The sequence below is a fragment of the Kitasatospora sp. NPDC048715 genome, from assembly GCF_043198905.1.
GTDB classification, from domain to species: domain Bacteria; phylum Actinomycetota; class Actinomycetes; order Streptomycetales; family Streptomycetaceae; genus Kitasatospora; species Kitasatospora lactacystinica.
On the sequence record NZ_JBICVH010000017.1, the window covers coordinates 56,814 to 168,131 of the forward strand.

General features: G+C 73.2%; 107 protein-coding genes, 3 tRNA genes and 1 pseudogene (1 of these 111 cut by a window edge). 49 read left to right on the forward strand and 62 right to left on the reverse strand.

Annotated elements, in window-relative coordinates; all coding sequences use genetic code 11:
- The first annotated feature begins 117 nt into the window (after positions 1–117).
- Positions 118–657, forward strand: a complete 540-nt coding sequence (locus tag ACGFSC_RS29080; protein ID WP_359901790.1) for a carboxymuconolactone decarboxylase family protein — start codon at positions 118–120, stop codon at positions 655–657.
- Positions 658–744: 87 nt separating this feature from the next.
- Here the strand turns inward: ACGFSC_RS29080 and ACGFSC_RS29085 are convergent, their stop codons facing one another.
- The 4 genes from ACGFSC_RS29085 to snpA (ACGFSC_RS29100) all read right to left on the reverse strand — a co-directional run bounded on the left by ACGFSC_RS29085 (position 745) and on the right by snpA (ACGFSC_RS29100) (position 5,498).
- Positions 745–2,823, reverse strand: a complete 2,079-nt coding sequence (locus tag ACGFSC_RS29085; protein WP_359901793.1) for a phosphocholine-specific phospholipase C — start codon at positions 2,821–2,823, stop codon at positions 745–747.
- 179 nt (positions 2,824–3,002) lie between these two features.
- A complete protein-coding gene (locus ACGFSC_RS29090) occupies positions 3,003–3,662 on the reverse strand; it encodes a pentapeptide repeat-containing protein (protein WP_359901796.1) in 660 nt (219 codons plus the stop codon).
- Between the two features lie 255 nt (positions 3,663–3,917).
- On the reverse strand, positions 3,918–4,541 hold the full coding sequence (gene snpA, locus ACGFSC_RS29095) for a snapalysin (RefSeq protein WP_359901799.1): 624 nt from the start codon (positions 4,539–4,541) through the stop codon (positions 3,918–3,920).
- Between the two features lie 312 nt (positions 4,542–4,853).
- The gene (gene snpA / locus ACGFSC_RS29100; protein ID WP_359901802.1) at positions 4,854–5,498 is read right to left on the reverse strand and encodes a snapalysin; all 645 of its coding nucleotides are present in this window, start codon (positions 5,496–5,498) and stop codon (positions 4,854–4,856) included.
- 284 nt (positions 5,499–5,782) lie between these two features.
- On the opposite strand from snpA (ACGFSC_RS29100), the gene ACGFSC_RS29105 reads away from it, so the two are divergent.
- The gene (locus ACGFSC_RS29105; protein ID WP_359901805.1) at positions 5,783–6,802 is read left to right on the forward strand and encodes a LysR family transcriptional regulator; all 1,020 of its coding nucleotides are present in this window, start codon (positions 5,783–5,785) and stop codon (positions 6,800–6,802) included.
- Here the strand turns inward: ACGFSC_RS29105 and ACGFSC_RS29110 are convergent.
- Complete coding sequence (locus tag ACGFSC_RS29110) at positions 6,799–8,073, reverse strand: low temperature requirement protein A (RefSeq protein WP_359901807.1); 1,275 nt, start codon at positions 8,071–8,073, stop codon at positions 6,799–6,801. The genes ACGFSC_RS29105 and ACGFSC_RS29110 overlap by 4 nt on opposite strands.
- 544 nt (positions 8,074–8,617) lie before the next feature.
- A complete protein-coding gene (locus ACGFSC_RS29115) occupies positions 8,618–10,318 on the reverse strand; it encodes an ABC transporter family substrate-binding protein (protein ID WP_359901810.1) in 1,701 nt (566 codons plus the stop codon).
- Between the two features lie 327 nt (positions 10,319–10,645).
- On the opposite strand from ACGFSC_RS29115, the gene ACGFSC_RS29120 reads away from it, so the two are divergent.
- The 4 genes from ACGFSC_RS29120 (at position 10,646) to ACGFSC_RS29135 (ending at position 14,802) form a co-directional block, all read left to right on the forward strand.
- The gene (locus tag ACGFSC_RS29120) at positions 10,646–11,626 is read left to right on the forward strand and encodes an ABC transporter permease (RefSeq protein WP_359901813.1); all 981 of its coding nucleotides are present in this window, start codon (positions 10,646–10,648) and stop codon (positions 11,624–11,626) included.
- Between the two features lie 16 nt (positions 11,627–11,642).
- Positions 11,643–12,590, forward strand: coding sequence for an ABC transporter permease (locus ACGFSC_RS29125; RefSeq protein WP_359901816.1), 948 nt, complete (start codon positions 11,643–11,645; stop codon positions 12,588–12,590).
- Positions 12,587–14,668: an ABC transporter ATP-binding protein gene (locus tag ACGFSC_RS29130; protein WP_359901818.1), complete on the forward strand. Its 2,082-nt coding sequence runs from the start codon at positions 12,587–12,589 to the stop codon at positions 14,666–14,668. The genes ACGFSC_RS29125 and ACGFSC_RS29130 overlap by 4 nt, the downstream gene beginning before the upstream one ends.
- A 60-nt stretch (positions 14,669–14,728) precedes the next feature.
- Positions 14,729–14,802: transfer RNA gene (locus ACGFSC_RS29135), tRNA-Lys, on the forward strand.
- A gap of 67 nt (positions 14,803–14,869) precedes the next feature.
- On the opposite strand, the gene ACGFSC_RS29140 is transcribed toward ACGFSC_RS29135, so the two are convergent.
- Positions 14,870–15,754 carry an alpha/beta hydrolase gene (locus ACGFSC_RS29140; protein WP_359901821.1) on the reverse strand — a complete coding sequence of 295 codons (885 nt, stop codon included), beginning with the start codon at positions 15,752–15,754 and terminating at the stop codon, positions 14,870–14,872.
- Positions 15,751–16,539 carry a DUF998 domain-containing protein gene (locus ACGFSC_RS29145; RefSeq protein ID WP_359901824.1) on the reverse strand — a complete coding sequence of 263 codons (789 nt, stop codon included), beginning with the start codon at positions 16,537–16,539 and terminating at the stop codon, positions 15,751–15,753. Before ACGFSC_RS29145 ends, ACGFSC_RS29140 begins: the two co-directional genes overlap by 4 nt.
- Before the next feature lie 144 nt (positions 16,540–16,683).
- Here ACGFSC_RS29145 and ACGFSC_RS29150 point away from each other — a divergent pair.
- The 3 genes from ACGFSC_RS29150 to ACGFSC_RS29160 all read left to right on the forward strand — a co-directional run bounded on the left by ACGFSC_RS29150 (position 16,684) and on the right by ACGFSC_RS29160 (position 20,735).
- Positions 16,684–16,757: transfer RNA gene (locus ACGFSC_RS29150), tRNA-Lys, on the forward strand.
- Between the two features lie 224 nt (positions 16,758–16,981).
- On the forward strand, positions 16,982–19,396 hold the full coding sequence (locus ACGFSC_RS29155; RefSeq protein WP_359901827.1) for a transglycosylase domain-containing protein: 2,415 nt from the start codon (positions 16,982–16,984) through the stop codon (positions 19,394–19,396).
- Between the two features lie 184 nt (positions 19,397–19,580).
- Positions 19,581–20,735, forward strand: coding sequence for a DMT family transporter (locus ACGFSC_RS29160; protein ID WP_359901830.1), 1,155 nt, complete (start codon positions 19,581–19,583; stop codon positions 20,733–20,735).
- Here the strand turns inward: ACGFSC_RS29160 and lepB are convergent.
- The gene (gene lepB / locus ACGFSC_RS29165) at positions 20,698–21,486 is read right to left on the reverse strand and encodes a signal peptidase I (RefSeq protein ID WP_359901833.1); all 789 of its coding nucleotides are present in this window, start codon (positions 21,484–21,486) and stop codon (positions 20,698–20,700) included. The two genes, ACGFSC_RS29160 and lepB, sit on opposite strands and share 38 nt — an antisense overlap.
- A 142-nt stretch (positions 21,487–21,628) precedes the next feature.
- Entirely contained in the window at positions 21,629–21,964 is a 336-nt protein-coding gene (locus tag ACGFSC_RS29170; RefSeq protein ID WP_359901835.1) for a chorismate mutase, read from the reverse strand.
- A gap of 304 nt (positions 21,965–22,268) precedes the next feature.
- Between ACGFSC_RS29170 and ACGFSC_RS29175 the strand changes: the two genes are divergently transcribed.
- Both ACGFSC_RS29175 and ACGFSC_RS29180 read left to right on the forward strand, forming a co-directional pair.
- Positions 22,269–22,694 carry an OsmC family protein gene (locus ACGFSC_RS29175; protein WP_359901838.1) on the forward strand — a complete coding sequence of 142 codons (426 nt, stop codon included), beginning with the start codon at positions 22,269–22,271 and terminating at the stop codon, positions 22,692–22,694.
- A gap of 467 nt (positions 22,695–23,161) precedes the next feature.
- Positions 23,162–25,312 (forward strand): EAL domain-containing protein, encoded by a 2,151-nt coding sequence (locus ACGFSC_RS29180; protein ID WP_359901841.1) that lies wholly within the window; start codon positions 23,162–23,164, stop codon positions 25,310–25,312.
- A gap of 168 nt (positions 25,313–25,480) precedes the next feature.
- On the opposite strand, the gene ACGFSC_RS29185 is transcribed toward ACGFSC_RS29180, so the two are convergent.
- Entirely contained in the window at positions 25,481–26,596 is a 1,116-nt protein-coding gene (locus ACGFSC_RS29185) for an LLM class flavin-dependent oxidoreductase (RefSeq protein WP_359901844.1), read from the reverse strand.
- Between the two features lie 629 nt (positions 26,597–27,225).
- Here ACGFSC_RS29185 and ACGFSC_RS29190 point away from each other — a divergent pair.
- A complete protein-coding gene (locus ACGFSC_RS29190; RefSeq protein ID WP_359901955.1) occupies positions 27,226–27,813 on the forward strand; it encodes a VTT domain-containing protein in 588 nt (195 codons plus the stop codon).
- Positions 27,814–28,309: 496 nt separating this feature from the next.
- Positions 28,310–29,584: a hypothetical protein gene (locus ACGFSC_RS29195; protein WP_359901847.1), complete on the forward strand. Its 1,275-nt coding sequence runs from the start codon at positions 28,310–28,312 to the stop codon at positions 29,582–29,584.
- Between the two features lie 157 nt (positions 29,585–29,741).
- Here ACGFSC_RS29195 and ACGFSC_RS29200 read toward each other — a convergent pair whose 3' ends face one another.
- From ACGFSC_RS29200 to ACGFSC_RS29225, 6 genes are all read right to left on the reverse strand, one after another.
- Complete coding sequence (locus tag ACGFSC_RS29200) at positions 29,742–30,647, reverse strand: alpha/beta hydrolase (protein ID WP_359901850.1); 906 nt, start codon at positions 30,645–30,647, stop codon at positions 29,742–29,744.
- Positions 30,644–31,771 carry a branched-chain amino acid ABC transporter permease gene (locus tag ACGFSC_RS29205; RefSeq protein ID WP_380351481.1) on the reverse strand — a complete coding sequence of 376 codons (1,128 nt, stop codon included), beginning with the start codon at positions 31,769–31,771 and terminating at the stop codon, positions 30,644–30,646. The genes ACGFSC_RS29200 and ACGFSC_RS29205 overlap by 4 nt, the downstream gene beginning before the upstream one ends.
- 209 nt (positions 31,772–31,980) lie before the next feature.
- Complete coding sequence (locus tag ACGFSC_RS29210) at positions 31,981–32,847, reverse strand: branched-chain amino acid ABC transporter permease (protein ID WP_359901855.1); 867 nt, start codon at positions 32,845–32,847, stop codon at positions 31,981–31,983.
- Entirely contained in the window at positions 32,847–33,611 is a 765-nt protein-coding gene (locus tag ACGFSC_RS29215; RefSeq protein WP_359901957.1) for an ABC transporter ATP-binding protein, read from the reverse strand. The genes ACGFSC_RS29210 and ACGFSC_RS29215 overlap by 1 nt, the downstream gene beginning before the upstream one ends.
- 95 nt (positions 33,612–33,706) lie before the next feature.
- Positions 33,707–34,537, reverse strand: coding sequence for an ABC transporter ATP-binding protein (locus tag ACGFSC_RS29220; RefSeq protein ID WP_359901857.1), 831 nt, complete (start codon positions 34,535–34,537; stop codon positions 33,707–33,709).
- Between the two features lie 5 nt (positions 34,538–34,542).
- A complete protein-coding gene (locus tag ACGFSC_RS29225; protein ID WP_359901860.1) occupies positions 34,543–35,814 on the reverse strand; it encodes a substrate-binding domain-containing protein in 1,272 nt (423 codons plus the stop codon).
- A 485-nt stretch (positions 35,815–36,299) separates the two neighbouring features.
- On the opposite strand from ACGFSC_RS29225, the gene ACGFSC_RS29230 reads away from it, so the two are divergent.
- The 4 genes from ACGFSC_RS29230 (at position 36,300) to ACGFSC_RS29245 (ending at position 42,487) form a co-directional block, all read left to right on the forward strand.
- A complete protein-coding gene (locus ACGFSC_RS29230) occupies positions 36,300–37,061 on the forward strand; it encodes a CoA transferase subunit A (protein WP_359901863.1) in 762 nt (253 codons plus the stop codon).
- A 4-nt stretch (positions 37,062–37,065) separates the two neighbouring features.
- Positions 37,066–37,803 carry a 3-oxoacid CoA-transferase subunit B gene (locus ACGFSC_RS29235; protein WP_359901865.1) on the forward strand — a complete coding sequence of 246 codons (738 nt, stop codon included), beginning with the start codon at positions 37,066–37,068 and terminating at the stop codon, positions 37,801–37,803.
- 568 nt (positions 37,804–38,371) lie between these two features.
- On the forward strand, positions 38,372–40,486 hold the full coding sequence (locus tag ACGFSC_RS29240; RefSeq protein WP_359901868.1) for a glycosyltransferase family 2 protein: 2,115 nt from the start codon (positions 38,372–38,374) through the stop codon (positions 40,484–40,486).
- A 69-nt stretch (positions 40,487–40,555) separates the two neighbouring features.
- Positions 40,556–42,487, forward strand: a complete 1,932-nt coding sequence (locus ACGFSC_RS29245) for a galactose oxidase-like domain-containing protein (protein WP_392864145.1) — start codon at positions 40,556–40,558, stop codon at positions 42,485–42,487.
- Between the two features lie 44 nt (positions 42,488–42,531).
- On the opposite strand, the gene ACGFSC_RS29250 is transcribed toward ACGFSC_RS29245, so the two are convergent.
- From ACGFSC_RS29250 to ACGFSC_RS29260, 3 genes are all read right to left on the reverse strand, one after another.
- Positions 42,532–43,590 (reverse strand): glycoside hydrolase family 6 protein, encoded by a 1,059-nt coding sequence (locus ACGFSC_RS29250; protein WP_359901871.1) that lies wholly within the window; start codon positions 43,588–43,590, stop codon positions 42,532–42,534.
- 187 nt (positions 43,591–43,777) lie between these two features.
- Positions 43,778–44,506: a uracil-DNA glycosylase gene (locus ACGFSC_RS29255; protein ID WP_359901874.1), complete on the reverse strand. Its 729-nt coding sequence runs from the start codon at positions 44,504–44,506 to the stop codon at positions 43,778–43,780.
- 241 nt (positions 44,507–44,747) lie between these two features.
- Positions 44,748–45,527, reverse strand: a complete 780-nt coding sequence (locus tag ACGFSC_RS29260) for an HAD-IIA family hydrolase (RefSeq protein WP_359901877.1) — start codon at positions 45,525–45,527, stop codon at positions 44,748–44,750.
- Between the two features lie 287 nt (positions 45,528–45,814).
- On the opposite strand from ACGFSC_RS29260, the gene ACGFSC_RS29265 reads away from it, so the two are divergent.
- Both ACGFSC_RS29265 and ACGFSC_RS29270 read left to right on the forward strand, forming a co-directional pair.
- Positions 45,815–46,891, forward strand: a complete 1,077-nt coding sequence (locus tag ACGFSC_RS29265; RefSeq protein ID WP_359901880.1) for a Gfo/Idh/MocA family oxidoreductase — start codon at positions 45,815–45,817, stop codon at positions 46,889–46,891.
- 55 nt (positions 46,892–46,946) lie between these two features.
- The gene (locus ACGFSC_RS29270; protein WP_359901883.1) at positions 46,947–47,549 is read left to right on the forward strand and encodes a hypothetical protein; all 603 of its coding nucleotides are present in this window, start codon (positions 46,947–46,949) and stop codon (positions 47,547–47,549) included.
- Here ACGFSC_RS29270 and ACGFSC_RS29275 read toward each other — a convergent pair.
- Positions 47,536–47,916, reverse strand: a complete 381-nt coding sequence (locus tag ACGFSC_RS29275) for a type II toxin-antitoxin system VapC family toxin (protein ID WP_359901886.1) — start codon at positions 47,914–47,916, stop codon at positions 47,536–47,538. The genes ACGFSC_RS29270 and ACGFSC_RS29275 overlap by 14 nt on opposite strands.
- 34 nt (positions 47,917–47,950) lie before the next feature.
- A complete protein-coding gene (locus tag ACGFSC_RS29280) occupies positions 47,951–48,235 on the reverse strand; it encodes a type II toxin-antitoxin system Phd/YefM family antitoxin (RefSeq protein WP_359901889.1) in 285 nt (94 codons plus the stop codon).
- A 137-nt stretch (positions 48,236–48,372) separates the two neighbouring features.
- On the opposite strand from ACGFSC_RS29280, the gene ACGFSC_RS29285 reads away from it, so the two are divergent.
- The 5 genes from ACGFSC_RS29285 to ACGFSC_RS29305 all read left to right on the forward strand — a co-directional run bounded on the left by ACGFSC_RS29285 (position 48,373) and on the right by ACGFSC_RS29305 (position 51,983).
- Positions 48,373–48,786 carry a hypothetical protein gene (locus tag ACGFSC_RS29285; protein ID WP_359901892.1) on the forward strand — a complete coding sequence of 138 codons (414 nt, stop codon included), beginning with the start codon at positions 48,373–48,375 and terminating at the stop codon, positions 48,784–48,786.
- Positions 48,787–48,789: 3 nt separating this feature from the next.
- A complete protein-coding gene (locus tag ACGFSC_RS29290; RefSeq protein WP_359901895.1) occupies positions 48,790–50,265 on the forward strand; it encodes a hypothetical protein in 1,476 nt (491 codons plus the stop codon).
- Between the two features lie 236 nt (positions 50,266–50,501).
- A complete protein-coding gene (locus ACGFSC_RS29295; protein ID WP_359901897.1) occupies positions 50,502–50,786 on the forward strand; it encodes a hypothetical protein in 285 nt (94 codons plus the stop codon).
- Between the two features lie 68 nt (positions 50,787–50,854).
- A complete protein-coding gene (locus ACGFSC_RS29300) occupies positions 50,855–51,175 on the forward strand; it encodes a DUF6412 domain-containing protein (protein ID WP_359901899.1) in 321 nt (106 codons plus the stop codon).
- 82 nt (positions 51,176–51,257) lie between these two features.
- Positions 51,258–51,983: a YidC/Oxa1 family membrane protein insertase gene (locus tag ACGFSC_RS29305; protein ID WP_359901902.1), complete on the forward strand. Its 726-nt coding sequence runs from the start codon at positions 51,258–51,260 to the stop codon at positions 51,981–51,983.
- Between the two features lie 26 nt (positions 51,984–52,009).
- Here ACGFSC_RS29305 and ACGFSC_RS29310 read toward each other — a convergent pair whose 3' ends face one another.
- Both ACGFSC_RS29310 and ACGFSC_RS29315 read right to left on the reverse strand, forming a co-directional pair.
- The gene (locus ACGFSC_RS29310) at positions 52,010–52,699 is read right to left on the reverse strand and encodes an HAD family hydrolase (RefSeq protein ID WP_359901905.1); all 690 of its coding nucleotides are present in this window, start codon (positions 52,697–52,699) and stop codon (positions 52,010–52,012) included.
- Between the two features lie 122 nt (positions 52,700–52,821).
- Positions 52,822–53,400 carry an NUDIX domain-containing protein gene (locus ACGFSC_RS29315; protein WP_359901908.1) on the reverse strand — a complete coding sequence of 193 codons (579 nt, stop codon included), beginning with the start codon at positions 53,398–53,400 and terminating at the stop codon, positions 52,822–52,824.
- Positions 53,401–53,785: 385 nt separating this feature from the next.
- On the opposite strand from ACGFSC_RS29315, the gene ACGFSC_RS29320 reads away from it, so the two are divergent.
- The 3 genes from ACGFSC_RS29320 (at position 53,786) to ACGFSC_RS29330 (ending at position 57,177) form a co-directional block, all read left to right on the forward strand.
- On the forward strand, positions 53,786–54,553 hold the full coding sequence (locus tag ACGFSC_RS29320) for a CDP-alcohol phosphatidyltransferase family protein (protein WP_359901911.1): 768 nt from the start codon (positions 53,786–53,788) through the stop codon (positions 54,551–54,553).
- 119 nt (positions 54,554–54,672) lie between these two features.
- The gene (locus ACGFSC_RS29325; protein ID WP_359901914.1) at positions 54,673–55,260 is read left to right on the forward strand and encodes a hypothetical protein; all 588 of its coding nucleotides are present in this window, start codon (positions 54,673–54,675) and stop codon (positions 55,258–55,260) included.
- 126 nt (positions 55,261–55,386) lie between these two features.
- Complete coding sequence (locus ACGFSC_RS29330; protein WP_359901917.1) at positions 55,387–57,177, forward strand: hypothetical protein; 1,791 nt, start codon at positions 55,387–55,389, stop codon at positions 57,175–57,177.
- Positions 57,178–57,283: 106 nt separating this feature from the next.
- Here the strand turns inward: ACGFSC_RS29330 and ACGFSC_RS29335 are convergent, their stop codons facing one another.
- A complete protein-coding gene (locus tag ACGFSC_RS29335) occupies positions 57,284–57,619 on the reverse strand; it encodes a helix-turn-helix domain-containing protein (RefSeq protein ID WP_359901920.1) in 336 nt (111 codons plus the stop codon).
- 109 nt (positions 57,620–57,728) lie between these two features.
- Here ACGFSC_RS29335 and ACGFSC_RS29340 point away from each other — a divergent pair, with 109 nt between their 5' ends.
- From ACGFSC_RS29340 to ACGFSC_RS29350, 3 genes and pseudogenes are all read left to right on the forward strand, one after another.
- Positions 57,729–58,715 (forward strand): zinc-binding dehydrogenase, encoded by a 987-nt coding sequence (locus ACGFSC_RS29340; RefSeq protein WP_359901923.1) that lies wholly within the window; start codon positions 57,729–57,731, stop codon positions 58,713–58,715.
- Positions 58,716–58,774: 59 nt separating this feature from the next.
- A complete protein-coding gene (locus ACGFSC_RS29345; RefSeq protein WP_359901926.1) occupies positions 58,775–59,356 on the forward strand; it encodes a hypothetical protein in 582 nt (193 codons plus the stop codon).
- A 42-nt stretch (positions 59,357–59,398) separates the two neighbouring features.
- Positions 59,399–59,500: pseudogene (locus tag ACGFSC_RS29350) on the forward strand (NmrA family NAD(P)-binding protein); the annotation flags it as partial.
- A gap of 516 nt (positions 59,501–60,016) precedes the next feature.
- Here the strand turns inward: ACGFSC_RS29350 and ACGFSC_RS29355 are convergent.
- Positions 60,017–60,739 carry a hypothetical protein gene (locus tag ACGFSC_RS29355; protein ID WP_359901929.1) on the reverse strand — a complete coding sequence of 241 codons (723 nt, stop codon included), beginning with the start codon at positions 60,737–60,739 and terminating at the stop codon, positions 60,017–60,019.
- 245 nt (positions 60,740–60,984) lie between these two features.
- Positions 60,985–61,917, reverse strand: coding sequence for a zinc-binding dehydrogenase (locus tag ACGFSC_RS29360; RefSeq protein WP_359901932.1), 933 nt, complete (start codon positions 61,915–61,917; stop codon positions 60,985–60,987).
- Between the two features lie 79 nt (positions 61,918–61,996).
- On the opposite strand from ACGFSC_RS29360, the gene ACGFSC_RS29365 reads away from it, so the two are divergent.
- Positions 61,997–62,704 (forward strand): helix-turn-helix domain-containing protein, encoded by a 708-nt coding sequence (locus ACGFSC_RS29365; protein WP_359901934.1) that lies wholly within the window; start codon positions 61,997–61,999, stop codon positions 62,702–62,704.
- Between the two features lie 100 nt (positions 62,705–62,804).
- Here the strand turns inward: ACGFSC_RS29365 and ACGFSC_RS29370 are convergent, their stop codons facing one another.
- Positions 62,805–63,125: a multidrug efflux SMR transporter gene (locus ACGFSC_RS29370; RefSeq protein ID WP_359901936.1), complete on the reverse strand. Its 321-nt coding sequence runs from the start codon at positions 63,123–63,125 to the stop codon at positions 62,805–62,807.
- A 7-nt stretch (positions 63,126–63,132) separates the two neighbouring features.
- The gene (locus ACGFSC_RS29375; protein ID WP_359901939.1) at positions 63,133–63,852 is read right to left on the reverse strand and encodes an NAD(P)H-dependent oxidoreductase; all 720 of its coding nucleotides are present in this window, start codon (positions 63,850–63,852) and stop codon (positions 63,133–63,135) included.
- Between the two features lie 101 nt (positions 63,853–63,953).
- Between ACGFSC_RS29375 and ACGFSC_RS29380 the strand changes: the two genes are divergently transcribed.
- Positions 63,954–64,520: a helix-turn-helix domain-containing protein gene (locus ACGFSC_RS29380; protein ID WP_359901942.1), complete on the forward strand. Its 567-nt coding sequence runs from the start codon at positions 63,954–63,956 to the stop codon at positions 64,518–64,520.
- Positions 64,521–64,578: 58 nt separating this feature from the next.
- Here the strand turns inward: ACGFSC_RS29380 and ACGFSC_RS29385 are convergent, their stop codons facing one another.
- Positions 64,579–65,169 carry a TetR/AcrR family transcriptional regulator gene (locus ACGFSC_RS29385; protein ID WP_359901945.1) on the reverse strand — a complete coding sequence of 197 codons (591 nt, stop codon included), beginning with the start codon at positions 65,167–65,169 and terminating at the stop codon, positions 64,579–64,581.
- A 116-nt stretch (positions 65,170–65,285) separates the two neighbouring features.
- On the opposite strand from ACGFSC_RS29385, the gene ACGFSC_RS29390 reads away from it, so the two are divergent.
- Complete coding sequence (locus ACGFSC_RS29390; RefSeq protein WP_359901947.1) at positions 65,286–66,131, forward strand: NAD(P)H-binding protein; 846 nt, start codon at positions 65,286–65,288, stop codon at positions 66,129–66,131.
- 158 nt (positions 66,132–66,289) lie between these two features.
- Here ACGFSC_RS29390 and ACGFSC_RS29395 read toward each other — a convergent pair whose 3' ends face one another.
- Positions 66,290–67,756, reverse strand: coding sequence for an MFS transporter (locus ACGFSC_RS29395; protein ID WP_359901963.1), 1,467 nt, complete (start codon positions 67,754–67,756; stop codon positions 66,290–66,292).
- A gap of 188 nt (positions 67,757–67,944) precedes the next feature.
- Between ACGFSC_RS29395 and ACGFSC_RS29400 the strand changes: the two genes are divergently transcribed.
- Together ACGFSC_RS29400 and ACGFSC_RS29405 are read left to right on the forward strand one after the other, a co-directional pair.
- Positions 67,945–68,400, forward strand: coding sequence for a MarR family transcriptional regulator (locus tag ACGFSC_RS29400; RefSeq protein ID WP_359901949.1), 456 nt, complete (start codon positions 67,945–67,947; stop codon positions 68,398–68,400).
- 69 nt (positions 68,401–68,469) lie between these two features.
- Entirely contained in the window at positions 68,470–69,414 is a 945-nt protein-coding gene (locus ACGFSC_RS29405) for an NADP-dependent oxidoreductase (protein WP_359901952.1), read from the forward strand.
- A gap of 61 nt (positions 69,415–69,475) precedes the next feature.
- Here ACGFSC_RS29405 and ACGFSC_RS29410 read toward each other — a convergent pair whose 3' ends face one another.
- Both ACGFSC_RS29410 and ACGFSC_RS29415 read right to left on the reverse strand, forming a co-directional pair.
- Positions 69,476–70,510, reverse strand: a complete 1,035-nt coding sequence (locus tag ACGFSC_RS29410; protein WP_359915425.1) for a 2-dehydropantoate 2-reductase — start codon at positions 70,508–70,510, stop codon at positions 69,476–69,478.
- A gap of 40 nt (positions 70,511–70,550) precedes the next feature.
- A complete protein-coding gene (locus ACGFSC_RS29415) occupies positions 70,551–71,372 on the reverse strand; it encodes a class II aldolase/adducin family protein (protein ID WP_359915423.1) in 822 nt (273 codons plus the stop codon).
- Positions 71,373–71,523: 151 nt separating this feature from the next.
- On the opposite strand from ACGFSC_RS29415, the gene ACGFSC_RS29420 reads away from it, so the two are divergent.
- Together ACGFSC_RS29420 and ACGFSC_RS29425 are read left to right on the forward strand one after the other, a co-directional pair.
- The gene (locus ACGFSC_RS29420; RefSeq protein ID WP_359915421.1) at positions 71,524–71,835 is read left to right on the forward strand and encodes a hypothetical protein; all 312 of its coding nucleotides are present in this window, start codon (positions 71,524–71,526) and stop codon (positions 71,833–71,835) included.
- Positions 71,832–72,971: a tryptophan dimethylallyltransferase family protein gene (locus ACGFSC_RS29425; protein WP_359915419.1), complete on the forward strand. Its 1,140-nt coding sequence runs from the start codon at positions 71,832–71,834 to the stop codon at positions 72,969–72,971. Before ACGFSC_RS29420 ends, ACGFSC_RS29425 begins: the two co-directional genes overlap by 4 nt.
- On the opposite strand, the gene ACGFSC_RS29430 is transcribed toward ACGFSC_RS29425, so the two are convergent.
- Both ACGFSC_RS29430 and ACGFSC_RS29435 read right to left on the reverse strand, forming a co-directional pair.
- Positions 72,961–73,215 (reverse strand): hypothetical protein, encoded by a 255-nt coding sequence (locus tag ACGFSC_RS29430; protein ID WP_359915417.1) that lies wholly within the window; start codon positions 73,213–73,215, stop codon positions 72,961–72,963. The two genes, ACGFSC_RS29425 and ACGFSC_RS29430, sit on opposite strands and share 11 nt — an antisense overlap.
- Positions 73,212–73,580, reverse strand: a complete 369-nt coding sequence (locus ACGFSC_RS29435; protein WP_359915415.1) for an ATP-binding protein — start codon at positions 73,578–73,580, stop codon at positions 73,212–73,214. The genes ACGFSC_RS29430 and ACGFSC_RS29435 overlap by 4 nt, the downstream gene beginning before the upstream one ends.
- A gap of 228 nt (positions 73,581–73,808) precedes the next feature.
- Here ACGFSC_RS29435 and ACGFSC_RS29440 point away from each other — a divergent pair, with 228 nt between their 5' ends.
- From ACGFSC_RS29440 to ACGFSC_RS29455, 4 genes are all read left to right on the forward strand, one after another.
- On the forward strand, positions 73,809–74,660 hold the full coding sequence (locus ACGFSC_RS29440) for a helix-turn-helix transcriptional regulator (protein WP_359915413.1): 852 nt from the start codon (positions 73,809–73,811) through the stop codon (positions 74,658–74,660).
- Between the two features lie 3 nt (positions 74,661–74,663).
- On the forward strand, positions 74,664–74,849 hold the full coding sequence (locus tag ACGFSC_RS29445) for a DUF397 domain-containing protein (protein WP_359915411.1): 186 nt from the start codon (positions 74,664–74,666) through the stop codon (positions 74,847–74,849).
- Positions 74,850–75,356: 507 nt separating this feature from the next.
- Positions 75,357–75,812: a GNAT family N-acetyltransferase gene (locus ACGFSC_RS29450; protein WP_359915409.1), complete on the forward strand. Its 456-nt coding sequence runs from the start codon at positions 75,357–75,359 to the stop codon at positions 75,810–75,812.
- A gap of 415 nt (positions 75,813–76,227) precedes the next feature.
- Positions 76,228–76,626: a hypothetical protein gene (locus tag ACGFSC_RS29455; RefSeq protein WP_359914318.1), complete on the forward strand. Its 399-nt coding sequence runs from the start codon at positions 76,228–76,230 to the stop codon at positions 76,624–76,626.
- Positions 76,627–76,689: 63 nt separating this feature from the next.
- Here ACGFSC_RS29455 and ACGFSC_RS29460 read toward each other — a convergent pair whose 3' ends face one another.
- The 14 genes from ACGFSC_RS29460 to ACGFSC_RS29525 form a co-directional block, all read right to left on the reverse strand.
- The gene (locus ACGFSC_RS29460; RefSeq protein WP_359914315.1) at positions 76,690–76,935 is read right to left on the reverse strand and encodes a hypothetical protein; all 246 of its coding nucleotides are present in this window, start codon (positions 76,933–76,935) and stop codon (positions 76,690–76,692) included.
- 2 nt (positions 76,936–76,937) lie between these two features.
- Positions 76,938–77,288, reverse strand: coding sequence for a hypothetical protein (locus tag ACGFSC_RS29465; RefSeq protein WP_359914313.1), 351 nt, complete (start codon positions 77,286–77,288; stop codon positions 76,938–76,940).
- A 54-nt stretch (positions 77,289–77,342) separates the two neighbouring features.
- Positions 77,343–77,933 (reverse strand): hypothetical protein, encoded by a 591-nt coding sequence (locus tag ACGFSC_RS29470; protein WP_380356822.1) that lies wholly within the window; start codon positions 77,931–77,933, stop codon positions 77,343–77,345.
- A gap of 111 nt (positions 77,934–78,044) precedes the next feature.
- Positions 78,045–78,824, reverse strand: a complete 780-nt coding sequence (locus tag ACGFSC_RS29475) for an ABC transporter permease (protein WP_359914307.1) — start codon at positions 78,822–78,824, stop codon at positions 78,045–78,047.
- Positions 78,821–79,765 (reverse strand): ATP-binding cassette domain-containing protein, encoded by a 945-nt coding sequence (locus ACGFSC_RS29480; protein WP_359914304.1) that lies wholly within the window; start codon positions 79,763–79,765, stop codon positions 78,821–78,823. The genes ACGFSC_RS29475 and ACGFSC_RS29480 overlap by 4 nt, the downstream gene beginning before the upstream one ends.
- The gene (locus ACGFSC_RS29485) at positions 79,765–80,604 is read right to left on the reverse strand and encodes a DUF4097 family beta strand repeat-containing protein (protein WP_359914301.1); all 840 of its coding nucleotides are present in this window, start codon (positions 80,602–80,604) and stop codon (positions 79,765–79,767) included. Before ACGFSC_RS29485 ends, ACGFSC_RS29480 begins: the two co-directional genes overlap by 1 nt.
- Before the next feature lie 129 nt (positions 80,605–80,733).
- Positions 80,734–81,306, reverse strand: coding sequence for a toxin-antitoxin system HicB family antitoxin (locus tag ACGFSC_RS29490; protein ID WP_359914298.1), 573 nt, complete (start codon positions 81,304–81,306; stop codon positions 80,734–80,736).
- 196 nt (positions 81,307–81,502) lie between these two features.
- Positions 81,503–82,534, reverse strand: a complete 1,032-nt coding sequence (locus tag ACGFSC_RS29495; RefSeq protein ID WP_359914296.1) for an adenosine deaminase — start codon at positions 82,532–82,534, stop codon at positions 81,503–81,505.
- Between the two features lie 123 nt (positions 82,535–82,657).
- A complete protein-coding gene (locus ACGFSC_RS29500) occupies positions 82,658–83,953 on the reverse strand; it encodes a DUF445 family protein (protein ID WP_359914293.1) in 1,296 nt (431 codons plus the stop codon).
- Between the two features lie 114 nt (positions 83,954–84,067).
- Positions 84,068–85,363 (reverse strand): nucleotide sugar dehydrogenase, encoded by a 1,296-nt coding sequence (locus tag ACGFSC_RS29505; protein ID WP_359914321.1) that lies wholly within the window; start codon positions 85,361–85,363, stop codon positions 84,068–84,070.
- Positions 85,364–85,365: 2 nt separating this feature from the next.
- Entirely contained in the window at positions 85,366–86,667 is a 1,302-nt protein-coding gene (locus tag ACGFSC_RS29510) for a glycosyltransferase family 2 protein (protein ID WP_359914290.1), read from the reverse strand.
- A 156-nt stretch (positions 86,668–86,823) separates the two neighbouring features.
- Positions 86,824–87,786 carry an ATP-binding cassette domain-containing protein gene (locus tag ACGFSC_RS29515; RefSeq protein ID WP_359914287.1) on the reverse strand — a complete coding sequence of 321 codons (963 nt, stop codon included), beginning with the start codon at positions 87,784–87,786 and terminating at the stop codon, positions 86,824–86,826.
- A 52-nt stretch (positions 87,787–87,838) separates the two neighbouring features.
- Entirely contained in the window at positions 87,839–88,690 is an 852-nt protein-coding gene (locus ACGFSC_RS29520; RefSeq protein WP_359914284.1) for an ABC-2 family transporter protein, read from the reverse strand.
- Positions 88,683–89,480: an ABC-2 family transporter protein gene (locus tag ACGFSC_RS29525; RefSeq protein WP_359914282.1), complete on the reverse strand. Its 798-nt coding sequence runs from the start codon at positions 89,478–89,480 to the stop codon at positions 88,683–88,685. The genes ACGFSC_RS29520 and ACGFSC_RS29525 overlap by 8 nt, the downstream gene beginning before the upstream one ends.
- 224 nt (positions 89,481–89,704) lie before the next feature.
- Here ACGFSC_RS29525 and ACGFSC_RS29530 point away from each other — a divergent pair, with 224 nt between their 5' ends.
- Positions 89,705–92,044 (forward strand): transglycosylase domain-containing protein, encoded by a 2,340-nt coding sequence (locus ACGFSC_RS29530; RefSeq protein WP_359914279.1) that lies wholly within the window; start codon positions 89,705–89,707, stop codon positions 92,042–92,044.
- Between the two features lie 30 nt (positions 92,045–92,074).
- On the opposite strand, the gene ACGFSC_RS29535 is transcribed toward ACGFSC_RS29530, so the two are convergent.
- From ACGFSC_RS29535 to ACGFSC_RS29545, 3 genes are all read right to left on the reverse strand, one after another.
- The gene (locus tag ACGFSC_RS29535; RefSeq protein ID WP_359914276.1) at positions 92,075–93,256 is read right to left on the reverse strand and encodes a winged helix DNA-binding domain-containing protein; all 1,182 of its coding nucleotides are present in this window, start codon (positions 93,254–93,256) and stop codon (positions 92,075–92,077) included.
- A 139-nt stretch (positions 93,257–93,395) separates the two neighbouring features.
- Positions 93,396–93,698 carry a co-chaperone GroES gene (locus tag ACGFSC_RS29540; protein WP_049655715.1) on the reverse strand — a complete coding sequence of 101 codons (303 nt, stop codon included), beginning with the start codon at positions 93,696–93,698 and terminating at the stop codon, positions 93,396–93,398.
- 184 nt (positions 93,699–93,882) lie between these two features.
- Entirely contained in the window at positions 93,883–94,224 is a 342-nt protein-coding gene (locus tag ACGFSC_RS29545; protein WP_359915195.1) for a DUF3618 domain-containing protein, read from the reverse strand.
- Positions 94,225–94,390: 166 nt separating this feature from the next.
- On the opposite strand from ACGFSC_RS29545, the gene bcp reads away from it, so the two are divergent.
- Complete coding sequence (gene bcp / locus ACGFSC_RS29550; RefSeq protein ID WP_359915197.1) at positions 94,391–94,864, forward strand: thioredoxin-dependent thiol peroxidase; 474 nt, start codon at positions 94,391–94,393, stop codon at positions 94,862–94,864.
- Between the two features lie 96 nt (positions 94,865–94,960).
- Here the strand turns inward: bcp and ACGFSC_RS29555 are convergent, their stop codons facing one another.
- The gene (locus ACGFSC_RS29555; RefSeq protein WP_392864184.1) at positions 94,961–97,300 is read right to left on the reverse strand and encodes a chitinase C-terminal domain-containing protein; all 2,340 of its coding nucleotides are present in this window, start codon (positions 97,298–97,300) and stop codon (positions 94,961–94,963) included.
- A gap of 548 nt (positions 97,301–97,848) precedes the next feature.
- On the opposite strand from ACGFSC_RS29555, the gene ACGFSC_RS29560 reads away from it, so the two are divergent.
- Positions 97,849–97,932: transfer RNA gene (locus ACGFSC_RS29560), tRNA-Leu, on the forward strand.
- Positions 97,933–98,005: 73 nt separating this feature from the next.
- Here the strand turns inward: ACGFSC_RS29560 and rdgB are convergent.
- The 4 genes from rdgB to ACGFSC_RS29580 form a co-directional block, all read right to left on the reverse strand.
- Positions 98,006–98,611, reverse strand: coding sequence for an RdgB/HAM1 family non-canonical purine NTP pyrophosphatase (gene rdgB / locus ACGFSC_RS29565; RefSeq protein WP_359915199.1), 606 nt, complete (start codon positions 98,609–98,611; stop codon positions 98,006–98,008).
- A gap of 31 nt (positions 98,612–98,642) precedes the next feature.
- Positions 98,643–99,032 (reverse strand): hypothetical protein, encoded by a 390-nt coding sequence (locus ACGFSC_RS29570; protein ID WP_359915201.1) that lies wholly within the window; start codon positions 99,030–99,032, stop codon positions 98,643–98,645.
- A gap of 247 nt (positions 99,033–99,279) precedes the next feature.
- Positions 99,280–100,005, reverse strand: a complete 726-nt coding sequence (gene rph, locus ACGFSC_RS29575; RefSeq protein WP_359915203.1) for a ribonuclease PH — start codon at positions 100,003–100,005, stop codon at positions 99,280–99,282.
- 140 nt (positions 100,006–100,145) lie between these two features.
- Positions 100,146–100,379, reverse strand: a complete 234-nt coding sequence (locus ACGFSC_RS29580; protein WP_063349220.1) for a glucose PTS transporter subunit EIIB — start codon at positions 100,377–100,379, stop codon at positions 100,146–100,148.
- A gap of 402 nt (positions 100,380–100,781) precedes the next feature.
- On the opposite strand from ACGFSC_RS29580, the gene ACGFSC_RS29585 reads away from it, so the two are divergent.
- From ACGFSC_RS29585 to ACGFSC_RS29600, 4 genes are all read left to right on the forward strand, one after another.
- The gene (locus tag ACGFSC_RS29585; RefSeq protein WP_359915205.1) at positions 100,782–102,071 is read left to right on the forward strand and encodes a PTS transporter subunit EIIC; all 1,290 of its coding nucleotides are present in this window, start codon (positions 100,782–100,784) and stop codon (positions 102,069–102,071) included.
- A gap of 386 nt (positions 102,072–102,457) precedes the next feature.
- On the forward strand, positions 102,458–103,735 hold the full coding sequence (locus tag ACGFSC_RS29590; RefSeq protein ID WP_359915207.1) for a PTS transporter subunit EIIC: 1,278 nt from the start codon (positions 102,458–102,460) through the stop codon (positions 103,733–103,735).
- Between the two features lie 402 nt (positions 103,736–104,137).
- The gene (locus tag ACGFSC_RS29595) at positions 104,138–105,193 is read left to right on the forward strand and encodes an LLM class flavin-dependent oxidoreductase (protein WP_359915626.1); all 1,056 of its coding nucleotides are present in this window, start codon (positions 104,138–104,140) and stop codon (positions 105,191–105,193) included.
- A complete protein-coding gene (locus ACGFSC_RS29600) occupies positions 105,190–106,476 on the forward strand; it encodes an LLM class flavin-dependent oxidoreductase (RefSeq protein ID WP_359915624.1) in 1,287 nt (428 codons plus the stop codon). Before ACGFSC_RS29595 ends, ACGFSC_RS29600 begins: the two co-directional genes overlap by 4 nt.
- Positions 106,477–106,618: 142 nt before the next feature.
- Here the strand turns inward: ACGFSC_RS29600 and ACGFSC_RS29605 are convergent, their stop codons facing one another.
- The 3 genes from ACGFSC_RS29605 to ACGFSC_RS29615 all read right to left on the reverse strand — a co-directional run bounded on the left by ACGFSC_RS29605 (position 106,619) and on the right by ACGFSC_RS29615 (position 109,358).
- Positions 106,619–107,950, reverse strand: coding sequence for an LAETG motif-containing sortase-dependent surface protein (locus ACGFSC_RS29605; RefSeq protein WP_359904129.1), 1,332 nt, complete (start codon positions 107,948–107,950; stop codon positions 106,619–106,621).
- Between the two features lie 225 nt (positions 107,951–108,175).
- Entirely contained in the window at positions 108,176–108,922 is a 747-nt protein-coding gene (locus ACGFSC_RS29610) for an MBL fold metallo-hydrolase (RefSeq protein WP_359904132.1), read from the reverse strand.
- A gap of 244 nt (positions 108,923–109,166) precedes the next feature.
- Positions 109,167–109,358 carry a MarR family transcriptional regulator gene (locus tag ACGFSC_RS29615; RefSeq protein WP_359904135.1) on the reverse strand — a complete coding sequence of 64 codons (192 nt, stop codon included), beginning with the start codon at positions 109,356–109,358 and terminating at the stop codon, positions 109,167–109,169.
- 186 nt (positions 109,359–109,544) lie between these two features.
- On the opposite strand from ACGFSC_RS29615, the gene ACGFSC_RS29620 reads away from it, so the two are divergent.
- Entirely contained in the window at positions 109,545–110,003 is a 459-nt protein-coding gene (locus tag ACGFSC_RS29620; protein ID WP_380351937.1) for a type II toxin-antitoxin system PemK/MazF family toxin, read from the forward strand.
- Positions 110,004–110,067: 64 nt separating this feature from the next.
- On the opposite strand, the gene ACGFSC_RS29625 is transcribed toward ACGFSC_RS29620, so the two are convergent.
- A complete protein-coding gene (locus tag ACGFSC_RS29625; protein ID WP_359904138.1) occupies positions 110,068–111,036 on the reverse strand; it encodes a cysteine synthase in 969 nt (322 codons plus the stop codon).
- A 72-nt stretch (positions 111,037–111,108) separates the two neighbouring features.
- Positions 111,109–111,318, reverse strand: the 3' portion of a protein-coding gene (locus ACGFSC_RS29630; RefSeq protein ID WP_030242903.1) for a MoaD/ThiS family protein. Its footprint extends 69 nt past the window's final position; 210 of the gene's 279 nt are visible here — the last part of the coding sequence; the start codon falls outside the window, past its right edge; it ends in the stop codon at positions 111,109–111,111.

A 111,318-nucleotide genomic window follows, 5' to 3' on the forward strand; every position in this document is an offset into this window, starting at 1 on the left:
GGCCGGACCGGTCGGGCGGCTCCCGCCGGAGCCGGGGCAATCTCGGAGTTGGCGCGAGGGCGCGGCACCCGCGACGATGGAGCGTCCTCCGACCGTCCCGGACAAGGGAGTTGCCCCGTGCCGCACATCACCATCGACAACGGACAGCCGGGAATCAGCGGGCTGCTGGCGCTGCGCCCGGACACCGCGGCCCCGCTGGGGATGCTCGCCAACGCGCTGCTGCGGGACCCGGCCCCGATGAGCCGGGGCGAGCGCGAGCTGGTCGCCGCCTACGTCTCGCGGCTCAACGGCACCCGCTTCTGCGAGGGCTCCCACAGCGCCTTCGCCGCGGCGCAGTTGGACGGCGGCGAGGACCTGGTGAAGGCGGCCCTGACCGATCCCTCGGCCGCGCCGCTCACCGAGCGGATGCGGGCCCTGCTGCGGATCGCGGCGGAGGTACAGAAGCAGGCCGCGCCGGTTTCGAAGGAGGCGGTGGCGGCGGCCCGCGCGGCCGGCGCCGGTGACACCGAGATCCACGACACCGTGCTGATCGCCGCCGCGTTCTGCATGTACAACCGGTACGTCGACGGTCTGGCCACCGACCTTCCCGAGGACCCGGGCTACTACGCCGAGGGCGCGAAGCGGATCGTCGACTCCGGCTACGCCCGCGGGAACTGAGCAGCGGGGGCCGGAGCACCGGGCGGCGCCGTCCTCGGACGGCGCCGCCCGGCGGCGTTCGCGCGCCGCGCCCGGTGCGTTCGGCCGTCAGCCGGTGACGCTCGCCGCACCCGTCTCCAGGTGGCCGGTGAAGCGCTGGGACCAGCTGCTGTCGGCGTCCACCGTGACGGTGAAGTCGTACCAGCCGTTGTTGTACGCGACCGCGTTGAAGACGTCGCCGACGCTGCCGCCGGCCGGGACCTGGTACGTCCAGGGGCCGTCCGTCCGGTAGTTGTTCGAGGCGATGGTGAAGGTCACCGCCGTGCTGCCGGAGTTGGCCAGCTCGAACCGGAGCGCGAGCTTCCCCGTCCCCGGCTCGACCGCGTACGAGGCGGTGACGGCCGCGTTCCTGCCCGCCTTGGTGAGGTCGCCGGTGAAGCGGCGCAGGAAGCGGTTCGGGCCGACGACGGTCAGGTCGTACTTGCCGTTGCCGAAGCCGTTGGTGCCGCAGTTGAAGAAGTCGGTGACGGGGCTGCCGGAGTCGACGGTGTACTGCCAGGGGCCGCCGCTGCGGTAGGCGTTGGCGTAGGCGGCGAAGTGGGAGGCCCGGGCGGCGCCGTCGTTGGACATCTTCACCCAGACGTGCATGACGCCGCCGGCGTCGGCGTCCCAGTGGTCCAGGTTGGCGTTCGGCTGGTACGGCAGGGCGCGCGCGGGCCGGGTGCCGGACTCCTGCACCGGCAGCTGGTTGTTCACCGGGGCCGGGTTGGGCAGCGGGCCGCAGGCGGACAGGCCGATGGTCTGCGAGGTGTCGGGCAGCGCGGGCAGGCCGTACACCGGGTGGGCGAAGTCGAACACGCTGGTCAGGTCGCCGCAGACGCGGCGGCGCCAGTCGCTGATGTTGGGACAGGCGGCGGGCTTGCCGAGGGCGGCCGTCCAGACCTCCAGGAAGCGCAGCACCGAGGTGTGGTCGAAGGTCTCGGAGTTGACCCAGCCGCCGCGGGTCCACGGCGAGACGGCGATCAGCGGGACGCGGAAGCCGAGGCCGATGTTGGTGCCGTTGTAGAACTCGCCCGGGGTGCCGGCCGGGGCGGCCGGCGGCGGGACGTGGTCGAAGAAGCCGTCGTTCTCGTCGTAGTTGAGGAACAGCACGGTGGAGTTGAAGACGTTCGGGTCCGCGTTGAGCGCGTCGATCACCATGTGGACGAAGTGCGCGCCGTCGGCCGGGGTGGCGTACGGGTGCTCGGAGGAGGCCTGGTCGGCGACGATCCAGGAGACCTGCGGGAGGGTGCCGGCCAGCACGTCGGCCTTGATCGCGGCGGCGATGTCGTCCGGGGTCCTCCCGGTGGCCTTGGGCACCGAGCCCATGCCCTTGACCGCCAGCGGGCTGCCGGCCGGGGCGCCGGTGAAGTTGGTGAAGTACGCCAGGGCGTTGTCGCCGTAGTTGTCGGCGGCGTTCTGGTAGACCTTCCAGCTGACGCCCGCCGTCTCCAGCGCCTCGGCGTAGGTCTGCCAGCGCAGGCCCTTCTCGTCGCCGCCGTCGTAGGCCGGGCCGCCCGCGGCGCCGGACGGGTCGATCTGGCCGGACCAGTGGTAGGTGCGGTTGGGGCCGGTCGCGCTCAGCACGGAGCAGTGGTAGGCGTCGCAGATGGTCCAGTTCTCGGCCAGCGCGTAGTGGAACGGGATGTCCTGGCGGGTCAGGAAGCCGAGCGTGCGGACGTTGCCCTTGGCGGCGACCCAGGAGTCCAGCTTTCCGCCGTTCCAGGCCTTGTGCTGGTCGGACCAGCCGTGGCTGAGGTCCCCGTTGCACTGGGCGAGGCGCTCGGGGTCGGCGCCGCCGGCCGGCTTGGTCTGGCTGAACTGCCACGGGTACTGGCGGCCGAACAGGCCGTTGGGCTGGTTGAAGACGCTGTAGCCGCCGGATATCTGGATCGCGCTGCGGTCGGCGAAGCCGCGCACGCCGCGCAGCGTGCCGAAGTAGTGGTCGAAGCTGCGGTTCTCCTGCATCAGGATCACCACGTGCTGGGCGTCGGTGATGGTGCCGGTCGTGCCGAGCGCGGTGGTGGCGGCGGTCGCGGCCGTGCCGCCCGGGGCGGCCCCCGCGGCGGCACCGGTGCCGGCCACCGCGAGGCCCGCCGCGGCGGCACCGGACAGCGTGACGAACTTCCTACGACTCAACTCGGCCATCAGCCCGGCCCGTCCCTTCGCTGGCGATGTTGTGCACACAAGTCGGAGCTCACTCGATCGCGCAGCAGTCTCCACCGCGCGCGAAGCGGCCCACCAGATGCGTGCGGCAGGATTGGCGGACTGTTCGTCGGGGCGTCACCGAGCGACGCCCGGCTGAACGGGCGAAGGGGGCCGGGTGCTCAGCGGTCCTTGACCTCGATCCCCAGTGCGTGGGCGAACTGCGGTGCCAGTTCCATCAGTTGTGGGGAGCTGATGACCGCGCCGCGCAGCCCCTGGTGGCCGTCGGCCAGGCCGAGCCGGACGGCGCCGCGCAGGTCCGTCCGGCTCAGCGTCGCGCCGCGCAGCCGGACCTCCTCCAGGGTCGAGCCGGGGAAGGACACCCCGGTCAGCTTCGCCCCGCCGAAGTCCACGTCGCGCAGCAGGCAGTCCTCGAACACGACGTCCCGCAGGACCGCCGAGCGCAGGTTGACCGCCTCCAGCTTGCAGCCCCGGAACACCACCCGGCGCAGCGCCGAGCCGTACCCGGCGACCCCGGCGAGCACCCCGCCGACGAAGGAGCTGTCCTGCCACTCGGAGTCGCTCAGGTCGCAGGCGACCCAGCGGCCGGCCTGCACCCACACCTCGTTGAACCGGGCCTGGCGCAGCTTGACCCCGCTGAGCGCGACACCGGTGAAGGCGCACTCCAGGAAGGCCGCCCCGGCACCCGACTCGTCGGTGTGCTCGCCCCCGTCGAAGTGCGCGGTGTCGTACCGCTCGTCGCTGCGCAGCGGCCCGGTGTGCGGGCGCAGCAGCTCGGCGTACGGGAGGTCGGCGAGCCGGTCGGGGACGGCACGGGACATGGCGGTGGCTCCTGGCGGTCGGGGGCGGAGGGGTCTCGCCCGCATGCTCGCACGCGGCACCGACAACGCCCGGCAGCGACGACACCCGGTTCCGACGGCACCCGCAGCGACGACACCGGTTCCGACGACGTCCGGCACCCGGCACCCGGCACCCGGCGACGCCCGGCAGCAGCGCCGGCCCGACGCCTCCCCGACACGGCGGTGCCCCGGACCGGCCGCCTCGGCGCGGCCGGTCCGGGGCGTTCACCGCTCGGGTCAGCCGCGCACCCAGAGCGAGTTGACGCGGGTGCGCTCGGCGCTGTTCGGGTACGGGTTGGTGCAGGAGGTGCCGGGGCCGCCGCCCGACATCAGCTCGCTGCACGGACCGGAGTAGTGGTCCGGCAGGCCGAGCACGTGCCCGGTCTCGTGCGCCACCACGCGCACCGAGCTGTACTGCTGGTTCTGCTGGTAGTCGAGGAAGACGTAGCCGCGCCCGTGGCCGTCGGTGCTGGCGTAGGAGCCGCGGCTGTCGTTGCCCTCGTAGTAGCGGAAGTCGGCGGCCGAGCCGGACCGCAGCTGGACGTTGGCGACCGAACCGTTCCAGATCTGCGCGGCCTGGGATATCTGGTTGCGGAAGGACGGGGCGGAGCTGGCGTCGTAGGTGACGGTGACGGTCGCCAGGCCGGGGTTGGCGGCCTGCTTGGCCTTGGCGGAGGCCATCACGGCCTGGAAGAAGGCCTGGTTGTTCGCGGCCTCCGCGGCCGAGCCGGCGTACGTCGAGGCGGTGTAGCCCTGCACGGCCGGGGCGGCCGGGGCCGCGGCGGCGGCCGTGGTGGGCAGGACGGCGAGGCCGGCCGCGAGGGCGAGGCCGAGGGTGGCGGACAGCACGGATCGCTTCATGTGGGGGCTCCGATTCCTTAGGTGACGTGGCCGGTTGGGGGCCGGCCCGGGGGAACACCTGGTCAACGGGTGGTGTCCCCAGAGCTTCGGGCAACCCGGTGCGTGCGCGGATGATGCCAACCCGCGATAGCACCGTCCAATACCCCTGTGACGGGGCCGAATTGAGTTGTCTTTTCCTGGCCTTGACTCAATCGTTCCCCTGGCATTCCGTTCCGGCGGCGGCTAGGCTCCCGTCCGGGGAAGTACCCGGTGCGGCGGGCCGCCCGATTCCGGCCGGGCGGCCCGCCGCTCCGAACCCGCCTGCGGGCCGGGTCAGTTCCGCGCCGCGAGTCCGTTCTCCCAGAGGGAGTCGACCTGGCCGCGCTCGTTGCCGTCGGGGTACGGGTTGGTGCAGGACGGGCCGGGGCCGCCGCCCGACATCAGCTCGCTGCACGGACCGGAGTAGTCGTCGGGCAGGCCGAGCACGTGCCCGGTCTCGTGCGCCGTGACGCGGAGCGAGCTGTACTCCTGGTTCTGCTGGTAGTCGAGGAAGACGTAGCCGTGGCCGTGGCCGTCGGTGCTGGCGTAGGAGCCGCGGCTGTCGCTGCCCTCGTAGTACGAGAAGTCGCCGCTGCCGCCGGTCTCCTGGAGCCGCACGTTGCGCACCGAGCCGTTCCAGATCTGCGCGGCCTGGGATATCTGGCCGGTGAAGGAGGGCGCGTTCGCGGTGTCGTAGGTGACGGTGACGGTCAGCAGCCACGGGTTGGCGGCCTGCCGGGCCTTGGCGGAGGCCATCACGGCGTGGAAGAAGGCCTGGTTGTCCGCGGTCTCCGCGGCCGAGCCGGCGTACGTCGAGGGGGTGTAGCCCTGGACGGCGGCCGGGGCGGCCGGGGCCGCGGCGGCCACGGTGGCGGGCAGGGTCGCGAGGCCGGCCGCGAGGGCCAGGCCCAGGGCGGCGGACAGCACGGATCGCTTCATGCGGGGCTCCGGTTTCGCGGTGCGCCGCCGCGCCGGGGCCGGTGGGGGCCGGGCCCGGGGGCGGTGCACGGTGGGGGCCGTCCCCGGCGGTGACCGGGGCGGGTTGCTGCCCCCGAGCTTCGACCCGCCCGGGGCCCTCGCGGATGATGCCAACCGGCGATAGCTCGGCCGCATAGCGGCCGGGTCCGCCGCGCGCCGCGCCGGTCGGTCCGCCGGTCGGTCCGCCGGTCGATCCGCCGGTCGATCCGCTGACCGGCCCTTCGGCATGCCCTTGAATGCCTGTCATGTCCTTGGCGAGGCGGTGCGGCGGCGTCTATGCTCCGGACGTGGAGCTCGACGTGAGACACCTCCGGGTGCTGTGCGCGATCGCCGACAGCGGCAGCCTCCGCAAGGCCGCGCTCCAGCTCGGCATGACCCAGCCCTCCCTCACCACCCAGCTGCACCGGATCGAACGGGCCATCGGCGGCACCCTGTTCACCCGCGAGCAGACCGGCAGCAGGCCGACCGCGCTCGGTCACTCGGTGCTCTCCCGGGCCCGGCCGGTGATCACCGAGATGGCCGCCCTGGTGACCGCCGCCCGCCAGGAGGCCCGGGACGCGGCCGGGCCCGGCCGACAGCGGCGGCTGCGGATCGGCAGCGTCGGCAGCCGGGCGGTCGCGGCCTGGCTGCGCCGGGTGCACGAGCGGCTGCCGGACACCGACACCACCATCCACGTGGACGTCTCGGCCAGCGCGCTGCTGCGGATGGTCGCCGCCGACCAGCTGGACGTGGCCTTCGTGTACGAGAGCGAGGGCTTCCCGCTGCGGGTGCCGCCGGACGCCGAGCAGCGGGTGCTGATGGCCCGGGAGCCGCAGTTCGTCGCGCTCGCGGCCGGGCACCCGGCCGCCGCCCGGCCGGTCGTCCACCTGGCCGACCTCGCCGAGGACACCTGGATGGTCGACCCGACCGCCGACCACGAGTACGCGGCGATGCGCCGGGTGTTCAGCGAGGCCGGGCTCAACCCCCGGGTGGTGCAGGTGCGGGACAACGCCACCGCCGCCGAGCTGGTCGCCTCCGGCGAGGCCGTCCGCCCATGCCAGCCGACCTCGCTGCCCGGGCCCGGCACCGTGGTCCGCCCGGTGCACGGGGACCCGCTGGCCGTCCGGCTGCTGTTCACCTGGCGTCCGCGCGTGCTCAGCCCGCCCGCGCTGGACGCGCTGTACGGCGAACTGCGGGCCGCCTACCTGGATCTGGCCAAGGTCAACCCCGCCTACCTGGACTGGCTGGCCCGGCACGAGCCGGTGCTGCTGGAGCGGGTCGGCTAGCGTGCGCCCACCCCGCCGACGCCCGGCCCGCCGGCACTCGCGCCGCCGACACCCGGCCCGCCGGCACCCGCCCGCTTGCTCTCCCGGCCGTGGATCAGCACGCCCACCGCGATCATCAGCGCGCAGACCAGGCCCGCCGCGAGCACCCCGGAGCCGCCGAGCGCGGTGCAGGCCAGCACCAGCACGGCCCCCGTCGGCGCCACCGCCTGGGCCGCCGCGCCCCGCTTGGTGTGCCGGGAGTGCAGGAACCAGACCGTGAACAGGTAGAGCGCGGTGGGCACGGTGACCGTCGCGGTGGCGGCGGTCTCCGAGATGTGCGCCTTGTGCACCGCCGACTCCACCGCGACCTCCAGCCCGGTGCCGATCGCCGCCGCCGAGCCGAACACCAGGTAGTGCCCGTACCCCCAGACCAGTGCCTGCCGGTTGGACCGCAGGTGCTCGTGGACGGACCGGGCGAAGTAGATCCACCAAGCCGAGAAGCAGATCAGCAGCCCGCCGACCGCGACCGGCACCAGCCGCCCCGGGCTCTCGTGCTCGTCCACCGCCGACTGCACCGCGACGGTCGCGGCCGCCACCGTCTCCCCGAGCACGATCAGGGTGAACAGCCCGTACCGCTCGGCGATGTGGTGCGGGTGCCAGGAGGTCCGCATCCGCAGCTCGGCGACCACCGGCACGGCCAGCTCGCACAGCACCCCGACCGGGATGACGTACGACCGGACGCCGGGCGGCAGGAACAGCACCACCACCCAGCCGACCTGACAGAGCGTGATCCCCGCCGCGTAGCCCAGCGCGACCCGGCGCGCCAGGCCCTGTTCGCCGGCGGCCGCGCGCAGCCACTGGGTGACCATCGCCAGGCGCATCACCACGTAGCCGACGATCGACAGCGTCAGGTCCTGGGTGGCGAACAGCCGCGGCACCCCGGCGGCGAGGATCAGCACCCCGGCGATCTGCACCAGCGTGGTGACCCGGTACGGCACGTCGTCGACGTCGTACGCGGAGGCGAACCAGGTGAAGTTCATCCAGGCCCACCAGATCGCGAAGAAGGTCAGCGTGTAGCCGTGCAGGCCCTCGCCGTAGTGCCCGGCCGCCAGGGAGTGGGCCAGTTCGCGCCCGGCCTGGCCCACCGCGACCACGAAGCAGAGGTCGAAGAAGAGCTCCAACGGGGTGGCGACCCGGTGCGGCTCGTGCCGGTCGCGCGGGACCATCCGGCGCACCGGCGGCGGGTCGACGGGGTGGCCGGGGGGTGCCGCGGCTGCGGGGTCACTGACCATCGGAGCTGCTCCGGGAGTCGGGAGGGGGTCGTCCCGCGCATCCTGGCAGCGCCTCCGGCCCGGTGCACGCACCGGCGCGGCAGGTGTGCACGCGCCGGCAGGGCCGTGTGCACGCTCGGGCACGGCAGGCTCGGGCAGGGCAGGGGGCAGGCTCGGGCAGGGCAGGTGTGCACGCTCGGGCGCGTAGCGAGAACCCCGCGCGCCCCCGGTCACGATGGCCCCGAATGTCCCTTTTTTCCTTGCCGTCAGCCCCAGTTGACGCTCCGGTGCGCGAACCGGGTGACAGCGCGGCGGGTTTCCGGGCGCGCCCCGCGCGCTGCCCCTCGGGCGACCGGCGCGCCGCTAGATTCTTCCCCGGTTGGAAGAGCGCGGGCCCTGCCGGGCCCCATGACACGGGCGGCCTGCGGGCAACGCGGAAGGTCAAGGCGGGTGGCGGGACAGCGGGGGCGGCAGAGCCGATCCTCCCGCGTCCGCGCCACCGGCCTCGTGATCACCGCGCTGCTCGCCAGCGCCTGCCGTGCGGCCCGTCCCGTCCCGGCGGCGGCTACTTCTCCCAGCCGATCCTGCTGTAGTCCTCCCCCGCCAGGCCGAAGGCCCCGTAGTTGGCCAGGCCCTTGCGGGTCGCCACCACCTCCGGCCGCTGGTAGAGCTCGACGGTGTGGCCGAGTTCCCAGATCTTCGCGTCCGCCTGGTTGTAGAGCTTCGCCGCCTCCTGCGGGTCGACCGTCCCGGCCGCCTTCTTCAGCAGGTCGTCGATCTCCTGGCTGCCCAGGCGCGAGGGGTTGCTGAAGCTGTTGTCGCCCACCGGCAGCCGGAAGTTGGTCAGGCTCTTGGACAGCGGGAAGGAGTCGGTGTTGCGCCAGCTCGCGATCTCGAACTTGCCCGGGTTCACGTACTTGGTGAAGAAGTCGTTGGCCGCCACCTTGTCCAGGCTGACCTTGACCCCGACCGCCTGCCACATCGCCACCGCCGCGGTGGCCAGGTCGATCTGGGCCTGCGGCGTGGAGTCGTTGAGCACCCAGTGCAGTTCCAGCGGCCGGCCGTCCTTGGTCCGCGGCTGGCCGCCGGACTCCTTCCAGCCCGCCTCGTCCAGCAGCTTCTTGGCCGCGGCCGGGTCGAACTTCGCCCAGTCGCCGGAGGTGTCCTGGTACCCGGTCTGGTTGGGCATGAAGATGTGGTTGCCGAGCGGCTTGAACTCCACCGGCACCCCGTTGTTGGCGATCTTGATCAGCGCCGAGCGGTCCAGCGCCCTGCCGAGCGCCTGGCGGACCCTCGGGTCCTCCAGCGCGCCGGCGCCGCCGAAGGAGATGTGCACCTCGTCCCACGGGCTGGCGGCCCGGATCACGGTGTCCTTGGCGCCCTTGAGCTGCCCGTACGCGGTGGCGGTGCCGGCCGCGGCGTAGTCGATCTCGTTGTTGAGGTACGCCTGGGTCGTCGCCGCCTGGGACATCACCCGGAAGGTCACCTTGTCGACCTTGGCCCTGGTGCCCCACCAGGCCGGGTCCGGGACGAGGGTCAGGGTCTGCGCGGTCTTGTCCGCCGTGCCGACCTTCAGCGCGCCCGCGGTGATCGGGATCTTCTCCACCCAGCCCTTGTTGAAGTCGTCCGGGGTGGAGATGCCGGCCGCCGGCATCAGCGGGCGGAACAGGTTCTGCCAGTCGGCGTACGGCTCGGCGAAGGTGACCTTGACCTCGCTCGGGTCGGCGCCCTGCTCGACCGCGGAGATCTGCTCGTAGCCGGACGGGTCGGAGAGGTTGTACGCCGGGTCCTTGCCGCTCGCGGCCTGCCAGTCGGCCTTGAAGTCCAGGTAGCTCAGCGGCTTGCCGTCCGACCACTTGGCCTTGGGGTTGAGCTTGTAGGTGACCACCTGCGGCGAGGTCGAGGTGACCTTGGCGTCCACCAGGTAGTCCGGGTCGGGCAGGAAGGTGCCGGCGGCGTCCGTGGTGAAGAGCGAAGGCTCCAGGTTGCGCATGATCGAGACCGCGGAACCGTAGTAGCCGTCCACCTGCAGCGGATTCCACTGGGTGATCCACTGGTACAGCGGGAAGCGCACCTCGCCGCCGTCCTTGATCTGGTCCAGCGGCTTGGGGTTGAGGTCGTTGGAGCCCTGCCCCGGCGGCTCGCTCCTGGCCGCGCCGTCGACGGAGCCACCCCCGCCCGAGGTGCACGCGGTGACCGCGAGCGCGACGGCGACGGCGAGGGCGGCCGCCCGGCCGAGACGGCCGGCCGTGGTGGAAGCGTCCATGAGGGTCCCCTGGGATCGATGACGGGATGTGGGGCGCGCGAGGTGTGACGAGGCTTGAGCGTGGGCAGCCAATTCGGCATCGAGCGAGCAGAACGTAACAGCGGATCAGACCGACCACCAGGGGGAGGAGCGCACGTCTGATCCAAAAGTCACACACGGCAACACGGACGCAACACCAGCTCAGTGCCCCGGTGCTTCACTCTGACCTGCGCTTTCCCAACTCCCTTGCCAGACCACCCGACTGACGCCCGAACGGGCCCGGACCGAAGGCCAACCGATGCCCACCAGACGCGTCGGCCCCACCCGCACCGCAGCGGGCGGCCGTTGATGCTCCGCTACCTGGCGAAACGCCTGGGCTACTACGCGGTGCTGCTGATCGCCGCCGTCTTCCTGGCGTACGCGATCTCCGCGACCGCCCTGCAGCCGCGCACCTACTTCGACGCCAAGGTCCCCCGCCCGGCCGCCGAATCGGTCGAACGCCAGCTCACCGCGCTCAACCTGAACGACCGCACCCCGGTCGTCGAGCGCTTCGGCCACTGGGCCGGCGGGCTGCTCCACGGCGACCTCGGCCGGACCATCCACGACACCCCGGTCACCGACGACTTCGGCCGCCGGGTCTGGGTCTCGCTTCGCCTGCTGCTGATCGGCAGCCTGCTCGGCATGGTCCTGGGCGTCGCGGCCGGGGCCTGGAGCGCGGTGCGCCAGTACCGGGTCTCCGACCGGCTGCTCACCGTGCTGTCCTTCGTCCTGCTCTCCACCCCGGTCTTCCTGGTCGCGCTGATCCTCAAGAACGGCGCGATCACCGCCAAGGACGCGGTCGGCCACGAGGTGATCCCGTTCACCGGCTACGAGACCCCCGGGCTCACCGGCGGCCTCGGCACCCACCTCGCCGACTGGGCGCTGCACCTGCTGCTGCCCACGATCTCGCTGGCCCTCGGCGGCCTCGCCACGTACAGCCGCTACCAGCGCGGCACCATGCTCGACGTGCTCGGCTCGGACTACCTGCGCACCGCCGAGGCCAAGGGTCTGACCCGCGGCCGGGCGCTGCTCAAGCACGGACTGCGCACCGCGGTGATCCCGATGTCGACCATGTTCGCCTACAGCTTCCTGGGCATCTTCACCGGCGCGATCTTCACCGAGACGATCTTCGGCTGGCACGGCATGGGCGAGTGGCTGATCCAGTCGATCAACGAACAGGACGTCAACTCCGTGGTGGCCGTCAACCTGTTCACCGCCGTCGTCGTCCTCGCCTCCGGCTTCCTCGCCGACACCCTGCACGCCGCCCTCGACCCGCGCGTGCGGTCCTGACCGGAGGTGACCTGAGATGACCACCACCGTCGCCGATCCCTCCGCCCCGGCCACCGGCCCCCGGACCGCCGGTCGCGGACGGCTCGTGCTCAACCGGCTGCTCGCCGCCCGCGGCGCCGTCGCCGGGACCGTCGTCGTCCTGCTGCTGTTCCTGCTCGCCTTCGGCGGCCCGTACCTCACACCCTGGGACTACGCCACTCCCGACTTCTCCGCACTGCACCAACCCCCCTCCGCCGAGCACTGGTTCGGCACCAACGGGGTCGGTCAGGACGTCTTCGCGCAGACCGTCCGCGGCCTGCAGAAGTCGCTGGTCATCGGCCTGCTGGTGGCGCTGTTCTCCACCGTGCTGGCCTCCGTGGTCGGCGCCTGCGCCGGCTACTTCGGCGGCTGGGCCGACCGGGCGCTGATGTTCCTGGTGGACCTGCTGCTGGTCTTCCCCGCCTTCCTGATCATCACCATCGTCTCGGCCCGGCTGAAGAGCGCCGGCTGGATCGCCTTCGTCCTGCTGCTCGCCCTGTTCAACTGGATGATCACCGCCCGGGTGGTCCGCTCGATGACCATCTCGCTGCGCGAGCGCGAATTCGTCCGCGCCGCCCGCTTCATGGGGGTGCGGCCGCTGCGGATCATCAGCCGGCACATCCTGCCGAACGTCGCCTCCTTCCTCATCATCGACGCCACCATCGCGGTCGGCGGCGCCGTGATGAGCGAGACCGCGCTCTCCTACTTCGGCTTCGGGGTCAAGCCGCCGGACGTCTCGCTCGGCACCCTGCTCGCCGCCGGAACCGGTGAGGCCCCGGTGTTCCCCTGGCTGTTCTACTTCGCCGCCGCCCTGCTGGTGCTGTTCGTCCTCGCCGTCAACCTGATCGGGGACGGGCTGCGCGACGCGCTCGACCCCACCTCCGGGGTCGCGCCCCGCCGTTCGCCCCGTACCCGTCGTTCCGCCGGCCGTAGGAAGCACCCGTGACCACCACCGTCGAAACCCCGCTGCTCGCCGTCCGGGACCTGCGGGTGGACTTCGCCGGGCCCGACGGCCCGGTCCCCGCCGTCCGCGGGGTGGACCTCACCCTGCGGCGCGGCGAAACCCTCGGCATCGTCGGCGAGTCCGGCTCCGGCAAGTCCGTCACCGCGCTGTCCGTGCTCGGGCTGCTGCCCGGCACGGCGAGCGTCAGCGGCTCGGTGCGGCTGGACGGACGGGAACTGGTCGGGCTGCCGGGCCGGGAGCTCGCCGCGATCCGCGGCCGCCGGATCGCCATGGTCTTCCAGGACCCGCTCTCCGCCTTCACCCCGGTCTACCGGATCGGCGACCAGATAGCCGAGGCGGTCCGCATCCACCAGCGGGTGGACAAGGCCGCCGCGCGCCGCCGGGCCGCCGAACTCCTGGACCTGGTCGGCATCCCGGCGCCCGACCGGGCCCTGGACAGCTTCCCGCACGAGTTCTCCGGCGGCATGCGCCAACGCGCGATGATCGCCATGGCGGTCGCCAACGAACCCGACATCCTGCTCGCCGACGAGCCCACCACCGCGCTCGACGTCACCATCCAGGCCCAGGTGCTGGACGTGCTGCGCACCGCCCGGCAGGAGACCGGCGCGGCCCTCGTCCTGGTCAGCCACGACCTCGGGGTGATCGCCGGAACGGCCGACCGGGTCGCGGTGATGTACGCCGGACGGGTGGTCGAGACGGCCGGGGTCGACGAACTGTTCGCAACCCCCCGCCACCCCTACTCGCTCGGCCTGATCGGCGCGCTGCCCCGGCTGGACGGGCGCGGCGGTCCGCTCGTGCCGATCCCCGGCACCCCGGCGCCGATGGCCGAACTGCCCCCTGGCTGCCCGTTCGCGGCGCGCTGCCCGCTGGCGCAGGAGCGCTGCGCCACGGCCGAGCCCGCCCTGGAGGGGGCGGACGGCCACCTGTCGGCGTGCGTGCGCTCGGCGGAGCTCGCCGAGCGGCGGCCCGCGCCGGCCGAGGTCTATCCCGTCCCGGAGCTGCCCTCCACCGCCGTCGGCCCCGGCGACCGCTCCGCCCGGACGCCGGTGCTGTCGGTGAGCGGCCTCGGAAAAACGTTTCCCCTGCTCAAGGGCACCGTGTTCAAGCGCAAGGTCGGCGAGGTGTACGCGGTGGACGGCGTCGACCTGGACCTGCGGGAGGGCGAGACCCTCGGCCTGGTCGGCGAGTCCGGCTCCGGCAAGTCCACCACCCTGTTCGAGCTGCTGCGGCTCGGCGCCCCGGAGACCGGCCGGATCGAAATGTTCGGCCGGGACACCGCCGCCCTCACCCGGGCCGAGGCCCACCGGCTCCGCGCCCGGGTGCAGATCGTCTTCCAGGACCCGATGGCCAGCCTGGACCCCCGGATGCCGATCGGCGACATCGTCGCCGAACCGCTGCTCGCCCAGCGCACCCCGCGCGAGGAGATCGCCCGCCGGGTGCCCGAGCTGCTGCGCCAGGTCGGGCTCGACCCGGAGCACACCGTCCGCTACCCGCACCAGTTCTCCGGCGGCCAGCGCCAGCGCGTCTCCATCGCCCGGGCGCTCGCCGTCCGGCCCGGCCTGCTGGTGCTGGACGAACCGGTCTCCGCGCTGGACGTCTCCATCCAGGCCGGCGTGCTCAACCTGCTCCAGGCGCTCAAGGCCGAGCTGGGCCTGTCCTACCTGTTCGTCTCGCACGACCTCTCGGTGATCCGGCACCTCGCCGACCGGGTCAGCGTGATGTACCTCGGCCGGACGGTCGAGCAGGGCGAGGTGGCCGCCGTCTTCGACCGCCCCCGCCACCCGTACACCCGCGCCCTGCTCTCGGCCGTCCCGCTCCCCGACCCCGCCGCCGAACGCGCCCGCGACCGCGTCCTGCTGGCCGGCGATCCTCCCCCGCCCACCGAGCGCCGCACCGGCTGCGTCTTCCGCACCCGCTGCCCGCGCTACGCCGGGCTGACGTCCCCGGCGGACCGGGCCCGCTGCGAGCGGGAACGGCCGGCCCTGGTCGAGGGCGCGCCGGGGGCGGACCACAGCGCGGCCTGCCATCACCCGGACCCCGGAGGAAACTACGCAGGGTGATCACTCGAACACGATTCGGTGGATCCGGTCGGCGCCGTGTAAAGTCTTCGACGTCAGCAGGCGCCGCTAGCTCAGTTGGTTAGAGCAGCTGACTCTTAATCAGCGGGTCCGGGGTTCGAGTCCCTGGCGGCGCACATGGCAAGGTCTCAGGCCGTCCACTCCGGTGGGCGGCCTGAGGCGTTTCCGGCCCCGGAGGACCGCTCAGCGGGTGTCGAGCACGGCCGAGGCCACCGCGTCCGGGCGGTCGAACATCACCAGGTGCCCGGCCGGGGCGGTGATGCGGAAGTCCGCCCCGAGCAGCGCCGCCAGCTCCCGCTGCCGGGCCAGCCACTCCTCGGTGCGGCGGGTCCGGCAGCCGTCGTCGGCGGCCAGCACGGTGATCGGCAGGTCCTCCGCCAGCGGCCGGGTGCTCCGCAGCCCGTCCAGCTCGGCGGCTATGTCGAGGTAGCGGCCGTTCTCCCGCAGCAGCGCGCGCAGGGCCCGCCCGGTGCGGTAGCAGTGCCGCACCAGCGGCGCCGGGGCGAGGTCCTCACGGCGGACGGTGGACAGCCGGGCCGTGGCCCGGCGGACGGACGGGCCCAGCAGGTAGGGCACGGCGAGGGCGGTGGCGGCCCCGGCCACCGCCCGGGCCGCGAGGTCGCGCGCGCCGGGCGCCGGGTACGGCCGGGCCGCCGCCTCCACACTGCCGTCCACCAGCACCAGCCCGGCGGTCCGCTCGGGGTGCAGCCGGGCGAAGGCCTCCACGTGGAAGCCCGCGAGCGAGTGCCCGACCACGGTGCACGGCTCCCGCAGCCCCAGGCCGTCCAGCACCGCCCGGATGCGTCCGGCCTCGCCGGCCGCCGTCGGGGCGGGCCGCCCGGTGGCGGGCTCGGGGGCGCTCAGCCCGTAGCCGGGCCGGTCGAAGCGGACCACGGTGCGGTACGGGGTGAGGAAGGGGACGACCAGGTCCCAGTCGAACCAGCTGCTGCCGAGGCCGCCGGAGAGCAGACAGACCGGGCCGCCGCCCTCGACACGGACGTGCAGCGGGGTCCCGTCGACGCGCAGGAAGCGCGCCCGGCCGGCGGTCCGCGTTCCGGGAGTGCTCATGCCGGCCTGCGCTCCTGGAGCGGCCCGGTCGGAGGGCACCGCTCCCCGCCCCCGGCGCCCCCGTCCGACGGGTCGGGCGCGCCCGCACGGGCGGAACGGGCGACGTCCAGGGCCAGCAGACCGAGCCAGAGCGCGACCAGCAGCACCTGCAGCCGCTGCCCGGCCCCGAGCGCCCAGGTGCCGCGCCCGGCCTGGAAGGCGGCGATCGAGGCGAGGCTCCAGCCGGTGGCGAGCAGTTCGGCGCCCAGCAGCCAGGGCCCGAACCGGCGCACCCCCGGCCACCAGCGGTAGCGGCGGGCCGCCACGGTGAGCGAGACCAGCGCGGTGAGCGCCCCGGCCATGGCGAGGCTGCTGGTGACGGCGTGCGCGGTGTGGGTGGCGGGGACCAGCCCGGCGGTCTCCCGGGCGGCGCACATCTCGTCGCTGGTGGGGGCGCAACTGAGCGGCAGCCGGGAGTCGGCGGCGGTCGCGGCGCCGAACAGGGCCAGCGCCGACCAGCCGGCCAGCGCCCAGCGGTGCCGGCGGGAGGCCCCGACCCGCCCGGTGGCGAGGGCGGTGCCGGCGGCGGCGAGCAGGCAGAGTCCGGCGGCCAGGTCGGTGGCCCGGAACAGGCCGCCCAGCGGCTGGTCCTCGGCGGCGAGTTCGCTGATGTACGCCCGCACCGGGTCGAGCCCGGTGCTCAGCACGACCTCCAGCACCCAGGCGGTGTACGCCACGGCGCTGAGCAGCAGCAGGGTGGCGACCGCCGTCCGTGCGGTGCGGTGGCCGGGCTGGAGGCGGGGCACCGTTCCACCCTAACCAGCGGCGAACTCCGGACCAACCGGAAGGAAAGGGGCAGGTCGGGCAGCCGCTGTCCGGGTGGTCCGGGGGTGACCCGCAGCCGGTTCGAGGCACCCCCCGGAAGCGTGTATTGTTTTCCAGGTCAGCAAGCGCCGCTAGCTCAGTTGGTTAGAGCAGCTGACTCTTAATCAGCGGGTCCGGGGTTCGAGTCCCTGGCGGCGCACAGACAGTTGGGGAGCCTCTCGCAGCAGCGAGGGGCTCCCCGATTTTTTGGCCTCCGACGTCCGTTTTGCGTGTGATGTCGGTCTCGATCGGCGATTCACCGGAGCCATCCGGCCCATTCTGCTCGTCCAGGGCAGTAGAACCTGAATCGGGACAAAGGTCCCCAACCGCCGATGTCCCCGTCCGTGCCGGCTGCCTCGATGCGCCCGCAGGAAAGGCCGCGCATTGTCCAGAAACGCCCAGAGCGGCCGTAGCACGCCGTCGATCGGCCTCCGCCCGGTCAAACGGTTCAAGCGCTCCACCGGCCCGGCCGGCGGGTCGGGCCGCACCGGCGGGTCCGACGGATCCGGCGGCAGGAGGTCGCGCCGCCCGAAGCGCACCGGCATCCGCCGGCTGATACCCACCTGGCGGATGACCGTGCTCGGCTTCGGCACGGCGCTGCTGCTCGGCATCGGCCTGTTCGCGCTGGGGATCACCCTGGTGAAGGTGCCGGACGCGCACGCCGCCGCGACCGCCCAGAGCAACACCTGGCTCTACTCGGACGGTTCGGTGCTCACCCGCACCGGTCAGACCAACCGGCAGAACGTCTCCCTGGACAAGGTCTCCCCCGCCGCCCAGCACGCCGCGCTGGCCGCCGAGGACCGGAACTTCTACAACGAGGGCGCGGTCAACGTCCAGGGCCTGGCCCGGGCCGCGATCAAGACCGCCAAGGGCCAGGGGACCCAGGGCGGCTCCACCATCACCCAGCAGTACGTGAAGAACACGTACCTGAACCAGAAGCAGTCGATCACCCGCAAGGTGAAGGAACTGTTCATCGCCATCAAGGTGGACGCCACCGAGAGCAAGAACGACATCCTCTCCGGCTACCTGAACACCTCCTACTACGGCCGCGGCGCCTACGGCATCCAGGCCGCCGCCCAGGCGTACTTCGGCATCGACGCGTCGGCCCTCAACGCCGCCCAGGGCGCCTACCTGGCCACCCTGCTGAACGCCCCGAGCGCGTACGACGTCGCCACCGCGACCGCGGCGGGCAAGCAGAACGCCGTCAACCGCTGGAACTACGTGCTCGACGGCATGGTCAAGGAGGGCTGGCTCTCCGCGGACGAGCGGGCCGCGACCACCTTCCCGGACGTCCGGGACCCGCAGCCCAACCCGGGCCTGTCCGGCCAGGCCGGCTACCTGGTCGACGCCGCCACCCAGTACCTCACCTCCAGCGGGGTGATCAGCGAGACCGAGCTGGCCAAGGGCGGCTACACGATCAAGCTGAGCATCGACCCGGCCCGCCAGCAGGCCCTCCAGGACTCCGTCCAGGCCCAGCTGCACGACAGCCTGAACCCGGACAAGCGGAAGAAGGACGCGGCCGCCCAGGCCGGCGCCGCCTCGGTGGACCCGAAGACCGGCGCGGTCGTCGCCCTGTACGGCGGCGTCGACTACGTGAAGCACTACGTCGACAACGCCACCCGGCGCGACTACCAGGCCGGCTCGACCTTCAAGGCGATCGCGCTGGCCGCCGCGTTCGAGAACGAGGCCAAGACCCAGGACGGCCGCACCATCACCCCGCGCACGGTCTACGACGGCACCAGCGGCCGGAAGGTCCGCGGCGGCAAGGGCACCCCGTACGCGCCGCCGAACGAGGGCGACAAGAGCTACGGCCAGATCAGCCTCCAGCAGGCCACCGACTGGTCGGTCAACTCGGCGTTCGCACAGCTCGCGCAGGACACCGGGCTCCAGAAGGTCAAGGACACCGCCGTCGCGATGGGCCTGCCCGGCAACATCCCGGGGCTCGACCCGGTGCCGTCCATCCCGCTGGGCGCGGCCACCCCGAGCGTGCTCGACATGGCGGGCGTGTACGCCACGCTGGACAACGGCGGCAAGCAGATCACCCCGTGGCTGGTGCAGTCGGTGGACCGCGAGGGCGAGAACGTGGCCCTGCCCGCGCACAAGACCACCCAGGCGATCAGCGAGGACACCGCCAACCAGGTCACCTCGATGCTCCAGGGCGTGGTGAGCGACCCGGGCGGCACCGGCTGGCGGGCGAAGGCGCTCGGCCGCCCGGTGGCCGGCAAGACCGGCACCACCGACGACCAGAAGTCGGTCTGGTTCGTGGGCTACACCCCCGAACTGGTCACCTCGGTCGGCCTGTTCGGCCAGGATCCGGGCACCGGCGCCCAGGTCAGCCTGAGCGGCGTCGGCGGCATCGACGGCGCGGCCGGCGGCCAGTTCCCGGCCCAGATCTGGACCAGCTACATGAAGGCCGCGCTCAAGGGTCAGCCGGTCGGCGACTTCCCGACCCCGGCCGGCGGCGACTCCTCGGGCGCCGTCGACCTGCCGACCGCCCCGAGCACGCCGAGCGGCGCCCCGTCGACGAGCGCCCCCACCGGCGCCCCGAGCACCGGCCCCACCACGGCACCGGGCGACGGCTCGACCTCGCCGGGCGGCACCGACGGCGGTGCGACCACCGCACCGACGGCTCCGCCGACCAGCCAGCCGACCACCCAGCCCACCCGGCCGCCCCGGCCCACCTCGAAGCCGACGGCGCCGACCACCCAGCCGACCGCGCCCCCGACCAGCCGGCCGACCACCCAGCCCACGGGCGGGGCGGACGCGCTCACGGGGGCGGGCGCCTCGGCCGGTGACTGACGGCCGGCGGCCGGCGACCGGCTGGTCGGTGACTGACGGCCGGTGGCTGACGGCCGACGGGGGCCGGCACGGCCACGGGGCCGTGCCGGCGCCGGTGATTGCGCCATTGCGCACAGTCGGGGGCAGGACCGAATGACGGAATGGCGCCTTACCCGATCACCGGTATGACTGTCACAATGCGGCGGTGCACAGATCAACGGCCTCGCCCACCCTCCCTTCGGGCAGAACCCTCGGCCTCGGCCTTGCGCTGGTCTCCGCCGTCGCCTTCGGCGGCTCCGGCACCGCGGCCAAACCGCTGATCGAGGCCGGGCTCTCCCCGCTGCACGTGGTGTGGCTCCGGGTCACCGGGGCGGCGGTGGCGCTCCTCCCGGTCGCCTACCGGCACCGGGACGCCGTCCTGCGCCGCCCCGGCCTGCTGCTCGGCTTCGGCCTGCTCGCCGTGGCCGGCGTCCAGGCCTGCTACTTCGCGGCGATCTCCCGCATCCCGGTCGGCGTCGCCCTGCTCATCGAGTACCTCGGGCCGCCATTGCTGATCGGCTACGTCAAGTTCGTCCAGCGCAAGCCGATCACCCGCGGCGCGGCCGTCGGCGCCGGCGTCGCGGTGGCCGGGCTGGCCTGCGTGGTCGAGGTCTGGAACGGCCTGGGCTTCGACGCGCTGGGCGTGCTCTTCGCCCTCGGCGCGGCCCTCTGCCAGGTCGGTTACTTCGTGCTCGCCGACGCCGGCCGGCACGGCGAGCGCCCGGTCGACCCGCTCGCCGTCAGCGCGTTCGGGCTGCTCATCGGCGCCGTGCTGCTCACCGCCCTCACCCGGCCGTGGCAGGCCGACTGGAGCCGGCTCGGCGGGTCGGTGGTGATGAACGGGCACACCCTGCCCGCGTTCCTCCCGGCCGCGTGGATGGTCCTGATCGCGACCGTGCTCGCCTACGTCACCGGCGTGATCTCGGTCGGCTACCTCTCGCCGCCGATAGCCGGGGTGGTCGCCAACCTGGAGGCCGTGGTCGCCACCGTGACGGCCTGGGTGCTGCTCGGCGAACACCTCGGGCTGCCGCAGATCACGGGCGGCCTGCTGGTGCTGACCGGCGCCTTCGCGGCCCAGGCGAGCAAACCCGCGGAGGCGGGGGCGGGCGCGGGGGCAGGCGCGGGCGCGGGCCCGGGGGCGGGTTCGAAAGCCGGGACGGCCGGGACGGCCGAGGTGTTCGCGGGTCCACGGGCCGACGGGCCCGGGGTTGCCGGATCAGAGGCCGACGGGCCCGAGGCCGCCGGGGCCGGGGCTGCCGACCGGGTGACCGCCGAGCGTGGGGTCAGCGGCCGGTCCAGCCGAACCAGTCGAGGTGATTGAGCGGCCACACGACGGCCGACACCGGGCCGACCACGTTGTCCACCGGCACGGCGCCACCGCCCGGGCCGTGCTGGTGGTAGCGGGAGTCCGCGGAGTCGCTGCGGTGGTCGCCCTCGACCCAGATGTAGCCCGAGGGCACCTTCACCGGCCCGAAGTCCAGCCCCGCGCAGGAGTCGTCCCCGGGGTGCAGGTACGGCTCGTCGACCTTCCGTCCGTCGACGCTCAGCGTGCTGCCCTCGCACTGCACGGTCTGCCCACCGGTCGCGATGACGCGCTTGACCAGGTAGTTGTCGTCCTTCGGCGGGACCAGGCCGACGAAGCTGAGCACCGAGCCCACGGCGTTGGTGACCGGGTTCGGATCGGTCGGCTGCGGCGGCAGCCAGCCCCCCGGGTCCTTGAACACCACCGGCTGCCCCGGCTCCGGCTCCCAGCCGGTCAGCGGCGCCAACTTGTTCACGCCGACCCGGTCGCCGATCCGCAGGGTGTTCTCCATGGAGCCGGACGGGATGGTGAACACCTGGAACAGGCAGGTCTTGATCAGCAGCGCGACCACCAGGCCGACCGCCGCCATCACCGGCAGCTCGATCCACCACGGCCGCGGCCGCCGACCCGAACCGCCGGCCGTGCGGCCCCGCGAACCGCGGGCCCGGCGGCGGGCCTCGGCGCGACCGCCGGGCACCGCGTGGGCGTTCGACGCGGAATCGCCGGGAGCTCCGGTTCCGCTCGGCGTTTCGGGCAGGTTCACCGCCATCGTCGCTGCTCCACCTCTCCGGCTGGGGAAACCTGCACGCTACGCCAACCGTGGAGCCTGACGAAATCGGTCATTTAGCCGCCGCCGACATCGCCGGAGGCCCCGGGGCCACGCGGGCCCGGGGCCGCTCGGACCCGAGGATTCAGGAGCGGGCGATGGCCTCGTGGTGGCGGATGACCTCGGCGATGATGAAGTTCAGGAACTTCTCGGCGAAGACCGGGTCCAGCTTCGCCCCCGCCGCCAGCTCCCGCAAGCGCTTGATCTGGTCCCGCTCGCGCGCCGGGTCGGCCGGCGGCAGCTTGTGCTCGGCCTTGAGCCGGCCGACCCGCTGGGTCGCCTTGAAGCGCTCGGCCAGCATGTGGACCACCGCGGCGTCGATGTTGTCGATGCTCTCGCGCAGGCCGGTCAGCTCGGCCCGTACGGCGTCGTCGATCCCCTCGGTCAGGCCGGCGTCGGGGGTCGTGGAGTGGTCCGTCATCGGGGCGGCTCCCGGTGTCTGCAGTGGGCGCCCGACCGTACGGCGGCCGGGCTCGGGCCCGGGCAAATCTAACAGGGCCCCGCTCCGGCCCCGCACCGTCGGACGGAACCGTCCACGATCCGGACGGCGGGCCGGACCGGACGGTGAGCCGGGCCGGACCGAACCGGACCGGACCGGCGAGCCGGTGCTCCGCCCGGCCCCGGCGGCGTGACGCACCGGGCCGGGAGGGCTCTGCCCGTAGGCTGGGGCGTGCATGACCGGACGTGACCGTTCGAACACTCCCTCAGTACTGGAGGAACCGATCGTGGCAACCACCCGCACCGCCACCACCGCGTGGGAGGGCAACCTCCTCGACGGAAAGGGGTTGGTGACCTTCGCATCCTCCGGGATCGGCGAGTACCCCGTCTCCTGGCCGTCCCGCGCCGAGGCCCCCAACGGCAAAACCAGCCCGGAGGAGCTCATCGCGGCCGCCCACTCCGCGTGCTTCTCGATGGCCCTCTCGCACGGCCTGGCCGGTGCCGGCACCCCGCCGACCAAGCTGGACACCCGGGCCGACGTGACGTTCCAGCCCGGCACGGGCATCACCGGCATCCACCTGACCGTCGTCGGCGAGGTCCCCGGGCTGGACGAGGCCGGCTTCGTGAAGGCCGCCGAGGACGCCAAGGCCAACTGCCCGGTCAGCCAGGCCCTGACCGGCACCACCATCACCCTCACGGCCTCGCTGGCCTGAGCCCGCCCGTCTTCGCTCTTCTTCCTTTCCGCCCTCTTCTCTCTTCCGCCCTCTCTTCTCTCTTCCGCCCTCTTCTCCATCACCCCCGACAGCCCCTTCCGCCCCCGGGCTCCCGGCCCGCTCCGCTCCGCATCCGGCGCGCGACCGGCGCCCAAGGGCGCGGCTTCGGCGCACGCGCCCCTGGCGCACATCATGTGATGTGCACCGGGGGCGTCCGCACGTACCGCCATTCATGATCACAAAGCGGGCGAATCACCCTGGCGGCGGTCACCGCGTGTTGTCGTCGCGGCCTATGATCGGCCGCAGCGCCCTGTCCTTCAGGCGGGTCCCCGCGCGCCGGCGCCCCACGACGGGCAGCCCCCGCAGCGGCCGACTCCGAGGACCACGACAGAGTGCGGAGCCGACCGCCGGGTCCCGACCGGCCGGCCGGACCATCGTCAAGCGTCAGCAGCGGACGGGAGCATGCCGTGCCGGGCCGGAACGAGGGGGCCGACGCACACCACCCGGGCGTGCGGCACGAGGAATCACCGCGCCACCGCCACCTCGCCTCGCCGGTCCTGGAACCGGCCGCCAGCACCGGCGGACCGGCCACCGCCCCCGCCCCCGCCCCCGCCCCCGCCCCCGCCGCGGGAACCACCACCGCCCCCGCCGCGGGAGCCACCACGGCCCTCGGCGCCTGCGGGACACTCGCGGAGCCGGAGCTGCTGCTCTGCCCCACCTGCTCGGCCCCGCTCACCGACGACGCCCACCGGGACCGGGGGCTCGCCGGCGGCAGCGGCCGGGCGGCCGAGGGCACCGACCGGGAGGGCGCCGGCACCGACCGGCTGCTGGCGGCGCTGCGGGCCAGCGAGTCCCGGTTCCGGGCCGCCTTCTGCGACGCCGTCATCGGCATGGCCCTGATCGACGCCGAGGACCGGATCATCGAGGTCAACCCGGCCTTCGCCACGCTGATCGGACGGGGCGTCGGCGAACTGGCCCGCACCCACCTGCACGAGATCATCGACCCGGAGGGCATGCCGGACCGGCTCTTCCCCGAGCTCGTCCACGGGGAGCGGGAACGGTTCCGCGTGGAGAAGCAGCTCAAGCACCGCGAGGGCCACACCGTCTGGAGCAAGGTCACCGTCTCGCTGATCCGGGACGGCGCCGGCGATCCGCTCTACACCCTCGCCCTGGTGGAGGACATCACCGAGCAGCGGCGGCTCGGCGACCGGCTGGAGTACCAGGCCCTGCACGACCCGCTGACCCGGCTGCCCAACCGGGCCTACTTCTTCGAGCGGCTCGACGCCGCCTGCCTCGCGCCGGACGACCGGCCGGACGACCGGCCGGGCCCGGCCGAGGCCGCGGACGAACGCCGGGTGGGGGTCTGCTACCTGGACCTCGACGGCTTCGCGGCGATCAACGAGGCGCTCGGCCACCACATCGGCGACCAGCTGCTGATCGCCGTCGCCACCCGGTTGCGGCGCGGGTTCGACGGGCGGGACACCCACCTGGTGGCCCGGATGGGCGGCGACGAGTTCGCCGTCCTGGTCACCGACAGCCTGGGCAGCGAGCAGCTGACCGAGCTGGCCGCCCGGATCCTGGAGGTGCTGGAACGTCCCTTCGACGTCTCCGGGCACCGACTGGTGATCACCGCCAGCGTGGGCGTGGTCGAGCGGTCCGTGCACGAGACCACCCCGACCGACCTGGTCAAGGACGCCGACGCCACGCTCTACTGGTCCAAGGCCGACGGCCGCGCCCGCTGGACCCTCTACGACCCGGACCGCGGCGCCCACCAGCTCACCCGGCAGCTGCTCGCCACCGCACTGCGCCCGGCCCTGGAGCGCCGTGAGTTCACCATCGAGTACCAGCCGCTGGTCGGCCTGGCCGACGGTGCGGTGCACGGCGCGGAGGCGCTGGTCCGCTGGCGCCACCCCCGCTACGGGACGCTCTCCCCGGACCGCTTCATCCCGCTCGCCGAGGAGACCGGCGCGATCGTGCCGCTCGGGACCTGGGTGCTGGAGGAGTCCTGCCGGCAGGCCCGGCAGTGGCTCACCGAGTTCCCCGACACCGAGACCTTCGTGAGCGTCAACCTGGCCGCCCGCCAGATCTGGGACTCCGACATCGTCGCCGACGTCGCCCGGGCGCTCGAACGCACCGGCCTGCCGGCCCGGCTCCTCCAGCTGGAGATCACCGAGAGCGCCCTGCTCGGCCCCGGCGGCCGCCCGCTCCAGGCCCTCCAGGCGCTCGCGGACATGGGCGTGCGGATCGCGATCGACGACTTCGGCACCGGCTACTCCAACCTGGCCTACCTCTCCAGGCTGCCGGTGCACGTGCTCAAGCTCGACGGCACCTTCATCGAGGGCTTCCGCGAGCCCGCCCCGACGGACCGTCCGGGCCGCCCGGAGCTCCGCTCCCGGCGCAGCGACGCGGACGAGCAGATCGTCGGCGCGATGGTGCAGCTCGCCCACACCCTCGGCCTGACCGTCACCGCGGAGGGCATCGAGAGCGCCGCCCAGGCCGAGCGCCTGCGGCTGACCGGCTGCGACACCGCCCAGGGCTGGTACTTCGCCCGCCCCGGCGAGGCCGAGCTGGTAGCGGCCATACTCCGCGAGGGCCGCCCCGCCCTGAACGGCCGGTAGCCGCAGGACGGGCGGGCGACCGGCGGGCACTGCGGGGAGGACGGCCGGGCCCGGCCGCCGCGGTGGAGGCGGCGGACGCGGCGGACGGTGGGCCGTCGGTCCGGGTGCCCGGTCACGCTGCCCGGTCACGCGGGCGCCGTCGGTCCAGGTGCCGTCAGGCCGTCGAGGTCACGCCGCCGCCGTCAGGCCGTAGGCCTCGGCGATCAGGCCGTACGAGCGGAGCCGGGCCTCGTGGCCGTGGATGTGCGAGGTCACCATCAGCTCGTCCACGCCGGTCCGCTTGCGCAGCGCCTCCAGCCCGTCGGCGACCCGGCCCGGGTCGCCGAGCACGACGTTGTCGAGCCAGCTGTCGATGAAGTCGGCCTCGCCCGGGGTGTACGGGTAGTCCTCGGCCTCCTCCGGGGTGGGGATCGGGCCGGGGTTGCCGCGTCGCAGGCGGAGCATGCCGAGGGCCGCGGAGCGGGCGAGTCGCCGGGCCGAGGGCTCGTCGTCGGCGGCGACCGCGCTCACGCCGATCAGCGCGTACGGCTCGGCGAGCACGGCGGAGGGGCGGAAGGACGAGCGGTAGAGGTCCAGCGCCGGGACGGTGTTGGCGCTGCTGAAGTGGTGGGCGAAGGCGAACGGGAGGCCGAGGCGGCCCGCCAGCTGGGCGCTGAAGCCGGAGGAGCCGAGCAGCCAGACCGGCGGTCGGCCCTCGCCCTGGGGGACGGCGGTCAGCCGGGCGTACGGGTGGCCGTCCGGGAAGTCGCCGTCGAGGAAGTGGGTCAGCTCGGCGAGCTGCTGCGGGAAGTCGTCCGCGCCTTCGGCGAGGCCGCGGCGCAGCGCCCGGGCGGTGGCCGGGTCGGTGCCGGGGGCGCGGCCGAGTCCGAGGTCGATCCGCCCCGGGTGCAGGGCCTCCAGCAGGCCGAACTGCTCGGCGACGGCCAGCGGGGCGTGGTTGGGGAGCATGACGCCGCCGGAGCCCAGCCGCAGCGTCGTGGTGTTGGCCCCGAGGTGGGCGAGCAGGACGGCCGGGGTGGAGCTGGCCACTCCGGGCATGCCGTGGTGCTCGGCCACCCAGAAGCGGTGGTAGCCCCATTGCTCGGCCCGGCGGGCCAGTTCGGTGGTGGCGGCGAGGGCCTCGGCGGGCGTGTGGCCGACGCCGACGGTGGCGAGGTCGAGGATCGAGAGCGGCGCGGGCGCCGTCCCGCGGGCGGTGCCGCGGATCGCCGTGCCGGCCGCCGGTCCGGCCGCCGATCCGGTCTCCGGTCCGGTCCCGTGCTCCTGGTGGTCCTCGGTGGTCATCCCGTCCGCCCTTCTGGCCGCCGTCCTCGGGCCGGCCGTCGTGGGTGACCGCGCGGTCCCGGATGGCCCGCCGGTCGCTGTCGCCGAGGGGGGTCAACCACGGCCGGGGCCTCGCTGTTCCCGCCTCCGGAGTGTCGTCCGGCCACGGTCCGAGCGGGTTTCGGCCATTTCGCACGGAAGTCGACCGACCGTTCGGCTGACGCAGAGCCAGCGGGCGAACACGGCTGGCGACTTCCCGCCAGCGCCGGAAGTCGCCAGCGCCAGGACTCGCGACCGGGGGCCGGCGTCCGGCAGGCTGGGGCCGGGAGCAGGTCGCCGGAGCGGGATCCGCACTCCACCAGCAAGATCGTCGGGCTGGACCAGCACCGGACGATCACTGCGAGCCCTCGGCGCGGCACCCCGCCCCGGGGGCTCGTTCGGTTTCGGCGACGGTCCGCCACCCGGGCGCCCCGGCCCCCGGACCGGCCCGGACGCGTCGTTTCCCGCCCCGGGGCGCGGCCGGAATCAGCGACCGTGACCCATGCCATACCGGGGTGCTTCATGGCATGAAAAGTCGAGGCGCTAGCGTTGACCCCTGCAGCCACCTGCTCCCTCGGGAGGCGTGGAGGGAGTAAAGGGCCTTGAACTTCGTGGCGGCGACCGGATCCTCGTGGATCTGCGCGCTGGCGCTCGTCGCCGTGCTCGGGGACGCCCTCCTTCCGTTCATCCCCAGCGGGACGCTGGTCATCCTGGCCGTGCTCAAGACCGCGCAGATCGACGGTGCGCCCCTGATGCTCGGGCTGGGCGTGGCGGTGGCCTCCTTCCTGGGCGACCTGCTGCTGCTCAACCTGGCCCGGCGCGGCGCCCCGGTGCTGCACCGCCGACTCGCCCGGCGCCCCAAACTGGCGGCCAGCGTGGCCCGGGTCCAGGAAGCCCTGATCGAACGACCCCACGGGGCGGCCGCCGCGATGGTGGTGGTCGCGCGGTTCGTCCCTGCCGGGCGGACCGTCCTCGACCTGGCCATCGGCCACTCCCCCGCCCATCCGCACCGGTTCCTGCACTGGTCGGCACTGGCGGCGCTGGTCTGGGCCGCCTACATCGTGACGCTGGGCTGGCTGAACAGCCACTGGTTCAACACCGCCTGGCTGAGCCTCGTGGTCTCCTGCGCGGCGGCCACCGCCATCAGCACCGCGATCGCGCGCATGGTGCGCCGCACCCGGCGGCTCGCCGCACTCTGACGGTCCGCCCGGCGACCGCTCCCGGCCACCCCTCCGCCCCTTGCGACGGTCCCGCCGCGGCGGACCCCTTCCTTGTGGTTCCGCGCGGCTTCCGTGATCCCACCGGGGCCGGCACACCTCTTTCCGCACGCCCGCCCTGGCCGGCCCTCCCCCTGGCGGGCTTCGGGCCGCCCACCCCGGCAAGGGGCAAAAGTTTTCCCAAAAGGGCGACCAATCGGGCCGAACGACGACGAACCCCGGCGGCGGGCCGACCGGCCGGCGGTAGCGTACTGACCGGGCCGCACGGGGTGGGAAGCGTCACAGGACGGCAACAGTCGGCGCATCCCCGCAGCCCAGCCGGATGCGCCAGGCGTGTTGGAAGTCGTCAGCGCTCGGCGACCTTGGAAGCCGCCGCGGCGACATGACATGCTAACGGCGGAATACTCATCAATTGCCCGATTTGACCGGTGCGGCTGCGGGCCGCCCTCACCACCGGCATCGGCACCCAGGGGAGACCATGACCAGCATCTCGCGCAGGACGGTGCTCAGTGCAACCGCCGCGACCGCGGCCCTCGGCGCGGTCGCGGCCTGCTCCAGCGGCGGATCCGGCTCGGGACAAGGCGCCACCTCCCCCGGCCCCGGCGGTACCGGAACCGCCCAGGGCGGCGGCCCCGACCCCCAGGCGGCGGTGCCCAAGGGCACCCCGATCGGCGACGGTTCCAACGCGGACACCGGACCGCAGCCGAACCAGCCCAAGCCCGAGAAGCTCAAGCCGGGCGAGCGGCCGCCGCAGTTCGTGGTCTTCTCCTGGGACGGCGCCGGCGGCACCGAGGACGGCCAGTTCCCCCGCTTCCTGAAGCTGGCGGAGCAGCACAAGGCCACGATGACCTTCTTCCTCTCGGGCATCTACGCCCTCCCCAAGGGCAAGGCCGACCTGTACCACCCGCCGAAGCACTCGGTCGGCGCCTCCGACATCCCCTACCTGTCGGACGGCGCGGTGAAGAGCACGCTCAAGCTCATCAGCCAGGCCTGGCTGGCCGGGCACGAGATCGGCACCCACTTCAACGGGCACTTCTGCTCCAGCCGTCCGGACAAGAACGGGGTCAACATGTGGACCCCCGAGGACTGGCAGAGCGAGATCGACCAGGCGATCGGCTTCGTCACCCAGTGGCGGACCAACACCGGCTTCACCGACGTCGACCCGCTTCCCTTCGACTACAAGAAGGAGCTCATCGGCGGCCGCACCCCGTGCCTGGAGGGCCAGAAGGCGCTGCTGCCGACCATCGCCAAGCTGGGCTGGAAGTACGACGCCAGTTCCTCGGGCGGCTTGCAAATATGGCCGCAGAAGGTGCAGGACGGCAAGGTCTGGGACTTCCCGCTGCAGTCCATCCCGTTCCCCGGGCACACCTTCCAGGTGCTGTCGATGGACTACAACATCCTGGCCAACCAGTCCAGCGGCAGCACCAAGGGCGACCCGGCCAAGTACGGCGACTGGCGCACCCAGGCCACCAACTCCTACCTGGCGGGCTTCGAGCGCGCGTACAACAGCAACCGCGCGCCGTTCTTCATCGGCAACCACTTCGAGCAGTGGAACGGCGGCATCTACATGGACGCCGTCGAGGAGACGCTCAAGACCGTCGCGGGCAAGCCCGACGTCCGACTGGTCTCCTTCAAGCAGTTGGTCGAGTGGCTGGAGGTGCAGGACCAGTCCACCCTGCGCAAGCTGCGCTCGCTCAACGTCGGCCAGGCGCCGGCGGGCGGCTGGGAGAGCTTCCTCGGCACGGCGGGCTGACGCGCCGAGGCGCGCAGGAGCGAGCCACCGGGACCGGCCGGCGGGGGTCGGATCCCTCGCCGGCCGCTGTCGTTCCGGCCGTTGGCGTGCCGGCCACGGGGTTCCGCCGTTGGCGTGCCGGTCGCTGGCGTTCCGGCCCGCTCCCGAGCCCGGCCGGCTACTCGGCGGCGAGGGCGTCCGCGAGCAGGATCCGGACGATGCGGTCCGCCCCGGCCCCGCCCCAGAGGATCGAGTAGTGGTTGGTGCCGGGCACCGGTGCGGCGGGCACCCGCTCCGTGTCCAACCGGGCCAGTTCGAGCCGCGCGTGGTCGTAGAGGCCCTGCGGCTCGTCGAGCAGGCCGCGCTCGGCCCAGAGCAGGTCGGCCGGGCAGGGCAGCCGGTGCACGGCGCCGGCCGCTTCCTCGTCCAGCAGGACCTGGGCACCGTCGATCTGTACGGCCTCCAGCACGCAGGAGGAGCGCAGTTCGGGCTCCGTGCCGACGAGGTCGCGCTGGGTGTAGGCGTCGATCCCCTCGGTCCACTCGCCGGCGAAGGCGGGGTGCCCGCGCCAGAACTCCCGGTAGGCGTCCCGGTCCGGGAAGGTCGTGGACAGCCGGGCCAGCGCGGGGCCGAGCACCGCGGCCAGGGCGTCCTCCTCGCGGACGCCCTGCGGCAGCGGGAAGGTCACCGCTCCGTCGACCAGCAGGACGCGGCGGACCAGGCCGGGGTGCCGGACGGCGGCCAGGGCGGTGACCCAGGCCCCCATCGAGTGGCCGACCACCGTGACGGGCCCCGGGCCGAGGGCGCCGATCAGCGCGGCCACGTCGTCGGCGTGCCGGGCCAGCCCGTACGGTCCGGCGACCGAGCGGCTGGCGCCGCGGCCCCGCAGGTCGGGCGCGAGCAGGGTGACCCGGCCGGCGAGCCGGCGGGCGACCTCGTACCAGGCGAGGCCGTTGGCGGTGATGCCGTGCACCGCCACGATCGTGGGGGCCCGCGGGTCGTCTGCGGGCCAGCGCAGGACGGCCAGGTCCCCACCGGGCACGGGGACGGTCAACTCCTCGGGCTTCAGCGGCGACTGGCTCACGCGGGGGTACCTCCGGTGGGGTGGGCGGTTCCGAGACCGGCCGGCACCGAGGCGGAGCGGGCGGACCGGGCGGTGCGGATGCGGGCAGGCAGTCTAGCCAGGCCGCCGGGCAGCAGGTAGACCACGGCGACGAACAGGGCGCCCAGCAGGAACAGGGGTTGGGAGAGCGGAACCCGCAGCACCGCCGGCAGGTCGGCGACGGTCGAGGAGTTGGCGAGGTCGCCGAGCCGGTGGCTCGCCCAGGTGTACAGGACACCGCCGAGCAGCGGTCCCCAGCGGGTGCCGGAGCCGCCGAGGACGACCATCACCAGGAGCGCGAGCGTGGCGTCCGAGGTGGCGGCCTGCGGGGTGGCGCCACCGGTCAGCAGCAGGTAGACCACCCCGCCCAGCCCGGCGAGCCCGCCGGCGAGCACGAAGGCGACCAGCTTGTAGCCGTAGGGCCGCAGTCCGAGCACCTCGACCCGGCGCTCGTTCTCCTTGATGCCCTCCCAGACCCGGCCCATCGGCGACTTGACGGCCCAGTGGACCGCGGCGACGGTCAGCACCAGGTAGCCGACGGCGATCCAGTACAGGTTGGCGGTGTTCTCGATCCCGAGCAGGCCGGCGGGCAGCAGGTCGGCCGGGGCGGATCGGCCCTCCTCGCCGCCGGTGACCCCGCCGGGGTTGCGCTGGACGAGGATCGAGCCGGCCTGGGCGAAGGCGAGGGTGACCATGGAGAACCCGATGCCCGTGACGCGCAGGCTGACCGAGCCGAGCAGCAGGGCCAGCAGCACGGAGCAGGCGACGCCGAACACCGCGGCGGCGGCGAACGGCAGTCGCAGCTCCAGCATGCCGAGATCGGTGGCGTACAGGCCGGTCGCAAAGTAGAGCGCGTGGCCGAAGGAGAGCAGTCCGGTCCGACCGAGCAGGAGGTCGTAACCGGTGGCGAGGGCCCCGTAGAGCAGGCACAGGGCGAGCAGTTGGAGGCTGCCGGGGCTGCCGAGCGGGCCGTCGAGCAGTCCCGGGACGGGAAGCGCACTGTATGGGGCGACAAGGAACGTGATCAGCAGGGCGATCGGCCACCAGCGTAGCGCTCTGTGCACGCCTGTCCAGCGATTAGTGACTGAATCACCTGTTCGAGGGATGGCGCCGGGACCGCTCCTGTGTTCACAATGGGTCTCGGCAAGGCCGGTGTCAGTCCCCCTTGCCACAGTGGCGGTGTCGGCGGAGCTGGTGTCAGTCCCCTCTTCCGGCACGGCGGTCACGGCAGGGCCGGTGTCAGTCCCCCCTGCCGGAGCGGCGGCGCTGCGGCTCGCCGCGGGGCCACCGGTGCTCGTGATCGGTGTTTCGGCGCTCACGCGAGCCTCCCGGTGAGTCCACGGGGTCGGACGAGAAGCAGGACGGCGAGCAGGACGACGACCGAGAGGTCGCCGAGACCGGCGCCGGTGTAGTAGTTGGCGAACTGCTGGACGAGGCCGACGCCCACCGAGGCGACGGCGGCTCCGGTCACGGAGCCCATGCCACCCATGACCACGACGACGAAGGCGAAGATGAGCAGGCCGGTCCCCTGGCCGGGATTGACCGAACCGAAGTAGAGGCCGCCGAGGGCGCCGCCGAGCGCGGCGGCCGCCCCACCGAGGGCGAAGACGAGGGTGAACGCCCTCCGGACGTCGATGCCGAGCGCCGTGACCATCGCCCGGTCCTCGACGCCGGCCCGGACGATCAGCCCGTAGCGGGTGCGGGCGAGGAACAACCGAAGAGCGAGCAGCAGCAGTGCGGCGGCGGCCACCAGCACGAAGCGGTTGACCGGGACGGTCGCCCCGAGCACGTGCCAGGTGCCGGACAGCAGTTCCGGCTGGGGGAAGGGACGGGAATCCGCGCCCCAGACCCCCATCAGCAGGGCGGGTACGGCGAGCCCGACCCCGACGGTGGCGAGGATCTGGTCGCGCGGGCGGCTGTAGAGCGGCCGGATCAGGAAGAGCTCCAACAGGACGGCGGCGACCGTCCCGACCAGGGTGCCGAACGGCACCGCGAGCCAGAAGGAGAAGCCGGCCTCGGCGCCGGCCCACCAGGTGGCGTAGGCGCCGATGGAGAGCAGGGCGCCGTGCGCGAAGTTGAGCACGTCCATCAGACCGAAGATCAGCGACAGACCGGAGGCGACCAGGAAGTACAGCGCACCGAGACCGAGTCCGGTACAGGAGAGGAGGACGACGGTGTCCATCAGGGCTTCACCTCGGCGGTGAGGACGGGGGCGGCCGGGGAGGAGGCGGGCCGGGGCCCGCCGGCGAGCGGGTGGCGGGAGCCGACGCCGAGCAGGCGGCGGGCGGCTTCCTCATCGGCCAACAGCTCGGCGGTGTCGCCGCGGTGGGCGGTGCGGCCGTCGGCCAGGACGGCGCAGGTGCCGGCCAGTCGGCGGACGAGGGCGAGGTTCTGCTCGACCAGCAGGACGGGCACGGCCTCGGCCGCGCGCGCCAGCACCTCGGCCACCTCGGCGACGATCTTCGGGGCCAGGCCCTTGGTGGGCTCGTCGGCGATGATCAGCCGGTTGCGGTTGAGCAGCGTCCGGCCGATCGCCACCATCTGCTGCTGGCCGCCGGAGAGCGTCCCGGCCAACTGCCCGGCTCGCTGCTTGAGTTCGGGGAAGAGCTCGTGGACGAGTGCGTAGTCCGGTTCACCGGCGGCGCCCCCGCTCCCGGCGGCGCGCTCGGCGAGGCGGAGGTTCTCGGCGACCGTCAGGCCGGCGAAGATCCCCCGGTCCTCGGGCGCGTAGCCGATGCCGTGACGAACGACCAGATGCGTGGGAAGGGAGGAGAGCTCGGATTCGGAGAGCCGGATGCTTCCGGTGCGCGGCACCAGGCCCATGACGGCCTTGACGGTGGTGGTCTTGCCGGCACCGTTGCGGCCCAGGAGCGCGGTCACTCCGGCGGGAGCCACGTCGAAGTCGACCCCGTGCAGGATGTGCAGCCCGTCGATGACCACCCGCAGATCGCGGACGGAGAGGAGGGGGACGGTGCCGGAGGACGGCGAGGAGGCGGAGCGCCCCGAAGGAGTGGGGCGCTGAGCGGAGAACGGAGAGGAGGTCACAACGCCTCACCCAGGTAGGCCTGTTGCACGGTCGGGTCGGCCATCACGGCCTCGGGAGTGTCCAGGGCGAGCAGCGTGCCGTGGTGCATCACCGCGAGCCGGTCGGCCAGGCCGAGCAGGACGTCCATGTGGTGCTCGACCATCAGGACGGTCCGGCCCAGGTCCCGGTGCACGGAACGGATCAGCTCGGTGAGGGCGGGCACCTCCTCCGCGCTGACACCGGCCATCGGCTCGTCCAGCAGGATCAGCCGGGGCTCGGAGACCAGCAGGACGGCCAGCTCCAGCTTGCGCTTCTCCCCGTGCGAGAGCGCACTGGCGAGGGTGTCGGCGCGGTGGGTGAGATCGGTGCGTTCCAGGGTGTCGGCCAACTGCTGCTCGTAGCGGTCGGCGCGGCGCCAGAGCCGGTACGACGCGCGCGGCCCGGCCGCCGCCTGGGCGGCCAGGCGGACGTGGTCGGCGACCGTCATCCCCGGCCAGAGGGAGGAGGTCTGGAAGGTGCGGCCGAGACCGCGGCGGGCCCTGGCGTGCACCGCCTCGGTGGTGACGTCCGCGCCGTCGAGGTGGAGGCTGCCGTGGGTCGCCGGGTAGATGCCCGAGATCAGGTTGAAGAGGGAGGTCTTGCCGGCGCCGTTGGGCCCGATGAAGGCGATGAACTCGCCTTCGCCGACCGAGAAGGAGACGTCCTCGACGATCGGCACGCCGCGGACGGCCCAGCCGAGCCCGTCCAGACGCAGCACCGGGGAGGAGGACGCGGAGGAACGCACGGACGAGGAGCCCTGAGCGGAGGAGGAGGCGGCGGAAGGAGTGGAGTCGGTGCGGGCGGGCATCGGGATCAGCCCGCCATCGGGGTGACCGGGGGCGCGGCCTCGTCCGCGGTCAGGGTCTTCTCCACCGAGGGCTTGGCGGCGGCGCCATTGCCGGTCAGCCGCACTTGGAACATCGGCTGGAGCAGGGCGTGGTCCTCGGCGCGGACCGTGGTCTTCCCCTTGACCCCGTCGAAGCTCCAGCCCTCCAGAGCCTTGACCAGGGCCGAAGTGTCGTCGGCGGAGCCGTGGTTGGACTCGACGGCGTGCACGATCATCTGGGCGGCGGTGAAGCCGTCCGGGGTGAAGATGTCCGTCTTCCCTCCGGCGGCGGTGACGGCTTCGGTCATGGCCTTCTCCACCGGGGTGCCGGCGGCGCCGTCGAAGTAGTGGTTCAGGAAGGAGATCTTCTCGCCGGCCGGGCCGAACAGCGGGTAGGAGGCGGCCAGGTCGAGGCCGGTGACGACCTTGGTGTCGGCGAACACGTCCTGCTGGTTGAGCGCCGTCCACAGGGCCGAGGCGGTGTCGCCTGCCCAGGCGACGAACAGCAGGTCGGGCTTGGCGGTCCGGGCCTGGGTGGCGAAGGGAGTGAGGTCGGTGGCGCTCGGCGGGGCGAGCACCTGGTCGACGGTCGCACCCTCACCGCCGAGCACCGCCTTCACCGCGGCCACGTTGGCCTGGCCGAAGGCGTTGTCCTGAGCGAGCACGGTGACCTTCTTGCCCTTCGCGTCACCGACGAACGAGGCCGCGGTCTTGATGTCCTGGTAGGACTGGCGACCGGAACGGAAGGTGTACTTGTTCAGACCGGTGGCCTTGTCCGCGGCGGCCGGGCCGCTGATGAAGAGCACCTTGTTCTGCGCGGCGATGGGGCCGACCTGGAGGGCCACCCCGGAGGCGGTGGAACCGGCCAGCACCTTGTAGCCCTTGCCGATCAGGTCCTTGGCGGCGGACACCGCCTTGGCCGGGTCGCCGGCGTCGTCCTGCTCCTCGAACTCGATCTTGTGCCCGTCGACCGCGCCGGTGCCCTTGGTCGCGTAGCTCAGGCCGGCCTTGAAGCCCTCCAGGTACTGCTTGCCGTAGGCGGCCAGCGGACCGGTCCTGGAGTACACCAGGCCGACCTTGATCGGGCCCTTGGCGCCACCGTCCGCCGCGCTCGTCCCGGCCGTTCCGGCCTTGGCGCAACCCGAGGCGAGCAGGACGCAGGCCGCGAGGGCGGCGAGCTTCCGGGCCGGGCCGCCGGTCAGGGAGTCGCCCGGACGGGCGCCGGCGGCGGTCCGGGAGGGGGCTGTCGAGCTGCGCATGGTGACCGACTCCTGAGGTGCGGCGGGGTGAATGCCGGAACCGTAGGTGTGCGGTGGGAGTGGCGACATGTGCCCAGTTGACGCATCAGCCCGTCCGGATGTGGTTCCGGCCGACATACCGCCGGGCCTCCGTCGCCCTCCGGGCGCCAGGGTATGGCCTGTCGACACGACTCCTCACCCACCCATGGGGGTGGCCGCCATGGTTGCGGCGGCCCCCGCCCGGTGACGGTGGAGGGGCGCGGAGCCCGTCCGGCGGCAGCCACCCCAGCGGCGTGCCCGCCCGGTCCGGCCCAGGCAGGACCCCAGCCCGGCCTGGTACGGCCACGGGCTCCGCGCGGTTCCCGGGCCCGCCGGCCGTCCCTCCCCCGCTCCCCGTCGCCTCCTGCCCCGCTGCCCCTCCCCTGCCCCGCCGTTCCGCCCCCTCCTCTCTTCTCCCACTCCTCTCCTACGACTCCCCTCCTCCCACTCCCTCATGAGGTGATCCCTTGGACAAGGTCCTGGACTCCCCCGCCGACGCGGTCGGGGACATCCCCGACGGCGCGGTGCTGGCCGTCGGCGGCTTCGGCCTCTGCGGCATCCCGAGCACGCTGATCGGCGCCCTGGCCGACTCCGGCACCACCGGACTGCGGGTGGTGTCGAACAACTGCGGGGTGGACGACTGGGGGCTGGGCCTGCTGCTGCGGGCCGGCCGGATCGCCCGGATGACCTCCTCGTACGTCGGGGAGAACAAGGAGTTCGCCCGGCAGTACCTCTCCGGCGAGCTGGAGGTGGAGCTGACCCCTCAGGGCACGCTGGCCGAACGGCTGCGGGCGGGTGGAGCCGGCATCCCCGCGTTCTTCACCCCGGCCGGGGTCGGCACCCAGGTCGAGGAGGGCGGGCTGCCCTGGCGCTACGCGGCCGACGGCTCGGTGGCCCTGGCGTCCCCGCCGAAGGAGGTCCGGGAGTTCGGCGGCCGCCGGTACCTGCTGGAGGAGGCGATCACGGCGGACTTCGCGCTGGTCCGGGCCGAGGTGGCGGACCGGCACGGCAACTGCGTGTTCCACGCCGCCGCCCGGAACTTCAACCCGCTCTGCGCGGCGGCGGGCCGGATCACCCTGGTCGAGGCGGACCGGATCGTCGAGCCCGGCGAGCTCCCCCCGGACGCGGTGCACCTGCCCGGGGTGTACGTCGACCGGGTGGTGGCCGCCGACCCCGAGGACCGCCGCATCGAGCGCCGCACCGTCCGCCCCGCACTCCAGGAGGCCTGACCCGATGCCCACCGAGACCGCCGCCCCCACCCCGGTACCCACCTCCGCCCGCACCTCCGCCCGCACCTCCGCCCGCACCTCCGCACCCGCCTCCGCGCCCGCCTCCGCCCTCGACCCGCGCAACGCCCTGGCCGCCCGCGCCGCCCGCGAGTTGCGCGACGGCCAGTACGTGAACCTGGGCATCGGCCTGCCCACCCTGATCCCCAACCACCTCCCGCCGGGCGTCGAGGTGGTGCTGCACTCGGAGAACGGCATCCTCGGCGTCGGCCCGTACCCGGAGGAGGGCGCCGAGCACGCCGACCTGATCAACGCCGGGAAGGAGACGGTGACGGTCGCCCCCGGCGCCTCGTACTTCGACTCCGCCTTCTCCTTCGGCATGATCCGGGCCGGGCGGATCGACGTCTCGGTGCTCGGCGCGATGCAGGTGTCGGCCACCGGGGACCTCGCCAACTGGATGATCCCCGGCAAGATGGTCAAGGGCATGGGCGGCGCGATGGACCTGGTGCACGGGGCCCGCCGGCTGATCGTGGTGATGGAGCACACCGCCCGGGACGGCTCCCCGAAGATCGTCGACGAGCTGTCACTTCCGGCGACCGGTCGCGGAGTCGTGGACCGGATCATCACCGACCTCGCGGTGATCGACGTGACCCCGGAGGGGCTGCGGGTGGTGGAGACGGCGCCGGGCGTGGACTTCGCGGAGGTCCGGGCCGCGACCGGCGCCGCCCTGCTGCCCCCGCGCTGACCGGCCCGACCCCCGGGCGCAACGGCCGGATCGCCCGTGGGGCGGTCCGGCCGCTGCGCCGCCCCACTCCCGCCCCCGCTACCGCGACCGCGACCGCGACCGCGACCGCGACCGCCCCTCTCAACAGCCCTCCGCCGCCCCCGAGTTCCACGGATCGCCGCCCGGGCCCGGGCGAATTCACCGCAATAGCACCAACGCCCGCCGGACCGGCCGGGAACCGTGGCATCTTCATGCTTGGGCGGCGGCGATCTCCCGGATTGGTTGCGATCACCGGTGCACTCGGGGAGAGTTGATGAGGCCAAGGATCCCGGAGCGCCCGGAGGGGAAGCTGGAAAGTGCATCGGGATCCCGGATTCGAAGCCCCCGTACCGACGCGCGACAGAACCGGCGGAACCCGGCGAATGTGCTGGACGGCCCGGGAACTGCGTGAGAAGCGCAGTTCGCCCGGTCCCGTTCCAGCCGATTCCGGCCGGTTCCACCGAGTTCCACCCGGACGGCTCCGAGTCGAGGCAGGCCCACGCGAAGGCCGAGCGAGCCGAGCACGGAGCGAACTCCGGGGGGAGCAGCCATGACCACGCCGTTCTCGCGGCGAAAGGGCGCCGGAACGGCCGGCGGGCGAGGTGCCGGGCAGCTGGACGAGGCCGCCCTCAGTGCCGTTCCCGCACCCGAAGCCCCGTACGACTACGGCCACTTCAGTCGTCTCGCGGGCCCGGCGTACGACCCGGACGAGGACGACGACCTCGGTGGCGGCGTCTACTGGCCCGAACCGGCCGCCCCGTACGGCCCCGCGTCGGCGAGCGCCCCGCAAGACCCCACCCCGGCGAGCACCCCGTACGCCTCTCCCCCGTACGAGCCACCGCCCGCGGTCCCCTACCGCGTCCGGTACCGCAGCCTGCTGCGCCGCGAGCCGCACCGGATCCGCGCCGCGCTGCTGATGGTCGCCGCCCCGGTGGTGGAGGTGGTGCTGCTGGTCTGGCTGCTGCTGCCGGAGCACTGGCCCGAGCGGCTGGACGAGACGAACGCCCTGGTGCTGCTCGGCGACAAGGTGATGATCGGCATCATCGCCGTCGTCGAGGTGTTCCGGCTGGTCAACGTCGTCTCCAACACCCACGCCACGCTGGTCGCCCGTGACCCGGTCCCGGTGACGCCGGTGCCCGGCACCCGGGTCGCCTTCCTCACCACCTGCGTGCCGGGCAAGGAGCCGCCGGAGATGGTCCGGGCCACGCTGACCGCGGCCCGCGCCGTTCGGCACAACGGACCCTACGACGTCTGGCTGTTGGACGAGGGAAACGATCCTGCAATGCGGGAGCTCTGCGCCGAGCTGGGCGTGCGGCACTTCAGCCGCGCCGGCCGGCCGCAGTGGAACCGGCCGAAGGGCAGGTTCCGCGCCGGCACCAAGCACGGCAACTACAACGCCTGGCTCCAGGCCCACGGCGACGACTACGAGTTCTGGGTGTCCGTGGACACCGACCACGTTCCACTGCCGGACTTCTGCGAACGGATGCTCGGCTACTTCCGCGACCCCGACGTGGCATTCGTGGTCGGCCCCCAGGTGTACGGGAACTACCGCAGCTCTGGCTCGGCCGTCACCAAATTCTCCGAGAGCCAGCAGTACCTCTTCCACGCCCTCGTCCAACGCGCCGGAAACCGTTACGGCGCGCCCATGTTCGTGGGCACCAACAACGCCGTCAGAATCAGCGCGCTCCAGTCGATCGGCGGGTTGTACGACTCCATCACCGAGGACATGGCGACCGGCCTGGAGTTCCACCGCAGCCGAAACCCGGAGACCGGGGAACGCTGGAAGTCCGTGTACACCCCGGACGTGCTCGCGGTCGGCGAAGGACCGTCCTCCTGGACCGACTTCTTCTCCCAGCAACTGCGCTGGAGCCGCGGCACCTACGAGACCCTCTTCACCCAGTACTGGCGGGTGCTGTGGCAGCTGTCCCCCGGGCGGTTGCTCAACTACACGCTGATGGTGGGCTTCTACCCGATGGCGGCGCTCACCTGGCTGCTCGGCGGCCTGTCCAGCGTCCTCTACCTGGGCTTCGGCGCATCGGGCGTGCACGTCTCCTCGGAGATCTGGATGATGCTCTACAGCGACGCCGCCGCGCTCCAGCTCCTGCTCTACACCTGGAACCGCAAGCACAACGTGAGCCCGCACGAGCCGGCCGGCTCCTCCGGGGTCGCCGGGATGGTGATGTCGGCGCTCTGCGGCCCGGTCTACGCGGCCTCGCTGCTCCAGTCGCTGCTGCGGGTGCGCAGCCGCTTCGTGGTGACGCCCAAGGGCCGCTCGGCCAGCACCGACCGGCTCGGCACCTTCCGCTTCCACCTCTTCTGGACGCTGGTGTTCGGCGGCGCGATCACCGCCTCCTACGTCACCGGCTACGACCACGCCGCGATGCGCGCCTGGGCCTGGATCGCCCTGGTGCTCACCCTCCTGCCGGTCCTGATCACCGCCGGCGACGCCGTCCGCCGCCGCCGGACCCGCCCCACCGCCAACCTCACCGTCACCGGCGGCCCGACGGCCACCCCGACGGTCCTCCTGGAGAAGCGCCGCCCGCGCCACGCCCGCGACCCCCGGAGCTCGCCGCCCGCACGCACGGCACCGGATCCGTCGCCCAGCCGGCCCGCACCCGACCGCCCCGCACCCGACCGCGCCGGCAGCGGCACATCCCCCCACTGACAGCACTCGCGGACAGCACCCACCGACCCCCAGCCCGGCACCCGACCGCCTCCCGAGGGGAGCACCACCGTGAAGATCCACAAGGCCGGCCGCACCAAGCGCCTCGCCCTCGGCAGCACCGTCGCGCTGACCGTGGCCGGGATGAACGCTCCGGCCGTCCTCGGCTTCGCCTCCGAGCAGTACCACCACTACGTGATCAACCGCCCCGAGTACAAGGCGCAGTACGGCCACTGGCAGACCCTGTCGCTGCCCGCCGAGTTCCGGGTCAACGCCGTGCACGCGACCCTGCTGCGCACCGGCAAGGTCCTGATCGTGGCCGGCTCGGGCAACGACGAGAAGCAGTTCAACGCGGGCACCTTCAAGAGCCTGCTCTGGGACCCGGCCGCGAACACCTACAAGCTGGTCCCCACCCCGGCCGACATGTTCTGCGGCGGCCACACCTCGCTGCCGGACGGCCGCGTCCTGGTGGCCGGCGGCACCCAGCGCTACGAGAAGCTGGCCGCCGCCGTGAAGAAGGCGGCCGGCATCATGCGGGTGCGCAACGAGAGCCCGGAGCGCGACCGGACCTTCCCCACGGGCACCGTCTTCGTCGCCCCGAACGGCCACGAGTACGCCAGCACCGCCCCGGTGACCGTCCCGGCCGCGACCAAGACCGGCTCCGGCCGCGAGACCGTGGTCACCGCCGGCGAGCAGCGGGTGTACGTGGAGGCGGTCGGCCCGGGCCCGGACTACGTCTCCGACTCCCCCGCCCAGTACCGGATCAAGGGCCTGAGCGGCACCGACGCCCACAACCTGTACGGGCAGAACGAGAAGCTCACCCTGGACAAGCAGGAGTACCAGGGCATCCGCTCCGCCTTCGAGTTCAACCCGGACACCGAGCTCTACGAGCCGGTCACCGACATGGCCCACGCCCGCTGGTACCCGACGCTGACCGGGCTGGGCGACGGCCGGGTGGTCACCGTCTCCGGCCTGGACGACACCGGGGAGATCCTCAACGGCAACGACAACGAGGTCTACGACCCGAGGACCAAGTCCTGGTCCAAGGGCCCCGACCACTACTTCCCGACCTACCCGGCGATCTTCCTGACCGACTCCGGCAAGCTCTTCTACTCCGGCTCCAACGGCGGCTACGGCCCCGGCGACAAGGGCCGCGAGCCCGGCTTGTGGGACGTGTCGACCGGGGCCTTCCAGCCCGTCCCCGGCCTGCGCGACCCCAACCTCACCGAGACCTCCTCATCCGTGCTGCTGCCGCCCGCCCAGGCGCAGAAGGTGATGGTGCTCGGCGGCGGTGGCGTCGGCGAGTCCCCGCTGTCCACGGCCCGCACCGACATCGCGGACCTGTCCTCCGCCGCACCCGCCTTCACCCCGGGCCCGGACCTGCCGGCCGGCGGCACCCGCTACCTCAACAGCGTGATCCTCCCGGACGACACCGTCTTCACCACCGGCGGCTCCAGCGGCTACCGCGGCCGGGGCGACAGCGACCTGCTCAAGGCGCAGGTGTACCACCCGGACACCAACAGCTTCAGCACCGCCGCCGAGCCGGCCGTCGGCCGCGACTACCACTCCGAGGCGCTCCTGCTGCCGGACGGCCGGGTCGCCGTGCTGGGCTCCAACCCGCTCTTCGCCGACAAGGCCGAGACCCGGCCGGGCGGCTTCGAGCAGCGCATCGAGATCTACACCCCGCCGTACCTGTACCACGGCGAACGCCCGCAGGTCGGTGCCGTTCCGCAGGCGGCCGGGCTCGGCGGCACGCTGGCCGTCGGCACCGCACGGCCGGAGGCGGTCGCCGGCGCCAGGCTGATCCGGCCGAGTTCGGTCACCCACGTGACGGACGTCGAACAGCGCTCGGTGGCCCTGGACATCGCCGGGCGGACGGCGGACGGCGTCTCGCTGACCCTGCCCCGCAACCCCGACCTGCTGCCGCCGGGCTGGTACATGCTGTTCCTGACGGACTCCGCCGGCACCCCGTCGGTCGCCCGCTGGATCCAGGTCACCGCGTAGCCGCAACGGCCCGCGCGGTCACGCACGGGCCGGCGCGGGCGGCCTCAGCGCGCCGCCCGCGCCAGCCCGAGCGCGTACGGCAGCCAGAACTCGCCCGCCCGGGGCTCGCCCCGGCCGCAGTCGCCGTCCGACTCCCCCGGGTTCTTGATCCACAGGTAGGCGTCCACCCCGGGCCGGCCGGTCTCGGTGGTCGGCCGCTCGCCGAGCGCGCGCCCGGGCGGGTTGCACCAGGAGTCGCCGCCCAGGGCCCCGTTGCCGCTGCGGCTGGTGTCGATGACGAAGTTCTTCCCGCCCAGGGCCGCGGAGAGCCTGGCGCCGTACGCCGCGTTCCGCGCGGTGTCGTAGAAGTTGGCGACGTTCACGGCGAAGCCGTCCGCCGCCGCGATGCCCGACTTGCGCAGGGCGGTGGCCAGTTCCTCCGGGTCCTGCGCCCAGCCGGGGTTGCCCGCGTCCAGGTAGACCCGCGCGTTCGGGTTCTTCTTCAGCTCCTGGACGGCGAAGGCCAGCAGGCCGTACCGCTCGGCGGCCAGGTCGCCCTTGATCCCGCAGGTGTCCAGGGTGTGCGCGACGGCGTCCGGCTCCAGCACCACCCAGGCCTTGCGGTCGCCGAGGGCCTGGGCGACGCCGGTGATCCAGGCGCGGTAGGCGGCCGCGTCGGGGGCGCCGCCGGCCGAGTACTGGCCGCAGTCGCGGTGCGGGATGTCGTAGGCGACGAAGACCGCCGTCCGGCCCGCCTCGGCGGCCCGTCGGCTCACCTGTTCGGCGATCTCCCCGGCGCCCTGCTCGCCGAGCCACTGCGAGGAGGGCTGGGCGGCGATCCGCAGCAGTTCGTCGGCCTCCGCCGTCCGGCCCTGCCCGCGCAGCGCGGACACCTGGTGGGCGGCGTTGGTCCGGTCGGAGACGTAGAAGGCCTGGCCGGGAAGCTGGGCGAAGCCCGCGCCCGCCGCCGCGCCGTCGGCCGTACCCGCGGCGGACGGAGCGGACCCGGTTCGCGGCTCGCCGCCGTCCGACCCGCTGCAGCCGGACACGGCCGCCAGTACCACCCCGGCCAGCAGCGCCCCCACGGCCCCGCGCAACGCCCCTGCCCGCCCCAGCCCGTGCACGTACCGCTCCTCCCCGGGACCGGTCCGGCGACCGGTCGGCACCAGCTAAGCACACCCGGCACCGGTCGACTCCCACCGTCGGTGAACGCCAAGTGGCCGTGGGCGGACGGGACATCGAACCCGTCCGGTCCACGGCCACCGGCGACCGGAAGTGCTCAGGAACGCGCGGCGGCGCTCAGGCGGGGGCTCACGCTTCCTTCAGGTTCGGCACCTGCCAGTCGATGGCCTCGGCGCCGAAGGAGTCCAGCGCCGCGTTGATCTGCGAGAACGGACGGCTGCCGAAGAACAGCTTCGCCGACAGCGGCGACGGGTGCGCCCCCTGCACCACCACGTGCTTGGCGGTGTCGATCAGCGGCAGCTTCTTCTTCGCGTAGTTGCCCCACAGCACGAAGACCACGGGCTCCTCGCGGTCGCTCACCGCCTTGATCACCGCGTCGGTGAACTTCTCCCAGCCCTTCGCCTTGTGCGAGTTGGCCTCGTGCGCGCGGACCGTGAGCACCGCGTTGAGCAGCAGCACACCCTGCTCGGCCCAGTGCATCAGGTAGCCGTTGTCCGGGGCGGGGATGCCCAGGTCGGCGTCCAGCTCCTTGAAGATGTTGCGCAGCGACGGCGGCGTCCTGGTGCCCGGCAGCACCGAGAAGCTCATGCCGTGGGCCTGCCCGTTGTCGTGGTACGGGTCCTGGCCGAGCACGAGCACCCGGACCTTGTCGTACGCGGTGGCGTCCAGCGCGGCGAACTCCTGGCCGCTCGGCGGGAACACCTCGTGCTCCGCGCGCTGGGCCGCCACGAAGGCCGCCAGCTCCGCGAAGTACGGCTTCTCCGTCTCGGCGCCCAGCACCCCGCGCCAGGACTCGGGCAGCTCCAGCCCGCCGCCCTCGCCGGCCTCGACCACGCCCGCCTCGACCGTGTCCGTCACGACATCTACCTCCAACACCGCGGCTGCTGCGCCGCACGCCCTCTTTCACCCCGAACGCTACACAGCCCCACCGACAACTCACGCCCGCGGAGCGGGTTCCGGGCTCCGGCCGGCGCCCGCCCGCCCCCTCCCCGGGTACGCAGCGGCCCCGCCCCGGGTACGCCGCGACGCCTCCCCCGGATACGCAGCGGCCCCGCCCCGGCGACCGGCCGGAACGGGGCCCACGACAGCACCGCGGAGGTCAGACCAGCTCGACCAGGTCCGCGATCGACTGGACCACGCGGGTCGGCCGGTACGGGAACCGCTCCACGTCGGCCGCGGCGGTCAGCCCGGTGAGCACCAGGATCGTCTCCATGCCGGCCTCCATGCCCGCGACGATGTCGGTGTCCATCCGGTCGCCGATCATCACCGCCGTCTCGGAGTGGGCCCCGGCGGTGTTCAGCGCCTCGCGCATCATCAGCGGGTTGGGCTTGCCGACGAAGTACGGCTCGACGCCGGTCGCCTTGGTGATCAGCGCCGCGACCGATCCGGTGGCCGGCAGCACGCCCTCCGGGGAGGGGCCGGTCTCGTCCGGGTTGGTGCAGATGAACCGGGCGCCCTGGTTGATCAGGCGGATCGCCTTGGTGAGCGCCTCGAAGGAGTAGGTGCGGGTCTCGCCGAGCACCACGTAGTCGGGGTTGTTGTCGGTCAGCACGTAACCGGCCTGGTACAGGGCGGTGGTGAGCCCCGCCTCGCCGATCACGTACGCCGTGCCGTTCGGCCGCTGGCTCTTGAGGAACTTGGCCGTGGCCAGGGCGGAGGTCCAGATGCACTCCTCCGGCACCTCCAGCCCCATCCCGGCCAGCCGGGCGCTGAGGTCGCGCGGAGTGTAGATGGAGTTGTTGGTGAGGACCAGGAACGGCTTGCCGGACTCCCGCAGCTTGCGCAGGAACTCCTCCGCCCCGGGAATCGGCGTGCCCTCGTGGATGAGGACCCCGTCCATGTCGGTCAGCCAGGACTCGATGGGCTTGCGGTCTGCCACGTGCGTGTCTCCCGAAGTGTTGCAGCGTCTTGCGTCGTACGAGGGCCCTGACCCGGCACAGCCTAATCCGCCCGGGTGTGCGGGAACAGGACGTCCCGCCCACCGGACCGGCGCCGACCCGGCCTCCCGCACCCGCGTCACCTGCCGCTTCCACCTGCCCGACGCCCACCCCGACGACCCACCCCGACGACCCACCCCGACGGCCCTCCCGCCCGGGCGCCCTCCGCACTCCCCGGCGCCGTTCACCGAACCGGGAGCAATCGGGCACCTCGTGATTGAGTAGGCGCATGAACCCGAAGACGACACCCGGCCCGTTCCGCGTCGGCCTGATCGGCTACGGCCTGGCCGGCTCCGCGTTCCACGCGCCGCTGATCGCCACCACCCCGGGGCTGCGGCTGGACGCCGTGGTCACCGCCAACCCGGACCGGCGCGCCCAGCTGGCGAGCGAGCACCCCGGCGCCCGCGCCGTGGACACGCCCGAGCAGCTGCTCGCCGACCCGGACGCGCTCGACCTGGTCGTCATCGCCTCGCCCAACCGCACCCACGCGCCGCTCGCCCGCGCCGCGCTGCGGGCCGGCCTGGCCACCGTGGTGGACAAGCCGCTGGCCGGCACCGCCGCCGAGGCGCGGGAGCTGTGCCGGCTCGCCGAGGAGCGGGGCGTCCTGCTCTCCGTCTTCCACAACCGGCGCTGGGACGGCGACTTCCTCACCGCGACCCGGCTGGTGCGCGGCGGCGCGCTCGGCCGGGTGCACCGCTTCGAGTCCCGTTTCGAGCGCTTCCGCCCCAAGCCCAAGCCGGGCTGGCGGGAGCTGGCCGACCCGGCCGAGGTCGGCGGCACGCTGTACGACCTGGGCAGCCACCTGGTCGACCAGGCGCTCACCCTGTTCGGACCGGTCGAGACGGTGTACGCGGAGATCGACGTGCGGCGCGACGGCGCGGTGGTGGACGACGACGCCTTCCTCGCCCTCACCCACACCTGCGGCACCCGTTCGCACCTGTGGACCAGCGCCGTCACCCCGCTGATCGGGCCCCGGCTGAGGGTCCTCGGCGACACCGCCGGCTACGTCAAGACGGGCATGGACCCGCAGGAGGCCGACCTGCGGGCCGGCCTGCGCCCCGACGGCACCCACCCCTGGGGCGCCGACCGGCCCGCGCACTACGGCACCCTCGGCACCGACGAGTCCGCGATCTCACTGCCCACCGACCCGGGCGACTACCCCGCCTTCTACACGGGCATCGCCGCCGCCCTGACCGACCCGGGCACCCCGCCCCCCGTCGACCCGCGCGACGCGGTGGCCGCCCTGGCCGTTCTGGAGGCCGCCCGCACCTCCGCCGCGACCGGGACGGCGGTCCGCCCGGGCTGAGGAACGCCTCGCCGGAACCTGCCGCCCCCACGGACTCGCCTCCTACGATGAGCGGATGAGCAGTCAACGGGGGCGGCAGATCGACGCCGACGAGCGCCGCGATCGCGAACGCGCGTGGTCCGCCGAACAGAAGAAGCGCGAGAGCGCGTGGACCGCGGAGTTCGAGGCGCGGCAGAAGGCGCAGCAGGCCGAGGCGCGCGAACGCGAGCTGGTCACCTCCATCGCCGCGAACCGGGCGGCCTGGGCGGAGGGCCGCCGGACCGGAGCCGACGCCCTCGGCTACATCGACGTCACCGGGCCGGACGCCGTGACCGTACGGATCGCGGTGGTGTGGCTCGGGCGGTTCAGGGCGACCCGGAAGCGGCTGAACGACTACAACCCGTTCCGGAACGTCGATCCGGGCAGCGGCGAAGGACTGATCGTCCTCATTCCGTACGCCGTGCTCGTGGGCCTGGACTCCGGGCTCCGCTGGCTCGTCCTGCAACTGCTCGGCCGCCCGCTCTGGGCCGTCGCCGCCAAGGCGGGGAGCGACCGGGACAAGCGCGGGGGCAACACCGTCCTGCTGCGCACCCGGGACCGGGCGGTGGCACTGCGGCACGCGGCCGCCCTGGCCGACCGGGTCGAGCAGGAGGGGGCCGCCGCCCTCACACCCCGATGACCTCCACCGCCGAGCCCAGCCCCCGGAAGTCCGCGACGTTGCGGGTGTACAGCGGCAGCCCGTGGGCCGAGGCGACCGCGGCGATCATCAGGTCTATCCGGCGCGGGCGCGGCTGCCGCCCGGCGGCGATGGTGAGGGTGACCAGCGTCCCGTAGCGGGCGGCGGCCGCCGCGTCGAAGGGCAGCGGGTCGAAGTCCGCCATCGCCGCGCCCAGCACTTCCAGCCGGGCCGCCCGGCTGGCCGGGTCCCGGGCCATCGACACGCCCTGCTGCAGCTCGGCGAAGGTGATCGCGGTCAGCTCCGGCACCGTCGGCAGGTCGGACGCGTTGAGCAGCGCCAGGTCGATGTAGACGCAGGTGTCCAGCACCCCGGCCGGCCGCCTCCGGGACGCCCTGCGGCGCTCAGCCACGCCGCCGCTCGAACGGGTCGTCTCCCTCGTCCCCGACCAGTTCCTCGGGCCCGAAGTACTCCTCGGCCTCCTTGCGCATCTGCTGGTGGTCCACCCGCGGCAGCTTCACGTGCCGCGCCACCAGCTCCTCCGCCGTGAGCCGCCGACGCCCGGACACCGGCCGCAGCTCGGCGACCTCGACCCCGTTCCTGGTGATGTGGAAGGTCTCGCCCGCCTCCACCGCGTCCATCACCGCGGCGGAGTTGTTCCGGAACTCCCGCTGGGTAATCGTCTTCACCCTTCCAAAGTAGCCCCGCGTAGCCCCCCTGGCTACACCCCGAACGGCCCCCGCCCGTTCCCCCGAAACCCACCCCCGCCCGCGCCCGATCGACTAGGTTCGACCACCGATCATTCGAACAGAGGGGGGCTTCTGTCGTGTCCGGAACCAGCGAGAAGGACCTGAATCCCTGGCTCTACGGCCAGGACGCGCCATCACCACAGGATCCGTTCAGCCCGCCCCGCACGGCCGGGCCCTGGACGGGCGCCGCGGGCCCGTCCGTCCTGGTCCAGCCGGCCGCACTCCAGCAGGCCGCCGGTGAATCGCGGCGGATCCGGGGTGAGCTGCAGTTCTCGGTCGGCCGCGTCGAACCCGACACCGCCGCGGCGGTCCAGGCTCTGGCCGGCGGATTCGCCACCGGACCCGCGCTGTCGCAGGCGCTCACCTGGTGGAAGGCCCGCTGGACCAGCCTCGACAACCGGCTCGGCCTGACCGCGGACCGCCTCGACGCCACCGCACGCGGCTACCGGGCGGCCGACGGCTCCGCCGCGGCCGGCTTCAAGGGGCCGTGAACCATGGTGACCTTCGCCCTGCTCCGCCACGCTTCCTTCACCTCCCTCGACCATGCGGGCGGCACCTGGAACGGCGTCTCCGGCCACCTGGAGCACCTCGCCGGCCGGCTGCGGTCCGGTGTGCTCCATCCCCTCTCGGGAGGCGGCGGCCCGTACGCGCCTCCGGCCGCCGGAAGCCGGCCCTGGACCGGCGCGGCCGCCGATGAGGCCGTACGGGAGATCGGCTTCCTGGCCGACGAACTGCACGCTTTCCACTACGAGGCGCTGGCCGTCGCCGCCGCGCTGCACCGTGCCCGGAAGGCCTTCACCGAGGCCCAGCAGAAGCTGCTGCGGGCGATCGGCGACGCCGAGGCCCTCGGAGCGACCGTGGCCGACGACGGCACGGTCACCCTGCCCGACCTGCCGCCCGAGGAGCGCAACGACCCCGAGGCGATCGCCTACCGGAAGCGGCAGTGGGACGAACTGCAGCACCACGTCCAGGACATGACCGCGGCACTGACGGCGGCCACCGAGGCCGACAACGCCGTGGCCGCGGCCCTGCGCGCGCTCAACCCGGAGGAGGTTGACCCGGCGACGCATCCGGACGGGGCCGCCAACGCCCTGAGCGATCTGGAGACGGCCATGGGCATGCCCACCGATCCCAAGGCTCGGAAGGCGTGGTGGGCCGCGCTCGACCCCGCGCTACGGGCCGGGCTGCTCTCGGCCGATGCGGACAACCTGATCAAGGCCGGGATCCTGGGACCGACGGAGTACGAGTGGAGGGCACCGAACGACGGCGCCGGGCCGTACCACGTCCGTGAGCCCGGCGCTGAGGACTACGCGATCCAGGCGGAGGCCTACGCACTGGTCGCGGGCGGCACCGTCTTCCAGAACGAGGACGCGGCGCGTCACATGCTGCACTACCTCGACAACACCGGGGAGCCCCTCACCGTGGACGTGGACCGCATGCTGCGCGACGATCCCGAGTTCCGCTCACACATCGACAAGCTCCTGACCGACAGGGAGGCGGAGTGGCGACAGACCGCGCTCGATGCCTACCAGAAGGCCGGTGGCTCGCCGGTCGCCATCCCCGTGGAAACGCAGCGCAATCGAGACAACGACTTCACGTTCGACGGAAGGCAACAGCCAGCCTGGTTCCACGCGATCGGCAGCCAGGGCTGCGTCGTCTCCGGCGTCGTCACGGTGAATCCCGGTCCCGACGGGAAGCCCGTGGTATCGACTCGCTACCAGGTCAACGTGTGGGACCGCTACAACTGGGACAAGGGCAAGTCGACCGACATCGCGGGGACGAACGTCACGGACGCCGACATGGCGAAGCTGCACCAGGCGGGCCTGGCCCAGGAATACGACATCAGCGGGCGAAGCACCCCGATGACCTGGGCCGGAAGCGGTGGTGCCCCCATGCAGCCGGCGGGTTCCGGTGAGCGGGGTGCCGACCGTGAAGGCACTGTCACCGACCCGGGAAGGGAGACCCGGTGAGACGGCGCCGGGTGCTGCTGGGGGTGTTGCTCCTGCCGCTGGTGCTGGTCGCCTGCGTGGTGGGAGCTCGGCTCTGGGTGCGGGACCTTGAGCGGAACCCTCCGCCGAACAGCGGGCGGCCCGGGTCGTGGATGACGGTCTCCCTGGAGCAGGTCACGGAGTTCTCACGGATTCGGCCACCCGCGTCGGCAAGTGAGGTGCGGTGGTCGTACCTGAGGGGGTTCCAGGACGATCTGGTGTTCCTCTCGTTCCGGCTGCCGCCGGGTGCGGAGCAAGGGTTCCTGGCGGAGCTGGGGATCGCGATGACGCCGGGCTCCACCACCGGCTTCGGCTCCTACACTCCGGAGGGGTTCCGTCAGGCCGGGGTGCCGGACCCGGCAGGCGCGGGCCCGCTGCTGCACGGCTCCTTCATCGCCGAACCACTGCCGGGGCACAGCAAGCGCCTCGCGGAGTCCGTGTGGCTGGCGACGGAGGCGGACGGGGGCACGCGGGTGTGGGCGGAGGCGGCGGACGCGCCGTAGGGGATTTCCCCGATGGAGCGGGAACCCGGTGCGCCGTAGGATCGTCCTGCTGGTACGTCAGGAAGCCGATGGGACACCGGGAGGGGGAGCGCGCCGTGGCCGTCGTCGCGATGCTGCTGGGCCTGCTCCGGGTGCTGACCGGGGAGTTGGTGGCCGACAGCGGAATGCTGGCGTCGGTGGCCGCCGTCGCGGCCGTGGCGCTGGTGGCCGGGGCGGTCGCCGGGGCGCTGGCCGGGGCGCGGCTGCTGGGGGCGCGGGCGCCGGCGGCGGTGCGCAGCGGGGTGCTGCGGCGTCGGGCGTTCGGTACGGCGTTCCTTCCGCAGCGTGATCCGGATGCCCGGGGCAGGCGACGCCCGAGGGCGCCGGGGGCGGCCCTGGCGGCCGCGTGAACCCCCTCCTTCCGTAGGCAGTTCTTCGCAGCCGTCCTCCGCCGTTCACTCATTCCTGAGACCCCGGAGGGCTCGCTCCACCATGTCCGTACTCGCCGTTCTCGACCCGGCCGTCGCCCTGGCGCACGCCGTCGTCGCCACTGTCGCCCACCTGGTGCCGACCGCGCTCGCCATCGTCCTGTTCACCGTCGCCGTCCGGCTGGCGCTGCACCCGCTGGCGCGGGCGGCGGCGCGCGGGGAGAAGGCCCGGGCGCGGCTGGCGCCGAAGGTCGCCGCGCTGCAGAGGAAGCACAAGGACCGGCCGGAGCGGCTGCGGGAGGCGCTGGCCGAGATGTACCGCAAGGAGCAGGTGTCGCCGTTCGCGGGGTGTCTGCCGCTGCTGGTGCAGGTGCCGTTCTTCTCGGTGATGTACCGCCTGTTCACCACGCCGAACGATCTGCTGGACCACACCCTGTTCGGTGTGCCGCTGGGCCTGCATGTCACGGGTGCGCACGGCGTCGGGCAGTGGGCGGTGTTCGGGGTGCTGTTCGCCGGGCTGGCGGCGGTCGGGTTCGTCAACTTCCGCCGGGCCCGACGCACGGCCGCGGCCGCGACCGCAGCGGCGACGGCGACGGCGACGGCGCAGCCCGCCCCGCAGCCGGGGGCGGGACTGCTGCCGTACCTGTCGTTCGGGTCGGTGCTGTTCGCGGCGCTGGTGCCGGCGGCCGCCGTGCTGTACCTGCTGACGGCCGGTGTCTGGTCGGCCGCCGAGCGGGCCTGGCTGTACCGGGACGGCACGCCGGTGCCGGCGGCCGCGCTGCTGGCCTGACGGGTGATGGCCCGACGGCCCGGTCGTCAGAAGTGGCGCAGCAGCTCGGGGAAGGTCCCGAGCTGCAGCGTCGCCTCGTCCGGGCCGAGTTCCGCGTGCTCCAGCACCCAGGTGTGCTCGTGCGGGATGAAGACGGTGCGCAGGCCGGCCCGGCGGGCGGGGGCGATGTCGGACTTGGGCGAGTTGCCGATCATCCAGGTCCGGCCGGGGTCGAGGCCGAGGTCGGCGGTGAGCTGCCGGTAGGTGTCGACCGACTTCTCGGCGACGATGTGGATGCCGCGGAAGTGGTGGTCGATGGTGGACTCGTCCACCTTGCGCTGCTGTTCGCGCTGGTCGCCCTTGGTGAGCAGTAGCAGGTGGTGGCGGTCGGCGAGGGCGGCCAGGGTGTCGGCGACGCCGGGGATCAGTTCGACGTCGCGGCTGGTCAGCGGGGTGAGCAGGTCGTCGATCCGGGCCTGCTCGGCGGCCGTGGGGGTGCGGCTGTTGAGCTGCTCCAGGCAGTCGGCGAGGCTCTGCCGGAAGACGGTGGCGCCATAGCCGAGGGTGGCGGAGTTGGCGGCCTCGATCCGGTTCAGCAGGGCCCTGGTGCGCTCCTGCTCGGCCGGGGTGGTGGTGACCCAGTCCAGGAAGCCGTCGATGACCCGCTCGAAGAGGACGTTGTTCTCCCAGAGCGTGTCGTCGGCGTCGAAGATCAGGGTCTGGTCGGTGTGCATCATCCGGTGGTCTCCAGGGGAAGTCGGTCGGGCGGCAGGGAACGGCAGCACGGAACGGCAGCACGGAACGGCGGCGGGAAAGGACGGCAGGGAAGGGCTGCGGGAAAGGGCGCGGTGGAGGCCGGTCAGGCGGCGGGCGGCAGCAGGCGGGCGGCGCGGTGGAGGGTCTCGCGGAGGTTCTCCTCGGTGGTCCGCCGCCCGGCCTCCTCGACGGTGAGCCACTCCAGCGGGGACGCCGGGTTCTCCGGCCGGGCCTGCTCCGGGGTGTCGGTGGCCAGCAGGAAGCGCAGGTCGGCGTGCTCGTGCGCGGGTTCGGCGGGCGAGGCGGGGACGGGCACCACGGCGAGGTGGACGAGGGCGGGGCCGGGCCAGGGGGTGAGGTCGGTCAGGCCGGTCTCCTCCAGGCCTTCGCGCAGGGCGATGTCCAGCGGCCGGGTCTCCCCCGGGTCGCCGTGGCCGCCGACGTGCAGCCAGGCCTGCTGGCGGACGTGCCAGCGCAGCAGGACACGGCGGGTCGGCGGGTGGACGATCAGGGCGGAGGCGGTGAAGTGCAGCGGGAAGGTGCTTCTGTTCCAGGCGTCGGCGACGCCGAGGAGGCGGCGGGCCCGCTCGTGGTCGGCGGTCTCCACCGGGCCCTGCGGGCGGTGGTCGTCCAGCAGTCGGGCCAGGTCGGGGCTCTGTGACGGGCTGCCCGTGGTCACCATGGGTCTGCGCTCCTCGTTCCGTTCCGGGAGACCGTGCGGGCCGCGCGGACCGCGTCAACCGGCGTGCGGGAGCGGGAGGTCGGGGCGGGCGTTCGGCCCCGGGGCTTCGGGTTCCGGCGAACCCGCGCAGCCTAGCCCGGGGGCGCTCGGGCGGCCCACCGGTTTTCCCCGCGGGCCGCACGCGGCCACCGACGCCCGCACGCGCCCAGCGCCGCCCGCGCGGGCCCGTACCCGCGCGGGCCGCACCCGGCCCGCGGACGTCCGCGGCAGACGTTCCCCCGGAGGACACCTCCCGTACCGCCGGCGGCATACCGGCTGGTCCGGGCGTTTCCCCGGAGGCCGTAGCCTGTGGTGATCGTTTCGGGACAGGTGGAGGGATGTCGTCATGGTGGCTGCTCCGGCGCTCGCCGAGCTGCGCGAGGTGTGCCAGCCGCAGGCCAAGCTTCAGAGCCGCAACGGCGAGCACTGGGCGGGCCGGCTGTACATGCGGGCCGTCTCGCTGCGGACCACCCGGCAGCTGGTGCGCACCTCGGTGTCGCCGAACACCCTCACCTGGGTGATGGTGGTGTGCGGGGTCGGCGGCGGCGCGGCCCTGCTGATCCCGGGCGTGACCGGTGCGGCGCTGGCCGTCGTGCTGTTCCAGCTGTTCCTGCTGTTCGACTGCGTGGACGGCGAAGTGGCGCGCTGGAAGCGCCAGTTCAGCATGGCCGGGGTGTACGTGGACCGGCTCGGCGCCTACCTGGCGGACGCCGCGCTGATGATCGGCGCGGGCGTACGGGCGGCGCGCGGCGGCTCGGAGCTGTGGGTGTCGGCGGGGCTGGCGGCCGCGCTGGGCGTGGTGCTGCTCAAGGCCTCGACGGACCTGGTGGACGTGGCCCGGGCCCGGAGCGGGCAGCTTCCGGCCACCGAGGAGTCGACGCAGCCGCGCTCCCAGGGCATCGCGACGGCCCGCAAGGTCGCCTCGCTGTTCAAGATCCACCGGGTGACGAACGGCATCGAGGCCTCGCTGGTGCTGCTGGCGGCGGCCGTGGTGGACGCCGGGCTCGGCAACCTTGACGCCACCCGGTGGACGCTCGCGGGCATCACGGTGATCACCTGGGGCATGGTGGTCGCGCACCTGGCGTCGATCCTGTCCTCCTCGCGGCTGCGCTGAGCGGCCGGGGCGCATCCACGGCGGGTTGACGCGCCCCTCCCCCGCCCGGGGGAGGGACCGGCGCCGAGACCGTCGCCGGGCGGACGCGGCGGGCCTGCGCCGGGCGGGAGGGTGAGGGCATGACGACGCCCCCGCCCGCCGCGGCCACCGCCCCCGCCGCCACCGCTGCGGCCATCGCCGCTACCACCGCCCCCGCCACTGCCGCCATCGCCGCCGTTCCCGCCCCGCCCCGCTGGGCCGTGCGCGCCGCCCACCTCGCCGCCGTCACCGCGCTGCCGGCCGGGCTGTGGCGGCTCGGGCTGGTGGCGGGCTGGCACGGCGGGTACACCGGGGCGGGCTACCGGGCGATGGGCTTCGCCGGGTGGGGCGCGGTGTGGCCGGTCTTCCTGAGCGTGATCACCGAGGCGCTCGCCCTGCTCACGATCGGGCTGGTCCGCCCGTGGGGCACGGTGCCGCCGCGCTGGGTCCCGTTCCTCGGCGGCCGCCCGGTCGACCCGCGCGCGGTGGTCGTCGCGGCCTCGGCCGGCGCCGCCGGCCTGGCCGTGCTGTGGACGCCGTTCGCCGCGTGGTGGGCCGTCCCGGGGACGGACATGACTCCGCGCGGCCATTTCCTGGTCGGCTTCCTCTATCTGCCGACCGTCGCCTGGGCACCGCTGCTGGCGGCCGTCACCGTGTCGTACCACCGCCGCCACCGCCGCCACCCCTGACATCACGGGCACCACGGGCACTACGGGCACCACGGGCACCACCCGCTTCTTCGGAACCAGTCGGACTACATATGCAGTCCATCGACATATACAGTCGTCCGACAGTCCGACAGAAGGGGGCACTCCATGCCACCCCGCACGACGACCCGGCCGCACCCTCCCCGGCCCGCCCAGGACCGGCCCGCCCCGGCCCTGCTCGCCACCGCCCGCGCCGCCGCCGTCCGGACGGCCGCCACCCGGCCCGCCGCCGTGCTGCTCGCCGGCTACCTCGCCGAGCTGCTGTTCCGGCTCGTCCTCGTCCGGTCCATGAGCTTCCCGTCGGTCCACCCCGACGAGGACTCCTATCTCGCCCTGGCCCGGGTGCTGGCCGGCGGCTCGGCGACCGAGATCCCGGTCGGCGTGGTCGTCCCCGGCGGCTACCCCCTGCTGATTTCCCCCGCCCTGCGCCTGGCCGACGACCCGGCGACCGCCTACCACCTGGTCATGGGCGTCAACGCCGCCGTCAACGCGCTGGTCCTCCCGCTCGCCTACGTCGCACTGCGCCGCCTCGGCCTGAACCGCCGCCGCTCGTACGCCTTCGGCGCCGCGACCGCGCTGCTGCCGCCGGTGGTCTTCTACTCGCAGTTCGTGATGACCGACGCCGTGCTGCCCGTCCTGGTGCTCGCCTGGCTGCTCTGCCTGCACGGCTGGCTGGCAGACGGCCCGCTGCGGCGCCGCACCTGGCACGCCGTCGGGGCGGGGGCGTCGGCCGGTTACGCGATGGCGGTGCACGACCGCGGCGGCGTGGTGGTCGCACTGACCGCCGCCGTCCTCCTCGGCGTGCTGCTGCTGCGCCGGGCGCCGTGGCGCGCCACGGCGGCCGGGCTCGCGGCACTCGGCCTCGGCGTGCTCGGCGCCGAGTTGCTGTCGGCCTGGCTGCACGCGCAGTTCACCGTCCCGGACAGCGATGTCGGCGGCTCCCTCTGGAAGGGCCTGACCGATCCGGCGATAGCCCTGCAGACCCTCGCCCGGGCCGCCGGCCAGGTCTGGTACTTCATCGCCTCCACCTGGGGGATCGGCGGGCTCGCCGTCGTCGCCTGCCTGGGCGCGGTGTTCGACCGCCGCCCGCCGCGGGCGCTGCGGATCACCGGCGGCGTGCTGGTGGCGCTGCTGTTCGGCACGGCCCTGGCCGCCTCCGCCGCGCTGCCGCTGGACGGCCGGGTCGACGACTGGGTGTACGCCCGCTACACCTCCTGCCTCGTCCCGTCGGCCTTCGTGGCGGGCGTCGCGGTGCTCGCCGGGTACGGGCGCCGGGCACTGGTCCGGACGGCGGCGGTGGCGGCCGGGCTCGTCCCGCTGCTCGCCGGGGTCGTGGCGCTGGAGGCCGGCGAGCGGCTGCACACGTCGATGTTCATCCCCTGGACCCTGCCCGACGTCTCGTTCCTGGCCGCGGACTGGGGCCGGATCGACCTGCCCCGCACCTGCGCCGCCGTGGTGTTCGCGCTCGGCACGGTGGTGCTGGTCCGCAACAGCGGGGGGCGCCGGGTGCTCGGGGCGCTCGGCGTCTCGCTGGCGCTGTTCGCCGCCTTCGCGACCTCGACCATCACCGCGCAGGTCGCCCGGCCGCACGCGGTGGGGCGCGAGGGCCTGGCGACCGGCTTCACCCGCGCCTCCGGGATCACCGCGGACGACAACGTGGTGTTCGCCTGGGACGTCGACTGGGCGTTGCGCGCCACCCAGACCTTCGAGGTCTACCGCGGTCGGGTCTGGTTCCGCGACCCCCGCTGGCAGCCCGTCCCGGCGGAGGCGAACGTCATGGTCCTCCCGCTGCCCGAGGCGGGGAGGCCGCCGGAGGCCTACTGGCCCGGGCACCCCGCCGACTGGTACGTCGAGCGGTTCGACGCCGGGCAGAACTGGGCCGTCTGGCACCGGCGTTGAGCGGGCGCCGGACGCTCGGGACCGGGACCGGGCAGGCACCGAACGCCCGACGCCGGGCAGGCACCGAACGCCCGACGCCGGGCAGGCGCCGAGCGCGCCCCGGCCGCTAGGGCGCCGTACGGGCGTGCGCGGCGAGCACGGTGTCGAGCAGGCCGGGGAAGCGCCGCTCCAGGTCGACGGTGCGCAGGGCGGAGAAGCGCCGGTTGGCCTCCTCGCGCTGGGCGATCAGGCCGGACTCGCGCAGCACCTTGAAGTGGTGGCTCAGGGTGGAGGGCGCGACGTCCACCGGGAAGGTGCCGCAGGCCCGCTCGGGCTCGGTGCGCAGGATGCGGACGATGGTCATCCGGGTGGGGTCGGAGAGCGCGTGCAGGACGTCGAAGAGGTCGATCTCCTCGGTCGCGGGGTGCGCGAGCGCCGGTCGGCGGCGGGTGCTGCGGGGCATGGGTCGACCTCTCCGATCTGCGATGTTCGACATCCATGGAAACGGCGTGGTACCACTGACCCGCACCAATTTCGTCGTTCGTCGAACATCGTAGTCGAGGGGGACCGACATGCGCGCACTGGTGATGACCGCACCCGGTGGAGCCGAGAATTCGCGGATCCAGGAGATCGCGGCGCCGCACCCCGGACCGGGGCAGGTGGCGATCGACGTCGCCTACGCCGGACTGAACTTCGTGGACGTGATGACCCGCCGCGGGGACGCCGCGTACGCCGCCGACTGGCCGTACCTGCCCGGCAAGGAGGTCTCCGGCACGGTCCGCGCGCTCGGCGCGGGCGTCACCGGACCGGCGGTGGGCGACCGCGTGGTCGCCGCGCCGGTCGGCGCCGGCCTGGCCGAGGTGGTGGTCGCGGAGGCCGCGCTCACCGTGCCACTCCCGGACGCGGTGGCGCTGCGCGAGGCCGCCGCCGTCCCGCTGGGCCTGGCCACCTCGGTGCTGCTGCTGACCGACGCGGGCCGTTTCACCGCCGGGGACACCGTCCTCGTCCACTCGGCGGGCGGCGGGATCGGCAACGCCGTCGCCCGGCTCGTCCCGCTGCTCGGCGGCGGTCGGCTGATCGGCACGGTCGGCCGGCCGGAGAAGGCCGCTGCGGCGATCGCCTCCGGCTACGACCACGCCTTCGCCCGTTCCGACGAAGCGGCCGAGGCGATTCGCGCCGCCACCGGCGGCCGGGGCGTCGACCTGGTGCTCGACCCGCTGGGCACCGCGGCACTCGACCTCGACCTCGCCGTGGCCGCGCCCGGCGCGCGGATCGTGCTGTTCGGCAACGCGGGCGGCGGCACCGTCGCCGACCTGCCCCCGCTCGGCCGCCTGATGGCGGGCAACCTGACCGTCACCGGCTTCAGCCACCGCGGCCTGGCCGCCACCGCCCCCGAGCGGCTGGCCCGCGCCATCCGCCGGGTCCTCGACCTGCTCGCCGACGGGGGCCTCGCACTGCCGGTCACCGAACTGCCCGGCCTCGACGCCGTCCCGGCCGCCCACGACGCCATGCAGGACGGGCTGGCGACCGGCAAGTACGTAGTGCGCGTCGGCGGCTGAGCCCGGCCGCCCGGAGAATCCGCATGACGCTCCGTGCCCGGTCTGTTTGACTCACCGCCATGAGCACCTCGCACGTCCTTCCGGTCCTGCGCACCACCAACCGGTGGGTCGCCCACGACGCCGCCCAACGGCTGCTGGGCATCACCGTGCACCGGCGCTCGACGGAGGCGAACGCGTACGCGGACGAGCTCACGGCGGCGGAGGCCCGGCGGCTGTTCGAGGCCTTTCCCGACCACGTGCACCCGGGCGGCCAGGAGCGGAACGTCGGGACCGACGAGCTCCGACGGCTGTTGGCGGCGGGCGATCCCCGGGTGGATGCACTGGCCCCGTTCGCGTTCCATCTGGACGAGCGGCCCGCCGGGTCGATCGAGGACAGGTTCCTCGCCCTCCTCGGCTCCTCGCCCGCTTCACTGTCCTGGGGCGGCTTCGCCTGGCCGGCCGCCCCCGAACTCGGCCTGGACGTCCGCGCCAAGGACGCCGGTGTCCAGATCGCCCTCAGCAGCGACAACGTCGACTTCGACCGGCCCGCGGACGACCACACCCTGTTCATCCACTTCCGCCAGGGCGACGTCGAGCGCGCCGAGTGGCTGGCCCGGCAGGTCGGGCTGGCACCCGTCGGGCCGGTGGAGCACGGCTGGTAGTCCCCGGGCACAGCCCCCCGCCCGGTCGGCGTTGGGCCGGGCATGACCGAGATTCTGGTGATCGGCGCAACCGGCAGTGCGGGCAGGCGCGTTGTGGCCGCGCTGGTCGAAGGCGGCCACGCGGTACGGGCGTTGGTGCGCGATGCCGCGAAGACCGTACTGCCCGCGGAGCCCGAGGGCCTGGGGCCCGCGCCGGCCGGCCGGGTGGAGGCGGTGTACCTGATGTGGCCCGGGCTGCCCGTGCGGCCCCGGGTGGTGGAGCTGATCGCCCGGCGCCCCCGGCGGGTCGTCCACCTGTCGGCGGACGTGGCGGACCTCGCCGACGACGAGCCGGCCGTGGTCTTCCACCAGGAGATCGAGCGGCTGATCCGGCACTCGGGCCTGGACCGGACCTTCGTCCGGGCGATCGACTTCGCGGACGCCCGGCTGCGCGCCTGGGCGTCGTTCACGCGGGAGCGGGAGCGGGAGCGGGAGCGGGAGCGGGTGACCGGCACCGTGCGGGAGGTGCTCGGGCGTCCGCCGCGCGACGTCCGCGACCGGGTGCGGGATCGCGCGGCGGACTTCCGGCAGCCCGGCGGCCGCGTGCCGGGCCGTCGGGCTGTCGGGCTGTCGGGCTGTCGGGCTGTCGGGCTGTCGGGCTGTCGGGCCGCACCGTGGACGTCAGTAGCGGACGGCCTTGACCACCACGGGCGTCAACGGCTGGTCGGCCGGCTGCCGGCTGAAGGCGACGGGCTGGGCCTTGCCGTTCGCCGGGACGTTCTCGGCGCCGACGATCGAGCTGTCCACGGCCTTGCCGCTGGAGTCGGTGAAGTCGACCTGGACCGCGTAGGAGGCCGCATTGGGCCCCGGGTTCTGGATCGTGACGACCACGGCGTGCAGGCCGCCGGTGCTCTGCCGGGGAAGGCCGGTGATGGTGACGTCGTTCAGCGCGTTGCCGCCGTCCGTCACCCCGCTGAGCACCGAGGCGGCCTTCTCCCGGGTCGCGGCCTGCTGCGCCGAAACGGACGCCTGGAAGGAGGACGCCGCCGCGGAGAGGGAGGCGGCGGCTTCGGAGGCGGCCGCCGACGCCGAGACCGCCGCGGCCGACGCCGAGGCCAGCAGCGACTGCGCGGCGGAGGCGATGGCGGAGGGCGGCTCGCCGGAGAAGGCGCTGGCGTTGGGCAGGGTGGCGGACGGCGAGCCGGCCGACGTGCCCGACGAGCTGCTGCTGCAGGCCACCAGCACGACGGCGCCGGACGCCGCCGCGATCAGCGCGATCGTGCGCTGCGGGGTCCAGCTGCGGCCAGGTCGCCGGTCGCCGCCCTGGGAACGGCCGAGCGGCGGACGCCCCGGCAGCGGACGGTGGCCGGGGCCGTGGCTGGGGGGACTGTGGAGTTCACGCACCGAGGATCCCTCTCCTGGTCGGTGTTCGGCGGCCGAGGGGCCCGTACGTCCCCATGCTTGGCAACATCGCGCTCCACAGCGACAGCTCCTGACCCGTCCGAGTGGGCGGGGCCGCGCACGGGCGGTGCGTCGCGGCCCCGGACGGGTCGGGCGCGGCGGCCCCGGACAGGTCGGGCGCGGCGGCCCCGGACAGGTCGGGCCCAGACGCGAGCCGGACGGGAGCCGGACCGGGCCCGAGGGAGGCCTCAGGCTCCGATGGTCAGCACCGCCTTGCCGTGCAGCCGCCGGCCGAGCAGGGCGTCGACCGCCTCGGCCGCGTCGTCCCAGTCGCCGCTCCAGGTGATACCGGGGTCCAGCTCGCCCGCCGCCACCCGGTGGGCGAGCCACCCGAGGTCGCGGCCGAGGCCGGTGCAGCCGAGCAGGTAGAAGGAGACCACCGCGCGGTCGTGCCTGTTCGCGTCGCCGAACAGGGTGCCGAACGCGAAGTCCTCGCCCCGGCCGGAGCTGTGGCCGGTGGCGACCAGGACGCCGCCGGGGCCCAGGGCCTCGTAGGCCTCGACCAGTCGGGGGCCGCCGACGACGTCGACCACGCCGTCGACCGGCCCGGCGGTCTCCTTCGGCGAGGCGACCACCTCGTGGGCGCCGAGGCGGCGCAGCACCTCGCCGTTGCGGTCCGGCGAGCCGGTGGACGCGACCACGTGCGCGCCCGCCGCCCGGGCGAGCTGGACGGCGTACCGGCCGACGCCCCCGGTGGCGCCGGTGACCAGGACGCTGCGGCCGAGCAGCGGGCCGATGCGGTGCAGCGCGCGCAGGGCGCTGAGGGCGGCGACCGGGATGGTGGCGAGGGCGGCGAGGTCGGCACCGACGGGTGCGGCACCGATCAACCCGGTGTCCACCGCCCGGAGTTCGGCCCAGCCGCCGGCCGGCATCAGGGTGACCACCGGGGTCCCCTCGGCGGGGCCGGAGCCGTCGGCGGCGGCGCGTTCGACGATGCCGGCGGCGTCCCAGCCGAGGACGGTGCCGTCGGGGGCCGTGTCGAGGCCGAAGGCGACCTCGCCGTAGTTGAGCGAGGTCGCGGTGACCCGGACCAGTGCCTGGTGGGGCGCCGGCTCGGGGTCCGGGGCCGTACCGAGGCGCAGGCCGCCGGGGGCCGAGCGGTCGACCAGGAGTGCACGCATGGAGGATCCTCCCCAAGATTCTGCCACTGAGTGGCATAAGCCTACAGGTGGCATTACAGCCCCGACTAGACTGACCGCGATGACTCCCGAGAAGGCCACCGCCACGGCACCGGAGCGGGGCGCCGAACAGGCCCCCGAAGCGCCGGGCGCCGCGCTCCCGCTGCGCGAGCGCAAGAAGCTGCGCACCCGTCAGGCGCTGATCGACACCGCCCTGGAGCTGTTCGGCGAGCACGGCTTCGACGGGGTGACGCTGGACCGGCTGTGCGAGGCCGTCGAGGTCTCCAAGCGGACCTTCTTCCGCGCGTTCTCCAGCAAGGAGGACGTCGCGATGGCGCCCACCCAGGACCTGTGGACGACGTTCCTGGAGGTGCTGGAGAGCCGGCCGTCGGACGACGGCCGGCTGCTGGCCCTCCTGGAGGGGACTCTCACCGAGGCGATCGACCGGATGCCGGCCGACGGCTGGGCCGAACGCGCCCTGGCGAGCCGCCGACTGGCCGCCCGGACGCCCTCGATGGACGCCCACGGGCTGGCCTTCTGCGAGCGGGCGACCCGGGAGGCGGTGTCGACGGTCACCCGCCGGTTCGCCCTCGACGGCCCCGAGGCGGGCGCCGCGCTGCGCGCCCGGCTGGCGACGGACATGCTGGTCGCCGCGTTCCACCAGGCGATGGACGGCTGGGTGGCGCAGCCGTCCGGGCACACCCGCGCCGACCTCGCGCGACGGCTCCGGACGGCCTGCGCCGAACTGCCGGGCGCGCTCGCGGCATCGGTCGAACCACGGCGGGCCTGAGCCTCGGCACCGGCCGAACCGCGGCGGGCCCGAGCCGCGGCACCGGTCGAGCCGCGGCGGGCCCGAACACAGCCCGGCACCGCCGCACCGAGGGCCGCCGTCAGTCCGCGGCGGTGAGCCGGGCCAGCACGAGCCCGGCCACGATCAGCGCCAGCGCGGCCGCCCGGCCCGCACCGAGCGACTCGTGCCGCAGGACGGCCCCGAGCGTGATGGCGCCGACCGTGCCGATGCCGGTGAACATCGCGTAGGCGAGGCCGGCCGGGAGGTCGCGCATGGCCCGCGACAGCAGGTGGACGGACAGCGCGCCGAGCAGTACGCACAGCGCGGTGGGGCCGGGGCGGGTGAAGCCGTCGGTCGGCTTGATGCTCTGCGACCAGACGACCTCGACCAGGCCGGCGGCGAGCAGGAGGAGCCAGGACACGGCCGCCTCACCCCCGCCCGCCGGCACGCGCCCCGGCCGCCGCGCCCACCCCGGCCGCACCCACCCCGGCCGCCTCGCGGGCCAGCCGTCGGCCGGCCTCGGCGGCCTCGGTCAGGGCGGCGGCCAGCGACGCCTCGTGCTGCGGGAGCCGTTCGGCCAGTGCCGGGTCCACGGTCGCGTTCGCCAGTTCGGCGCCGATGACCAGGGTGTCCTCGACGGCGTAGTGCCCGTGGAAGAAGTCCACCAGGTAGCGCGTCTGGTGGTCGAAGGGCGCGCGCGGCATGCCCGGCCGGTAGGAGCCACCCTGGGCGGAGGCGACCACGAAGCGCCGCGGCCGCAGGTTCATCTTCGGGAAGGTGACCTGGTCGATCCAGAGCTTGAGCTGGGCCGGGACGCCGAAGTTGTACATCGGCGAGCCGATCAGGACGACGTCGGCGGCGAGCAGTTCGGCGAGCAGCGGTTCGAGGACCGCCCACGCGGCGCGCTCGGCGTCGGTGCGGACCGCCTCGGCGTAGCGGTCGGGCTCGACGATGCCCTCGCGGAGCAGGGTGTCGCAGATCGTCGTCCAGGCCTCGCCGATCGGCGGCACGGGCTCGGCCGCGAGGTCCCGGTAGGTGCAGGTGCCCTGCGGCGCTTCGGCGCGCCAGGCCTCGGCGAAGGCCGCGCCGATCCGGCGGGAGAACGAGCTGCGGCGGGCGCTGGCGTCGAGGTGGAGGAGCTGCGGCATGACGGTACCCCCGGAATTCCACAAGCGGACACGGCGTCCGCTTGTCTGGTGACGATGCTAGCCATCAAGTGGACAGGGCGTCCACTTGTTAGAATCGGCCCATGCCACCGACCGAACGCGCCGACGCCGCCCGCAACCGACTCAAGGTGCTCCGGGCGGCCGAGCAGTTGTTCACGACCCGCGACCCGGCCGCCGTGACCATGGAGGACATCGCCCGGGCAGCCGGCGTCGGCCGCGGCACGCTCTACCGCCGCTACCCGGACCGCGCCTCGATCGCGCGCGCCCTGCTGGACGCCCACGAGCACGAGATCCAGGAGCAACTCCTGCGCGGGGAAGTCCCGTTGGGCCCTGAGCCGGCGGCCGCCCCGGCCGAGCGGCTGAGCGCCTTCTACTCGGCGATGGTCCGCCTGCTGGAGCGCCACTCCCACCTGCTGCTCGGCGCCGAGACCGGCCCGGCCCGGCTGGCCACCGGCGCCTACGGCTTCTGGCGCGCGCACGTCCGGATGCTGGCCGCGGCGGCGCGGGCCGAGGACCCGGACGTCCTCGCCGACCAGTTGCTGGCACCGCTCGCCCCGGAGCTGTACCGCCACCACCGCGACCGGGGCGTGTCCACCGAACGCATCGAGGCGGGGCTCCACCTGCTCGCCCACCGCATGCTCGGCGACTGAGGCCCGGGCCTGCCGGACCCGCCGGGCCCGCCCGAGGGTGGACCTGCGGGGAGCGGGCCTACGCGGCCCGCAGGGAGTCGAGCCAGCGCAGCAGGCGGCCCCCTTCGCGCGTCATGACCTCCGGGTCGCGCAGCGCGTTGGCGAGCAGCGACATGCCCTGGTAGCCGGCGACCAGGGTGAGGGCCAGGCCGTCCGGGTCGGGCAGGCCCAGCTCGCGGAACTGGCCCGCGGCCCAGTCGAGCAGCCGCCGGATCACCGCGCCGGCCTCCGCGTCGAGGTCCCCGTCGGTGCGCTTGTCGAGTTCGACGGCCAGGGTGCCGGTCGGGCAGCCGTGCCGGGCGGCGAGGTCACGCTGTCCGACCCAGGCCTCGACCAGTGCCTTGAGGCGGTCCAGCGGGTCGGGCAACCGCTCCAGCCGCTCGGCGAGTTCGTCCAGGTGTGCACTGTGCGCGGAGAGCGCGGCGCGGACCAGCTCGTCCTTGGTCTTGAAGTAGTAGTAGACGTTCCCGACCGGGACGTCGGCCTCGCGCGCGATGTCGGCGAGGGTGGTCCGCTCGACGCCCTGTTCGTGCAGGACCTTGGCCGCGGCCGCGGTGAGCCGTCGGCGCTTCTGCGACGCCGCCGTGCGCCGGTTCACTGAGTCAGTCATCCGACTGACTATAGACAGCCGCCCCGGAAGGCGGCTACGGTCTTTCTCAGTCAGCCAACTAACTCACTGGCTCGACCGCACATCTCACTCCTGACATCTCACACCTGGGGGCGGAAATGATCACAGTGACGGGCGCGACCGGCAACATCGGCCGGACGCTGGTGGAGCTGCTGGCCGAGGCGGGCGAACAGGTGGTCGCCGTGTCCCGGGAGCCGCAGCCCGACCACCCGGCGGCCGGGGTCCGCTGGGCCCGGGGCGGCCTCGGCGACGCCGCCGGCCTGCGCCCGGCCCTCGAAGGGTCCCGCGCGCTGTTCGTCGTGCTGGGCGGCGAGCTCAACAGCCACGGCGAGAGCCCGGAAGCCCTGCTGAGGACGGTCGCGGACGCCGGGGTGGAGCGGATCGTCCTGGTCTCCTCGCAGGTCGGCGCCACCCGGCCGGACGCCCCCTCGCACGCCCGGCTGCGGGAGTTCGAGGCCGCCGTGCGCGCCTCCGGACGGGACTTCACCGTCCTGCGCCCCGGCGGCTTCGCCTCCAACGCCTTCGCCTGGGCCGCGACGGTCCGGGCGGAGCGGACGGTCTTCGCGCCGTTCGGCGGGGTGGCGCTGCCCGTGGTCGACCCCGCGGACATCGCGGCGGTCGCCGCCGCCGTGCTGCGCGAGGACGGCCACGGCGGCCGCACCTACGAGCTGACCGGACCGGAGGCGATCGGACCGCGCCGGCAGGCCGAGGTCATCGCCGAGGCCCTGGGCGAGGAGGTGGCCTTCGTGGAGCTGTCCCGGGAGCAGGCCCACGCCCACCTGGCACGGTTCATGCCGGAGCGAGTGATCGCCGGGACGCTGGACGTCCTCGGCCTCCCGCTCCCCGCCGAGCAGGCGGTCAGCCCCGACGTGGCGGCCGTGCTGCACCGCCCGGCCGCGCCCTTCCGGGCCTGGGTCGAGCGCAACCTGCCGGCCTTCCGGTAGCACCCGCGCGGCCGCCCCGGACGCGCGAGCACAACGCGCCCGGGGCGGGCCGCCGCGCAGGCGGGCCCCGCGCAGGCAGGCGGGTCCACCCGGGCGGGCCTCACGCGAGCAGGCCCACGCAGGCGGGCCCCACCCGGCGGGCCCCACCCGGCCGGGCCTCAGGCCGTGGCCGGCCTGGCCGCCTCGGCGTCCTCCGCCTCCGGGGCGGGAACGGCGCGCAGCCGGGGACCGGGCGGCGCGGGGATGAACGCGGCGACGGCGGCCGCGATCAGCGCGACGCCGCAGCCGATCACCAGGCCGACCCGGAAGCCGCCCTCCGAGGGCAGGGCGTGCCCGCCCAGGTCGACGGTCATCTGCGACAGCACCACACCCATCACGGCGGCGGACACCGAGGTGCCCAGCGAGCGCATCAGGGTGTTGAAGCTGTTCGCCGAGGCCGTCGCGGACAGCGGCACCGCGCTCATGATCAGCGCGGGCATCGCGCCGTAGGCAAGGCCGACGCCGCTGTTGCAGACGATCGTCACGATCAGCACGCCCCAGGTGGAGCCCATCAGCGGCAGCGCCAGCCCGTAGCCGACGGCGATCGTCAGCGCCCCGGCGGCCAGGGTGAACTTCGGTCCGCGCGCGGCGGACAGCTTGCCGCCGAACGGGGAGACGACCATCATCATCAGCCCGCCGGGCGCCATCCACAGGCCCATCGCCAGCATCGACTGCCCCAGCCCGTAGCCGGTGAGCTTCGGCAGCATGAGCAGCTGCGGCACGATCAGCGCCTGGGCGTACATGCCGAAGCCGACCAGGACGGAGGCGGCGTTGGTCAGCAGCACCCGCGGGCGCGCGGTGACCCGCAGGTCCACCAGCGGTTCGGGGACGCGCAGCTCCCAGCGGGCCCAGAGCATCAGGATCGCGGCGGAGGCGGTGAACAGGCCGAGGGTGCGGGTGCTGCCCCAGCCCCAGTCCCCGCCCTTGGAGACGGGCAGCAGCAGGCAGACCAGGCCGACGCTGAGGCCGATCGCACCGACGAAGTCGAAGCGGCCGCCGGCAGGGCGGCCGTCCGCGGCGGGGGTCGGGATGACGGTCCAGAGCATGCCGATGATGACGACGGTCAGCACGGCGGTGCCCCAGAAGAGCACGCGCCAGCTGGCGTAGTCGGCGACGCCGGCCGCGATCGGCAGGCCGAGGCCGCCGCCGATGCCCATGGAGGCGCTGACCAGGGCGATCGCCGAGCCGAGCCGATCGGGCGGCAGGACGTCGCGCAGCAGGCTGATGCCGATCGGCACCAGGCCCATGCCCATGCCCTGCAGCGCCCGGCCGGCGATCATCGGCACCACGGAGTCGGCCACCGCGCACAGGACCGAGCCGAGCAGCAGCGGGACGCAGGAGGCGATGAGCATCGTCCGCTTGCCGAGCAGGTCGCCGAGGCGGCCGCTGATCGGGACGAAGACGGCGGCGGAGAGCAGGGTCGCGGTGATGACCCAGGAGGCGTTGGACGCGCTGGTGTGCAGGAGTTGCGGGAGCTCGCTGATCAGTGGGGTGACCAGGGTCTGCATGATCGCGGCGACGGTGCCGGTGAAGGCGAGCACCGCCACGATCGGGCCGGTGCGGGGAGTGGGGGCGGGGCCGTTGATGACGGGCCTCCTCGGGCAGTCGAAGAGCAGGAGTGTGCAGAAAACACACAATGTGCATGGAACACAGAATGGTCAGCTTACACATGATGTGCGCCGTGCACATCATGTGGGCCGCGCATACCTCTGGCATACTGAAAGGTGATCCACGGAGAAACCGCAGGTCGAAGCGGTGATGAAGGGACTTCGACATGACCAGCCCCACGCACGAGGTCGCCCTCGAATTCCTGGTGTTCGCCCGGCACCGCGACCTGAGCCAGGTCAACGCCCGCCCCGAGGGCAGCCAGCTCGAACGCAGTTCCTACATCCTGCTCAGCCGGGTCGACGCCGAGGGGCCCATGTCCATCGGGCAGTTGAGCGACGCCTTCGCCCTGGACGTCTCCACCCTCAACCGGCAGACCGCGGCCCTGAAGAGCGCGGGACTGCTCGAACGCATCCCGGACCCGGACGGCGGCATCGCCCGCAAGTTCCGCCTCACCGAGGAGGGCCGGAACCGGCTGGAAGCGGAACGCGAGGCCCACGTACGGGCGCTGAACCTCGTGATGACGGACTGGCCGGAGGAGGACATAGCCTCCTTCGCCGGCTTCCTGCGCCGCTTCAACACCGGCATCGAGCGGCTCGACGGGCGGCCCTGGCCCCGGGACTGAGGCATCGGCGTCGACGCGCGGCACGCGCCACGCGGGAACACCCGGCCCGCGCGGCGACTTGCAAGTGGCATGAGAGCCATGGGAATTGAGGAGTTCGGCGCCCCGGACGTCCTGCGCGTACTGGAGCTGCCCGAGCCGCAGGCGGGCCCCGGTGAGGTCCGCATCCGGGTGCACGCGGCCGCCGTGAACCCGACCGACGCGGTACTGCGGCGCGGCGGCCACGCCGCACGGATGCCGGGCAGGCGGCCCCCGTTCGTGCCCGGCATGGACGCGGCCGGGGTGATCGACCAGCTCGGGCCCGGGACGGACGGACGGCTCGCCGTCGGCCAACGGGTGGTCGCCGTCGTGCTGTTCATCAGCGAGCACGGTGGGGCGTACGCCGAACAGGTCGTGGTGCCCGCCGCCTCGGTGGTCCCGGCACCGGAGGGGGTGGACCACCCCGCGGCGTCCACGCTGCTGATGAACGCGATGACCGCACGCCTGGCCCTGGACGCACTGGCCGTGCCACCCGGCGGGACCGTCGCCGTGACCGGAGCGGCCGGGGCCGTCGGCGGGTACGCGGTCGAGCTGGCCAAGGCCGACGGGCTGACCGTCATCGCGGACGCCGCTCCGCAGGACGTCGAGCGGGTACGGGGGTTCGGCGCCGACCACGTGGTGGAACGCGGCCCCGACGTCGCCGACCGCATCCGGGCGCTGGTGCCCGACGGCGTCCCCGGCCTGGTGGACGGTTCCCACCAGACCACCGAGCTCGTACCCGCCGTGGCCGACGGCGGGACCCTGGCCGAGCTGAAGGGCTGGTCCGGCCCCGCCGAACGCGGCGTCCTGGTGCGCCCGGTGATGGTGACGGACGCCATCACGGACACCGCGGGGCTGGACGCCCTGCGCCGCCAGGCCGAGGCGGGCGTCCTGACCCTGCACGTCGCCGACGTGCTGCCCGCCGAGGAAGCGGCCCGGGCCCACCGCCTCCTGGAGGCCGGCGGCCTGCGCGGCCGGCTGGTCCTGGACTTCTCCTGACGCCGCCTGCGCGGGAAGTCGGCCGGGCCGACTTCCCGCGCAGGCGGCGTGGAGCGCCCCGTCAGTGGGCCGGGGTGAGTTCGGCGAGGAGGGCGGGGCCGGTCCAGCCGGGGGCGGTGCCGGGGGCGGCCGACTCGGCCTCGCGGACGAGGGTGATCAGGCGGGCGTTGGCGGGCGCCGTGAGGCCGTGGCGTTCGGCGAGGGCGACGATCTCGCCCTGCAGCGAGTCGATCTCGGTGGGGCGGCCCCGCTGGAGGTCCTCCCACATCGAGGAGCGGGCCGTCGCGTCGATCTGCAGGCTGGCCCCGGCCAGCTCCTGGAACTGCGCGTCCGGCAGTTCGAGCACCTGCGGCATCACCTCCGGCGGCACCGGGCCGAGCTGGGCGGGCGCCATCCCGGCGGCCCGGAACACCACCAGCGCCTCCAGCTGGCAGCGTGCCACGCACTGCCGGTACGCCAGCTGCCCGACCTGCTCGCGCAGCGGAAGCCCGGAGAGCGCGTTGACCGCGTTGTTGAGGTTCATCAGCAGCTTCGCCGCCTGGACGGCCGGCATGTCCGGCCGCAGCTCCAGCAGCAGACCGCCCGCCCGGGCGGCGTCGGCGAGGGCGTCCGCCCCCTCCTCGGCGGCCAGCATCAGCGAGCCGCCGCTGCCCTGGTGGAACGCCGCGGTCCCGGTCCGCACCACGTTGTACGGGACCATCCCGGCCAGCACCCGGTGGGACGGCAGCGCGGCCGCGAGCACGTCCACGTTGCGCAGACCGTTCTGGAAGCTCACCACCACCGTGTTCGGACCGAGGTGCGGGGCGAGTTCCCGGGCGGCGGTCGCGGTGTCGGCGGACTTCACCGTGACCAGCACGTAGTCGGCGCTGGCCGCGGCCTCCGGGTCGGCGGCGGCGGTCAGGTCCCGCACCTCGCGCCGGGCCTCGCCCGGGCCGGTGAGGGTCAGCCCGTCCGCGTCGATCGCCGCCATCGCCGCCGGCCGGCCGATCAGGGTGACGTCGGCGGTCGGGGCGAGCATGCCGCCGAGGTGGCAGCCGATGGAACCGGCGCCGAACACGGCGATCCGGAGCCTGCGCTGGGCGGGGGTGGTGGGCACGGGGCTGCTCCAGGGGGAAGGCGGACGGCGGCGGGGATCGTCAGTCGAAGAGGTCGGGGTCCGAGAGGGTGATCTGGTCCCACAGCGGGCGGGCCTGGAACCAGCCGGCCAGCGAGGTCCCGATCTGGTTCCGGGCGATCAGCGCGGTCTCCCGGTCGATCGGCTTCGGGGTGCCGGCCGCCATCGCCAGCAGCTGCGCCTGGCAGGAGCGCTCCATGGTGATGAACCACCAGACCGCCTCGGCCACCGACTGGCCGACCGTCAGCAGGCCGTGGTTCTGCAGGATCACGGCCTTGTGCCCGCCCAGGGCGGCGGCCACCCGCTTGCCCTCCTCGGTCTCGGTCACGACGCCCCGGTAGTCGCTGTACAGCCCGTGGTCCTCGAAGAAGACGCAGGCGTCCTGGGTGATCGGGTCGAGCGGGATGCCGAGGCTGGAGAAGGCCTTGCCGTAGAGGGAGTGCGAGTGCGCGGCCGCGACCGCGTCCGGGCGGGCGGCGTGCACCTGGGAGTGGATCGCGAAGGCGGCCCGGTTCACCGGCCGCCTGCCGTGCAGCAGGGTGCCCTCGTGGTCGACCAGGATCAGGTCGGAGGCCTTGATCTGGTTGAAGCTCATGCCGAACGGGTTCACCCAGAACCAGCCCGGGTTCTCCGGGTCGCGGACGGTGATGTGCCCTGCGACGCCCTCCGAGAAGCCGAACCGGCCGAACAGGCGGAATCCGGCCGCCAGTTGTTCCTTCCGGTACTGGCGCTCCTCCTCCACCGAGTCGAACACCGGCGGCAGCGGCAGGGTCACCCCCTCCGGGGCCGGTCCCACGACACCGGTCGCCGCGTACGGGTCTTCGGGCTGCTGCGGTGCGGACATGGCGACTCCCGGGGCTGCTGCGGTGGGGCGAGGGGCTGGGGCTGAGGGCCGGCTGGGCGGGGGCAAATCAAAGATGCGTTCGAAAGATACATACCTTTGGTACCGGCCCTGTGGCTATGATCAATCTGATCATCGATCAGGGGGAGGGGCAATGATGCGCAGGGTATCGGCCACCTGGGCAGTTGGAATCGCCGCAGGTGCGGCACTGCTCGTCGGCACCACGGCGACCCTGGCGGCAGCACCCGCGCCCAGCACTGTCGCCAAGCAGCTGAACGAGCCGAACCAGTCGGTCGTCGGGCAGCTCAACGAGCCCAACCAGTCGGTCGTCGGGCAGCTCAACGAGCCCAACCAGTCGGTCGTCGGGCAGCTCAACGAGCCCAACCAGTCGGTCGTCGGGCAGCTCAACGAGCCCAACCAGTCGGTCATCGGGCAGATGAACGAACCCAACCAGTCGGGCCAGTGACCATCCCGCTGTTTCGCGACACCACATCCGCCCTCGCCCCCTTCCGGGACCCGGACAAGACCTTCGGGCAGTTCCTGGAGGAGAGGTGGACAGCCGTCTGCCGGGGCCTGGGGATCAGCGGGTCGGAGACGGCCCGCGTCCTGCAGGACCTGCGGGACGTGCTCAGCCCGTGGGGCGCGCGGCCCATCGGGACCCGGTGCAATCCGCCGTCGTTCGTCTCGACCGACGGCTTCCCCGCCGAGCTTTCCGTCAGCTGGAAGGCGGGGAGGCCGGAGGTGCGCATCCTGTTCGAGTCGCTGAGTTTCGACCGCACTCCGCTCGGATGCCAGGAAGCCGGACGGGAGTTGACGCTTCGGCTAGCCGAACGGCCGGGGGTGAGCATCGAGCGGTACCTCGACGTCGAGGACCTGTTCGTCACGCCCCGTCCCGGTCTCAACCGGCCCACCGTCTGGCACTCCCTGGCCTGGCAGCCCGGCGAGCGGCCGCACTACAAGGTCTACCTCAACCCGCAGGCGCACGGCCCGGACCGCACCCACGAGGTCATGGCCGAGGCCATGCACCGGCTGGGGCTGGCCGAGGCCTGGGAACCGGTGGGACGGCGGTGCGGGGAGCTCGCCCGGCGCGGGCACGAGGTGGAGTTCTTCGCCCTCGACCTGGACGGCGGAAGCGCCTCCCGGGTGAAGGTCTACTTCCGCCACCTCCCGATGCCGATGGACGAGTTGGACACCGTTGCCGCACTGTCGCACCGCCACGATTCGGCCCGGGCGGCCCGAGCCCGTGCCGTGATCTACGGGCGGGACGGCGGCACGGTGGACAACGAGCCGATGACCTGCCTGGCGTTCCGGGAGGGTGCGACGGGACCCGAGGAGGCCAACGTCTACCTGCGGCTTCCCGGTAACACCCGCAGCGACGCCGAGGCCGCCGGGCGGATAGCGGAGCTGATGCGGATCGAGGGCGTCGATCCGCGCCCGCACGCCGAGGTGCTGCGGCAGCTGACGGCCGGACTGCCCGGAGGCGAGAGCGGGGTGCAGGAGCTGTGCAGCTACCGCACCATCACGCCGGGGACTCCGGCGCACATCGGGCTGTACCTGCGCTTCAACACGTACGGGACTGTTCCTACGGCTCCTACGGCCTGAGGTCGCGGTTGCGCCTGAACTCGCGGATGAGCGCGAGGAGGTTGACCAGCGTGCTCGCCGGGACGTTGCCGATGTCGACCAGGCGCCGGCCGTGGAGGTTGATGTCGCCGGGGCCGGCGGAGGGCCAGAGGAGGCCGAACTCTCGGCCTTCCGTTCGGAGTTCGACGATGAGTTGGGCGACCTGGCGCGAGGTGAGGTGCAGCAGCGCCGGGTCGGCCGGGTGGATGGGGTGGTGGGCGCTCACGCGACACCGTCCTGCTGCAGCTCGAACCAGACGGTCTTGCCGAGGTGTTGGGGGTCGACGCCCCAGCGGTGGGTGAGGCCCGCGACCAGTTGGAGGCCCCGGCCGGTCTCGGAAAGGAGGGCGAGGGGGCCCTGTTCCGGGAGGAGGGGGCTGCGGTCGGAGACCGCGACGCGCAGGGTGTCGGCGCGGTGGTGGATCAGGATGACCGGGGAGGTCGTCTCACCGTGGCGCCAGGCGTTGACGATCAGTTCGACCATCGCGAGTTCGGCGTCCGCGATGAGGGAGGGCGGCCAGCCGGCACTGGTCATCCCGTCGCGGAGGGCGTCGCGGGAGAGGGTGAGGGAGGGGGAGTTGAGGTTACGCACAGTTTCTCCCAGGGGGATGGAAGGATGAACCGAGCGAGCTGTCACCGTGAGCCAGTCCGGGCATGGGTGCTCTGCGGTGCGAGGCAGCGTTACTGACGCCCGCATCGGTGGTCGGTGCGTCACCGACTGTAGGGCACGCCTGGCACATGTACCGGCACTTCTACCCAATCCTTCACTCGATCGATGGATTGCTGGACCCCTCGCGGGATTGCGATGGATGCTTGGGGCATGCCACCAGGAATCACCCCTTCTGCCCGGCAGGAACGAGTCGGCATCGAGCTCCGGAAGATGCGCGACTGCGCGGGACGCACAACTGCCCAGGCTGCCGCACTGTTTGGGTTCTCTCGAACGAAGATCACACAGATCGAGAAGGCGCAGTACCCGATCAGCGCCGAGCGCGTGAGGATGCTCGCCTCCGACTTCGAAGAGGGCGATGCCGCCTACGTCGAGGCCCTCGGCTCCATGGCCGAGGAGCGCCACAAAGGCTGGTGGGAGGACTACCGCGGTTCCGTACCGGTCGGCTTCCTGGACATCGCGGAGATGGAGTACTTCGCCAAGGGAATGCGCACGTATCAGGTTTCGCATGTTCCCGGCGTCATGCAGACCGAGGAGTACGGGCGGGCAATCTTCCAGAATGTCCACCCGCCACTCTCACCGCGCCTCCTGGAAGCACGCGTTGAGCACCGAGTTCAGCGCTCGACGTTCTTGATGCGGGACGGAGCTGAGCCATACTCGGCGCTGGTGCACGAGGCCGCCCTGCGCATGCTGTTCGGCGGCCGTGATGCTGCCAGGCGACAGCTTGACAGTCTGCTTGAGTACTCGGAACTTCCTCACGTGACGCTTCGGGTGATCACCTTCGGCACCAACGGGTTCATGGGCGCGGGACAAGGCGTCATCCATGCCAACGGCCCCGTGAAACGACTCGACACTGTCCAGCTCGACGCCGTCGGCGGCCCGGCATTCCTGCACGAGCAGAAGCACTTGGAGAACTACCGCTACATCATCGACAGGATGACCGAGCGGTCTCTCACCGAGAGCCAGTCTCGTGATGCCATCAGGCTCATCAAGAAAGAGATCTAAGCTATGAAAACACTCTCCTGGAAGCGCCCTGAAGCTTGCCCTGATGGTGCAAGCTGCCCCGAGGTAGCCATAGCCCCCGATGCCGTCTACGTCCGCAGCAGCCTCCTGCCCGACGCCATCGCCCAGCTCACCCCCGACGAATGGCGCGACCTCGTCTCCGCCATCCGCGCCGGCGAGTTCGACGCCTGACTCCGCCGGCGCACCGGCCGGGGCCGCGATTCGGCGCACGGGTGTTGAGCTGCTAATATTCCTGACGTCGCGAGGGAGATGATCTCTCGTCAGGCGTCAGCGGTGCTACCAGAGCACGTCCTACTTTCAGTAGGAAGAGTCCGTGCAACCCGGGCCTGGCGCTCCACAGTCGGAAGGGTCCGGCATCCACACGGATGCCGGGCCCTTCCGCGTTGATGCGACCGAACCGATTCAGGCGGCGCGGGAGCCCTGCGCGACAACCAGCCAACACGGCGCCCCCGGGCGTCCGGCAGCACGATTCGGCGCACAGGCGTTGAGCTGCTAATATTTTCGACATCGCGAGGGAGATGATCTCTCGCCAGGCGTCAGCGGTGCTACCAGAGCACGTCCTACTTTCAGTAGGAAGAGTCCGTGCAACCCGGGCCTGGCGCTCCACAGTCGGAAGGGTCCGGCATCCACACGGATGCCGGGCCCTTCCGCGTTTCCCGACCCGGGACAGGAGCAACAGTGCAGATCGCGACCGACGACCTCTCCGGCCCCGAGATCGTCCGCTTCCTCAACGAGCACGTCCAGCAGATGCGGGCCATCTCCCCGCCGGAGAGCACCCACGCCCTCGACCTCGACGCCCTCCGCCGGCCCGGGATCACGTTCTGGTCGGTGCGGGACGACGGCGTCCTGGTCGGCTGCGGCGCTCTCAAGCAACTGGACGCAGACCACGCCGAACTGAAGTCGATGCGCACGGCACCGCTGCGCAAGCGGAGCGGCGTCGCGTCCCTGCTGCTGGAGCACATCATCACCGAGGCCAGGCGCATGGGCTTCACCAAGCTGAGCCTGGAGACCGGCACGCCCGACTTCTTCCTGCCGGCCAGGAAGCTGTACGAGAAGTTCGGGTTCGTCCCCTGCGAGCCGTTCGCGGACTACCGGCCTGACCCGAACAGCGCGTTCATGACGCGAGCCCTCTGACCGACGGCGCCCGTCCGCCCGGCCGCGATTCGTCGCACGGGTGCTGAGCTGCTAATATTTTCGACATCGCGAGGGAGATGATTCCTCGTCAGGCGTCAGCGGTGCTACCAGAGCACGTCCTACTTTCAGTAGGAAGAGTCCGTGCAACCCGGGCCTGGCGCTCCACAGTCGGAAGGGTCCGGCATCCACACGGATGCCGGACCCTTCCGCGTTGCAGCCCCACCTTTCGACTGCGCTGATCCCATGAACGCACAATCAGGCAAAGGCCTGATCTCATCGTCGGCGAACTTCCTGAGCGGAAGCCGGTTTTCCGCCGCCGGGGGCCGGGGTAGGGCGGAGGCGTTCGCACCCTGACCGTTCCGGTGCTCATGAGGGAGCGAATCCGTGACGCTTTCCTTGTCGGAAGGACACCCTCATGCACAGGTCCCTTCGGAACGCCTTCGCGACCGTCCTCGTGACGGGTGCGCTCACCACCGCTGCCGCTCCGGCCGCCGTCGCCGCCGAACAGGCGCCGTCGGCGGCCGGGGTGCGGGCGGAGCTCCGCAACCCGAAGACCGTCAAGGTCGCCGACTACAACCAGGCCCGCGACACCCTGATCAACGCGGGCAGCAGGACGGCCGCCAAGTCCCACCCGGCACACGGCACCAAGGACGTCCCGGTCTCCCACGGCACCAGCCTGCTCGCGGAGGCCCGCGACGAGTTCCGCGCCGCCGACCGGAACCTGCCGGCGGGCCAGAAGAAGTCCGACATGTCGATCCCGCACTACAACGCCGTCCACAGCGCGGCCAGGACCATGGGCATCGACCGCTGGTGACGCCTTCCCGCCGAGGCGGACGGTCGGGCCCTCCTCCGACCCCCGGCGGAGGGCCGGACCGTTTCACTGCTTCGGGGGCAGGGGCTCCTCCCGCGGGGCGCTCGGGCTGCCGTCCGGAAGGACGTCGAAGACGGTGAGCTTCTTGCGCCCGGTGATGGTGATCCGGTCCGTCCCGGACCAGTCGATGCGGACCAAGTCGCCGTACTGGGTGTTCCAGATGCCCATGCTCCAGTGGCGGGCGGACCAACCGGTACCGGACACCAGCTCCACCCGGTAGATCGGATCGATCGAGAAGGCGACATCGGTCATGGTCAGCACCCGGTCCGGGCGGCCCGGGGAGGCCTCCCGGTCGTCCGCCCCGGGAAGCCGGTGGTCGCCAATACCGTGAACACGGTCATCGGCGAGCCGAAGATCAGCGCCACCAGGCCGGCGGCGCAACCGATCTGCGACACCCGGGTACGGAACTCCAGCTCGATGATCAGCGAGGCCACGACCAGCACGACCGCCGCGCCGACCAGCAGCACCGGGTGGTTGAGCCACTGATCGACCACCACCAGCCCGCCCGGTCGGGACGCGTACCAACCCGCCAGGTACGCCGGCAGCGCCGCGAACGCCGCCCCTCTGAGCCTCCACGCGATCTGCTTGCGACGTGCCGCTGACATCCCTCGCTCGCCCCCGGCGGTTCACCGATCTTCGGCACGGACCTTACGACAGCTCTAGCGGGGCCGGGGCATGGCCGAGGGGCCGCCCAGCGTCCCGTCCTCGTCCACGGTGAAGACCTCGATCTCCTCCCGCAAGGTCACCGTGATCCGGCCCGGGGCGGACCATTCGGCCTTGACGAAGCCGTCGCCCTCCTCCCAGGTGCCGAGGCCCCAGTGGCGGGCCGACCAGCCGCTGCCCGTCAGCAGCTCCACCCGGTAGACCGGATCGATCGAGAAGGCGATGTCGGTGACGCGCAGCACGTGGTCGGAGCGGTTCGGGTCGGGCCTGCGGTCGACCAGCCGGCCGTCGCCGCCGAAGATGTACGCCACGGCCCCGACCCCCGCCCCGATGACGAGGAGCGGTGACAGGACGGCCGCGCAGCCGATCTGCGCCCATCTGGTGCGGAACTCGAACTGGGCCACCACCGAGGCGACGGCCAGCGTGATCGCCGTCCCGAGCAGCAGCACCGGGTGGTTCAGCCAGCGCTCGACCTCGACCAGCCCGCCCTGGCGGGAGGAGAAGTAGCCCGGCAGGTAGACGAGGACGGACGCCAGCGCGATGCCCCTGAGCCACCAGACGACCTGCCTGCGGCGCGTCACCGTCATTTGCTCCCCCCGGAGTTGTCCTTTGCCGGGACTTTACTACGGGGATGCCGGACGGCCCGGACGACGGGTACTCCGTCGTCCGGGCCGCCGGGTCTACCGGCCGTACCCCCGTCACCGCCGGTAGAAGACGCTCCGCGACCAGAAGTAGCCGACCAGCGTCAGCACGGTGCACCAGCCCAGGGCACTCCAGGCACTGGTGCCGATCCCGGTCCCCATCAACAGCCCGCGCAGGGTCTCGATCATGGGGGTGAAGGGCTGGTACTCGGCGAACCAGCGCAGTGCCGTCGGCATGGAGTCGGTCGGCACGATGGCGCTGCCGATGAAGGGCAGGAACTGCAGCGGCATCGGCATGTTGCTGGCGCTCTCGACCGTCTTGGCCACCAGGCCGATGCCGGCCGATATCCAGGTCAGGGCGATCGTGAGGAAGAGCAGCAGGCCCATCGCGGCCAGCCACTCCACCGGTCCGGCGTTCGGCCGGAAGCCCATCGCGAGGGCCGTGCCGATCACCAGCACCAGCCCGATCATGGTCTGGACGACACTGCCGACCACGTGCCCCGCCAGGAAGGCGGAGCGCGATATGGCCATCGTGCGGAAGCGGTTGACGATGCCCTCGGTCATGTCGGTGCAGATGCCGATCGCGGTGACCAGCGACCCGGAGGTGGCCGCCATCAGCACGATGCCGGGCGTCACGTAGTCGATGTAGTGTCCGCCGCCTATGCCGGCACCCAGGGTGCTGCCGTAGGCGTAGTTGAAGAGCAGCAGCATCATGACCGGCATCACCACGACCGCGAAGGTCAGGGACGGGTAGCGCAGCGCGTGCTTGAGGTTGCGGCGCAGCATGGTCAGCGAGTCGCTGAGCGCGTGGGCTGCCGTGCCCGTGGCCATGCTCATCGCACGCCCTCCCCGGTCAGTTGAAGGAACGCGTCGTCCAGGTCGGCCGTCTCCACGACCAACGACTCGGCCTGCACGGACGCGTTGTCGAGCACGTCCAGCACGGCCTTCACAGTGAGGACGGAGTTGTCCCCCGGGATCTCCAGCCGCAGCGCCTCGGTGTCGGCCGTGGCGTATTCGAACAGCGTGGCGGCGGTGGCCAGCGAGCCGGCGTCCGCGAACCGGAGCCGGATCCGCCCGCCGGGGGCGAACCGCTTCAGCTCCTCGGCCGTGCCCTCGGCGACGATCCGGCCGCCGTCCAGGACGGCGATCCGGTCGGCGAGCTGGTCGGCCTCCTCCAGGTACTGGGTGGTGAGGAAGACCGTCACCCCGTGGTCGGCGACCAGGCTCCGGATGATCTCCCACATGGTGCGCCGGCTGCGCGGGTCCAGCCCGGTGGTCGGCTCGTCCAGGAAGATCACCTTCGGGTCCCCGACCAGGGTCATCGCGAGGTCGAGCTTGCGCCGCATGCCACCGGAGAAGGTGGTGACGGCCTTGCGCGAGGCCTCGGTGAGATCGAAGCGCCGCAGCAGTTCCTCCGCCCGCCTCCGCCCCTCCCGACGGCGGAGGTGGTTGAGGTCGGCCATCAGCATCAGGTTCTCCTCGGCGGTGAGCAGGTTGTCCACCGCCGAGAACTGGCCCGTCACCCCGATCGCCTTCCGCACCGCGTCGGCCTCGCGTGCCACGTCGCGCCCGACCACCCGGGCCGAGCCGCCGTCCGCGGGGATCAGGGTGGAAAGGATCTGCACGATGGTGGTCTTGCCGGCGCCGTTGGGCCCGAGCAGGGCGAACACGCTGCCCGCCGGGATCTCCAGGTCGACGCCCCTGAGGACCGCCTTGTCCCCGTAGGACTTGGTGAGTCCGGTCGCCGAGATCGCCGGGACCGCGGAGTCGGCCGCCATCAGGCCCTCCGGACGACGACGTTGCCGACCTGGGTGCGGCCGCGGACCTCGACCGTCTCCATCGCGTCGCCCGGGCCCTGGGTGGGGCCGAGGTCGTTGCGGACGCCGCCGACCTTGCTGTGCACGTCGAGCCAGGCCGCGGTGCCCTCCGCGATGCCGACCTCGACGTCCCCCACGCTGGTCTGGAGGGTGACCTTGCCGCGGACCACCCGGCCGACCCGGATGTGGCCGTGCGCCGACTTGGCGTCCACGTTCCCCTCGGCGCAGCCGACGTGGATCCGGCCGTTGGAGGCGTTGGCGTGGAGTTCGCCGTGCACCTCGTCGACCTCGGTGTCGCCGTTGCTGTTCTTCACCGTCAGCCGGCCCCCGACGGATCCGATCTCGATCCGGCCGGCCCCCGTCACCTCGGCGTCCCCGGTCGTCGCGCCGAGCCGGACGTCCCCGAAGCCGCTGTCGAGCCGGGCGCTCTCGGCGCTCTCGACCTGGATCCGGCCGAGCGAGGTCTTCAGCCGGCAGGCACCGAGCGGGCCCTCGGTGACGAACTCGGCCATCGGCGACTCGCTGTGGACCTCGGAGCCGGCCGGCAGCTCGACCAGGACCTCGACCGCGCCCTTCTTGCCGCTGAAGACGCTGCGCTGCTTGGGGGCCTTGATGCCGAGCCGGCCACCGGAGAAGTCGACCTGGGTCTGCTCGGCGGCCTTGACGTCCGCCTCCTTGGCCGGATTGGCGGGCCGGACCTCGACCACCGTGTCGGTGCGCTTGCCCGCCTTGATCCAGACCGAGCCGATGTCGAACTCGAGGATGGCGGAGATCGGTCCGTCGGTCTCGTACGTAGGCATGGCTGTCCCGTCCTTTTGACTCGTGTGGGTGTTCCCGCTGGTCGGAGCGGGGGTGACGTCGAAGGTGCAGAAGGTGGTGCGGGAGGTGGTGCGAGAGGTCGTGCGGATGCTCGGGGTACTGCGGAGGCCTCAGTGGACCCAGCCGGTGAAGCCCTGGCCGCCGACGCTGCGCGCGACCCGGCTGCCCGGATCGGCCACCGGCCGGCGGGTCGGCTCGCCGCCCTCCAGGGCGCCGGCCAGGGCCCGGACCAGCCAGGCGTTGAGCGAGAGGCCGGCCTCGGCGGCGGCCTCCTCCGCCCTGGCCTTGAGGTGGGCGGGCAGGCGGAAGTTGATCCGGGCGGTGCCGGTCTCGTCCGGCTCCGGCGCCGCCGAAGGTGCCACCGGTGGCGCCACCGGTGGCGCGAGTGGCGCCATCGGTGCCGGCCGTGGCGCCGTATCGCCGTGGAAGGCGTCCGAGCCGGGCGGCGCCGTCACCACGAACTCGGGGTCGAGCCCGCGCAGGCGCACGTCCACCGAGCCGGGGGCGAGGTCACGGGTGACTTCGCCCATGGCGGCCGAGAGCGCATTGAGCAGGGTGAGCCGCACGGCCGACTCCAGCGGGAGCGTCAGCCGCTCGGCCAGCGCACGCGCTTCGTCCCCGCCGGTGGCGGCGGCCACCGCGAGCTCGTTCCGGAGGTTTTCCACGTACGGCGTGAGGTCCATGGCCGTAAGCATGGCACGGCCGTGGTGCCATGTCGAGCCATTTGTGGCACCACTTTGGCGCCACGGTCCGAACGGGGATGGCGCCGGTCGGCGCCGGAACGCGGAACCGCCCCGCCGACCGAGGTCGACGGGGCGGTTCACCAGGGGAAACGTGACAGCGGGAAACGCGGCGGCGGGAAATGCGACGGCGGGAAGGTCAGGCCTGCTGCCAGCCCGCCAGGTAGGCGTCGATCTCCCCGGTCAGCCGGGTCTTGCCCGCCCGGTCCAGGAAGGAGGCCTCGACGGCGTTGCGGGCCAGCCCCGCCACCCCGGCCTCGTCCAGGCCCAGCAGTCGCGCCGCCACCGCGTACTCGGTGTTGAGGTCGGTGCCGAACATCGGCGGGTCGTCGCTGTTGACCGTCACCAGCAGCCCGGCGTCGACCATCCGCTTGATCGGGTGGTCCTCGATCCGCTCCACGACCCGGGTGGCGATGTTGGAGGTCGGGCAGACCTCCAGCGGGATGCGGTGCTCGCCCAGGTAGTCGACCAGCGCCGGGTCCTTCACCGCCTGGGTGCCGTGCCCGATGCGCTCGGCGCCGAGCGCCCGGATCGCGTCCCAGACCGTCTCCGGCCCGGTGGCCTCGCCCGCGTGCGGGACGCTGCGCAGGCCGGCCGCCCGGGCCCGGTCGAAGTACGGCTTGAACTGCGGGCGCGGCACGCCGATCTCCGGGCCGCCCAGGCCGAAGCTGACCAGGCCGTCGGGGCCCAGCTCGGTGGCCAGCCGGGCGGTCTCCTCGGCGGACTGCAGCCCGGCCTCGCCCGGGATGTCGAAGCACCAGCGCAGCACCACGCCGAGCTCCTTCTCGGCGCGCAGCCGGGCGTCCTCGATCGCCTCCATGAAGGCGACCTCGGGGATGCCCCGGCGGACCGAGGAGTACGGGGTGATGGTCAGCTCGGCGTACCGGATGTTCTGCCGGGCCATGTCCTCGGCCACCCCGTAGGTGAGCGAGCGGACGTCCTCGGCGTCCCGGACCAGGTCCACCACGCTCAGGTAGACCTCGATGAAGTGCGCGAAGTCGGTGAAGGTGAAGTACTCGGCGAGCGCCGCCGGGTCGGCCGGCACCTTGGAGTTCCCGGCGTGCCGGGCGGCCAGTTCCGCGACGACGCGCGGCGAGGCCGAGCCGACGTGGTGGACGTGCAGTTCCGCCTTGGGCATCCCGGCGATGAACGCCTCGATGCTCCGCTCCACGGGCTCGATCCGACTGACACTGGGGCCGATCCGACTTCCGTCCGGCTGGACCACGGTGGTTCCCTTCTTCCTTCTACGCGCGTACCGAAGACAGTTGCTGGCAAGGATAGGCCGTGCCCGGGGTCACCCTCCGAGCGCCACCGCCAGGGTGTGGATCAGCAGCCCGGCCAGGGCGCCGACCACGGTGCCGTTGATCCGGATGAACTGCAGGTCGCGGCCGACGTTGGCCTCGATCTTGCGGGAGGCGTCGTCGGCGTCCCAGCCCGCCACCGTCTCGGAGATCAGCGAGGTGATCTCGGTGCGGTAGGTGTCGACCAGGTACTGGGCGGCGTCCTGGAGCCAGCCGTCCACCTTGGCCTGGAGCTTGGGGTCGGTGGCCAGGCGCTCGCCGAAGCGGCGCACGCCGTCGCGGATGCGCCGGCGCAGTTCGCTGTCCTCGTCCTCGGCCGCGCCCATCACCAGGGTGCGCACGGCCGCCCAGGTGGAGTTGATCAGGTCCTGCACCTCGGCGCGGGCCAGCAGCTCGCCCTTGGCCCGCTCGACCCGGGCGATGGTCTCCGGGTCGGTCTGCAGCTCGGTCGCGAAGTCGGCGAGGAAGTTGTCGATCGCGCCGCGGGCGGGGTGGTCCGGATCGTCCCGGATGTCGGTGACGAAGCGCAGCAGCTCCTTGTAGACCCGCTCGCCGACCTGGTGGTCGATGAACCGGGGCGTCCAGCCCGGGGTCTTCTGGGTGACCTTCTGGACCACCTCCTCGTGGTTGGTGGTCAGCCAGCCGTGCGCCCGGACGGCGACCAGGTCCACCACCCCGTGGTGCCCGCCGTCCGCGACCACCTTGCCGAGCATCCGGCCCATCGGCTCGGCCACCGAGGTGGCCGCGGCCCGCCTGGTCACCGCCTCGGCGACCACCGCCCGCACGTCGTCGTCGCGGAGCACCGCGAGCAGGCCGCGCAGCGCCGCCGAGGCCTCCTTGGTGACCCGCTCGGCACTGCCCGGCGCGGCCAGCCACTCCCCCAGCCGGCGGCCGATGCCGAGTGCCGCCAGGCGGCCGCGGACCACGTGGCCGGAGAGGAAGTTCTCGCCGACGAAGTCGCCGAGCGAGCGGCCGAAGGCGTCCTTCTTGGTCGGGATGATCGCGGTGTGCGGGATCGGCAGGCCGAACGGCCGGCGGAACAGCGCGGTCACCGCGAACCAGTCGGCCAGCGCGCCGACCATGCCCGCCTCGGCGGCGGCCGCCACGTACCCCGCCCAGGGGCCGGCGCCGGCCGCCTTGGCCCAGGTGGCCAGGGCGAAGACCAGGGTCGCGAAGGCCAGCAGGCCGGTCGCGATGGTCTTCATCCGGCGGACGCCACGTCTCTTCTGCTCGTCGGCCGCGGTGAACCGGACCCCGGGGCCGGTCCCGCTGAAGGCATCGTCACTCACCCCGCCAGTCTGCCCGTTGCCCGGCGCGGACGGGGGCGCGCCTCGCGATCACACGCCCCCGCCAGGCGTGACGCACCGAACAGCCCGGGCCTCACACGCCGAACCGGCCGGGCCTCACGCCCCGCCCAGCACCATCCGCCGCACCTCCGCGCCCGCCCAGCGCTTCGGGTCCGTGCACCGCCGCCCGTCCAGCAGCACCCGCACCCCCGGCAGGTCCGCCGGCGTCAGGTCCCGGTACTCCGGGTGGTCGGCCTGCAGCACCGCCGCCACCACCGGCTCCCCGCCGTACGGCGGCAGCCCGAGCGCCGCCAACTCCTCCGCCTCGTACAGCGGGTCGCTGACGTACGGCCGCGCACCCGCCGACCGCACCGCCTCGACCAGCGGGAACACCCCGGAGTACGCCGTCTCCTTGACCCCGCCCCGGTACGACGCGCCGAGCACCAGCACGCCCTGCCCGGCGATCCCGCCCGGCACCGCCCCCGCCAGCACGCCCACCGCGTACCCCGGAACCGCCAGGTTGGCCTCGCGCGCCGCCCGGACCACCGTCGCGCCCGGGTCGTTCCACAGGTAGAGCCGCGGGTACACCGGGATGCAGTGCCCGCCGACCGCGATGCCCGGCCGGTGCAGGTGGCTGTACGGCTGCGAGTTGCAGGCGTCGGCGATCTCCGCGAAGTCCACCCCGACCTCGTCCGCGTACCGGGCGAACTGGTTGGCCAGCGCGATGTTGACGTCCCGGTACGTGGTCTCGGCGAGCTTGCTGAACTCGGCCGCCTCCGCCGAGGCCAGTTCCCAGACGCCGTTGGGCCGGGGCAGGTCCGGGCGCGGGTCGAAGTCCAGCACCGCCCGGTAGAACTCGGCGCCGCGCCGGGTGGAGGACGCGTCCAGGCCGCCGACCAGCTTCGGGTAGCGCCGCAGGTCGGCGAAGACCCGTCCGGTGCGCACCCGCTCCGGGCTGAACACCAGCGCGAAGTCCCTCCCGGCAGCGAGCCCCGACCGGGACGTCAGCCGGGGCGCCCAGCGCTCCCGGGTGGTGCCGACCGGCAGGGTGGTCTCGTAGCTGACCAGGGTGCCCCGGCGCAGCCCGGCCGCGACGGCGTCGGTGGCCGCGTCGAGCAGGGCGAAGTCCGGGCTGCCGTCGGCGGCGGTGACCAGCGGGACGACCAGTACGACGGCCTCGGCCCGGGCCACCGCGGCCGTGGTGTCGGCGGTGGCCCGCAGCAGGCCCTCGGCGACGACCCGCTTGAGCGCCTGGTCCAGGCCCGCCTCCCGGGGGAACGGCGGCACGCCCCGGTTGACGCTCTCCACCACGCCGGGGGCGGTGTCCGCACCGGTCACCCGGTGGCCCTTCAGCGCGAACTGCACCGCCAGCGGCAGGCCCAGCTTGCCCAGGCCGACCACGCAGACGTCCAGGCTCATCCCCGTCCTCCGTTCACCGAGTCGGCCAGCCGGCGCCACGCCGGGTGGCGCCGCAGCCGGCGCCGCAGCTGTTCCGGGACGAGCCCGCGCCACAGCTGCCGGGCGAGGTCGAGCCGCGGGGCGGCCTTCCCTACCGCCTCCGAGGCCGCTTCCGGGGCCGCCTTCCCGGCGGCCGCCCCGGTCGCCTCCTCCGGCAGCAGGAACAGCTCGTCCGGCAGGCCGAGCCGGGCGTCCCGGAACGCCGGGAAGCCCGCGTACCGCCGCCCGCCGTCCACCACCGCGGGTGGATCGCCGTGCGCCGCCTCGTAGCGGATGTGGTCGCGCAGCGCCTCCGGCCGTACCGCGCAGGCGAGTTCGAGCCGCACCCGCTCGGCGGGCGGCAGCCGGTGGTACACCTCGCGGGCGCCGAACCGCTCGACCAGCCGCGCGGCCTCGACGCACACCCGCTCCTGAACGTCCTCGGCCAGCAGCAGGAAGCCCTCCTGCAGCAGGCGCGGCACGTCCCAGCCGAAGCTGCGGGCCCGGATGGCGTCCAACTCCTCTCCGGGCTCGGCCAGTTCCGCCGCCACCTGCTGCAGCGCGGCGATCCCGCGCAGCCGGTCCAGCGCCCCGGCCCGCTCGGTGACGTTGCCCCGGTCCTCGCGCAGCACCAGGAAGTAGCAGTCGTAGGAGGCGAGGACGGACACCCGGGCCGCCCGCAGGCAGGCCTCCAGGGTGAACGGCTGGTCCGAGAAGACCTTCAACCGCTCGTCGCGGCGCAGCCCGTGGCGCCGGAGGAGGTCGAGCCGGAACAGCTTGGTGTCGGCCAGCGCCCAGGCCAGCGCGGAGTCGGTGAAGTCCACGGACTCGGCGTCGGCGTGGAAGATCCCCTGCGGGACCAGCCGCCCGTTCACCCCGATCTGCTTGGGCACCACCACGTCCGAGCCCCAGGCGTCGGCGGCCGTGACCAGCCGCTCCAGCGCCTCCTCGCCGAGCCGGTCGTCCGCGCCGAGGAACAGCACGTAGCGGCCGCGGGCCAGCTCCAGGGCGCGGTTGGTCGGTCCCGCCGGGCCGCCCGAGTTGGGCTGGTGCAGCACCGTGAACAGCCCTGGGTGGCGGGCGGCGTACTCGTCCAGCAGCTCCCCGCCGCCGTCCGTGGAGCCGTCGTCCACGGCCACCACCTCCAGCCGCCCCGGCGCCAGGGACTGCCCGACCAGCGAGTCCAGGCAGGCGGTGAGGTACGGCATGGTGTTGTAGACCGCGACCACCACGGTCACGTCGGGTACGGCCATCGGGGAGCGGGCCTCCGGTTCCGGCATCGGCGAGTGATGCCGGGTCAACTCACGGTGGAGGCCAGGGGTCACGATGATCACCCGCACCGGCGACGGGGAACCGAACGCGCTCCCGGTCGTGGCACTGGCGTGCGACGGCCGGGCGGCGGCCTGAGAGCCCCCGGCCGCCGCGCGTCCGTCCCGTCAGCCGATCGCGACCTCCGCGTACATCCGGGCGATCACGTCCTCGATGGCCGGTTCGCGCACCGACAGGTCCACCAGGGGGTAGCGCGCGGCGACCGCCGCCACGATCGGCGCGGCGCTCTCCTGGGCCGGGAAGGCCAGCCACTGGCGCGGCCCCTCGACCCTGGTGACCCGGGCCCCGGGCACCTCGACCGGGTGCGCGAGTTCCTGCGCGAGGTCCACCACCAGCGTCCGCTCGCTGCGGCCGGTGGCGTGCAGGCCCTCCAGTCCGCCGTCGTAGACCACCCGGCCGTGGTCGATCACCATCACCCGGCCGCAGAGCTGCTCGATGTCGGTCAGGTCGTGGGTGGTGAGCAGCACGGTGGTGCCCCGGTCCCGGTTGACCTCGCGCAGGAACTCCCGCACCCGGCCCTTGCTGACCACGTCCAGGCCGATGGTCGGCTCGTCCAGGTAGAGCACCTGGGGGTCGTGCAGCAGCGCCGCGGCGAGGTCGCCGCGCATCCGCTGGCCGAGCGAGAGCTGGCGCACCGGGGTGTCCAGCAGTCCGCCGAGGTCGAGCAGTTCGACGCAGCGGCCGAGGTTCTCGCGGTACCGGGCGTCGGGGATGCGGTAGATCCGGCGGGCGAGTTCGAAGGAGTCGCGCAGGGGCAGGTCCCACCAGAGGGTGGTGCGCTGGCCGAAGACGACACCGATCCGGCGGGCCAGTGCGACGCGTTCGCGCGCCGGGTCGACGCCGGCCACCCGCAGCCGTCCGGAGCTGGGGACGAGGATGCCGGTGAGCATCTTGATGGTGGTGGACTTGCCGGCCCCGTTGGGCCCGATGTAGCCGACGCACTCGCCGGCCTCGACGGTGAAGCCGAGCCCGTCCACCGCCCGGACCTCGCGTTTGGCCCGGCTGAACCGGCCCGTGCGGGTGCGTACGGTGAAGGTGCGGTGGACGTCGTGGAGTTCGATCAGTGCCATGGGAGCTCCTTCGGAATGGGAAGGGTTCGGCGGGAGGGTTCGTGGGAGGGGTTCAGCTGCCGGTGCCGCGGTAGGCGCGCAGCCCGGCCCGCCAGGCGAGCCCGGCGGCGAGGACGCAGAGCGCGGCGACGACCGGCGAGGCGAACTGGAAGGCGGTGGGCAGGCCGAGCGGGTCGGGCCGGTCGAGGATGCGCAGCGCGGGAAGCCAGTTGACGAAGGCCAGCGGAACGCCGAAGACCGCCCCGGCGACCAGCTCCTTGGCGAAGATCGTCGGCGGGTAGTGCAGCAGCGTCGCGCCGCCGTAGGTGAAGGAGTTCTGGATCTCCTTGGACTCGCCCCACCAGAACTGGACGGTGGCGCCGCCGATGTAGATCGCGCCGAAGATGACGGTGCCGCAGAGCAGCAGGGCGGGCACCAGCAGCACCCGGTCCCAGGTCCAGTGGACGTCCAGGGCGGCCAGCGACCAGACCAGCACCGCGACGGCCTGGAGCGGGCGGCCGAGCCGGCGCAGCGTGAAGCGTTCGGCGCACAGCTGGGAGAGCGCGGGCGCGGGCCGGATCAGCATGGTGTCCAGCGAGCCGCTGCGGATCCGCGCGCCGAGCCCGTCGGCCGAGCCGACCAGCAGGTTGGCGACGCCGAGCGAGAAGGTGGCGGTGGCGTACAGGAAGGCGATCTCCGGCAGGCTCCAGCCGCCGAGCCGGTCGGTGTGCAGGAACATGATCACCAGCACCGCGAAGTCGAGGGAGTGGGTGACCAGGCTCGCCGCCAGGTTGAGCGCGAAGGAGGCCCGGTAGGCCATCATCGAGCGCATCCACATCCGGGCGCAGAGCCACCAGGAGCGCAGCGCCCAGGCGGTGCGGGCGGCGAGGGGCTCCCGGCGGAGCCCGACGAGCTGCTCAGCCACCCTGCACCACCACCTTGCGGGTGGCCAGCCACTGGGCGCCCCGCCCGGCGGCGAGCAGCACCACCGCCCAGCCGAGCTGGAAGCCGAGCGCCCCGAACAGGGCGGTGCCGCCGGTCCGTTCCAGGAAGACGTCGGTGGGGACGTTCACCAGCGCCGACCAGGGCAGCGCCCGGCCGAGGTCGCCGAGCAGGCCGGGGAACAGCGCGACCGGCAGCAGCATCCCGGAGAAGAACATCGAGACCACCAGCATCACCGAGCGCACGCCCTCCGAGTCGTGCAGCCAGAAGCCGGTGATCGAGACCAGGAAGCGCAGCCCGAAGCTGACCACGACCGCCAGCAGTACCGAGAGCAGGAAGAACGCCCAGGTCTGTGGGTGTTCGGGCAGTCGGATGCGGAACACCAGCGCGCCGATCAGTATCGGCACGGTGCCGCGCACCAGCGCCTGGAAGCCGGCCCGGCCGAGGTCGGAGGCCAGCCACCAGGCCTGGAAGTCGACCGGGCGGTAGAGGTCGACGGCGATGTCGCCGCTGCGGAAGCGGTCCTGGAGATCGTCCTGGAAGCCGCCGCCCCAGACCGCGACGGTGACCAGCAGGCTCTGGCTGACCCAGATGTAGGTGACGGCCTGGCTCTGGTCGTAGCCTCCGAGGCCGGGGCGGGCCTGCCAGAGGGCGAGGAAGGTGGAGGCCAGGATGATGCCGAAGACGGTGTTGGTGAAGGTGCCGGCCACGGTGGCGGCCCGGTAGGTGGAGTAGCGGCGGAAGGCGCCGCGGGCAACGGCGGCGTAGAGCATATTGTCTCCTTGTCGACAAATATGGGCAGAGGGAGATTGCCCTCGACATCCGCGCACGCCCCAGCGGCTCCGACCGGCCGTACCCGGGGGTGCCGGGCCTGGCGGGCGGAGCTGCGGAAGTGGGTGCGCTATGTGGTTTGCACCTTTCACCGTACCTCCGGCCCGCACCACCCGCACCCGGTTTTCCCCGCCTGATCCGACGTCAAATAGCAGATAATCTCGGCATGACCTTGAGCACCCGCCGCCAGGCCAAACGGGCCGCCCGCCGCGAGGCCCGCCGCGCCCTCCCGCTCTGGCGCCGGCTCCTGCCCACCTGGCGGGTCACCCTCGGCACCCTCACCCTGCTGTTCCTGCTCGCCGCCGGCGGCTTCGCCGTGCTCTACGTCATCGTCCCGGTGCCCGACCCCAACGCCCACGCCGTCGCCCAGAACAACATCTACCTCTACGCCGACGGCACCACCGAGATCGCCCGCACCGGCGCCGTCAACCGCACCGACGTCACCATCGACCAGATCCCGCTCCCGACCCAGCAGGCCGTCGTCTCCGCCGAGGACCGCACCTTCTACCAGAACCGCGGGATCGACCTGAAGGGCATGCTCCGGGCCGGCTGGAACACCCTGCTCGGCAAGGGCATGCAGGGCGGCTCCACCATCACCCAGCAGTACGTCAAGAACTACTACCTCACCCAGGACCGCACCATCGAGCGCAAGGGCCGCGAACTGCTCATCGCCCTCAAGGTCGACCAGCAGCGCGACAAGCGCGAGATCCTCGCCGGCTACCTCAACAGCAGCTACTTCGGCCGCGGCGCCTACGGCATCCAGAGCGCCGCCCACGCCTACTACGGCGTCGACGTCTCCGCGCTCACCCCCGCCCAGGGCGCCTACCTCGCCTCCCTGCTCCAGGCCCCCAGCCTCTACGACGTCAAGACCGCCACCCCCGCCAACCGCGAGAAGGCCGTCGCCCGCTGGAACTACACCCTCGACGGCATGGTCCAGCTCGGCTTCCTCACCCCCGCCGACCGCGCCGCCACCACCTTCCCCGACCCGATCGACCCCCAGCCCGCCACCGGCCTCGCCGGCCAGGCCGGCTACCTGGTCGGCGTCGCCGACGACTACCTCGTCTCCTCCGGCACCCTCGACGCCGCCACCCTCAAGGCCGGCGGCTGGCGCATCACCACCACCTTCGACAAGCCCCGGCAGGACGCCTTCGTCAAGGCCGTCCAGGACCGGCTCACCGGCGAACTCGACCCCCGGGCCCGCCCCGCCACCGACACCGACGTCCGGGTCGCCGGCGCCTCCGTCGAACCCGCCACCGGCCGGGTCGTCGCCGTCTACGGCGGCCCCGACTACGCCAAGCAGCCCTACAACGACGCGCTGCGCCAGGACAACCAGATCGGCTCCACCTTCAAACCGATCGACCTCGCCGCCGGCCTGCTCGCCCAGCACACCCTCGACGGCGTCCCGATCACCACCGAATCCCGCTACGACGGCAGCAGCGAACGCCCCGTCACCGGCGGCCCCACCCCCTACGCGCCGCCCAACGAGGACGACGTCGACTACGGCAGCATCACCCTGCGCTACGCCATGGTGAAGTCCGTCAACTCCGTGTACGCGCAGGAGGGCGTCGACGCCGGACTCGCCCGCGTCCGGGAGACCGCCGTCAAACTCGGCATCCCCGACAGCGTCCGCGGCATGGACCCGGCCAACACCTCGATGACGCTCGGCACCGCCACCCCCAGCGCCCTCGACCTGGCCGGCGTCTACGCCACCCTCGCCGACCACGGCCGGGCCCGCACCCCCTGGTCCGTCGTCAAACTCGAACGCGTCAACCCCGGCGGCGCCGTCGACGTCCCCAAGATGCCCGAACACGACCCCACCGACGCCCTCGACCGGGAGACCGCCGACTCCGTCACCGACGTGCTGCGCGACGTCGTCAGCCCGCGCGGCACCGGCGCCGCCGCCCTCGACCTGAACCGCCCCGCCGCCGGCAAGACCGGCACCACCGACTCCAACCTCTCCGCCTGGTTCGCCGGCTACACCCCCGAACTCGCCACCACCGTCGGCCTGTTCCGGGAGAACCCGAAGACCCACGCCAAGGAGCCGCTGGCCGGCACCGCCGGACTCACCCGGATCAACGGCGGCACCTTCCCCACCCGGATCTGGACCGCCTACATGGCCGCCGCCCTCGACGGCACCCCCACCCAGGACTTCGACCTCAGGACCGGACACGGCACCCCCGCCGCCACCCCCTGGCCCACCGCCCCCGCCGGCACCACCCCCAGCGCCACCACCCCGACCACCGCCCCCGCCGCCGGCGGCGAACCCGCCAACACCGGCCCGGCCCCCGGCACACCGCCCGGCCACGAGCCCAGCACCCCCGCCGCCACCGGCCGACCCGCTCCCGGCCCGATCACCCCCAGCCCGCAGGCACCCAAGCCCACGACGGAACCGGAACAGCCCAGCCCCACCCCCAGGCCCAGCCAGGTCCAGCCGACCCGCCCCACCGCCCCGCCCAGCGCCACCGGCGGCCCCGCCAGCCGCCCGGCGGCCCCGCCCACGCCCTGAAGCCTTGTCCCCGGACTTCCGGAACAGGCTTCAGGACGCGCCCCGGGCCACCAGTTCGCGCTCCAGCGGGGTGCGGAACCGCGGCGTCACCCGCACCTCCCCCAGCCAGCCCGCCAGCCGCTCGGCCTGTGCCGCGACGGCCCGCTCCGCCGCCGCCCCGACGTCCCGGAACAGCCGCCACACCACCTCGCCGTCCGGGCGCTGCGCCCAGCCGCCCACCACCTCGCCGCACCACCACACCGTCGGCCCGGCGTTGCCCGCCCGGTCGAACAGCGCCGGCACGTCCTCCGGCCGCAGGTACCAGTCCCGCCCGCGCCAGCCCATCACCGCCGGGTCCAGCGCGGGCAGCAGCGCCGCCCACGGCTCCGGCTCCGCCACCGGCGCCTCGTCCCCCGGCAGCGCCAGCGCCGGCGCCCCGCCGGCCAACGCCACGTCCAGCGCCCCGAGATCGGCCAGCGCCCGGCGGACGTCCCCCAGCGTCCAGCCCGTCCACCACTTCACGTCCTCGACCGTCGCCGGTCCGTACGCCGCCAGCCAGCGCCGCACCACCTCGGCCTTCGCCTCCCGCACCGGCACCTCCGGCCACTGCGGCACCGGCGCCCACGGGTAGCTGCTGCTCAGCCACGAACCGCGCGGGCGTGAGCGGCGCACGTGCCCGTCGGAGGCCAGCAGCCGCAGCAGGCGGCTGCCCACGCTCTGCTTCGCCTCGTACGCCTTGCCCGCCGACATCAGCATCGTCTCGCGCAACTGCGGTACGTCCTCGGAGAGTTCCCTGGTCGTCGCCTCGCCGCGGACGGCCAGCGCGGCCAGCACCTCGCGCTCCGTCTCCGCCAGCCGGGCCTCGTCCCAGCCCTCGGCGAAGTCCCGCAGGTGCTTCAGCAGCGTCGCCCGCTCCTTCGCCGCGATCGCCCGCGCCGCCGCCGAACTCACGTACGGGGCGAGGCCCTCCGTCACCGCGAAGATCGTCCGCCGCATCGACAGCAGCTTCACCAGCGAGACGTCCTCGTACAGCGCCCGGTCCACCTCCGCCGCCGAGGGCTCCGCCAGTCGCGCGCAGGCCGACAGGTACACCGTGGCCGCGTCCGTCGCGTGCAGCCCGACCACCGCGTCGGCCACGTCCTCCACCCGCGCCGCCCGCAGCGACGGCACCAGCAACTGCCGCCGCCCCAGCCTGGCCCGACGCTCCGCATCCCCGATCACCGGCACACCCATGCCGGGACCCTAGCGCGTGTCCGCCGCGCGGCCCCGACGACGCCCGGGCGGCCCGGGCGGCCCGGCCCGCCGCCCGTGCCGGAAGCGCGGTGCCCCGACCCGTGTCGGGGCACCGCGGGGCACCGGACGGATCAGGCCGTCACAGGTACAGCCCGGTCGAGCCCTCCGTGTCGCCGAAACGGGTCGCGGCGACGGCGTGCAGGTCGCGCTCGCGCAGCAGCACGTAGGTGGCGCCGCGGACCTCCACCTCCAGCTTGTCCTCCGGGTCGTACAGCACCCGGTCCCCCGGTTCCACCGAGCGCACGCTCTGGCCCACCGCGACGGCCTCCGCCCAGGTACAGCGCTTGGACAGCTCCGCCGTGGCCGGGATCAGGATGCCGCCGGTCGAGCGGCGCTCGCCCTCGCCGCCCTCGATGCGCACCAGCACGCGGTCGTGCAGCATCCGGATCGGCAGCTTCTCGCCGAGCCGGTCGTGGCGGGCGGGCTCCTGCGCGTACTCGGAGCGGGTCGCTTCGTCGTTCGTACTCACGGTCCCGAAGGTACCTCCCCCGGGCGCGGGGCGTGACGCTGGCCCGGTACGCGGAAGGCCGGGCACGCGGCGCGCCCGGCCCTCCGTCCCGCGGTGCTCAGCCCTTGCGGCGCTTGCGGGCCGAGGCGACCAGCAGCACCAGGCCCACGCCGACCAGCGCGGCCGGGACGATCCGCTCCCGGCGCGGCTGCCCCTCCTCGTCCACGAACTGCGCCCGGACCTTCTCCACCACGCCGCTGGCGGCCACGTACGCCCGGGCTGCCCGCTCCTCGACGGCGGCCGCCGCCTTGGCCTTGACCTGGGCGGAGATGGTGCTCGGGTGGACGCGGACGGCCAGCTCGTCGAGGGTCCCCGCCAGCCGGTCACGCGTCCGCTCGATGTCCGCCTCGATCTGGGCGGTCGTCCGCGCCGACTTGTCCTGCGTGCTCGCCTCGCCCACTCGGGCCACCCCATTCACTCGCCGATGTCGTTCCGTCCGATCCGTGCGATCGGTGCGACTGACCCAGTGTGTCAGCTGCCGAACACGGCCGCGCGGCCCCACCCACCATCGGAGGTAAGTTTGCCGTGGTACAGCCGCCCGTCCCAGCCTTCAGGAGAGTACGACCGTGTCTGAGCGCCTCCAGCCCGGCGACACCGCGCCCGCCTTCAGCCTGTCCGACGCCGACGGCAACCAGGTGTCCCTCGCCGACCACGCCGGCCGCAAGGTCATCGTCTACTTCTACCCGGCCGCCCTGACCCCCGGGTGCACCAAGCAGGCCTGCGACTTCACCGACAACCTGGAGGTCTTCGCGGGCGCCGGCTACGACGTCATCGGCATCTCCCCGGACCAGCCGGAGAAGCTCGGCAGGTTCCGCGAGGCCGAGAACCTCAAGGTCACGCTGCTGTCCGACCCGGACAAGGAGGTGCTGGAGGCGTACGGCGCCTTCGGCGAGAAGCAGAACTACGGCCGCACCTACCTGGGCGTGATCCGCTCCACGATCGTCGTGGACGAGCAGGGCAAGGTGGAGCACGCGTTCTACAACGTGCGGGCCACCGGCCACGTCGCCAAGCTGCTGCGCGACCTCAAGGTCGGCGCCTGACCGACCGCGGTACGGGAGAACGACGAAGCGGTGGCGGCACACCCCCCGACCGGGTGCACCGCCACCGCCGTTCCTCACCTCAGCGGACCGGCTTGATCAGCAGGTCCCGAGGTCGCTCCAGACGCCCCACGAGCCGCTGGCCGCGGGGTCGTCGCCCTTGGTCCACCACTTGTTCTGGTAGTAGTGGCCCTTCCACGAGACCTTGGTGGGGGTCGCGTAGGTGGTGCCCGCGTCCCAGCCCGGGGCGGCCGTGCAGGCGCCCGAGGTCGGGGTCGGCGTCGGGGTCGGGGTCTGCGTCCCGGTCGCGGTGGGCGTCGGGGTCGGCGTCGGGGTGGCCGTCTGCGACGGGGTCGGGGTCGGGGTCGGCGTGCCGCCGTCCACCGCGCCGCGGGTCAGGTCGCCCTTGATCCCGTACAGCGTGCCGCCCACGTTGACCGTCCAGTTGGAGGGCGTGGACACCGGCAGGTAGTAGACGAAGTCCATGTCGATCGAGGCGCCCGGCGCCAGCGACTGCCAGCCCGGCAGCTTGACCGACACCCGGTTGTAGGTGCCCTTCAGACCGCCCACGTTGCCCGGGCCCGGGTTGTCCTGCTTGATGACCTGGAGGCCGAAGCCGGACTGGTCCTTGGCGTTGCCCGGGGCCGAGTTGCCGTAGTCGAACTGGAACTCGGTGCCGCCCGGCAGGGTCAGCGTCGAGTTGTTGACGATGTGCAGCTTCGGGTTGATCGGGTAGTTCGAGTCGCCCAGCGCGAAGTTGGTGAACGACACGTCGATCGGCAGGGTCTGCTGCGGCAGCGCGGTCGTCGAGCGGATCGCGCCGTACGGGGCCGCCGACTTGAACTTGTCGTACATCAGCGAGGTCAGCGTCGAACCGGGGACGTACTCGCCCTTGCCGCCGTTGGCGGCGGCGTCCCACTTGTAGTCGCCCGCGAGCTCCCAGATCATCGCGCCGCCGGCGCCCTGGTTGACGATGTAGTCCGCCTTGGCGCCCACCGACTGCTCGTCCTCGGTGGAGAGGAACACCTTCTTGGTGTCGTTCCACAGCCACGGCGCCACCAGGGCGGAGCTGTAGTTGCGGGTGTAGGTGCCCTGCAGCGCGGTGTCGGACACGCCGTACTTGGCCAGGTAGTCGGGCAGGATGCCCTTCTCCAGGTTCTTGGCGTGCCACATCGGGTTCGACCCGGCCGGGGACTCCTTGCCCGCGTCGTCCTTGTCGTTCCAGATGTTGTCGATGCCGACCGCGCCGTCACCGCAGGCGGTCAGGCCGGAGCCGGCCGGGCAGGTGGTCGCCGAGGCGGTGCCCCAGAGGCCGTTGGTGCCGCCCTGCACGTTCTTGAAACCGCGGGAGTAGTACGGCAGGCCGACGTTGATCCGGCCGCCGGGCATCGAACCGCGGAAGTAGTGGTACGACCAGTCGGCGTTCAGGTAGCCGATGCCGCCGTACTGCCCGGTGCCGTAGACGTTGGCGGCGGCCAGCTCGCCGTCCTTGCCGTCGTCGAACAGCGAGGCGTTCGGGCCCACGTACTTGTTCCAGGCGCCGTGCAGGTCGTACGACATGATGTTGACGTAGTCCAGGTACTTGGCCACCTGGAAGGTCTCCATGCCGCGCAGCAGGTAGCCGGAGGACGGGGCGGCGACCGACAGCAGGTAGTGCTTGCCGTCGGCGGCGCCGGCCTTGTCCAGGTTCTCGCGCAGGGTCTTCATCAGCGCCGCGTAGCCCTTGGCCAGCGAGCCGCGCTTGGCGTTGGCGAGCTGCCAGTCCAGCGGGTTGCCGGCGTCCTTCATCGAGGTCGGGTACTCGTAGTCGATGTCGACGCCGTTGAAGCCGTACTTGCGGATGAAGTCGACCGAGGAGGCGGCGAAGGTGTCGATGCCGGCCTGGTTGACGCTGCCGTCCGCGTTGACGGTCATCGAGTAGAAGCCGCCGGAGTCGACGCGCTTGCCGTCGTCCCCGAAGTAGCCGCCGGTCTCGGTCCAACCGCCCACCGAGATCAGGGTCTTGACGGCCGGGTACTGCTTCTTGAACTTCGTCAGCAGGTTGAAGTGGCCCTTGTACGGCAGGCTCGGGTCCAGCTCGGCACCGGGGACGCCGGGGAAGGAGATCCCGGTGGCCTCGTTGGTCGGGCCGTCGGTTCCGACCGAGAGCTTGTTGTCGCCGCCGACGTGGCCGAAGGCGTAGTTGAGGTGGGTGACCTTGTCCCAGGGGATGTCGTTCACCAGGTACGGCGCGTCGCCGTTCTTGCCGGTGCGCCAGCCGGTGAAGTAGCCGATGATGCGGCGCTGGTGGTCGGCGCCCATCTTCTCGCGCCCGCTGGTGTCGTAGACGGAGCAGTACGGGACGTCCACCCCGGGGGTCTGGTACAGGCCGTCCGGCCGACAGGCCGCGTTGTCGACCGCCGCCGACGCCTGCGAGGGCGCCGCACCCAGCGTCGCCATCAGCAGTCCGGCCAGCGAGGCCGCGGCGAGCGAGGCCACGCCGGCCCGGGCAGCCGGGCTCTTCCGGCGGTGGGCGGCGGTGGGACGCCGCTCCGCCGTGTTTCGGATCAACACTCGGTCCTCCAGGAGAGAGTGTCGGCGCGTGCCTGTGGGGGAGCACGCACGTGGGGGATTGCAATTGGCGCAGAAGCTATGTGGTCTGAACCACATAGGTCAATAGGTCTGTACCAATTGGTAATCAAAAGCCAAACATCACAGGTCGGAGCCGCTCGACAATCGGTCAGCCCCCTGGCCGAAACCCGCTCCCGGCGCGCGCCGGCCGACCCGGCGGCCGAGCTGCCCGCACCGGCGCGCGGCCGACGCACGGCCGTCCCCCGAACGGGACGAGGCCGGGACCGGACCGGGGACCGGACCGGGCGCCGAACCGGGGACCGGACCGGGCGCCGAACCGGGGACCGGACCGGGCGCCGAACCGGGACGCGGCACCGGCGGGGCGGCGGCCGAACTCGCTGTCCCCACACTCGACGAAGCTCTAGACTGGTCGCCATGCGGCCTTGGCGGAATTGGCAGACGCCTGGGTTTTAGGTGCCCATGGGAGAAATCCCGTGAGGGTTCGAGTCCCTCAGGCCGCACTGGCATTGAAATCGAAGGCCCGCCCCGAGGTGATCCCGGGGCGGGCCTTCGACGCGTTCACCGGACGGAGTGTCAGGCCAGCAGGTCCTTGACGACCGGGGCGAGGGCGCGGAAGGCCTTGCCGCGGTGGCTGATGGCGTTCTTCTCGGCCGGGGTGAGTTCGGCGCAGGTGCGGGTCTCGCCGAGCGGCTGGAGGATCGGGTCGTAGCCGAAGCCGCCGTCGCCGGCCGGGGCGGTGCGCAGGGTGCCGAGGAGGCGGCCCTCGACGACGCGCTCGGTGCCGTCGGGGAGCGCGAGGGCGGCGGCGCAGAAGAAGTGGGCGCCGCGGTGCGGCTCGGCGATGTCGGAGAGCTGGGCGAGCAGCAGGTCGAGGTTGGCGGTGTCGTCGCCGTGCTTGCCGGACCAGCGGGCGGAGAAGATGCCGGGCGCGCCGTTCAGCACGTCCACGCAGAGGCCGGAGTCGTCGGCGACGGCGGGCAGGCCGGTGGCGCGGGCCAGGGCGTGCGCCTTGAGCAGGGCGTTCTCGGCAAAGGTGACCCCGGTCTCGGGGACGTCCGGGATCTCCGGGTAGGCGTCGGCGCCGACGAGTTCGACGTCCAGGCCGGCGTCCGCCAGGATGGCGCGGAGCTCGGTGACCTTGTGCTGGTTACGGGTGGCGAGAATCAGGCGGGTGGACATATCGCCCACCCTACCGAGGGGCCGGGGACGATCAGCCGGTGCAGACCGAGGTGAGGTTGCCGGCCGCGGCGCCGAGCGGCTTGAGGTCCGGGACCTCGTTGCGGTCCGCGGCCCGCTGCACGTTCTCGACCTGCTTCTGCAGATCGGTCACGGCCTTGGCGACATCGGTGTTCTTGGAGTTCTTCCCGACCTGGTCGAGGTCGTTCTTGAGCTTCTGCAGGGCCTTCCCCGCCGCGGCCGCGTCGTTGCTCGCGTTGTCGTAGGCCTGGGTGACGTCGGCGATGTCGCCGGTGATCCGCACCGCGGTGTTGCCGCAGTCGAGCGCCTTCTGCGCGGCGGAGCAGCTCACCATGCTGAGCGGGAGGATCGCGATGAGTCCGGCCACGGCGAGGGCGGCGGGGCGGGCGATGCTCGACGGCATCCGATCCTCCTGTGGGGCGCGGGTTCCGTGATGGGGGACGCGCGCCGGGAGGTGCGCGGTTCCCGCAGCGGGAGTGCTGCGGGAACCGTACGGTCTCCGGGCCCGGCCTGTACAGCAGGCCGACCGGTTCGGCGGGCCGTTCGCCCGCGGCCCGCACGCGTGTCCGCACCGCGGTCCGAACGGCCGTCCGCGCCCGCGGGCTGACCGTGCGTCCGCTCCGGTCCACGGCTGCGGGACCCGCGCCGGTTCAGCCCTCCAGGGCCTTGCGCTGGATCGCGTCCAGCTCCGCGCAGCCGAGGCTGCCGAGGTCGAGCAGCCGGTCGAGCAGCTCGCGGTCGAAGGGGGCGCCCTCGGCGGTGCCCTGGACCTCGACGAAGCGGCCGTCGGAGGTGCAGACGATGTTCATGTCGGTCTCGGCGCGCACGTCCTCCTCGTACTGGAGGTCGAGCATCGGGACGCCGTCGATGATGCCGACGCTGACGGCGCTGACGCCGCCGGTGATCGGCTGGCCCTTGGCGCGCAGCAGCTTCTTGTCGCGGGCCCAGGCGACGGCGTCGACCAGGGCGACGTACGCGCCGGTGATGGCGGCGGTGCGGGTGCCGCCGTCGGCCTGGAGGACGTCGCAGTCGAGGACGATGGTGTTCTCGGCGAGCGCCCGGTGGTCCACGACGGCGCGCAGCGAACGGCCGATCAGCCGGCTGATCTCGTGGGTGCGGCCGCCGATGCGGCCCTTGACGGCCTCGCGGTCGCCGCGGGTGTTGGTGGCGCGCGGGAGCATGGAGTACTCGGCGGTGACCCAGCCCTCGCCGCTGCCCTTGCGCCAGCGGGGCACGCCCTCGGTGACGCTGGCGGTGCACAGCACCTTGGTGTCGCCGTAGGAGATGAGGACGGAGCCTTCGGCGTGCTTGCTCCAGCCCCGTTCGATGGTGATCGGGCGGAGCTGTTCGGGGGTGCGGCCGTCGATGCGTGACATAGGCACTGAGCGTAGTCGCTCCGGGGGGCCGGTCCGGGAAGCGGCGGGGGCCGGTCCGGGAGCCGGCGGGGATGCGCCGCGGCCCGCCGTCCCCCTGAGCGGGTCGGCGGGCCGGGCGGGCTGAACCCGGGTGGCTCAGCTCACATCATGTCCTCGATGTCGGCGGCGATCGGGTCGGCGTCGGTGCCGATGACGACCTGGATCGCGGTGCCCATCTTCACGACGCCGTGGGCGCCGGCGGCCTTGAGGGCGGCCTCGTTGACCAGGGAGGCGTCCTTGACCTCGGTGCGCAGGCGGGTGATGCAGCCCTCGACCTCTTCGATGTTGTCGATGCCGCCCAGACCGGCGACGATCTTCTCAGCCTTGCTGGCCATCTGGTTTCTCCCTCTGTCTCGGCCCTTCGGCGGCTCTGCCGGGTGCCGTCCTGCGCTGGTGCTGGGGTGTCCCTCGACCGCCGGGCGGTGAGGTCCGTGCCGGTGGCTGACGCGGGTTCGGCTGCGGTCGTGCCGGCGAGCAGCGCGACCAGCATCACCCGTGCCGGTCCGGTCCGCCACGTTAGTCCACTTTTGGCCCATTCCGGCGGGCAGGCGTCAGATCGTCGCCCGAGGATGACGATCAGCGGGGCTCGCGCCTCCGGAGTACGACCTGCTTCCAAGTGGTCTACACCAATATATGTGTACTCCGAGGAACGCGGTAACGGCCCCGGGTGTTCCCGAGCCCCGCCCGAGGGTCCCGCAGGGGCCCGCCGGTCGGCAACCGCACCCGGAGGGCGAAGGATGAGTTCGGCAGGCGCCACGGCCCCGCAGACCACGTGGTGGCACACCTTCTACGGCGGCCTCCAGAAGATGGGACGCTCCCTGCAGCTCCCGGTGGCGGTGCTCCCCGCCGCGGGCATCCTCAACCGGCTCGGCCAGCCGGACGTGTTCGGCAAGGACGGACTGGGCTGGGACGACGTCGCGAAGGTCTTCGCCGCCGCGGGCGGCGCACTGCTCGACTCGGCCTTCGGCCTGCCGATGCTGTTCTGCGTCGGCGTAGCGATCGGCATGGCGAAGAAGGCGGACGGCTCGACGGCGCTGGCCGCCGTGGTCGGCTTCCTGGTCTACTTCCGGGTCCTGCACGCCTTCCCGGAGCACTGCCAGCCGCCGACGGTGCTGGTCAGCGACCAGTGCGTGGACTACACCTCGGCGAAGGCGGCGGCCGCGACGTACCAGAACCCGGGCGTGCTGGGCGGCATCCTGATCGGCCTGATGTCGGCCTGGCTGTGGGTCCGCTTCCACCGCACCAGGCTGGTCGACTGGCTCGGCTTCTTCAACGGCCGCCGCCTGGTTCCGATGATCACCGCCCTGGTCGGCATGCTGACCGCCGTGGTGGCGATCTGGGTCTGGCCGCCGATCGGCCGCGGCCTGAACGACTTCTCGCAGACCCTCGCCGACCTGGGCGCGGCCGGCGCCGGCATCTTCGGCGTCTTCAACCGCGCCCTGCTGCTGATCGGCATGCACCAGCTGCTGAACACCTTCGTCTGGTTCCAGTTCGGCGAGTTCGTCAAGGCGGACGGCACGATCGTGCACGGCGACATCCCGCGCTTCCTGGCGGGCGACCCGACCGCCGGCCAGTTCCAGTCCGGCTTCTTCCCGATCATGATGTTCGCGCTGCCGGCCGCCGCCCTCGCGATGGCGCACTCGGCGAAGCCGCACCGGCGCAAGGAGATCTACGGCCTGATGCTCTCGGTCGGCCTGACCTCCTTCGTGACGGGCGTCACCGAACCGATCGAGTACTCCTTCGCCTACCTCGCCCCCGCCCTGTACGCCGTGCACGCGCTGCTGACCGGCGCCTCGATGGCGGTGACCTGGGGCCTCGGGGTGCACGACGGGTTCAGCTTCTCGGCCGGCCTGATCGACTACGCGATCAACTGGGGACTGGCCACCAAACCGTGGCTGATCATCCCGATCGGCCTCTGCTTCGCCGCCGTGTACTACGCGCTCTTCCGGTTCATCATCGTCAAATTCAACCTGAAAACACCCGGGCGGGAGGACGACGACCAGGTCGAGGACGTCACCAAGGCCTGAGCCCGAGCATCACCGGGGTTATCCCCGCAATGGCCTCCGGACCCGACGGTCCGGGGGTCTTCGGCATTTCGGAAAGCCCGGTCGCCCCGGCCCAACGCGCCTGGCAGGGCCCACCGGAGCAGGCTGTGCTTTTGTTGCGCGATTAGCCAAAATCGATTTTGTTGCGCGGTCGGCCAAAATACCGATCGCGGTGGATACCATGATCGCCATTCGGTAAGTAGGTTTCGATTTCATAGCGCTTCCCGGCTGCACCGCTTTCCGGGGTTCCTCGGCTTCTCCGCCCGTGCTACAAAACTGGTCTACACCACGTGTGGTGTAGACCAGTTCGCGGTTGGCCCCCTGTGCCGTCCCCCGACCGACCGCCATGCCGTTAGGAACCCACCCCCATGAGTCAGTCTGAGCAGGCACCGGCGCCCGCTACGGCTCCGGCCACGCCAAGCCCCGCCAAGAAGTTCGGCCAGAACCTCCTCCAGGGTCTGCAGAAGATCGGCCGCAGCCTCCAGCTGCCCATCGCGGTGCTCCCCGCCGCCGGTCTGCTGATGCGTCTCGGCCAGGACGACGTGTTCGGCAAGGACGGCCTCGGCTGGAACAAGGTCGCCTCGGTCTTCGCCACCGCCGGCGACGGCGTCTTCTCCAACCTGGCGCTGCTCTTCGCGGTGGGCATCGCGATCGGCTTCGCCAAGAAGGCGGACGGCTCCACTGCCCTCGCCGCGCTGGTCGGCTTCCTGGTCTACAAGAACGTCCTCACCGCGTTCCCGGTCTCCGAGGGCCATGTCGACGGCGACAAGTGGATCAAGCCGGTCTACCAGGACCCGGGCGTGCTCGGCGGCATCGTGATCGGTCTGCTGGCCGCGGTGCTGTGGCAGAAGTACCACCGCACCAAGCTGGTCGACTGGCTCGGCTTCTTCAACGGCCGCCGCCTGGTCCCGATCATGATGGCCTTCGTCGGCACCGCCGTCGGCGTCTTCTTCGGTCTGGCCTGGGGCCCGATCGGCGACGCCGTCAAGAGCCTGAACGACAGCCTGATCGGTGCCGGCGCGTTCGGTGCGGGCGCCTTCGGCCTGGTCAACCGCGGTCTGCTGCCGGTCGGCATGCACCAGTTCGTGAACTCCTTCGCCTGGTTCCAGACCGGTGACTTCACCAAGCCCGACGGCACCGTCGTGCACGGCGACCTGACCCGCTTCTTCGCCGGCGACCCGACCGCCGGACAGTTCATGTCGGGCTTCTACCCGATCATGATGTTCGCGCTGCCCGCCGCCGCGCTGGCCATCGCCCACGCCGCCAAGCCGCACCGCCGCAAGGCCGTCACCGGCATGATGGTCTCGCTGGCCCTGACCTCCTTCGTCACCGGTGTCACCGAGCCGATCGAGTTCGCCTTCGTCTTCATCGCCCCGGTCCTGTACGTCATCCACGCGCTGCTCACCGCCGTCTCGATGACCGTCACCTGGGCACTCGGCGTGCACGACGGCTTCACCTTCTCCGGCGGCCTGATCGACTACGCGCTGGCCTGGAACAAGGCCACCGACCCGTGGATGATCATCCCGATCGGCCTGGTCTTCGCCGCGGTCTACTACTTCCTCTTCCGCTTCGCGATCGCCAAGTTCGACCTCAAGACCCCCGGTCGCGAGGACGACGACGAGATCGAGGACGTCACCAAGGCCTGACGCCCGCGTCACCGCCCCGCCCCGAAGGCCCCGCCCCGCCGCTGCTCCCCCAGCGGCGGGGCGGGGCCTTCGGCGTGCCCGGGCACCGCGGGCCGACGGAAACGGCGGTTGACGAACCGACGGACGCCCTGGTCAACTGAAGCGGTGAACGCCTCGTGCCCGCTGGTCACCCGCAGCCACATCGACTTCGGTCGCGTGTGGTCCGCGGCGTGTCGCGGCTGAGCTGACCGTTCCCCCGCCGCCGCCCGGCTGACGTCCCGCCCGGCGCCGGACCTTCCCCCCGCCCGCACGGGCTCCGCCCGCGGGCCGCCACCGCGCTCCGGCGTGCCCCCGCGCTCCCGTGCTCCCCCGCACGGCCGCGCCGGCGCCCGCACGCGTCCGCACGAGGAAGTCAGGCTCACCATGCCCCGCCAGTTGCACCTGTCCGCCGCCCTCGACAGCCCCGGCCGCTTCGACGCCGGGCACTACGCCTACCTCGCCCGCCTCGCCGAGCGGGCCACCCTGGACTTCGTCACCCTCGACGACTCCTTCGCCGCCGCACCGAGCCGCCCCGACGCGCTCGCCGCCCTCGCCCGGATCGCCCCGCTGACCGACCGGGTCGGACTGGTGCCGACCGTCACCACCACCCACACCGAGCCCTTCCACACCTCGATCTCGGTCAACACCCTGGACTGGGCGAGCGAGGGCCGGGCCGGCTGGCTGGTCGGCGTCTCCACGACCGAGGCCGAGGCCCGGGCCTTCGGCCGCCGCCCGGTCGCCGCCGAGGACGAGCTGTGGGCCGAGGCCGCCGACGCCGTCGAGGTGGCCGCCCGGCTCTGGGACAGCTGGGAGGACGACGCGGAGATCCGCGACACCGCGACCGGGCGGTTCATCGACCGCGACAAACTGCACTACATCGACTTCGAGGGCCCGCACTTCTCGGTCCGCGGCCCGTCCATCACCCCGCGCCCGCCGCAGGGCCGCCCGGTGGTCGCGGTACCGGTCGCCGCCGCCGACCTCGCGCCGGACGCCTCCCCGGGCGGACGGGCCCGGACCGCCGCCGCGATCCGGCACGCCGACGTCGTGCTGCTCGACGCCCCCGACCGCGCCACCAGGCTGACCGCCGCCACCGAACTGCGGCTGCGCGCCGGGGAGGGCCTGCGCATCCTCGCCCGGCTCGACACCGCCCTGTCCGCCCTGCCCGACCGGGCCGCCGACGAGCGGCTGCTCGCCGAACTCACCGCGACCGGCACCGGCGTGGACGGCTTCCACCTCTCCCCCGCCGACCCGCCGCGCGACCTGGCGGCACTGGCCGACCGGATCGCCCCCGCCCTGCGCGCCGCGGGCCTGCTGCGCGCCGAGTACACCGGCCGCACCCTGCGCGACCACCTCGGCCTGGCCCGCCCGGCCAGCCGCTACGCCGCCCGCCCCGCCGGCGCCCCCGCCGCTTCCCCCGCCCTCGCCGAGGTGACCCGATGACGGACCGACCGCTCAAGCAGATCCACCTGGCCGCGCACTTCCCCGGCGTCAACAACACCACGGTGTGGAGCGACCCGGCCTCCGGCAGCCACATCGAGTTCTCCTCGTTCCGCCACCTCGCGCAGACCGCCGAACGCGGGAAGTTCGACTTCTTCTTCCTCGCCGAGGGCCTGCGGCTGCGCGAGACCAAGGGCCTCATCCACGACCTCGACGTGGTCGGCCGCCCCGAGTCGATCACCGTGCTGAACGCGCTCGCCGCCGTCACCGAACGGCTCGGCCTGGCCGCCACCGTCAACGCGACCTTCAACGAGCCGTACGAACTGGCCCGCCGCTTCGCCTCGCTGGACCACCTCTCCGGCGGCCGCGCGGCCTGGAACGTGGTCACCTCCTCGGACGCCTTCACCGGGGAGAACTTCCGCCGCGGCGGCTACCTGGACCGCGCCGACCGCTACACCCGCGCCGCCGAATTCGTCCAGCTGGCACGGGAGTTCTGGGACGCCGAGGACGAACCCGCCCGGCACCGCGGCCCGCAGTTCGAGGTCGAGGGCAGGCTCTCGCTGCCTCGGCCGCCGCAGGGCCACCCGGTGGTGATCCAGGCCGGGGACTCCGACGAGGGGCGCGAGTTCGCCGCCGCCACCGCCGACGTGGTCTTCTCCCGGCACTCCACCCTCGCCGACGGCCAGGCCTTCCACGCCGACGTCAAGCGCCGGCTCGCCGCGTACGGGCGCAAGCCGGACGAGCTGAAGATCATGCCCGGGGTCACCTTCGTCCTCGGCGACACCGACGCCGAGGCGGCCGAACGGGCCCACGGGATCCGCCGGGCCCAGGTCGGCCCGCAGACCACGATCGCCTTCCTGGAGCAGGTCTGGGGCGTCGACCTGTCCGACCACGACCCCGACGGACCGCTGCCGACCGTCGACCCCGACCCGGACAGCGGCCTGGTCCAGGGGCGGGTCCGGCACGCCGACCCGGTGGCCCTCGCCGAACGGTGGCGGGCGGTGGCCGCGGAGAAGAAGCTGACCAGCCGCGAACTGGTGATCGAGCTGACCGGCCGGCAGTCCTTCATCGGCTCGCCCGCCACCGTCGCCGCGCAGATCGACCACTTCGTGCAGAACGACGCGGCCGACGGCTTCATCCTCGTCCCGCACCTCACCCCGGGCGGGCTGGACGAGTTCGTCGACCGGGTCGTACCGCTGCTCCAGGAGCGCGGGGTGTTCCGCACCGACTACACCGGCCCCACCCTGCGGGACCACCTCGGACTGCCGGCGCCCGGGCGGCGCTGACGATCCGTCGCCCGGCACCCGGTGGGCCACCCGGCCGGCCTCCCGCAGCCGGGTGGCCCACCGGGTGGCCGTGACCGACGCCGGTGACACGGCCGTGCGCGGCTCGCCCGGGCCTCCCGGACGGGCCGCGCACGGCGGGCGGTCAGCTGGTGCGGCGGCGGCGGGCCAGGAAGAAGGCCCCCGCGCCGGCGCCCACCAGCAGCGCTCCGACGCCCGCGATCAGGCCGGTCCGGTCGCTGTCGGCGCCGGTGGAGGCCAGGTGGTCGCCCACCGGCCGGTCACCGGCCGCCGGGGCGTCGCCCGCGGGCGCGGCGGGCGCCGAAGCGGCCGGGGCGGCCGGTGCCCTGGTGACGTCGCCGGCCTGCTGGGCGGCGGGCGCGTCGCCGCCCGGCTGCGGCTTCGAACCGTTGGAGCCGGTGGACGGGGTCGGGGCCGGGGTCCCGGTGCTCTCCGGGGTGCCGGTCGGGGCGGGCGTGGTGGTGGGCTTCGGTTCCGGGGCGACGACCCGGACGGTGGCGCCGGGCGAGCACATGGTGGTGCCGCGGAAGGGCGTGCCGTCGCCCTCGTTGACGAACACGCAGGGGTTCAGCTCGGTCGCGCCCTGCGGCATGTCGGCCGGGTAGCTGACCCGGACCCGCTTGGTCTGCGAACTCCCGGGGGCCGCAGAGGAGTTGCGGCCGTCCAGGTAGAAGCCCGCCGGAGGCTCGGCCTCGGTGGTGACCGGCGCCAGGACGGTCCAGGTGCCGTCGGCGCCGCGGACCTCGACCCTGGCGTGCCGGTCGGTGAACAGCACGTTGCCGAGGTTGGTGTAGGCGGACGGCGTCGGGTTCCTGAGCACCGCGTCGAACTCGATGGGCGCCCCGCCCGCGACGGCGGTGGCCGGGACCCCGGACACGCCGTTGGTGATCCCCTCCACGTTGATCACGTGGGTGTCGTTGAGCGGCGGCTCGACCGGGGAGTCCTGCCACCAGCCCTTGACGGCGGTGCGGAAGGCGAGGTTCGGGCCGGTGCCGCCGTTGGTGGCCCCGTCGTGCGGCTTGCCCATCGGAACACCGAGGCGGAGCCTGACGTCGGTGCCGCCCGCCGGAACCGTCACCTTGCCGGTGCCGCCCGCGTTGACCAGCCGGTTCCCCTCGGAGCGCGCCTTCAGGTCCACCGGCAGCCAGCCACCGGTCATGTCGCTGAAGTAGTCGAGGCTCAGGGCGTTCGGCGGCGTCCCGAGGTCGCTCTCGATCTCGAAGTCCAGCACGACGGACGTGCCCTGGTCCCCCGGGTTGCCGATGTGCTCGGTGAACTCGACCGGCCCGCCCGCGAAGCCGACCACCGCCGGGGCGTGCACGGTCAGGCTGAGCGGCCCGGCGGCGGCGAACGCCGGGGTCGCGGTCACGGCGCCGCCGCCCACCAGCGCGGCGGTCAGCGCGACCGCCGGAACGAGCCGGCGGGCCCGGTTCAGGGCACGGTTGGTCTTGCGCATGGGATCCCCCTGGATTTCCGCTCCGGACCGGCACGCCGGATCCGGGCAGCACGAAGCAAGCCTGGTGAGTGGTGTGATCGCGGCCGCGCCCGACGGGCCGACCGTTCCGGCGGCGTTTCCCGCCGCTCACCTACTAGGACGTACGGGGGGCGGCGAGGTTGCAGGTCGTCCCGGAACTTTTTCCCGGGACTTCCGCGGCATCCCGCGCAACCCCCGCCGGGCTGCTCAGACCTCGTACACCGCACCGGCCCGGGCGACCTCGACCGGCCCCGGGTAGGCGGCCGCGGCGTCCCGCCGGTTGTGCTCGGCGTCGGTCCACGGGGGGATGTGGGTGAGGACGAGCCGGCGGGCGCCGGCCGCGGCGGCGTGCTCGCCCGCCTCGCGGCCGTTGAGGTGGACGGCCCGATAGGTGTCGCGCCCGTCGATGTACGCCGCCTCGCAGAGGAAGAGGTCGGTGTCGCGGGCGAGTTCGACGAGTTCGGCGCTCTCGCCGGTGTCCCCGCTGTAGACCAGCGAGCGGCCGTCGTGCTCCAGCCGGAAGGCGAAGGCGTCGACGGGGTGGTTGACCTGGGCGACGCCGATCCGGAACGGGCCGAGCTCGAAGCTGCCGGGGGTGAGCGTGCGGAACTCGAACACCTCCTTCATCCCGGGGTTCTCCGGCATGTCGTAGGCGCGGGCGAGCCGCTCGGCGGTGCCGGCCGGACCGTACACGGGCAGCAGTTCGGGGCAGCCCTCGGCGCGGTAGTTGCGCGCCACCCAGTAGGCGCACAGGTCGACGCAGTGGTCGGCGTGCAGGTGGCTGAGCAGGACGGCGTCGACGTCGTAGAGGCCGGTGTACTTCTGGAGGGCACCGAGGGCTCCGTTGCCGAGGTCGAGCACGACGCGGTAGCCCTCGGCCTCGACCAGGTAGCTGGAGCAGGGCGAGTCGGCGGCCGGGAAGCTCCCCGAACACCCCACCACGGTCAGTTTCATCCGAGCCCCTCCGCCCCGACACATCCTGGCTGCTGCTGGAAAACGGCATCGCCGTCCTCCACCGGACAGCGTGGAAAACGGCATGGAAAACGGCAGGCCGGGCGCGGCGAACCGGCCGGTAGCACTGCGTTGGTGTGTCGAGGGTAAGGGCGGAGCGGCACTTTGCCCCCGTCCCCGTGCCGGGCTGTGGGCGGAATCACCAGAACGCCGGGAGCTGGAGCGGGGGTGGTTGACGGGCCGGGGATCAGCGGCGCCGGGGCCGGTTGCGGGCCCAGGTACGGATGGTGAACGGGTACCACCGCGGGCGGCCGCTGCCGTCGATCACGTCCGGATCGGGCAGCAGCCGGTGCCGGCGGTAACTGCGGACGGTCGCGGGCCGGACGTTGATGTGGCGGGCGATCTCGGCGCAGGACCACAGCTCGGGGCCACGGGTCACGGGGGCACCTCCGGGGGACGGGGGCGGACGTTCGTGACGCAGCCTTGCCGGACCGGCCGGGACTCCGGGCGCAGAACGGGCATTGTGGCAGTTCCGTGACGAACCGGGAGCAATGCGCGGACATATGCCCGACCGTCACGGCCGGCACGGTAGTGGCGTTCACCCCGGCCCGGTACGGTTCGCCGCATGAACGGCATGACCGCTACCTGGCTCGTCCTGTCGCTGCTGGGCGTCGCGCTGCTGGCCGCCGCCGCGGCGGCGCTGGTGCGGCGCACCCGCCCGGCCCCGCGCCCGTCCGGGCCGACCGGCCCGAAGCCGCGGCCGGGGGCCGGCCCCGAGCCGCAGGAGATCTGGTGGGCGCAGGTGCCGTTCGAGGACGGGCCCGGGTCCAAGGACCGCCCGTGCCTGGTGCTGCGGGTGCACGGCCGGACCGCCACCGTCGCCAAGATCACCAGCAAGCACCACGCGGAACGCCCGGGCGTACTGCCGCTGCCGCCCGGGACGGTGGGTGACCGGGAGGGCCGGGCCAGCTGGCTGGAGACCGACGAGCTGCGCGAGGTACCGCTGTCGGCCTTCCGCCGCCGGGCCGGCGCGGTGGACCGGCAGGTCTGGGCCCGGGCGCAGCGGGCGCTGCCGCGCGGTTAGCGGCCTGCCCCCGGATGCCGCGGGCCCGGCGAGGATCCACGGGACGGGCCCTGGCCCCTGGGCCCTACGCCCAGAGCTGGCCCTGCAGCGCCTCGACCGCGGCCTCGGTGGACTCGGCGGTGTAGATGCCGGTGGACAGGTACTTCCAGCCGCCGTCGGCGACCACGAAGACGATGTCCGCGCGCTCCCCCGCGGCCGCCGCCTTGCGCCCGACGCCGATCGCCGCGTGCAGGATGGCGCCGGTCGAGACGCCCGCGAAGATGCCCTCCTGCTGGAGGAGTTCGCGGGTGCGGCGGACGGCGTCCGCGGAGCCGACCGAGAAGCGGGTGGTGAGCACCTCGGCGTCGTACAGCTCGGGGACGAAGCCCTCGTCGAGGTTGCGCAGCCCGTACACCACGTCGTCGTAGCGCGGTTCGGCGGCGACGATCCTCACGCCGGGGACCTTCTCGCGCAGGTAGCGGCCGACGCCCATCAGGGTGCCGGTGGTGCCGAGGCCCGCCACGAAGTGGGTGACGGTGGGCAGGTCGGCGAGGATCTCGGGGCCGGTGCCGGTGTAGTGGGCGCCCGCGTTGTCGGGGTTGCCGTACTGGTAGAGCATCACCCAGTCGGGGTGCTCGGCGGCGATCTCCTTGGCCATCCGTACGGCGGTGTTGGAGCCGCCGGCCGCCGGGGAGGGGATGATCTCGGCGCCCCACATGCGGAGCAGTTCGCGCCGCTCCTCGCTGGTGTTCTCCGGCATCACGCAGACCATCCGGTAGCCCTTGAGCTTGGCGGCCATGGCCAGCGAGATGCCGGTGTTGCCGCTGGTGGGCTCCAGGACGGTGCAGCCGGGGGTGAGCCGGCCGTCGGCCTCGGCGCGCTCGATCATGTGCAGGGCCGGGCGGTCCTTGATCGAGCCGGTCGGGTTGCGGTCCTCCAGCTTGGCCCAGAGGCTCACCAGGCCGTCGGCGTTGCCGGGGACGGCGGCGGACAGCCTCGGCAGACGGACCAGCGGGGTGTTGCCGACGGCTTCGAGCGGACTGTCGTAACGCAAGGGGGGCCTCCGGCCAAGGCGGTGGGGTGGAGAGGGCGGTTCCCCCGCCGTGCGGGCGGGGGAACCGGGAGGTCAGCGGGCGCCGCCGGCCACGGCGGGCAGGATGGTGACGCTGTCGCCGTCGGCGAGGGCGGTGGAGATGCCCTCCAGGAAGCGGACGTCCTCGTCGTTCAGGTAGACGTTGACGAAGCGGCGCAGCTCGCCCCCCTCGACCAGGCGGGCGGCGATGCCCGGGTGGCGGGCGTCGAGGTCGGTGAAGAGTTCCCCGAGGTTGCTGCCGTT

Bases quoted from the DNA above. Each gene is read 5' to 3' on its own strand.
- ACGFSC_RS29385 (WP_359901945.1), bottom strand. From the start codon at position 65,169: ATGACTGACTCAGTGAACCGGCGCACGGCGGCGTCGCAGAAGCGCCGA.
- ACGFSC_RS29185 (WP_359901844.1), bottom strand. From the start codon at position 26,596: ATGACCACCGAGGACCACCAGGAGCACGGGACCGGACCGGAGACCGGA.
- ACGFSC_RS29290 (WP_359901895.1), top strand. From the start codon at position 48,790: ATGGTGACCTTCGCCCTGCTCCGCCACGCTTCCTTCACCTCCCTCGAC.
- snpA (WP_359901802.1), bottom strand. From the start codon at position 5,498: ATGAAGCGATCCGTGCTGTCCGCCGCCCTGGGCCTGGCCCTCGCGGCC.
- ACGFSC_RS29390 (WP_359901947.1), top strand. From the start codon at position 65,286: ATGATCACAGTGACGGGCGCGACCGGCAACATCGGCCGGACGCTGGTG.
- ACGFSC_RS29360 (WP_359901932.1), bottom strand. From the start codon at position 61,917: ATGCGTGCACTCCTGGTCGACCGCTCGGCCCCCGGCGGCCTGCGCCTC.
- ACGFSC_RS29420 (WP_359915421.1), top strand. From the start codon at position 71,524: ATGATGCGCAGGGTATCGGCCACCTGGGCAGTTGGAATCGCCGCAGGT.
- ACGFSC_RS29300 (WP_359901899.1), top strand. From the start codon at position 50,855: ATGGGACACCGGGAGGGGGAGCGCGCCGTGGCCGTCGTCGCGATGCTG.
- ACGFSC_RS29465 (WP_359914313.1), bottom strand. From the start codon at position 77,288: ATGTCAGCGGCACGTCGCAAGCAGATCGCGTGGAGGCTCAGAGGGGCG.
- ACGFSC_RS29595 (WP_359915626.1), top strand. From the start codon at position 104,138: ATGCCCCGCCAGTTGCACCTGTCCGCCGCCCTCGACAGCCCCGGCCGC.
- ACGFSC_RS29525 (WP_359914282.1), bottom strand. From the start codon at position 89,480: ATGCTCTACGCCGCCGTTGCCCGCGGCGCCTTCCGCCGCTACTCCACC.
- ACGFSC_RS29340 (WP_359901923.1), top strand. From the start codon at position 57,729: ATGCGCGCACTGGTGATGACCGCACCCGGTGGAGCCGAGAATTCGCGG.
- ACGFSC_RS29235 (WP_359901865.1), top strand. From the start codon at position 37,066: ATGCCCACCGAGACCGCCGCCCCCACCCCGGTACCCACCTCCGCCCGC.
- ACGFSC_RS29460 (WP_359914315.1), bottom strand. From the start codon at position 76,935: ATGACCGATGTCGCCTTCTCGATCGATCCGATCTACCGGGTGGAGCTG.
- lepB (WP_359901833.1), bottom strand. From the start codon at position 21,486: ATGGCGGTGAACCTGCCCGAAACGCCGAGCGGAACCGGAGCTCCCGGC.
- ACGFSC_RS29125 (WP_359901816.1), top strand. From the start codon at position 11,643: ATGACCACCACCGTCGCCGATCCCTCCGCCCCGGCCACCGGCCCCCGG.
- ACGFSC_RS29085 (WP_359901793.1), bottom strand. From the start codon at position 2,823: ATGGCCGAGTTGAGTCGTAGGAAGTTCGTCACGCTGTCCGGTGCCGCC.
- ACGFSC_RS29470 (WP_380356822.1), bottom strand. From the start codon at position 77,933: ATGACGGTGACGCGCCGCAGGCAGGTCGTCTGGTGGCTCAGGGGCATC.
- ACGFSC_RS29475 (WP_359914307.1), bottom strand. From the start codon at position 78,824: ATGAGCATGGCCACGGGCACGGCAGCCCACGCGCTCAGCGACTCGCTG.
- ACGFSC_RS29090 (WP_359901796.1), bottom strand. From the start codon at position 3,662: ATGTCCCGTGCCGTCCCCGACCGGCTCGCCGACCTCCCGTACGCCGAG.
- ACGFSC_RS29310 (WP_359901905.1), bottom strand. From the start codon at position 52,699: ATGATGCACACCGACCAGACCCTGATCTTCGACGCCGACGACACGCTC.
- ACGFSC_RS29480 (WP_359914304.1), bottom strand. From the start codon at position 79,765: ATGGCGGCCGACTCCGCGGTCCCGGCGATCTCGGCGACCGGACTCACC.
- ACGFSC_RS29115 (WP_359901810.1), bottom strand. From the start codon at position 10,318: ATGGACGCTTCCACCACGGCCGGCCGTCTCGGCCGGGCGGCCGCCCTC.
- ACGFSC_RS29510 (WP_359914290.1), bottom strand. From the start codon at position 86,667: ATGCCGGAACCGGAGGCCCGCTCCCCGATGGCCGTACCCGACGTGACC.
- ACGFSC_RS29375 (WP_359901939.1), bottom strand. From the start codon at position 63,852: ATGCCGCAGCTCCTCCACCTCGACGCCAGCGCCCGCCGCAGCTCGTTC.
- ACGFSC_RS29170 (WP_359901835.1), bottom strand. From the start codon at position 21,964: ATGACGGACCACTCCACGACCCCCGACGCCGGCCTGACCGAGGGGATC.
- ACGFSC_RS29320 (WP_359901911.1), top strand. From the start codon at position 53,786: ATGGTGGCTGCTCCGGCGCTCGCCGAGCTGCGCGAGGTGTGCCAGCCG.
- ACGFSC_RS29195 (WP_359901847.1), top strand. From the start codon at position 28,310: ATGACCAGCATCTCGCGCAGGACGGTGCTCAGTGCAACCGCCGCGACC.
- ACGFSC_RS29325 (WP_359901914.1), top strand. From the start codon at position 54,673: ATGACGACGCCCCCGCCCGCCGCGGCCACCGCCCCCGCCGCCACCGCT.
- ACGFSC_RS29490 (WP_359914298.1), bottom strand. From the start codon at position 81,306: ATGGACCTCACGCCGTACGTGGAAAACCTCCGGAACGAGCTCGCGGTG.
- ACGFSC_RS29515 (WP_359914287.1), bottom strand. From the start codon at position 87,786: ATGGCACTGATCGAACTCCACGACGTCCACCGCACCTTCACCGTACGC.
- ACGFSC_RS29335 (WP_359901920.1), bottom strand. From the start codon at position 57,619: ATGCCCCGCAGCACCCGCCGCCGACCGGCGCTCGCGCACCCCGCGACC.
- snpA (WP_359901799.1), bottom strand. From the start codon at position 4,541: ATGAAGCGATCCGTGCTGTCCGCCACCCTCGGCCTCGCCCTCGCGGCC.
- ACGFSC_RS29455 (WP_359914318.1), top strand. From the start codon at position 76,228: ATGCACAGGTCCCTTCGGAACGCCTTCGCGACCGTCCTCGTGACGGGT.
- ACGFSC_RS29405 (WP_359901952.1), top strand. From the start codon at position 68,470: ATGAGAGCCATGGGAATTGAGGAGTTCGGCGCCCCGGACGTCCTGCGC.
- ACGFSC_RS29610 (WP_359904132.1), bottom strand. From the start codon at position 108,922: ATGAAACTGACCGTGGTGGGGTGTTCGGGGAGCTTCCCGGCCGCCGAC.
- rph (WP_359915203.1), bottom strand. From the start codon at position 100,005: ATGTCACGCATCGACGGCCGCACCCCCGAACAGCTCCGCCCGATCACC.
- ACGFSC_RS29535 (WP_359914276.1), bottom strand. From the start codon at position 93,256: ATGGGTGTGCCGGTGATCGGGGATGCGGAGCGTCGGGCCAGGCTGGGG.
- ACGFSC_RS29225 (WP_359901860.1), bottom strand. From the start codon at position 35,814: ATGCGCAGCTCGACAGCCCCCTCCCGGACCGCCGCCGGCGCCCGTCCG.
- ACGFSC_RS29400 (WP_359901949.1), top strand. From the start codon at position 67,945: ATGACCAGCCCCACGCACGAGGTCGCCCTCGAATTCCTGGTGTTCGCC.
- rdgB (WP_359915199.1), bottom strand. From the start codon at position 98,611: ATGTCCACCCGCCTGATTCTCGCCACCCGTAACCAGCACAAGGTCACC.
- ACGFSC_RS29440 (WP_359915413.1), top strand. From the start codon at position 73,809: ATGCCACCAGGAATCACCCCTTCTGCCCGGCAGGAACGAGTCGGCATC.
- ACGFSC_RS29620 (WP_380351937.1), top strand. From the start codon at position 109,545: ATGAACGGCATGACCGCTACCTGGCTCGTCCTGTCGCTGCTGGGCGTC.
- ACGFSC_RS29220 (WP_359901857.1), bottom strand. From the start codon at position 34,537: ATGCCCGCCCGCACCGACTCCACTCCTTCCGCCGCCTCCTCCTCCGCT.
- ACGFSC_RS29315 (WP_359901908.1), bottom strand. From the start codon at position 53,400: ATGGTGACCACGGGCAGCCCGTCACAGAGCCCCGACCTGGCCCGACTG.
- ACGFSC_RS29265 (WP_359901880.1), top strand. From the start codon at position 45,815: ATGAACCCGAAGACGACACCCGGCCCGTTCCGCGTCGGCCTGATCGGC.
- ACGFSC_RS29485 (WP_359914301.1), bottom strand. From the start codon at position 80,604: ATGCCTACGTACGAGACCGACGGACCGATCTCCGCCATCCTCGAGTTC.
- ACGFSC_RS29110 (WP_359901807.1), bottom strand. From the start codon at position 8,073: ATGGTCAGTGACCCCGCAGCCGCGGCACCCCCCGGCCACCCCGTCGAC.
- ACGFSC_RS29415 (WP_359915423.1), bottom strand. From the start codon at position 71,372: ATGTCCGCACCGCAGCAGCCCGAAGACCCGTACGCGGCGACCGGTGTC.
- ACGFSC_RS29380 (WP_359901942.1), top strand. From the start codon at position 63,954: ATGCCACCGACCGAACGCGCCGACGCCGCCCGCAACCGACTCAAGGTG.
- ACGFSC_RS29270 (WP_359901883.1), top strand. From the start codon at position 46,947: ATGAGCAGTCAACGGGGGCGGCAGATCGACGCCGACGAGCGCCGCGAT.
- ACGFSC_RS29600 (WP_359915624.1), top strand. From the start codon at position 105,190: ATGACGGACCGACCGCTCAAGCAGATCCACCTGGCCGCGCACTTCCCC.
- ACGFSC_RS29605 (WP_359904129.1), bottom strand. From the start codon at position 107,950: ATGCGCAAGACCAACCGTGCCCTGAACCGGGCCCGCCGGCTCGTTCCG.
- ACGFSC_RS29330 (WP_359901917.1), top strand. From the start codon at position 55,387: ATGCCACCCCGCACGACGACCCGGCCGCACCCTCCCCGGCCCGCCCAG.
- ACGFSC_RS29210 (WP_359901855.1), bottom strand. From the start codon at position 32,847: ATGGACACCGTCGTCCTCCTCTCCTGTACCGGACTCGGTCTCGGTGCG.
- ACGFSC_RS29540 (WP_049655715.1), bottom strand. From the start codon at position 93,698: ATGCTGCACGACCGCGTGCTGGTGCGCATCGAGGGCGGCGAGGGCGAG.
- ACGFSC_RS29580 (WP_063349220.1), bottom strand. From the start codon at position 100,379: ATGGCCAGCAAGGCTGAGAAGATCGTCGCCGGTCTGGGCGGCATCGAC.
- ACGFSC_RS29120 (WP_359901813.1), top strand. From the start codon at position 10,646: ATGCTCCGCTACCTGGCGAAACGCCTGGGCTACTACGCGGTGCTGCTG.
- ACGFSC_RS29555 (WP_392864184.1), bottom strand. From the start codon at position 97,300: ATGGCGACGCTGGGTGCGGCGCCCTCGCAGGCGTCGGCGGCGGTCGAC.
- ACGFSC_RS29240 (WP_359901868.1), top strand. From the start codon at position 38,372: ATGACCACGCCGTTCTCGCGGCGAAAGGGCGCCGGAACGGCCGGCGGG.
- ACGFSC_RS29305 (WP_359901902.1), top strand. From the start codon at position 51,258: ATGTCCGTACTCGCCGTTCTCGACCCGGCCGTCGCCCTGGCGCACGCC.
- ACGFSC_RS29365 (WP_359901934.1), top strand. From the start codon at position 61,997: ATGACTCCCGAGAAGGCCACCGCCACGGCACCGGAGCGGGGCGCCGAA.
- ACGFSC_RS29345 (WP_359901926.1), top strand. From the start codon at position 58,775: ATGAGCACCTCGCACGTCCTTCCGGTCCTGCGCACCACCAACCGGTGG.
- ACGFSC_RS29585 (WP_359915205.1), top strand. From the start codon at position 100,782: ATGAGTTCGGCAGGCGCCACGGCCCCGCAGACCACGTGGTGGCACACC.
- ACGFSC_RS29570 (WP_359915201.1), bottom strand. From the start codon at position 99,032: ATGCCGTCGAGCATCGCCCGCCCCGCCGCCCTCGCCGTGGCCGGACTC.
- ACGFSC_RS29105 (WP_359901805.1), top strand. From the start codon at position 5,783: ATGTCCTTGGCGAGGCGGTGCGGCGGCGTCTATGCTCCGGACGTGGAG.
- ACGFSC_RS29445 (WP_359915411.1), top strand. From the start codon at position 74,664: ATGAAAACACTCTCCTGGAAGCGCCCTGAAGCTTGCCCTGATGGTGCA.
- ACGFSC_RS29590 (WP_359915207.1), top strand. From the start codon at position 102,458: ATGAGTCAGTCTGAGCAGGCACCGGCGCCCGCTACGGCTCCGGCCACG.
- ACGFSC_RS29530 (WP_359914279.1), top strand. From the start codon at position 89,705: ATGACCTTGAGCACCCGCCGCCAGGCCAAACGGGCCGCCCGCCGCGAG.
- ACGFSC_RS29140 (WP_359901821.1), bottom strand. From the start codon at position 15,754: ATGAGCACTCCCGGAACGCGGACCGCCGGCCGGGCGCGCTTCCTGCGC.